At 46.5% G+C, this 115,343-nt stretch carries 111 protein-coding genes (2 of these 111 running past the window's edge); 98 read left to right on the top strand and 13 right to left on the bottom strand.

Annotation, left to right across the window (positions count from 1 at the left end):
- From rpsB to mutL, 55 genes are all read left to right on the top strand, one after another.
- Positions 1-224, top strand: partial view of a 30S ribosomal protein S2 gene (rpsB, locus tag ACXAGL_RS17190; RefSeq protein ID WP_027954232.1) — the final stretch only. 514 nt of this gene lie to the left of the window's left edge; only the last 224 of its 738 coding nucleotides appear in the window; its start codon lies beyond the left edge, outside the window; the stop codon is at positions 222-224.
- Between the two features lie 125 nt (positions 225-349).
- Positions 350-1,234 (top strand): translation elongation factor Ts, encoded by an 885-nt coding sequence (gene tsf / locus ACXAGL_RS17195; RefSeq protein WP_474968518.1) that lies wholly within the window; start codon positions 350-352, stop codon positions 1,232-1,234.
- A gap of 117 nt (positions 1,235-1,351) precedes the next feature.
- A complete protein-coding gene (gene pyrH / locus ACXAGL_RS17200; protein ID WP_027954234.1) occupies positions 1,352-2,074 on the top strand; it encodes a UMP kinase in 723 nt (240 codons plus the stop codon).
- A 3-nt stretch (positions 2,075-2,077) separates the two neighbouring features.
- The gene (gene frr, locus ACXAGL_RS17205; RefSeq protein WP_027954235.1) at positions 2,078-2,635 is read left to right on the top strand and encodes a ribosome recycling factor; all 558 of its coding nucleotides are present in this window, start codon (positions 2,078-2,080) and stop codon (positions 2,633-2,635) included.
- Between the two features lie 154 nt (positions 2,636-2,789).
- The gene (locus ACXAGL_RS17210) at positions 2,790-3,557 is read left to right on the top strand and encodes an isoprenyl transferase (RefSeq protein WP_474971455.1); all 768 of its coding nucleotides are present in this window, start codon (positions 2,790-2,792) and stop codon (positions 3,555-3,557) included.
- A gap of 15 nt (positions 3,558-3,572) precedes the next feature.
- A complete protein-coding gene (locus tag ACXAGL_RS17215; RefSeq protein ID WP_474968520.1) occupies positions 3,573-4,370 on the top strand; it encodes a phosphatidate cytidylyltransferase in 798 nt (265 codons plus the stop codon).
- 19 nt (positions 4,371-4,389) lie between these two features.
- Positions 4,390-5,535: a 1-deoxy-D-xylulose-5-phosphate reductoisomerase gene (gene dxr, locus ACXAGL_RS17220; protein ID WP_474991921.1), complete on the top strand. Its 1,146-nt coding sequence runs from the start codon at positions 4,390-4,392 to the stop codon at positions 5,533-5,535.
- Between the two features lie 16 nt (positions 5,536-5,551).
- Entirely contained in the window at positions 5,552-6,808 is a 1,257-nt protein-coding gene (rseP, locus tag ACXAGL_RS17225; RefSeq protein WP_474968522.1) for an RIP metalloprotease RseP, read from the top strand.
- 87 nt (positions 6,809-6,895) lie between these two features.
- Complete coding sequence (locus tag ACXAGL_RS17230; protein ID WP_474970389.1) at positions 6,896-8,599, top strand: proline--tRNA ligase; 1,704 nt, start codon at positions 6,896-6,898, stop codon at positions 8,597-8,599.
- A gap of 92 nt (positions 8,600-8,691) precedes the next feature.
- Positions 8,692-12,984, top strand: a complete 4,293-nt coding sequence (locus tag ACXAGL_RS17235; protein WP_474991923.1) for a PolC-type DNA polymerase III — start codon at positions 8,692-8,694, stop codon at positions 12,982-12,984.
- A 320-nt stretch (positions 12,985-13,304) separates the two neighbouring features.
- Positions 13,305-13,778: a ribosome maturation factor RimP gene (gene rimP / locus ACXAGL_RS17240; protein WP_474991925.1), complete on the top strand. Its 474-nt coding sequence runs from the start codon at positions 13,305-13,307 to the stop codon at positions 13,776-13,778.
- A gap of 13 nt (positions 13,779-13,791) precedes the next feature.
- On the top strand, positions 13,792-14,892 hold the full coding sequence (gene nusA, locus ACXAGL_RS17245) for a transcription termination factor NusA (protein ID WP_474991927.1): 1,101 nt from the start codon (positions 13,792-13,794) through the stop codon (positions 14,890-14,892).
- 14 nt (positions 14,893-14,906) lie between these two features.
- On the top strand, positions 14,907-15,182 hold the full coding sequence (gene rnpM, locus ACXAGL_RS17250) for an RNase P modulator RnpM (protein WP_474991929.1): 276 nt from the start codon (positions 14,907-14,909) through the stop codon (positions 15,180-15,182).
- Positions 15,179-15,493, top strand: coding sequence for a YlxQ family RNA-binding protein (locus ACXAGL_RS17255; RefSeq protein WP_027954245.1), 315 nt, complete (start codon positions 15,179-15,181; stop codon positions 15,491-15,493). The genes rnpM and ACXAGL_RS17255 overlap by 4 nt, the downstream gene beginning before the upstream one ends.
- A gap of 7 nt (positions 15,494-15,500) precedes the next feature.
- Complete coding sequence (gene infB, locus ACXAGL_RS17260; protein WP_474968526.1) at positions 15,501-17,564, top strand: translation initiation factor IF-2; 2,064 nt, start codon at positions 15,501-15,503, stop codon at positions 17,562-17,564.
- Positions 17,561-17,839, top strand: coding sequence for a DUF503 domain-containing protein (locus ACXAGL_RS17265; RefSeq protein WP_160835642.1), 279 nt, complete (start codon positions 17,561-17,563; stop codon positions 17,837-17,839). The genes infB and ACXAGL_RS17265 overlap by 4 nt, the downstream gene beginning before the upstream one ends.
- A 27-nt stretch (positions 17,840-17,866) precedes the next feature.
- Positions 17,867-18,217, top strand: a complete 351-nt coding sequence (rbfA, locus tag ACXAGL_RS17270) for a 30S ribosome-binding factor RbfA (RefSeq protein WP_027954248.1) — start codon at positions 17,867-17,869, stop codon at positions 18,215-18,217.
- 65 nt (positions 18,218-18,282) lie between these two features.
- Positions 18,283-19,179, top strand: a complete 897-nt coding sequence (truB, locus tag ACXAGL_RS17275) for a tRNA pseudouridine(55) synthase TruB (protein WP_474991930.1) — start codon at positions 18,283-18,285, stop codon at positions 19,177-19,179.
- A gap of 24 nt (positions 19,180-19,203) precedes the next feature.
- Positions 19,204-20,064, top strand: coding sequence for a hypothetical protein (locus ACXAGL_RS17280; RefSeq protein WP_474991931.1), 861 nt, complete (start codon positions 19,204-19,206; stop codon positions 20,062-20,064).
- Between the two features lie 128 nt (positions 20,065-20,192).
- A complete protein-coding gene (gene rpsO / locus ACXAGL_RS17285) occupies positions 20,193-20,462 on the top strand; it encodes a 30S ribosomal protein S15 (RefSeq protein WP_027954250.1) in 270 nt (89 codons plus the stop codon).
- A 116-nt stretch (positions 20,463-20,578) separates the two neighbouring features.
- Positions 20,579-22,705, top strand: a complete 2,127-nt coding sequence (gene pnp / locus ACXAGL_RS17290) for a polyribonucleotide nucleotidyltransferase (protein WP_474968529.1) — start codon at positions 20,579-20,581, stop codon at positions 22,703-22,705.
- A gap of 142 nt (positions 22,706-22,847) precedes the next feature.
- Entirely contained in the window at positions 22,848-23,768 is a 921-nt protein-coding gene (locus tag ACXAGL_RS17295) for a polysaccharide deacetylase family protein (protein ID WP_474991933.1), read from the top strand.
- Positions 23,769-23,780: 12 nt separating this feature from the next.
- Complete coding sequence (locus ACXAGL_RS17300; protein ID WP_474968531.1) at positions 23,781-24,014, top strand: YlmC/YmxH family sporulation protein; 234 nt, start codon at positions 23,781-23,783, stop codon at positions 24,012-24,014.
- 110 nt (positions 24,015-24,124) lie between these two features.
- On the top strand, positions 24,125-25,021 hold the full coding sequence (dpaA, locus tag ACXAGL_RS17305; protein ID WP_474991935.1) for a dipicolinic acid synthetase subunit A: 897 nt from the start codon (positions 24,125-24,127) through the stop codon (positions 25,019-25,021).
- Positions 25,021-25,614 (top strand): dipicolinate synthase subunit B, encoded by a 594-nt coding sequence (locus ACXAGL_RS17310; RefSeq protein ID WP_027954255.1) that lies wholly within the window; start codon positions 25,021-25,023, stop codon positions 25,612-25,614. Before dpaA ends, ACXAGL_RS17310 begins: the two co-directional genes overlap by 1 nt.
- A 104-nt stretch (positions 25,615-25,718) precedes the next feature.
- Positions 25,719-26,765, top strand: coding sequence for an aspartate-semialdehyde dehydrogenase (gene asd, locus ACXAGL_RS17315; RefSeq protein WP_474991937.1), 1,047 nt, complete (start codon positions 25,719-25,721; stop codon positions 26,763-26,765).
- A gap of 25 nt (positions 26,766-26,790) precedes the next feature.
- Positions 26,791-28,032, top strand: a complete 1,242-nt coding sequence (gene dapG, locus ACXAGL_RS17320) for an aspartate kinase (protein ID WP_474991938.1) — start codon at positions 26,791-26,793, stop codon at positions 28,030-28,032.
- Positions 28,029-28,910 carry a 4-hydroxy-tetrahydrodipicolinate synthase gene (gene dapA, locus ACXAGL_RS17325; RefSeq protein WP_474991940.1) on the top strand — a complete coding sequence of 294 codons (882 nt, stop codon included), beginning with the start codon at positions 28,029-28,031 and terminating at the stop codon, positions 28,908-28,910. Before dapG ends, dapA begins: the two co-directional genes overlap by 4 nt.
- A 125-nt stretch (positions 28,911-29,035) precedes the next feature.
- Complete coding sequence (locus tag ACXAGL_RS17330; protein WP_474968535.1) at positions 29,036-29,758, top strand: ClpP family protease; 723 nt, start codon at positions 29,036-29,038, stop codon at positions 29,756-29,758.
- Positions 29,755-29,961 (top strand): YlzJ-like family protein, encoded by a 207-nt coding sequence (locus tag ACXAGL_RS17335; protein WP_474991942.1) that lies wholly within the window; start codon positions 29,755-29,757, stop codon positions 29,959-29,961. The genes ACXAGL_RS17330 and ACXAGL_RS17335 overlap by 4 nt, the downstream gene beginning before the upstream one ends.
- A 127-nt stretch (positions 29,962-30,088) precedes the next feature.
- A complete protein-coding gene (locus tag ACXAGL_RS17340; protein ID WP_474991944.1) occupies positions 30,089-32,404 on the top strand; it encodes a DNA translocase FtsK in 2,316 nt (771 codons plus the stop codon).
- Positions 32,405-32,905: 501 nt separating this feature from the next.
- The gene (locus tag ACXAGL_RS17345) at positions 32,906-33,631 is read left to right on the top strand and encodes a GntR family transcriptional regulator (RefSeq protein WP_474968538.1); all 726 of its coding nucleotides are present in this window, start codon (positions 32,906-32,908) and stop codon (positions 33,629-33,631) included.
- A 104-nt stretch (positions 33,632-33,735) separates the two neighbouring features.
- On the top strand, positions 33,736-34,857 hold the full coding sequence (locus ACXAGL_RS17350; protein WP_474992396.1) for a BMP family lipoprotein: 1,122 nt from the start codon (positions 33,736-33,738) through the stop codon (positions 34,855-34,857).
- Positions 34,858-34,975: 118 nt separating this feature from the next.
- Complete coding sequence (locus tag ACXAGL_RS17355) at positions 34,976-36,502, top strand: ABC transporter ATP-binding protein (RefSeq protein ID WP_474991945.1); 1,527 nt, start codon at positions 34,976-34,978, stop codon at positions 36,500-36,502.
- Entirely contained in the window at positions 36,502-37,548 is a 1,047-nt protein-coding gene (locus tag ACXAGL_RS17360; RefSeq protein WP_474991947.1) for an ABC transporter permease, read from the top strand. Before ACXAGL_RS17355 ends, ACXAGL_RS17360 begins: the two co-directional genes overlap by 1 nt.
- A 1-nt stretch (position 37,549) precedes the next feature.
- Complete coding sequence (locus ACXAGL_RS17365; protein WP_474991949.1) at positions 37,550-38,509, top strand: ABC transporter permease; 960 nt, start codon at positions 37,550-37,552, stop codon at positions 38,507-38,509.
- Positions 38,510-38,643: 134 nt separating this feature from the next.
- Complete coding sequence (gene yfmF / locus ACXAGL_RS17370; protein ID WP_474968542.1) at positions 38,644-39,930, top strand: EF-P 5-aminopentanol modification-associated protein YfmF; 1,287 nt, start codon at positions 38,644-38,646, stop codon at positions 39,928-39,930.
- The gene (gene yfmH, locus ACXAGL_RS17375; protein ID WP_474991951.1) at positions 39,930-41,225 is read left to right on the top strand and encodes an EF-P 5-aminopentanol modification-associated protein YfmH; all 1,296 of its coding nucleotides are present in this window, start codon (positions 39,930-39,932) and stop codon (positions 41,223-41,225) included. The genes yfmF and yfmH overlap by 1 nt, the downstream gene beginning before the upstream one ends.
- Positions 41,215-41,937 (top strand): elongation factor P 5-aminopentanone reductase, encoded by a 723-nt coding sequence (gene ymfI / locus ACXAGL_RS17380; protein WP_474968544.1) that lies wholly within the window; start codon positions 41,215-41,217, stop codon positions 41,935-41,937. The genes yfmH and ymfI overlap by 11 nt, the downstream gene beginning before the upstream one ends.
- 67 nt (positions 41,938-42,004) lie before the next feature.
- Entirely contained in the window at positions 42,005-42,265 is a 261-nt protein-coding gene (locus tag ACXAGL_RS17385) for a DUF3243 family protein (protein ID WP_474968545.1), read from the top strand.
- 184 nt (positions 42,266-42,449) lie between these two features.
- Positions 42,450-43,241: a DUF3388 domain-containing protein gene (locus ACXAGL_RS17390; RefSeq protein WP_474968546.1), complete on the top strand. Its 792-nt coding sequence runs from the start codon at positions 42,450-42,452 to the stop codon at positions 43,239-43,241.
- Between the two features lie 18 nt (positions 43,242-43,259).
- Entirely contained in the window at positions 43,260-44,192 is a 933-nt protein-coding gene (locus ACXAGL_RS17395) for a helix-turn-helix domain-containing protein (protein WP_474991953.1), read from the top strand.
- Between the two features lie 107 nt (positions 44,193-44,299).
- Entirely contained in the window at positions 44,300-44,878 is a 579-nt protein-coding gene (gene pgsA, locus ACXAGL_RS17400; RefSeq protein ID WP_027954273.1) for a CDP-diacylglycerol--glycerol-3-phosphate 3-phosphatidyltransferase, read from the top strand.
- Entirely contained in the window at positions 44,875-46,113 is a 1,239-nt protein-coding gene (locus ACXAGL_RS17405) for a competence/damage-inducible protein A (RefSeq protein WP_474968548.1), read from the top strand. The genes pgsA and ACXAGL_RS17405 overlap by 4 nt, the downstream gene beginning before the upstream one ends.
- 167 nt (positions 46,114-46,280) lie before the next feature.
- Positions 46,281-47,324, top strand: coding sequence for a recombinase RecA (gene recA, locus ACXAGL_RS17410; protein WP_474991955.1), 1,044 nt, complete (start codon positions 46,281-46,283; stop codon positions 47,322-47,324).
- Positions 47,325-47,594: 270 nt separating this feature from the next.
- Positions 47,595-49,157 carry a ribonuclease Y gene (rny, locus tag ACXAGL_RS17415; RefSeq protein WP_027954276.1) on the top strand — a complete coding sequence of 521 codons (1,563 nt, stop codon included), beginning with the start codon at positions 47,595-47,597 and terminating at the stop codon, positions 49,155-49,157.
- An 82-nt stretch (positions 49,158-49,239) separates the two neighbouring features.
- Positions 49,240-50,037 (top strand): TIGR00282 family metallophosphoesterase, encoded by a 798-nt coding sequence (locus tag ACXAGL_RS17420; protein WP_474968551.1) that lies wholly within the window; start codon positions 49,240-49,242, stop codon positions 50,035-50,037.
- Between the two features lie 108 nt (positions 50,038-50,145).
- Positions 50,146-50,406: a stage V sporulation protein S gene (locus ACXAGL_RS17425; RefSeq protein WP_474968552.1), complete on the top strand. Its 261-nt coding sequence runs from the start codon at positions 50,146-50,148 to the stop codon at positions 50,404-50,406.
- Positions 50,407-50,649: 243 nt separating this feature from the next.
- Positions 50,650-51,690 (top strand): L-threonine 3-dehydrogenase, encoded by a 1,041-nt coding sequence (tdh, locus tag ACXAGL_RS17430; RefSeq protein WP_474991957.1) that lies wholly within the window; start codon positions 50,650-50,652, stop codon positions 51,688-51,690.
- Between the two features lie 17 nt (positions 51,691-51,707).
- Complete coding sequence (locus tag ACXAGL_RS17435) at positions 51,708-52,883, top strand: glycine C-acetyltransferase (protein ID WP_474968554.1); 1,176 nt, start codon at positions 51,708-51,710, stop codon at positions 52,881-52,883.
- A 194-nt stretch (positions 52,884-53,077) separates the two neighbouring features.
- Positions 53,078-54,643: a tRNA (N6-isopentenyl adenosine(37)-C2)-methylthiotransferase MiaB gene (miaB, locus tag ACXAGL_RS17440; protein ID WP_474971440.1), complete on the top strand. Its 1,566-nt coding sequence runs from the start codon at positions 53,078-53,080 to the stop codon at positions 54,641-54,643.
- The gene (locus tag ACXAGL_RS17445) at positions 54,644-55,072 is read left to right on the top strand and encodes a YlbF/YmcA family competence regulator (RefSeq protein WP_027954282.1); all 429 of its coding nucleotides are present in this window, start codon (positions 54,644-54,646) and stop codon (positions 55,070-55,072) included.
- Between the two features lie 169 nt (positions 55,073-55,241).
- Positions 55,242-55,820 carry an outer spore coat protein CotE gene (locus ACXAGL_RS17450; protein WP_027954283.1) on the top strand — a complete coding sequence of 193 codons (579 nt, stop codon included), beginning with the start codon at positions 55,242-55,244 and terminating at the stop codon, positions 55,818-55,820.
- A gap of 187 nt (positions 55,821-56,007) precedes the next feature.
- Entirely contained in the window at positions 56,008-58,593 is a 2,586-nt protein-coding gene (gene mutS / locus ACXAGL_RS17455; RefSeq protein ID WP_474991959.1) for a DNA mismatch repair protein MutS, read from the top strand.
- A gap of 13 nt (positions 58,594-58,606) precedes the next feature.
- Positions 58,607-60,490: a DNA mismatch repair endonuclease MutL gene (gene mutL / locus ACXAGL_RS17460; protein WP_474971439.1), complete on the top strand. Its 1,884-nt coding sequence runs from the start codon at positions 58,607-58,609 to the stop codon at positions 60,488-60,490.
- A gap of 127 nt (positions 60,491-60,617) precedes the next feature.
- Here the strand turns inward: mutL and ACXAGL_RS17465 are convergent, their stop codons facing one another.
- Positions 60,618-60,977 (bottom strand): helix-turn-helix domain-containing protein, encoded by a 360-nt coding sequence (locus ACXAGL_RS17465; protein WP_160835678.1) that lies wholly within the window; start codon positions 60,975-60,977, stop codon positions 60,618-60,620.
- A gap of 186 nt (positions 60,978-61,163) precedes the next feature.
- Here ACXAGL_RS17465 and miaA point away from each other — a divergent pair, with 186 nt between their 5' ends.
- From miaA to ACXAGL_RS17510, 9 genes are all read left to right on the top strand, one after another.
- The gene (miaA, locus tag ACXAGL_RS17470) at positions 61,164-62,108 is read left to right on the top strand and encodes a tRNA (adenosine(37)-N6)-dimethylallyltransferase MiaA (protein WP_474971438.1); all 945 of its coding nucleotides are present in this window, start codon (positions 61,164-61,166) and stop codon (positions 62,106-62,108) included.
- Positions 62,109-62,138: 30 nt separating this feature from the next.
- Complete coding sequence (gene hfq, locus ACXAGL_RS17475; protein ID WP_474968559.1) at positions 62,139-62,363, top strand: RNA chaperone Hfq; 225 nt, start codon at positions 62,139-62,141, stop codon at positions 62,361-62,363.
- A 149-nt stretch (positions 62,364-62,512) separates the two neighbouring features.
- Positions 62,513-63,454: an AAA family ATPase gene (locus ACXAGL_RS17480; RefSeq protein WP_474968560.1), complete on the top strand. Its 942-nt coding sequence runs from the start codon at positions 62,513-62,515 to the stop codon at positions 63,452-63,454.
- Positions 63,455-63,533: 79 nt separating this feature from the next.
- Positions 63,534-64,769, top strand: a complete 1,236-nt coding sequence (gene hflX, locus ACXAGL_RS17485; RefSeq protein WP_474991960.1) for a GTPase HflX — start codon at positions 63,534-63,536, stop codon at positions 64,767-64,769.
- Between the two features lie 17 nt (positions 64,770-64,786).
- Entirely contained in the window at positions 64,787-66,049 is a 1,263-nt protein-coding gene (locus ACXAGL_RS17490; protein ID WP_474968562.1) for a methionine gamma-lyase family protein, read from the top strand.
- 109 nt (positions 66,050-66,158) lie between these two features.
- A complete protein-coding gene (locus tag ACXAGL_RS17495) occupies positions 66,159-66,563 on the top strand; it encodes a MerR family transcriptional regulator (RefSeq protein WP_474968563.1) in 405 nt (134 codons plus the stop codon).
- 28 nt (positions 66,564-66,591) lie between these two features.
- A complete protein-coding gene (gene glnA / locus ACXAGL_RS17500; protein WP_474968564.1) occupies positions 66,592-67,923 on the top strand; it encodes a type I glutamate--ammonia ligase in 1,332 nt (443 codons plus the stop codon).
- Between the two features lie 232 nt (positions 67,924-68,155).
- Positions 68,156-69,256 (top strand): N-acetylmuramoyl-L-alanine amidase, encoded by a 1,101-nt coding sequence (locus ACXAGL_RS17505; RefSeq protein ID WP_474991961.1) that lies wholly within the window; start codon positions 68,156-68,158, stop codon positions 69,254-69,256.
- A gap of 87 nt (positions 69,257-69,343) precedes the next feature.
- On the top strand, positions 69,344-69,574 hold the full coding sequence (locus ACXAGL_RS17510; protein ID WP_474968566.1) for a hypothetical protein: 231 nt from the start codon (positions 69,344-69,346) through the stop codon (positions 69,572-69,574).
- Positions 69,575-69,639: 65 nt separating this feature from the next.
- Here the strand turns inward: ACXAGL_RS17510 and lexA are convergent, their stop codons facing one another.
- Entirely contained in the window at positions 69,640-70,263 is a 624-nt protein-coding gene (gene lexA / locus ACXAGL_RS17515; protein WP_027954294.1) for a transcriptional repressor LexA, read from the bottom strand.
- A gap of 306 nt (positions 70,264-70,569) precedes the next feature.
- Between lexA and ACXAGL_RS17520 the strand changes: the two genes are divergently transcribed.
- The 7 genes from ACXAGL_RS17520 (at position 70,570) to ACXAGL_RS17550 (ending at position 76,240) form a co-directional block, all read left to right on the top strand.
- Positions 70,570-71,220: a YneB family resolvase-like protein gene (locus ACXAGL_RS17520; protein ID WP_474991963.1), complete on the top strand. Its 651-nt coding sequence runs from the start codon at positions 70,570-70,572 to the stop codon at positions 71,218-71,220.
- A gap of 102 nt (positions 71,221-71,322) precedes the next feature.
- Positions 71,323-71,556, top strand: coding sequence for a DUF896 domain-containing protein (locus ACXAGL_RS17525; RefSeq protein WP_474968569.1), 234 nt, complete (start codon positions 71,323-71,325; stop codon positions 71,554-71,556).
- A gap of 171 nt (positions 71,557-71,727) precedes the next feature.
- The gene (gene tkt / locus ACXAGL_RS17530; protein ID WP_474968570.1) at positions 71,728-73,731 is read left to right on the top strand and encodes a transketolase; all 2,004 of its coding nucleotides are present in this window, start codon (positions 71,728-71,730) and stop codon (positions 73,729-73,731) included.
- 343 nt (positions 73,732-74,074) lie between these two features.
- On the top strand, positions 74,075-74,299 hold the full coding sequence (locus tag ACXAGL_RS17535) for a YneF family protein (protein ID WP_008640348.1): 225 nt from the start codon (positions 74,075-74,077) through the stop codon (positions 74,297-74,299).
- Positions 74,300-74,440: 141 nt separating this feature from the next.
- The gene (locus tag ACXAGL_RS17540; protein ID WP_027954298.1) at positions 74,441-75,145 is read left to right on the top strand and encodes a cytochrome c biogenesis CcdA family protein; all 705 of its coding nucleotides are present in this window, start codon (positions 74,441-74,443) and stop codon (positions 75,143-75,145) included.
- A gap of 68 nt (positions 75,146-75,213) precedes the next feature.
- On the top strand, positions 75,214-75,657 hold the full coding sequence (locus ACXAGL_RS17545; protein WP_474968582.1) for a Na(+)/H(+) antiporter subunit B: 444 nt from the start codon (positions 75,214-75,216) through the stop codon (positions 75,655-75,657).
- Between the two features lie 100 nt (positions 75,658-75,757).
- Positions 75,758-76,240, top strand: a complete 483-nt coding sequence (locus ACXAGL_RS17550) for a CcdC family protein (RefSeq protein ID WP_474968583.1) — start codon at positions 75,758-75,760, stop codon at positions 76,238-76,240.
- Between the two features lie 17 nt (positions 76,241-76,257).
- On the opposite strand, the gene ACXAGL_RS17555 is transcribed toward ACXAGL_RS17550, so the two are convergent.
- On the bottom strand, positions 76,258-76,686 hold the full coding sequence (locus tag ACXAGL_RS17555) for a DUF2621 domain-containing protein (protein ID WP_027954301.1): 429 nt from the start codon (positions 76,684-76,686) through the stop codon (positions 76,258-76,260).
- Between the two features lie 278 nt (positions 76,687-76,964).
- On the opposite strand from ACXAGL_RS17555, the gene acnA reads away from it, so the two are divergent.
- The 7 genes from acnA (at position 76,965) to ACXAGL_RS17590 (ending at position 84,044) form a co-directional block, all read left to right on the top strand.
- Entirely contained in the window at positions 76,965-79,670 is a 2,706-nt protein-coding gene (gene acnA / locus ACXAGL_RS17560) for an aconitate hydratase AcnA (RefSeq protein WP_474971433.1), read from the top strand.
- A 115-nt stretch (positions 79,671-79,785) separates the two neighbouring features.
- Complete coding sequence (locus tag ACXAGL_RS17565) at positions 79,786-80,373, top strand: TlpA family protein disulfide reductase (RefSeq protein ID WP_474971432.1); 588 nt, start codon at positions 79,786-79,788, stop codon at positions 80,371-80,373.
- 50 nt (positions 80,374-80,423) lie between these two features.
- Positions 80,424-80,567 (top strand): FbpB family small basic protein, encoded by a 144-nt coding sequence (locus ACXAGL_RS17570; RefSeq protein ID WP_084163013.1) that lies wholly within the window; start codon positions 80,424-80,426, stop codon positions 80,565-80,567.
- A gap of 131 nt (positions 80,568-80,698) precedes the next feature.
- Positions 80,699-80,932: a small acid-soluble spore protein Tlp gene (gene tlp, locus ACXAGL_RS17575; RefSeq protein WP_474992398.1), complete on the top strand. Its 234-nt coding sequence runs from the start codon at positions 80,699-80,701 to the stop codon at positions 80,930-80,932.
- Positions 80,933-81,049: 117 nt separating this feature from the next.
- Positions 81,050-83,305 carry an AAA family ATPase gene (locus ACXAGL_RS17580; RefSeq protein ID WP_474968587.1) on the top strand — a complete coding sequence of 752 codons (2,256 nt, stop codon included), beginning with the start codon at positions 81,050-81,052 and terminating at the stop codon, positions 83,303-83,305.
- A gap of 2 nt (positions 83,306-83,307) precedes the next feature.
- Positions 83,308-83,733: an acyl-CoA thioesterase gene (locus ACXAGL_RS17585; protein WP_474968588.1), complete on the top strand. Its 426-nt coding sequence runs from the start codon at positions 83,308-83,310 to the stop codon at positions 83,731-83,733.
- The gene (locus ACXAGL_RS17590; protein ID WP_474971430.1) at positions 83,733-84,044 is read left to right on the top strand and encodes a hypothetical protein; all 312 of its coding nucleotides are present in this window, start codon (positions 83,733-83,735) and stop codon (positions 84,042-84,044) included. Before ACXAGL_RS17585 ends, ACXAGL_RS17590 begins: the two co-directional genes overlap by 1 nt.
- A 23-nt stretch (positions 84,045-84,067) precedes the next feature.
- On the opposite strand, the gene ACXAGL_RS17595 is transcribed toward ACXAGL_RS17590, so the two are convergent.
- The 4 genes from ACXAGL_RS17595 to plsY form a co-directional block, all read right to left on the bottom strand.
- Positions 84,068-84,358: a HesB/YadR/YfhF family protein gene (locus ACXAGL_RS17595; protein WP_474968590.1), complete on the bottom strand. Its 291-nt coding sequence runs from the start codon at positions 84,356-84,358 to the stop codon at positions 84,068-84,070.
- Positions 84,359-84,442: 84 nt separating this feature from the next.
- The gene (yidD, locus tag ACXAGL_RS17600) at positions 84,443-84,676 is read right to left on the bottom strand and encodes a membrane protein insertion efficiency factor YidD (RefSeq protein WP_474968591.1); all 234 of its coding nucleotides are present in this window, start codon (positions 84,674-84,676) and stop codon (positions 84,443-84,445) included.
- On the bottom strand, positions 84,673-85,617 hold the full coding sequence (gene folE2, locus ACXAGL_RS17605) for a GTP cyclohydrolase FolE2 (protein ID WP_027954310.1): 945 nt from the start codon (positions 85,615-85,617) through the stop codon (positions 84,673-84,675). Before folE2 ends, yidD begins: the two co-directional genes overlap by 4 nt.
- Before the next feature lie 146 nt (positions 85,618-85,763).
- Positions 85,764-86,345: a glycerol-3-phosphate 1-O-acyltransferase PlsY gene (plsY, locus tag ACXAGL_RS17610; RefSeq protein ID WP_474971428.1), complete on the bottom strand. Its 582-nt coding sequence runs from the start codon at positions 86,343-86,345 to the stop codon at positions 85,764-85,766.
- Between the two features lie 276 nt (positions 86,346-86,621).
- Between plsY and ACXAGL_RS17615 the strand changes: the two genes are divergently transcribed.
- The 13 genes from ACXAGL_RS17615 (at position 86,622) to ACXAGL_RS17675 (ending at position 102,962) form a co-directional block, all read left to right on the top strand.
- Entirely contained in the window at positions 86,622-87,689 is a 1,068-nt protein-coding gene (locus ACXAGL_RS17615; RefSeq protein WP_474968594.1) for an ABC transporter ATP-binding protein, read from the top strand.
- Positions 87,686-89,212: an ABC transporter permease/substrate-binding protein gene (locus tag ACXAGL_RS17620; protein ID WP_474991965.1), complete on the top strand. Its 1,527-nt coding sequence runs from the start codon at positions 87,686-87,688 to the stop codon at positions 89,210-89,212. Before ACXAGL_RS17615 ends, ACXAGL_RS17620 begins: the two co-directional genes overlap by 4 nt.
- A gap of 11 nt (positions 89,213-89,223) precedes the next feature.
- Positions 89,224-89,637: a CoA-binding protein gene (locus ACXAGL_RS17625; RefSeq protein ID WP_474968596.1), complete on the top strand. Its 414-nt coding sequence runs from the start codon at positions 89,224-89,226 to the stop codon at positions 89,635-89,637.
- Between the two features lie 328 nt (positions 89,638-89,965).
- Positions 89,966-91,921 (top strand): DNA topoisomerase IV subunit B, encoded by a 1,956-nt coding sequence (parE, locus tag ACXAGL_RS17630; protein WP_474968598.1) that lies wholly within the window; start codon positions 89,966-89,968, stop codon positions 91,919-91,921.
- 15 nt (positions 91,922-91,936) lie between these two features.
- On the top strand, positions 91,937-94,396 hold the full coding sequence (parC, locus tag ACXAGL_RS17635; RefSeq protein WP_474968599.1) for a DNA topoisomerase IV subunit A: 2,460 nt from the start codon (positions 91,937-91,939) through the stop codon (positions 94,394-94,396).
- Between the two features lie 215 nt (positions 94,397-94,611).
- Positions 94,612-95,241, top strand: coding sequence for a TetR/AcrR family transcriptional regulator (locus tag ACXAGL_RS17640; RefSeq protein WP_474991966.1), 630 nt, complete (start codon positions 94,612-94,614; stop codon positions 95,239-95,241).
- A gap of 69 nt (positions 95,242-95,310) precedes the next feature.
- The gene (locus ACXAGL_RS17645; protein ID WP_474991967.1) at positions 95,311-96,453 is read left to right on the top strand and encodes an acyl-CoA dehydrogenase; all 1,143 of its coding nucleotides are present in this window, start codon (positions 95,311-95,313) and stop codon (positions 96,451-96,453) included.
- 18 nt (positions 96,454-96,471) lie between these two features.
- Complete coding sequence (locus ACXAGL_RS17650; RefSeq protein ID WP_474991968.1) at positions 96,472-98,112, top strand: AMP-binding protein; 1,641 nt, start codon at positions 96,472-96,474, stop codon at positions 98,110-98,112.
- Positions 98,113-98,124: 12 nt separating this feature from the next.
- Complete coding sequence (locus ACXAGL_RS17655) at positions 98,125-99,480, top strand: acetyl-CoA carboxylase biotin carboxylase subunit (RefSeq protein WP_474968603.1); 1,356 nt, start codon at positions 98,125-98,127, stop codon at positions 99,478-99,480.
- A gap of 14 nt (positions 99,481-99,494) precedes the next feature.
- A complete protein-coding gene (locus tag ACXAGL_RS17660; protein WP_474968604.1) occupies positions 99,495-99,710 on the top strand; it encodes an acetyl-CoA carboxylase biotin carboxyl carrier protein subunit in 216 nt (71 codons plus the stop codon).
- An 11-nt stretch (positions 99,711-99,721) separates the two neighbouring features.
- Positions 99,722-100,630 carry a hydroxymethylglutaryl-CoA lyase gene (locus ACXAGL_RS17665; protein WP_474991969.1) on the top strand — a complete coding sequence of 303 codons (909 nt, stop codon included), beginning with the start codon at positions 99,722-99,724 and terminating at the stop codon, positions 100,628-100,630.
- A 3-nt stretch (positions 100,631-100,633) separates the two neighbouring features.
- The gene (locus ACXAGL_RS17670) at positions 100,634-101,416 is read left to right on the top strand and encodes an enoyl-CoA hydratase-related protein (protein WP_474968606.1); all 783 of its coding nucleotides are present in this window, start codon (positions 100,634-100,636) and stop codon (positions 101,414-101,416) included.
- Between the two features lie 16 nt (positions 101,417-101,432).
- Positions 101,433-102,962 (top strand): acyl-CoA carboxylase subunit beta, encoded by a 1,530-nt coding sequence (locus ACXAGL_RS17675; protein ID WP_474970391.1) that lies wholly within the window; start codon positions 101,433-101,435, stop codon positions 102,960-102,962.
- Positions 102,963-103,001: 39 nt separating this feature from the next.
- Here ACXAGL_RS17675 and ACXAGL_RS17680 read toward each other — a convergent pair whose 3' ends face one another.
- Positions 103,002-104,963, bottom strand: a complete 1,962-nt coding sequence (locus ACXAGL_RS17680; RefSeq protein ID WP_474991970.1) for an AMP-binding protein — start codon at positions 104,961-104,963, stop codon at positions 103,002-103,004.
- Between the two features lie 188 nt (positions 104,964-105,151).
- Between ACXAGL_RS17680 and ACXAGL_RS17685 the strand changes: the two genes are divergently transcribed.
- From ACXAGL_RS17685 to ACXAGL_RS17700, 4 genes are all read left to right on the top strand, one after another.
- Positions 105,152-106,651 carry a flotillin family protein gene (locus ACXAGL_RS17685; protein WP_474991971.1) on the top strand — a complete coding sequence of 500 codons (1,500 nt, stop codon included), beginning with the start codon at positions 105,152-105,154 and terminating at the stop codon, positions 106,649-106,651.
- A gap of 313 nt (positions 106,652-106,964) precedes the next feature.
- A complete protein-coding gene (locus ACXAGL_RS17690; protein ID WP_474968609.1) occupies positions 106,965-108,113 on the top strand; it encodes an NAD-dependent epimerase/dehydratase family protein in 1,149 nt (382 codons plus the stop codon).
- Between the two features lie 13 nt (positions 108,114-108,126).
- Entirely contained in the window at positions 108,127-109,290 is a 1,164-nt protein-coding gene (locus tag ACXAGL_RS17695) for a glycosyltransferase family 4 protein (RefSeq protein ID WP_474968610.1), read from the top strand.
- A gap of 266 nt (positions 109,291-109,556) precedes the next feature.
- Positions 109,557-109,799, top strand: coding sequence for a hypothetical protein (locus tag ACXAGL_RS17700; RefSeq protein WP_474991972.1), 243 nt, complete (start codon positions 109,557-109,559; stop codon positions 109,797-109,799).
- 415 nt (positions 109,800-110,214) lie between these two features.
- Here ACXAGL_RS17700 and ACXAGL_RS17705 read toward each other — a convergent pair whose 3' ends face one another.
- Together ACXAGL_RS17705 and ACXAGL_RS17710 are read right to left on the bottom strand one after the other, a co-directional pair.
- Entirely contained in the window at positions 110,215-110,757 is a 543-nt protein-coding gene (locus ACXAGL_RS17705) for an LAGLIDADG family homing endonuclease (protein ID WP_474991973.1), read from the bottom strand.
- A 91-nt stretch (positions 110,758-110,848) separates the two neighbouring features.
- On the bottom strand, positions 110,849-111,676 hold the full coding sequence (locus ACXAGL_RS17710; protein WP_474991974.1) for an aminoglycoside 6-adenylyltransferase: 828 nt from the start codon (positions 111,674-111,676) through the stop codon (positions 110,849-110,851).
- A gap of 69 nt (positions 111,677-111,745) precedes the next feature.
- On the opposite strand from ACXAGL_RS17710, the gene ACXAGL_RS17715 reads away from it, so the two are divergent.
- A complete protein-coding gene (locus tag ACXAGL_RS17715) occupies positions 111,746-112,273 on the top strand; it encodes a hypothetical protein (protein WP_474968613.1) in 528 nt (175 codons plus the stop codon).
- Here the strand turns inward: ACXAGL_RS17715 and ACXAGL_RS17720 are convergent.
- Positions 112,262-113,194, bottom strand: a complete 933-nt coding sequence (locus ACXAGL_RS17720) for an exonuclease domain-containing protein (protein WP_474968614.1) — start codon at positions 113,192-113,194, stop codon at positions 112,262-112,264. The two genes, ACXAGL_RS17715 and ACXAGL_RS17720, sit on opposite strands and share 12 nt — an antisense overlap.
- A 332-nt stretch (positions 113,195-113,526) precedes the next feature.
- Between ACXAGL_RS17720 and ACXAGL_RS17725 the strand changes: the two genes are divergently transcribed.
- Positions 113,527-113,871, top strand: a complete 345-nt coding sequence (locus ACXAGL_RS17725; protein ID WP_474968615.1) for a DUF3889 domain-containing protein — start codon at positions 113,527-113,529, stop codon at positions 113,869-113,871.
- Positions 113,872-113,902: 31 nt separating this feature from the next.
- Here the strand turns inward: ACXAGL_RS17725 and ACXAGL_RS17730 are convergent, their stop codons facing one another.
- The gene (locus ACXAGL_RS17730; protein WP_474991975.1) at positions 113,903-114,457 is read right to left on the bottom strand and encodes a nitroreductase family protein; all 555 of its coding nucleotides are present in this window, start codon (positions 114,455-114,457) and stop codon (positions 113,903-113,905) included.
- Between the two features lie 110 nt (positions 114,458-114,567).
- Complete coding sequence (gene msrB / locus ACXAGL_RS17735) at positions 114,568-115,155, bottom strand: peptide-methionine (R)-S-oxide reductase MsrB (protein ID WP_474991976.1); 588 nt, start codon at positions 115,153-115,155, stop codon at positions 114,568-114,570.
- A 135-nt stretch (positions 115,156-115,290) separates the two neighbouring features.
- On the opposite strand from msrB, the gene ACXAGL_RS17740 reads away from it, so the two are divergent.
- A protein-coding gene (locus ACXAGL_RS17740) for a YusW family protein (protein ID WP_474991978.1) crosses the window boundary here: on the top strand, positions 115,291-115,343 show its 5' portion. The gene runs 427 nt beyond the window's last position; the window shows 53 of its 480 coding nt (coding positions 1-53); its start codon is at positions 115,291-115,293; the stop codon falls past the right edge of the window.

Consider the following 115,343-nt stretch of genomic DNA (forward strand, 5'->3'; position numbering starts at 1 on the left):
CGATTGCTGAAGCTCATAAATTGAATATCCCAGTTGTAGGTATCGTTGATACGAACTGTGACCCTGACGAAATCGATTATGTCATCCCTGCAAACGATGACGCAATCCGTGCTGTCAAACTGCTTACTTCCAAGATGGCTGACGCTGTCCTTGAAGCGAAGCAGGGGGAAGAAACAGAAACAACTGAAGAAACTGAAGCTGCTGTAGAAGCTGCTCAGGAGTAAGAAGGGTCTAAAGGTGATAAGGGGGTATACCTTTATCACCTTTTTTCAAGAATTCCTTTTATTCAACCAGTTCCGGTACAAGGCCGGACTGTTTAACCTTGTACATTAAAAAGGAGGCTTTCACAATGGCTGTAAATGCTAAGATGGTAAAAGAACTACGTGAAAAAACAGGTGCTGGAATGATGGATTGTAAGAAAGCACTGACTGAAACTGATGGTGACATGGATAAAGCGATCGAATGGCTTCGTGAGAAAGGGATTTCCAAAGCGGCTAAGAAAGCAGACCGTATCGCAGCAGAAGGTTCTGCAGCAATTGAAGTCTCCGGAAACACGGCTGTTCTTTTCGAAGTAAACTGTGAAACAGACTTCGTTACGAAAAACGACCAGTTCAAGGAACTTCTTAAAGATCTTGGGCAGCACCTTGTTTCCCAGAAACCTGCCTCTGTAGAAGAAGCTCTTGAACAGAAGCTTCATGGAGAAGGCGAAACACTAAGCACATACATTACAGAGCGCGTAGCGAAAATCGGAGAGAAAATCTCCCTCCGCCGTTTCTCTATCAAAGAGAAAACAGACAACGACGCATTTGGTGCCTACATCCACATGGGCGGCAGCATCGGCGTATTGACTGTTCTTGAAGGTTCTACAGATGAAGCTGCTGCTAAGGACGTTGCTATGCACGTAGCTGCTGTTAACCCTCGTTATGTTTCCCGTGATGAAATTCCTCAGGAGGAAGCAGAGAAAGAGCGTGAACTTCTTAAAACACAGGCCTTGAACGAAGGCAAGCCTGAAAACATCGTTGAAAAAATGGTGGAAGGCCGTTTGAACAAGTTCTTCGAAGAAATCTGCCTGCTTGACCAGAGCTTCGTTAAAGATCCGGACCAGAAAGTGAAGCAGTATGTTGCTTCCACAGGCGGCCAGATCACGAACTTCGATCGTTTCGAAGTCGGCGAAGGTATGGAAAAACGTGAAGAAAACTTCGCAGACGAAGTCATGAGCCAAGTTAAAAAATAATGATGGTGAAAATAGGGGACACTGCAGGTGTTCCCTATTTTCAAAAAGGCTACATACATGATATACATGCTATGAGCAGCCATGTTCGACTTTTAGAAAAACACACGGGAGGTAACTATGACTACTGCTCGCTATCGGAGAATTGTATTAAAATTAAGTGGAGAAGCCTTAAGTGGAGAAGCAGGATTCGGACTTGAGCCAAGCATCATAAAATCTGTGTCACGTCAGGTGAAGGAAGTAGCTGAACTGGGCGTGGAAGTAGCGGTTGTTGTCGGTGGCGGCAACATCTGGCGCGGCAAAGTCGGTGCTGAAATGGGCATGGACCGTGCAAATGCTGATTATATGGGAATGCTTGCTACAGTCATGAACTCACTGGCTCTTCAGGACAGCCTTGAAAACTTAGGGATCCCAACCCGTGTCCAAACTTCTATCGAAATGAGACAGGTGGCTGAACCTTATATCCGCCGTAAAGCCATCCGTCATTTAGAGAAAAAGCGTGTAGTTATTTTTGCTGCCGGAACAGGAAACCCGTATTTCTCAACAGATACGACAGCTGCCTTAAGAGCGGCTGAAGTTGAAGCGGATGTCATTCTTATGGCGAAAAACAACGTGGACGGCGTCTATACAGACGATCCGAAAACGAACGAAGATGCCGTGAAATATGATGAGCTATCCTACATGGATGTTTTAAATGAAGGGCTGGGCGTAATGGATTCAACGGCTTCTTCATTATGTATGGACAACGATATCGATTTACTGGTATTCTCGATTACGGAAGATGGTAATATTAAAAAAGCCGTTATGGGCGAAAACATTGGAACTATTGTGAGGGGGAAATAAATTATGTCTGAAGCTGTGATTAATGAGACGAAACAACAAATGGAACAAGCGGTGCAAGCTTATTCCCGTCAACTTGCCACGGTAAGAGCGGGTCGTGCGAACCCTTCCATCCTTGACAACGTATATGTGGATTACTACGGTGCAGCTACACCGTTGAACCAACTGGCGCAGGTATCAGCACCTGAACCACGTCTGCTTGTTATTACTCCATATGACAAAACAGCCATTGCAGAGATTGAAAAAGCGATCCTTAAGGCAGACCTTGGTCTTTCTCCATCCAGTGATGGGAATGTTGTACGTATCAACATTCCGGCACTTACGGAGGAACGTCGTAAGGACCTTGCAAAAGTTGTAGGAAAGTATTCGGAGGAAGCGAAAGTACAGGTTCGTAACATCCGCCGCGATTCCAACGACCGTTTGAAGAAGCTTGAAAAAGACGGGGAATTGACAGAAGACGATCTTCGCTCCTATCAGGACGATGTGCAGAAGCTCACGGACCAGAATGTAGAGAAGATTGATCAACTAGCTAAAACAAAAGAAGAAGAAATCATGGAAGTTTGATTTTTCTCTAACCTCATATGCCATAAAGTGGTAAAGCCGCGCTGTAGATGTTTGGCAGCGCGGTTTTCTTTTTTTCACCAGCTGTGGGTCTCGGCATATACGTTCATTTTAGTATATAATAGAAAGATGGAAGAAACGGACTGGAGGATTAACGATGCCAATCAAGTTTCCATTCGCAAAAACAAAAAAACAAGCAGAAACACAGTCGCTCGGCCTTGATCATACTCATCTGCCGAAGCACGTGGCCATCATTATGGACGGAAACGGCCGCTGGGCTAAAAATAGAGGAATGCCGCGGATTGCGGGTCATAAAGAAGGCATGGGTGTTGTCAAAAGGATTGTCAGCTATGCTTCTGACCTCGGTGTTCAGGTTTTGACGCTGTATGCTTTCTCCACAGAGAACTGGAAACGACCGAAGAATGAAGTGGAGTTCCTCATGAAGCTTCCTGTAGATTTTCTGAATACATATCTGCCTGAATTGATTGAGAAAAATGTCCAGGTCCGTACCATTGGTGATTTTGATGTTCTGCCTCCACACACGAAAAATGCCGTCCAGGAGGCCATTCAAAGAACGAAAGACAACGATGGACTTGTACTGAATTTTGCCTTGAACTACGGCAGCCGTTTTGAAATGGTGCACGCCGTCAGGCAGATCGCAGAAAAAGTGAAAGAGGGCGGCCTCGATCCATCAGATATCAGTGAAGAAATGTTTTCATCAGAGCTGTATACGTCTGAGCTGATTGAGCCGGATCTTCTCATCCGCACAAGCGGGGAGCAGCGCTTAAGCAATTTCCTGTTATGGCAGCTGGCCTATGCAGAATTCTGGTTTACAGAGGTGTATTGGCCTGACTTTAATGAAAGCCATTTCGAAAAAGCTCTTTATGATTTTCAAAATCGCAAACGTCGGTTTGGCGGAGTATAAGGTGTGAATGAAGGAATGAAACAACGAACAATTACTGCTGTCGTAGCAGCACTTATTTTTATCCCGATCGTCCTCCTGGGAGGATGGCCGTTTAAAGCTTTTGTCTATTTCATAGCCAGTATCGCTCTCCTCGAGTTGATACGCATGAAGAAAATCGCCCGGTATTCGGTCGCGGCAGGTCTTGGTCTTGTCTTGATGTGGGCGCTCATGTTCCCGTATGGGGTCTTCGACAATGTGGTGGACTCCGATGACCTTATAACGAAATCGGAAATCACTCTGCTGGCCGTCCTCGTCCTGCTGAGTTATACCGTGCTTGTGAAGAACCGGTTCACCTTTGATGATGCAGGCTTCCTGCTGCTCTCATCCATTTATATTGGAATGGGCTTCAACTACTTAATCGAGACAAGGGAAGCGGATTTAACGTACATTCTGTTCGCTTTATTCATCGTATGGGCGACGGATACAGGCGCCTATTTATTTGGAAGATCGTTCGGGAAACGTAAACTGTGGCCGCAGATCAGCCCTAAGAAAACGATTGAAGGCTCTGTCGGGGGCGTGGCACTTGCCTGTGTCGTTGCATTTATTTTTCATCTGATCCAACCCCTGGAGCATTCCTTGATTGTCGTTCTCCTCGTAACTGTGCTCATATCGATTGCAGGTCAGATTGGAGATCTGGTTGAATCGGCATTCAAGAGGCATTATGCAGTGAAGGACTCCGGTAAGATCCTTCCCGGGCACGGTGGTGTTCTTGACCGGTTTGACAGTTTAATATTTATTCTGCCGATTCTGCATTTGATCAACTTTATTCAGTAATCGAGAAGGGATGGGGAATATGAAACACATTTCATTATTAGGAGCGACAGGCTCGATCGGAATACAAACCCTGGATGTCATCAGACTCCACCCTGAACAGTTTTCGCTGTACAGTATGGCATTCGGCCGTAACGTAGAGAAAGCCGTCCCGCTTATACAGGAATTTAAACCAGCGGTCATTGTTGTGCAGGATGAGGATACAAAGCAGCGTTTGCAGAGGGAAATAGACCATTCCCACATTCTTATCGGCAGAGAAGGTTTAATCGAGGCTGCTTCTGCCGATGATGTGGATGTCGTCGTCAACGCTGTGATGGGAAGTATCGGTCTGCCGGCCACTTTAAAAGCCATTCAGGCCCGTAAACAAATCGCCATCGCTAATAAAGAAACCCTCGTAACGGCGGGTCACCTCGTCATGGCAGAAGCCGAAAAATACGGGGTGGAACTGCTTCCAGTGGACAGCGAACATTCCGCGATCTTTCAGGCTTTAAATGGTGAGAACAGGAAAGAAATTGAAAAATTGATTATTACCGCTTCCGGCGGCAGCTTTCGTGATAAGGCGAGAGATGAACTGAAAGGCGTGACGGTGGAAGATGCGCTGAACCACCCTAACTGGAGCATGGGGGCCAAAATCACGATTGACTCAGCTTCCATGATGAATAAGGGACTGGAAGTTATTGAAGCCCACTGGCTTTTTCAAGTGCCATATGAACAGATTCATGTTATTCTTCATAGGGAAAGCGTGATTCATTCCATGGTGGAGTACGTGGACAGGAATGTCATTGCCCAGCTGGGAACGCCTGACATGAAAGTGCCCATCCAGTACGCCTTGACCTATCCGAACCGGATGGACCTTCCAATTACAGAGCATTTGAATTTAGAAGAAATTGCGACCTTGAATTTCGAGAAAATGGACATGGATCGTTTCCCATGCCTGCGTATGGCTTATGAAGCAGGCAGAGCAGGGGGATCGATGCCGGCCGTTTTGAACGCAGCGAATGAAGAAGCCGTTCAAATGTTTTTGGAAGGACGGATTTCCTTCCTGGAAATCGAATCATACATCGAAGAAGCGTTGGAAAGGCATGACAAGATTCATAACCCGGACTTGTCTACCATAATTTCTATTGATGAGGAAACAAGGAAGAGAGTCCGTTTCCATTTAAATTAAAAGGAAGGTGCTTCATTTGACTACAGTGATTGCATTTATACTCATGTTCGGATTATTGGTGTTCGTCCATGAGTGGGGGCATCTCATATTTGCCAAACGGGCAGGTATGCTGGCGCGGGAGTTTGCCATCGGCTTCGGGCCGAAAATATATCATTTTAAGAAAAATGAAACCTTGTATACGATCCGTCTGCTTCCCATCGGCGGCTATGTCCGTGTAGCCGGGGAAGACCCTGAACTTGTAGAATTGAAAGCCGGTCATCATATCGGCCTGGAATTCAATAACGACGGGAAAGTAAATCGGATCATTGTGAATAACAAATCCAAACATCCGGAAGCCCGTGTGATTGAAGTCGAAAAAGCGGATCTCGACCATCGGCTTGTTATTGAAGGTTATGAAGTGGATGAAGATGAAAAGCTGTTTTTTGAAGTCGATCCAAAAGCGATGTTTGTGATGGATGAAAATGAAACACAAATCGCTCCCTATAACCGCCAGTTTGCATCCAAAACTGTACCGCAGCGGGCGATGCAGCTCTTTGCCGGTCCCATGATGAATTTCGTCCTTGCGATTATCCTGTTTATGATTTTAGGTTTCATTCAAGGCGTGCCTTCAGATGAGGCCAAGCTTGGTGAAATTCAAAATGGTACACCAGCCCAGGAAGCTGGTCTGAAGGCCGGGGATGAAGTGACCGCTGTGGACGGCGAATCCGTTAGTACATGGGAGGAATTCACGGCTATCATCAGGGATCATCCTGGTGAAGAAGTTACATTAACGGTGGAACGGGAAGGATCCGTCCAGCAGATGAATGTGACCCCTGCATCCATAGAAGATCGTGATATGACGATCGGCCAGGTGGGTGTAGCGAGAGCGTTTGAGGAATCGTTTACTGAAAAACTAACGTTTGGCTTTACTCAGACGTATGAGTGGGCCGGATTGATCCTGACGAACCTTGGTAAACTTGTGACCGGTCAGTTTTCACTGGATATGCTTTCAGGTCCTGTCGGTATTTACGATGCTACGGACCAGGTCGTTCAGACAGGATTCACCAATTTCGTCATGTGGACAGCCATCTTGAGCATTAACCTCGGGATCGTCAACCTTCTTCCGCTTCCTGCCCTTGACGGGGGCCGCCTGATTTTTGTAGGGCTTGAGGGTGTCAGAGGGAAGCCGATCGATCCGCAGAAGGAAGGTCTCGTCCATTTCATTGGATTTGCTCTTCTGATGCTGCTCATGCTTGTCGTAACATGGAACGATATTCAACGCTTATTCCTATGATGAATCCTACAGCTGGAAGTCTCAAGGCAACAGGCGTTACCTGGACTTCCGGCTTTCTTTTATTAACATTGAATTGAGGTGTAGATGATGAGACAAAGTCATATGTTCATTCCTACTTTAAAAGAAAACCCAGCAGACGCAGACATTAAAAGTCATCAGCTTTTAGTCCGCGCCGGCTACATACGCCAGATTGCCTCGGGGATTTATAGTTTCCTTCCGATCGGGCAGCGTGTGCTGAGGAAAGTTGAAAATATTGTAAGAGAAGAAATGGAAAAGATCGGTGCTCACGAAATGGCTATGCCTGCCCTTGAACCTTCAGAACTATGGAAGGAAACCGGCCGCTGGTCTACGTTCGGCTCCGAGCTGATGCGCTTGAATGACCGTCACAACCGTGAGTTTGCTCTGGGAGCGACGCATGAAGAGGTGATTACAAGCCTTGTACGTCATGAAGTGAAAAGTTATAAGCAGCTTCCATTGACGGTTTTCCAAATACAGAATAAATTCCGTGATGAAGCACGTCCCCGTTTTGGCCTGCTCCGCGGCCGCGAATTTTTAATGAAGGATGCCTACTCCTTTAACGAATCATATGAAAGCCTTGACGAAACATACGAGAAGATGTTCCAGGCCTACTCCAACGTGTTCTCCCGTCTGGGCTTGAATTTCCGTGCAGTCATCGCTGATTCCGGTGCGATGGGCGGAAAGGATACGCATGAATTCATGGTCCTTTCCGAAGTCGGGGAAGATGTGATCGCCTATTCAGACACTTCCCGTTATGCAGCCAATATAGAAATGGCACCTGTTACAGCTGTTTATGAAAAGTCTGCAGCAGCTCCCGTCGACATGGAGAAAGTCGAAACCCCGGGCTGTAAAACGATGCAGGAGGTTGCTGACTTCTTTGGACACCAGCTTGAGGAAGGTTTAAAAGCCATCCTGTTCAAAGTAGACGAGCAGTTTGTTCTGGCTGTCACAAGAGGAGATCATGAAGTCAACGATGTGAAACTGAAAAACCTTTATGATGCCGGCGTCGTAGAACTTGCTTCAGCAGAGGATACGAAGCGTCTGATGGGTGCAGGCTTCGGATCCCTCGGACCTGTAGGAGTGCCGGAAGAAGTGGATGTTGTGGCGGATACAGCTGTTGAAGCTCTTGTGAACGTCACCTGTGGGGCCAACGAGGACGGATACCACTATAAAAACGCGACACCGGAAAAAGATTTCCACGTATCCCGCTATGCAGATCTCCGCTTCATTCAAGAAGGAGATCCTTCTCCAGACGGGGAAGGGGTTATCCAATTCGCCCGGGGCATTGAGGTGGGCCATGTATTCAAACTTGGCGAATTCTATTCGCAGCGTATGAATGCAACATTCCTCAATGACCAGGGGAAAGCGGAGACGATGATCATGGGATCTTACGGGATCGGTGTATCCCGGACACTCGCGGCTGTCGTAGAGCAGTATAACGATGACCGCGGCATCACGTGGCCGGCTAATGTGGCACCATTCCAGGTTCACCTTCTTTCCATGAATCCAAAGAAGGAAGAGCAGAAGGAGCTTGCAGATCAATTGTATGACCAGCTGCTTGAATCCGGCATCGAAGTTTTATATGATGATCGTAAAGAACGAGCCGGTGTTAAATTCGCCGACAGTGATCTATTCGGAATCCCGGTTCGTGTGACGGTTGGAAAGCAAGCCGGTGAAGGAATTGTGGAAGTGAAAGAACGAGCGACTGGAGAGCAGAAGGAACTTTCCGCTTCAGAAATCGCTGACTATATAAAAAACTGGTACAAAGCTTAATTGTTTCACAGAAAATACCCTTGCTTGGGATAAGATGAGCAAGGGTATTTCCATGAACGAGCTTAGTCCTTATGGTAAAGGGAGGAATCACGATGAGTGTGAACAGTCAGGAGAAGATGCACTATTTACTGGAACAGATCCAGTTTCCTCATAATCTGATTGAACCTCATTTTAAAGAAAGCCGGATGGAGAAGCTGGTCGTCTTCAAGGAAAAGAAAGCGTGGCATTTTCATTTTGCCATGCAAAGGCCGCTTCCACCTTCTGTTTATGAACTGTTCACAAGTAAATTGGTCCATGCCTTTCGTTCGATTGCTGAAGTAGACTGGACCATTGAAACAGCGGATAAAGAGCTCGCCGGTGAAGATATTGTAGAATACTGGCAGAACTTTATTAAGACGCTGACAAACCTGACTCCGGGATACAAAGATCTGCTGTTGGAACAGCAGCCTGAAGTTAACGGGAACAAGATTATGTTAACTTGCAGGAATTTAGCTGAGAGCCATGCCGTACAGAAAAAGCTGGAAGAGCCTCTTAAGCAGTATGCGCAGCGTGCAGGTCTCCCTGCATTTGTTTTATCTACACAGGTGAAACATGAAAAAGACGAGATCAAGAGGTTCCAGGAAGAACGGCAGAAAGAAGATAAAATCCTTGTCCAGCAGGCTGTGAAGGAACAGGAGGAGCGGGCGAAAGACAAGGACGACCAAAGACCTAAAGGTCCGATTGAAATTGGTTATAAAATCCAGGATGATATCATCCCTATGGAAGAAATTCAGGAAGAAGAAAAACGGATCGCTGTCCAGGGGTATGTGTTTGATGCGGAAGTGAAGGAACTCCGCTCAGGCCGGCATCTTCTGCTGCTCAAGGTCACGGATTACACCGATTCGTTCTCCATCAAAATGTTCTCCCGCGGCGATGATCATGCTGACATGTTCAAGCTCGTCCAGGCGGGAATGTGGATCAAAGCCCGCGGCGGCGTACAAACGGACAGCTTTACCAACGAGCTGACGATGATGGCCAATGATATCAACGAAGTGAAGCCGAAGCTGCGTCAGGATGAGGCACCTGAAGGAAAGAAACGGATTGAACTGCATGCCCATACGACAATGAGTGCCATGGATGCCCCCGTGTCTCCATCCCGTCTGATTAAGCAGGCAGGGGACTGGGGCCATGAAGCGATTGCTATCACCGATCACGCTGTCGTTCAGGCTTATCCTGATGCCCACAGTGCAGGGGAAAAGAATGGGGTTAAAATCCTATACGGTGTCGAAGCCAACCTGGTTGATGACGGAGTGCCGATTGCCTATGGGGAGCAGGACCGCGATTTGGAAGATGCCTCTTATGTTGTTTTTGACGTAGAGACGACAGGTTTATCTGCTGTTTACGATAAAATCATTGAACTGGCAGCTGTCCGTATTCAAGGAGGAGAGATTGTCGACCGCTTCGAATCCTTCGCGAACCCTCACCATCCCCTGTCCCAGACGACCATTGATTTGACAGGGATTACGGATGATATGGTGAAGGATGCACCGGAAATCGAAGAAGTGTTAAAGGATTTCCATACATGGACAGGGGATGACATTCTCGTTGCCCACAACGCAAGCTTTGATATGGGCTTCTTAAATGCCGGCTATCAGGCCATCGATCTTGGGAAAGCGGAAAACCCGGTCATCGATACGCTGGAGCTGGCCCGGTTCCTTGTGCCGGAACTTAAAAATCACCGGTTGAATACCCTTTGTAAGAAGTTCGATATCGAGCTTACCCAGCACCACCGGGCTATTTACGATGCTGAAGCAACCGGTTATCTTTTGTGGAAACTTCTAAAAAGGGCCATGGAACGGGACATTACCAATCACCAGAATTTGAACGATTATATGGGAGAAGGGAAAGCTTATCAACGCTCAAGACCTTCCCATGCCACACTGCTTGCGACAAATAGTACCGGTTTGAAGAACATTTACCGCCTGGTTTCTGAAGCGCATGTGAATTATTTCTACCGTGTGCCGCGGATTCCAAGGTCGCTGCTTAAAAAGTATCGGGAAGGCATCCTTGTCGGATCCGGTTGTGATAAAGGTGAAGTCTTTGAAACGATCATGCAGAAATCGGAAGAAGAAGCTGAAAAAGTGGCTGACTTCTACGATTACATTGAAATACAGCCGCCGGGGAACTATTATCACCTTGTCGAAAAAGATCTCGTACAGACAGAAGCACAGATCCTTGATATTCTGAAGCGTCTCACCGCTCTTGGCGAACGGCTCGGCAAAACGGTCGTGGCTACAGGGAATACCCATTACCTTGAGCCTCATGAAAAGCAGTACCGTCAGATTCTCATATCGTCACAGAACGGAAATCCTTTAAACAGACAGACCCTTCCTGAGGTGCATTTTAAGACGACGAATGAAATGATCGATGAGCTTTCCTTCCTGGGAAAAGAAAAAGCTGAAGAACTCGTCGTAACGAATACGCATAAAATCAATGATATGATCGGGGAAGTTTCCCCTGTGAAAGATGATCTCTATACACCGAACATTGAAGGAGCGGATCAGGAAATCCGTGATATGTCCTACAATAAAGCGCGGAGCATCTATGGCGAATCCATCCCTCAGTTGATCGTGGATCGGTTGGAGAAGGAACTCGATAGTATCATTGGAAACGGCTTTGCGGTCATCTATTTGATTTCACAAAAGCTTGTGACCAAATCCCTTGAAGACGGATACCTTGTCGGTTCACGGGGGTCGGTCGGCTCGTCCTTTGTTGCGACAATGACAGAAATCACCGAGGTTAATCCGCTGCCGCCCCATTATGTCTGCCCATCGTGCCAGTACAACGAATTCTTTACGGATGGTTCCGTCGGTAGTGGGTTTGACCTGGATGAAAAAGACTGCCCGGAATGCGGGACATCTTTAAAGAAAGACGGCCAGGATATTCCCTTTGAAACCTTCCTTGGGTTCAAAGGAGATAAAGTCCCGGATATTGACTTGAACTTCTCCGGTGAGTATCAGCCGCATGCGCACAATTATACGAAAGAGTTGTTCGGGGAAGATAACGTGTATCGTGCCGGAACGATTGGTACGATTGCTGAAAAGACCGCTTATGGCTATGTGAAGGGCTATGCCGGTGATCATCAGCTGCATTATAAGAACGCGGAGATAGACAGGCTTGTCCATGGATGCACAGGAGTCAAGCGGACGAGCGGCCAGCACCCTGGAGGCATCATTGTTGTGCCGGATGATATGGAGATTTACGACTTTTCCCCTATCCAGTACCCGGCAGATGATACAAAATCCGAATGGAGAACAACGCACTTTGATTTCCACTCCATTCACGATAACCTCCTCAAGCTGGATATACTTGGACACGATGATCCGACCGTTATCCGCATGCTTCAGGACTTAAGTGGAATCGACCAGAAGGAGATTCCTGTCGACGATCCAGAAGTTATGAAAATCTTCAGCGGACCTGAAGCTCTCGGAGTAACGGCGGACCAGATCCTGTGTAAAACCGGAACCCTCGGTGTGCCTGAATTTGGTACGCGTTTCGTAAGGCAGATGCTCGAGGATACAAAACCTAAAACCTTTGCCGAACTTGTCATCATTTCCGGTTTGTCACACGGAACGGACGTATGGCTTGGAAATGCGGAACAGCTGATCAATGACGGCATTTGTACACTTCCCGAGGTTATCGGCTGCCGTGATGATATTATGGTGTATTTAATGCATAAGGGCCTTGATCCATCTCTTGCCTTTAAAATCATGGAATTTGTAAGGAAGGGTCGCGGCCTGCAGGACGAATGGATTGAAGAAATGAAAAAGCACGGCGTCCCGGACTGGTATATTGATTCCTGTAAGAAAATCAAATACATGTTCCCGAAAGCCCACGCCGCTGCCTATGTCCTGATGGCCGTTCGGATCGCCTATTTTAAAGTCCATTACCCGATTTACTTTTATGCGGCCTATTTCACCGTCCGTGCCAGCGATTTCGAACTGGAAACGATGATGAAGGGATCCGAAGCGATCCGTACCCGTATGAATGAAATCCAGAGCAAAGGGTTTGATGCGACACCGAAGGAGAAAAGTTTGATGACCGTGCTGGAAATTTCTCTTGAGATGTGTGAGCGTGGGTTCAGCTTTAAAAATGTGGACCTGTACAATTCAAGTGCTACGGACTTTCTAGTGGAAGGCAGTCAGTTGATTCCACCATTCAATGCGGTTGACGGACTGGGTACTAACGCGGCCATCAACATTGTTCAGGCCCGTGGTGAAGGAGAATTCCTTTCCAAGCAGGATCTTAGAGAACGGAGCCGTATCTCGAAAACGGTTCTGGAGTATCTGGATAACTTTGGATGCCTGGAAGGAATGCCGGATGAAAACCAGCTCTCACTTTTTTAGGGGCGTGGTTTTCTCCATCATCTGGCCTCCGGTTGCAAACCATAGGCAGTTATGATATATTTTTTATGGTGAGAAGAGCGATAGGAACGCCGAAAGAGTGGGGGAACCCGCTCTTTTGTCATATTTCAGGCTCTTACTTTTGTGGAAACTTTTCAATGCAGCAGGGGTTTGTATGCCCGCGAAGAGAACCGCTATGATCCATGTCATAGCGGTTTCTCGTGGCCTCTGTAACTGGAAAGCACTGGTACTTAAATGAAATCAGCCCGACCATCTCATACTAAGGGATACGAAACAATGAACAGGCCAAAGGAGGGAAAAGCATGAGCAATCATGTGACATCCGTAGCGGAACGTCTTGTCCAGCCAATCTTAAATGATATGAATTTGGAACTTGTCGACATCGAATACAAAAAAGAAGGACAGAACTGGTATCTGCGCGTCTTCATTGATAAGGAGGGCGGCGTTGATATTGAGGAATGCGGTCAAGTATCGGAGCAGCTGAGTGAGAAGCTGGATGATGAGGACCCTATTGATATCCCATATTTTCTAGAGGTTGCTTCTCCAGGAGCGGAACGCCCGTTGAAAACGGAAGCGGACTTTAAGAAGTATACCGGTCATTACGTTTATATGAAGCTGTATGAACCGATTGATGGGGAGAAGGAGTTTGAAGGGACGCTGAAGTCTTTCGAAAATTCCACAGCTGTCGTAGAAATCCGTATAAAAACAAGAAAAAAACAGCTGGAAGTTCCTTATGATAAGATAGCCAAAGCAAACCTAGCTGTTACGTTTAATTAAGGGGGAGAAATCGTTGAGTAGTGAACTATTTGATGCCATGGATTATCTGGAAAAGGAAAAAGGCATCGACAAGAATCTGTTATTGGAAGCGCTGGAAGCAGCACTTATCTCTGCTTATAAGAAAAACTTTAATTCCGCAACCAATGTTCGTGTGGATATTAATGAACAGGAAAGTACAATGAAGGTACTTGCGAGGAAAGAAATCGTAGAAGAAGTGATGGATCCACAACAGGAAATTTCCCTTGAGGAAGCCAACGGGATCGATCCAAACTACGATATTGAAGACGTCATCGAAGTGGAAGTAACACCGATGGACTTCGGCCGGATCGCAGCCCAGGCGGCCAAGCAGGTGGTAACCCAGCGTGTCCGTGAAGCAGAGCGGGGCATTATTTACGGGGAGTACGTGGATCGTGAAGAAGATGTGATGACAGGAATCATCCAGCGAAAAGATCCTCGTTTTGTTTATGTAAACCTTGGTAAAATTGAAGCACGCCTTCCTGAAGGTGAGCAGATGCCTACAGAAACCTATGAGGTTCACGATCGTTTGAAAGTATTTGTGACGAAAGTGGAAAACAGCAACAAAGGACCTCATATATACGTGTCCAGAACGCATCCGGGTCTGCTGAAGCGTTTGTTTGAAATGGAAGTACCTGAGATTTATGATGGCACTGTGGAAGTCATGAGTGTTGCCCGTGAAGCGGGGGACCGTTCCAAGATCTCTGTGTACGCCCAAGATCAGGATATTGATCCGGTGGGCTCCTGCGTAGGGCAGCGCGGGCAGCGTGTCCAAACCATCGTAAACGAATTGAAAGGTGAAAAGATTGATATTGTCCAGTGGTCTGAGGATCCTGTTGAATATGTTTCCAATGCGCTGAGCCCTTCCAAAGTCGTCGAAGTTCTTGTCGACGAGGAAGATAAAGCGACAACCGTCATCGTTCCTGATTACCAGCTTTCCCTGGCAATCGGAAAACGTGGTCAGAATGCCCGTCTGGCAGCAAAGCTGACAGGGTGGAAAATTGATATCAAGAGCGAAAGCGAAGCACGTGAACAAGGTCTTCTTTCTGAAACAGCAGAAGAAAGTGACGACCTTGATGAAGATCTTTTAGAGGATTAAGGAGGGGGAAAACAATGACCCGTTCCAAAAAACAGCCGCTTCGGAAATGTGTCGTCACTCAGGAGATGCTTCCGAAGCAGCAGTTAATCCGAGTCGTCCGTAATAAAGACGGAGAGGTATTTGTGGACGACACTGGGAAAATGAATGGCCGTGGGGCCTATGTAACTAAAAGTCTGGATGTTATTGAGCAGGCAGAAAAACAACAGCTGCTGAACCGTCATCTGAAAGCTTCTATAAGTAAGGAAGTTTATGAGGATCTTAAATCCAAAGTGCAGGCGGATCCATCATGAGTGGAAGTTACTTGAACCTGATCGGTCTTGCCGTCCGTGCGGGGAAATGCACGTTTGGAGAAGAATCCATCGTTAAGGATATCCGCAAGCGGAAAGCCAAGCTGGTTCTGATTGCCAATGACACTGGAAAACAAACAAAGAAAAAGCTGACAGATAAATGCAGCTTTTATCAAGTACCCTGCTACGAGGTGGATGACAGAGAAGTTCTGTCACAGGCCGTCGGTAAAGCGGGGAGAGTCGCGATCGCAGTTCTGGATCAAGGATTTGCGAAAAAGTTGCAATCGCTGCTCGATGAATCTATTCGGGGGTGAAAGATATATGAGTAAAATGCGCGTATATGAATATGCCAAAAAGAACGAACTATCAAGTAAACAAGTGATTGAGAAACTCCAAAGCCTGAACATTGAAGTGACCAATCATATGTCTACATTAGAAGACGGATCAACTGAAAAGCTGGATAAAGCGTTTGGGAAGTCTGCAGGGAAGCAGAAGCAGGATAACCAACGTGGAAATTCCAAGCCGAACAACAATAATAAAAAGCCTGGGAACCAGAAATCCCGCGGGAACAACCAGAAGAGACAGAAGCCTTCTTCCCAGCAGCAGGCTCCGAAAAAGCATAAGAAGCAGCTGCCTGAGAAAATCACTTTTATCGGCAGCTTAACCGTCGGTGAACTAGCAGAAAAACTGGGCAGGGACTCTTCTGAAATCATTAAGAAGCTGATGTTCCTCGGCGTAATGGCAACAAAAAACCAGGAACTGGATCCAGAATCCATTGAGCTGATCTGTGAAGAATTCGGTGTAGAAGTCGAAGAAGAAATCGTGATTGATGAAACAGATATTGAGAACATGACTTTTGACGACGAACCGGAAGATCTTCGTGAGCGTCCAGCTGTTGTAACGATCATGGGTCACGTGGACCATGGTAAAACGACACTTCTTGACCAGATCCGTAACACGAAGGTAACCGAAGGGGAAGCCGGCGGAATTACCCAGCACATCGGTGCCTATCAAATTGAAGAAAATGATAAGAAGATCACTTTCCTTGATACTCCAGGACACGCCGCCTTCACAAGCATGCGTTCCCGTGGTGCGCAGGTGACAGACATTGCCATTCTTGTAGTTGCAGCTGACGATGGAGTTATGCCGCAGACAAAAGAAGCCATCAGCCACGCCAAAGCAGCGGAAGTCCCGATCATTGTTGCTGTCAACAAAATGGACAAAGAAGGGGCCAATCCGGACCGCGTCATGCAGGAGCTTATGGAGTATGAGCTTATTTCTGAAGAGTATGGTGGAGAAACGATTTTCGTTAAAATGTCCGCCGTTCAGGGAGAAGGTATTGACGAGCTTCTTGAAATGATCGTTCTTGTTTCTGAAATGGAAGAACTGAAAGCGAACCCTGAACGTCATGCGTACGGAACTGTTATTGAAGCAGAGCTTGATAAAGGACGGGGCCCTGTTGCCACCCTTCTTGTTCAAAATGGTACGCTGAACGTCAGTGATTCCATTGTTGTAGGTAACACATGGGGCCGTGTCAGAGCGATGGTCAACGATATTGGGCGCCGCGTGAAGACGGCAGGACCATCCACTCCTGTTGAGATTACCGGATTGAACAATGTTCCACAGGCCGGGGACCGTTTCCTTGTCTTTGATGACGAGAAGAAAGCCCGCTCCATCGGAGAAGCCCGTGCCCAGAAGCAGCTGGAAGTCAACCGTGGTTCCAACGCCAGAGTAAGCCTTGATGACTTGTTCAACCAAATCAAGCAGGGTGAAGTGAAGGAAATCAACTTGATCCTTAAAGGAGACGTTCAGGGTTCTGTAGAAGCACTGGCCGGATCTCTTGAAAAGATTGAAGTAGAAGGCGTGAAAGTTAAAATCATCCACACAGGTGTCGGTGCGATTACAGAGTCTGATGTAAACCTTGCATCCGCGTCCAATGGAATCATCATTGGTTTCAATGTCCGTCCTGACGGGAATGCTAGAAAAGCAGCAGAATCTGAGGATGTAGAGATCCGTCTTCACAACATCATTTATAAAGTTATGGAAGAGATCGAATCAGCGATGAAAGGGATGCTTGATCCTGAATTCGAAGAGAAGATCATCGGTCAGGTGGAGGTTCGCGAAATCTTCAAAGTGTCCAAGATCGGTACCATTGCCGGTTCTTATGTTACGGACGGTAAAGTCACCCGCAACTCCGGCATCCGTGTCATCCGCGACGGCGTCGTTATTTATGAAGGTGAAATTGATGCCCTGAAGCGTTATAAAGATGATGCGAAAGAAGTGGCACAGGGGTATGAGTGTGGAATTACCATCAAGAACTTCAATGACCTTAAAATCGGTGACATTATTGAACCGTATGAAATGCAGGAAATTGAACGCAAATGATAATAAGCGCAGAAGTGGATTGCTTAATCTATGATGCGCAGTCGTTGAAAAATAAGCGTGCTGTATTAAAAAGGATCAAAACGAGACTGCACAATGAATTCAATATCGCTGTCAGTGAATTGGAGTTTCAAAATCTCTGGCAGCGGACACGTCTCGGTCTGGTTACGATTGCCAGTGATAAAACAATTGCTGAGCAGACGATGCAGCAGGCGCTTACTTTCATCGATTCTTTTCCGGAAATTGAACGGACGGAAACACAGATTGAATGGCTGTGATGTTTTGTTTGGAAGAGGTGAATGAACATGAACGATTTACGTGCCAGCCGCGTAGGGGAGCAGATGAAAAAAGAGATGACGGATATCATCAGCAAGAAAATCAAAGATCCCCGCGTAGGCTTTGTCACCGTTACAGAAGTAAAAGTAACCGGTGACCTGCAGCAGGCAAAAGTATATATTTCCGTATTAGGGGACGACAAACAAAAGCATGACACGCTTGTTGGCCTTGCCAAAGCAAAAGGGTTCATCCGCTCTGAAATCGGGCAGCGGATCCGACTTCGGAAGACCCCGGAGATTATGTTTGAGTTTGACGAAGCCATCGAACGAGGAAATCGTATTGAAACGATTCTCCGCGATCTGAACGATACAGAAAGCTGATAGGAATCCGTGCTGTTACAGCACGGATTTATCTTTGAAAAAATAAGGATGCTGGAGGTGGGGGTATGGATGGAATTCTGCCGCTTTGGAAGCCGAGGGGCTTTACTTCCCATGACTGTGTAAGTAAGGCTCGCGGGATGCTGAAAACTAAGAAAATTGGACATACCGGAACACTGGACCCGGATGTGGAAGGTGTGCTTCCGCTTTGTGTCGGAAAAGCGACGAAAATCGTTCCTTTCCTCATGGATACAACGAAAGTATATGAGGCTGTCGTTACCCTTGGATACTCAACGGATACGGAAGATGCCTCCGGAAACACTGTAGAAACAAGCAGGCTGGACGAGCCCCCTGAAATTCAGAGTATAAATGAGGTTCTCGCCGCTTTTACAGGAGAGATCACTCAGACGCCTCCGATGTACTCGGCCGTCAAGGTGAATGGGAAAAAGCTGTATGAATATGCCCGTGAAGGAAAGACGGTTGAACGTCCTTCCAGAAAGGTATACATAAGTGAACTGCATGTAACATCTCATGATGCGTCTCTTGAAGATGGTACGTATTCATTCGGCGTTCGTGCCGTCTGCTCAAAGGGAACGTACATCCGGACGCTATGTGTGGATATCGGAAAAGCGCTCGGCTTTCCGGCTCATATGAAGAGTCTCATACGCACAGAAACGGGGGACATTCAAAAGGAGGACTGCTTCACTTTCGATGCCGTGCAGGAAGCAGTGGATCAAAACCGCGGTGCCGAGCTGTTGCTGCCGCTTTCCAAAGGGCTCTCACACCTCCCGTCGATCAATGTAGACGAAGAAACGAGAGATATGGTTAAGCACGGCCGTGTCCTTGACGAACCTGATGATTTGGAAGCTGATACGTTTACGATTCAGCACGGACAGGAAGTTGTGGCAGTTTATCAAAAGCATCCTACGAAACCGGGGTACATCAAGCCGGTGAGAGTATTTTAAAATTTTGTAAAGCGGGTGACTGCAGTGGAGACCTTTTACTTAACTTATAAATCTGCTGATTTTCCGGTTCCCGATCCTAACGTTATGGCCGTCGGCTTCTTTGACGGTATTCATAAAGGCCATCAGAAGGTTATTGAAGCAGCAGTGAACGAAGCTGGACGTACAGGTGTCCGCAGTTCGGTGATGACGTTTGATCCGCATCCCTCAGTTGTACTTGGCAGGGGGCGTCCGCACGTATCGTACATTACACCTGTTCAGGAAAAAGAACGTATCCTGAGCGCCATGGGCGTAGACTATCTGTTCATCGTAACTTTTGACAGGGAGCTCGCAGCCCTTTCCCCACAAGATTTTGTGGACCATTTTTTCGGGTCATTACAGGTGACGCACGTTGCTGCAGGTTTTGATTTCACTTACGGCCACAAAGGGAAGGGCACAATGGACGATCTTCCCCATTACGCAGCCGGACGTTTTACACAAACGACTGTAGCTAAAGTGGAGGAGGATAAAGAAAAGGTCAGCTCGACGAGGATACGCGGACTGTTGGAAGCGGGAAATATCCAGGAGATCAACCATCTTTTAGGGAGGCCTTTTTCTGTGGAAGGGGAAGTGTGGAGTCCCGGAAGCCGGAACGTCCGTTTTACCCCTTCCAAACAGTATTTATTTCCGGTGGCAGGGGCGTATTACTGTCACCTGAATATTCACAGGGAATCCCGCCCCTGCCTTGTTACCGTTCCGGAACAGGCGGATGCCGGCTGGACAGCAGCTTTGCTTGATGAACTTCCAGTGGAGAAAAGCACAGCGGCCCGCATGCAGTTTTCAGCACGGTCCGAAAGCCCAGAAGAGCCGGGCAGAGAGGATATTGAAAGATTTTTCGGCATAGAATAAGGGTTTCTCTTGCATTTCGCGACAAAAAATTGTACTCTTTAATATGGAACCTTCGCTTGGCGGTTCGTAACTCCGACGACCGCTCGGGGAACGGGAATTCTTAAATATTTACAGGAGGTGTAGTCAACATGGCTATCACACAGGAACGTAAACAGGAACTAATCAACGAGTACAAAACTCACGAAAACGACACAGGTTCTCCAGAGGTACAGATTGCTGTACTTACTGAGCAGATCACGACATTGAACGAGCACCTGCGCGCTCACAAGCAGGACCACCACTCCCGTCGCGGACTGCTTAAAATGGTAGGTAAGCGTCGTAACCTATTGAACTACCTTCGTAATAAGGACATTACACGTTACCGCGAGTTAATCAAGAGCCTTGGCTTGCGCCGTTAATGAGTGGAAAAAGCGGGAGTATTCCCGCTTTTTCTGTATGTTTACATACAGAAGGGTGTAAACTTACAATAGTCCCTTCAGTTGAATTAGAGTTATTGAGAGGAGTTTAGTTCTTTATGGCAGAAGAAAAACAAGTGTTTTCGATTGATGTCGCCGGCCGTACTTTTTCAGTGGAAATTGGTGAACTGGCGAAACAAGCGAATGGCGCAGCACTCATCCATTATGGTGATACAACGGTGCTTTCCACGGCAACTGGTTCAAAAGAACCGAAGGACCTGCCGTTTTTCCCTTTAACCGTAAATTATGAAGAGCGTTTGTATGCCGTTGGTAAAATTCCAGGCGGCTTTATTAAAAGAGAAGGACGTCCAAGTGACAAGGCCGTTCTTGCCTCCCGTTTGATTGACCGTCCGATCCGTCCTCTTTTCCCTGACGGTTACCGGAATGATGTACAGGTGATCAGCTCCGTGATGAGTGTGGATCAGGACTGTTCATCTGAAATGGCGGCAATGCTTGGATCATCTATTTCCCTTGGGATTTCAGATATTCCATTTGAAGGACCGATCGCCGGTGTCATCGTCGGCCGTGTTGATGGAGAATATGTGATCAACCCGACGGTGGAGCAGCAGGAAAAGAGTGATATCGACTTGACTGTTGCCGGTACGAAAGATGCCATTAACATGGTGGAAGCTGGAGCACAGGAAGTTTCCGAGGAAGACATGCTCGAAGCGATCATGTTCGGACATGAGGAAATCAAGCGTCTTGTAGCTTTCCAGGAAGAGATTATTGCAGCGGCCGGCCGTGAAAAGATGGAGGTCAAGCTGTTCGATCTTGATGCAGAATTGAAAGCGAAAGTAGAAGAACAGGCGAAGGCTTCTCTTGTAGATGCCATTAAGACGGAAGAGAAAAAAGCCCGTGAAACTGCAATCGATCAGGTGAAAGCCGATATTACTGCGCTTTATGAAGAGCAGGAAGCTGATGAGGAAACATTGAAGCAGGTCGGTTCCATTCTTGATGATATGGTGAAGACCGAAGTGCGCCGCCTGATTACGAAAGATAAAATCCGTCCCGATGGTCGTGGCGTCGATGAAATTCGTTCATTGTCCTCCCGTGTCGGGCTGCTGCCACGTACACATGGATCTGGATTGTTTACACGTGGACAGACGCAGGCATTAAGCGTATGTACACTTGGAGCTCTGGGGGATGTTCAAATCCTTGATGGTCTTGACCTTGAAGAATCCAAGCGCTTTATGCACCATTACAACTTCCCTAAATTCTCTGTTGGTGAAACAGGACCCATCCGCGGACCGGGCCGTCGTGAAATTGGACATGGTGCTTTAGGAGAGCGTGCCCTTGAGGTTGTGATTCCATCAGAAAATGATTTCCCTTATACCATCCGTCTTGTTTCTGAAGTGCTGGAATCCAATGGCTCGACTTCTCAGGCGAGTATCTGTGCAAGTACGCTTGCTATGATGGATGCGGGTGTACCGATTAAAGCACCAGTAGCCGGTATTGCTATGGGACTTGTGAAATCCGGTGAGGATTACACGATCCTTACAGACATTCAGGGTATGGAAGATGCTCTTGGTGATATGGACTTTAAAGTAGCTGGAACAGCTAAAGGTGTAACAGCTCTTCAAATGGACATTAAGATCGATGGTCTTTCAAGAGAAATCCTCGAAGAAGCACTCGCGCAGGCGAAAAAAGGCCGTATCGAGATTCTTGAGTCTATGCTGGCGACGCTTCCGGAAACTCGCTCCGAGCTTTCTCAGCATGCACCGAAAATCATGACGATGAAAATTAATCCGGATAAAATTCGTGACGTTATTGGACCAAGCGGAAAGCAGATCAATCAGATCATTGATGATACAGGTGTTAAAATTGATATTGAGCAGGATGGGACGGTCTTTATTTCATCCACGGATGCCGGCATGAACGCAGCCGCTCAAAAAATCATTGAAGACATCGTCCGTGAAGTTGAAGTCGGCGAAGTTTACAATGGTAAAGTGAAGCGTATCGAGAAGTTCGGAGCTTTCGTTGAACTGTTCAAAGGCAAAGAAGGACTTGTTCACATTTCTGAAATGGCTGAAGAACGCATCGGTAAAGTGGAGGATATCGTATCCATCGGAGACTTTATCAAAGTGAAAGTAAAAGAAATCGACAATCAAGGACGTATCAACCTGTCCCGTAAAGCTGTTCTGATCGATGAGAAAAAAGAACAGGAATCCAACGTCGAACAATCCTAAACTTTAAAGAAAAGAAACTGGCTTGCCAGTCTCTTTTTTTTGCCTTTTTTTCCTTTGAAGCCAAAGTAGAGGCCGGATCCTGTATGTTCTAAGGTCTAACATCCATCCTTCTTCCATACGATGATAGCAGGGGGGATTGTCCATGAAGTTCCGAACCGCTGCGGCAGGTATTATCATTCTTTCTTTTTTAACAGGTGTGGGACTGGCTGTTCTTACAACAGATAAAAACGTCCCTGTCTACAAGGAAAGCTCCCTGTACCAACAGATCCTGAATGAAAAAGACCGCTATGAACTAAAGGCGGAGGATGCTGTGATTGATTCGGTATGGAAAAAAACACCGGGGATTTCCGGGCGTGAGGTGGATGTCGAAGCTTCTTATCGGAAAATGAAGAAAGAAGGATCTTATAAAGAGGACCACTTGGTATATAAGATGACCCGACCGGATGTATCTCTTGATGATCTGCCAGCTGCACCGATATACAGGGGGCATCCGGATAAAAAGGCGGTATCGCTTTTCATCAATGTATCATGGGGAGAGGAGTACATTCCGGAAATGATTGACGTGTTGAATAAGCATCAGGCTAAAGCTGCCTTTTTTATTGACGGGGCATTTGCCAACGAGTTTCCTCATTTAATACAGATGATTGAGGAAGAGGGGCATACCATTGGAAGTCATGGATACGGACACAAGGATATGGGGCGGATGTCAAAAGCCGAGGCAGCAGATAATTTGAAGCAGGCCGATGATATTCTCTTTGCATTAACAAAGCAGAAAATAGAATATTTTGCTCCTCCATCCGGCAGTTTTCATATGGAAACGGTGGAGGCGGCAGATGAACTGGGGATGGAGACGATGTTGTGGACCGTGGACACGATCGACTGGCAGAAGCCAAGCAAAGACGTTCTTGTCACCCGGGTGCTCAATAAAGTACATAACGGGGCGACGGTTCTAATGCATCCGACACAGGTGACCGTTGACAGTCTGCCGCAGCTTATAGAAGGCATCCGCAAAAAAGGGCTGCAGATCTCGGACCTGCCGAAAATGTTAAGTGAAGAAAGATAGGAGGGCATGGGGATGAGAATGAAGGCGATGGCAAAGAAAGAAGTCATTGATGTGGAAAACGGTGAGAAACTTGGGGTTTTGGGACGGGCGGATTTGATTATTGATCCAGATACCGGCCGGATCATTTCACTTGTCATTTTAAATCATGGGTTGATTGGAATTGGATCTTCCAAGCGGGAAATGACGATTGACTGGGAACAGATACAAACCATCGGCGAGCATACGATTCTATTGAAAAGAAAGTGATGGGCCGCAGCGTGTGCTGCGGCTTTTTTTGTTGGTGGTTGAAATCACTAACTCCGCATTCCGGCATAGGATACAAGGAGATAAGACATTAGAAAAAGGAGACATCCGGGATGCTAACAGGATACCATATTGCAGTTATTGGTGGCGATGCCCGGCAGATTGAGCTGATAAGAAAGCTTAATGAATGGGGTGCTGCCGTTTATCTTGCAGGATTCGACCAACTGAATGAAAGCTTCAGGGAAGCTGTCGATCTTGATCTTGATAGTAAGCAGGTAGAACAGCTCGATGCCATCATTCTTCCCGTACCTGGAACGGATGGGAATGGAAATATAGAGGGGATTTTCTCCAACCAGTTGATTCAATTAAAGGAAGAATGGTTAAAGAAAACACCTCCTCACTGTCAGATTTATACCGGAATCGCCAACGAACATTTATACACACTGGCAGAACGCGCGGACAGAAAATTAATCCCACTTATGGACCGGGACGATGTCGCGATCTACAATTCCATTCCTACTGTAGAGGGGACATTGATGCTTGTGATCCAGCATACAGACTTCACCATTCACGGGTCGAAAGTAATGGTGCTTGGACTCGGGCGTGTCGGGATGAGTCTGGCCCGCACTTTTCATCACTTAGGCGCTGACGTCAGCGTCGGTGTAAGAACAACGAGCAGCTCCGCGAGGGTGCATGAAATGGGGCTGACACCGATTGATATGAAAAGGCTGGAAGGTAGAGACATGTCTTGTGACATCCTGATCAATACAATTCCGTCACAAGTTGTGACACCGGGGATCATAAAACAGCTTCCTTCGCATGCCTTAATTCTGGATCTCGCTTCCAAGCCCGGAGGAACTGATTTTCGATACGCCGATAAGCGCGGGATTAGAGCACTGCTGGCTCCGGGTCTCCCTGGTATTGTGGCACCGAAAACAGCAGGCCGGATCATTGCTGATGTCGTTTCCAGGCTGATCCAGGATCATTCCAGAAAGGAAAATGAAGCATGATAAATTTAAAAGGCAGAGTTATTGGATTTGGATTAACCGGTTCTCATTGTACGTACCACGAGGTTTTCCCCGTTATGCAGGAGCTGGTCGATATGGGGGCCACCGTTGTTCCGGTGTTATCCTATACGGTTCAAAAAACAGATACACGTTTCGGGGAAGCCGCGGATCATCTGAAGAAAATTGAAGAAATTACAGGGGAAAAACCGATCATGACCATTCCGGATGCGGAGCCGCTCGGGCCTAAGCGTCCGCTTGACTGTATGGTCATTGCCCCATTAACCGGGAATTCCACAAGTAAACTGGCCAATGCTTTAACCGATTCTCCTGTATTGATGGCAGCTAAAGCTACTCTCCGAAATGAAAGCCCCGTCGTGCTGGCCGTGTCGACAAATGATGCGCTCGGACTGAATGGCATTAACGTGATGCGCCTGATGGCTACGAAGAATATTTATTTCGTTCCGCTCGGTCAGGATCATCCATATAAAAAGCCGAATTCCCTCGTAGCGGATATGACCCTGATTCCGGAAACCATTGAAGCAGCTCTGGAAGGAAAGCAGCGGCAGCCTGTCCTGATTGAAAGATATCCAAATTAATTAAAAGTTTCTTTTCAGTGATTCTTCCATTTATGATAAAATAACAAAAATAGTGACATGTTTTACTATTCTTACAATAAAACAGCGAAGGAAGGGTGCCGAAGATGAATGATACAAACCAATTCAATGTAGCCGTCGTAGGAGCAACCGGAGCGGTAGGGTTGAAAATGCTCGAAACTCTGGAAGACAGGGATTTTCCTATTGGAGAACTTAAACTCCTTTCTTCCAGCCGGTCTGCCGGTCAGAAATTAACGTTCAAAGGCAGAGAATATATCGTGGAGGAAGCTGTACCTGAGAGTTTTGATCATGTGGATATTGCCTTGTTCTCTGCAGGGGGATCGGTTTCTAAAAAGTTCGCCCCTGAAGCTGTGAACAGAGGCGCAGTCGTCATTGATAATACCAGTGCATACCGGATGGCAGAAGGTGTACCGTTGGTCGTGCCGGAAGTGAATGAAGCGGATATTCAAAAACATAAAGGCATTATTGCCAATCCCAACTGTTCAACGATCCAAATGGTTGCTGCACTTGAGCCTGTAAGAAAGCAGCTCGGCCTCAACCGGGTGATCGTTTCCACCTACCAGGCAGTGTCCGGCGCGGGGAATGAAGCAGCTGATGAGCTGAGGGAACAGTCGATGGACTTTTTGAATGGCGAAGATCTAAAAGCAGAAATCCTTCCGGTTAAAGGGGACGAAAAGCATTTTCCGATCGCCTTCAATGCGCTGCCGCAAATTGACGTTTTTCAGGAAAACGGGTATACCTTTGAAGAAATGAAAATGATCAATGAAACGAAGAAAATCATGCATGCCCCGGATCTATCCGTCGCGGCAACGTGTGTACGTCTTCCGTTCTTTACTTCCCATGCAGAAAGTGTCTATGTTGAAGTAGAACAGTCCGGAGTGAGCGTTCAGGATATTCAGGATCTGCTGAAACAGGCACCCGGCATCACACTCGAGGATGATCCTTCCACCCAGACATATCCAACGCCGCTGACAGCTGCCGGGAAAAAAGATGTGTTTGTAGGAAGGGTCCGGAAAGATCTTGACCACGAAAAAGGGTTCCATATGTGGGTTGTTTCTGACAATCTCCTGAAAGGTGCTGCATGGAATTCCGTTCAGATTGCAGAGCGTCTCGTTGCTAATCAATGGCTGTAAACTTCTTATGAGTTGAGGTGGCCGAATGAAATTGATTGTACAAAAGTTCGGAGGAACATCAGTCCGGGATCTGAAAAGCAGATCCCGGGCTGTCCATCATGTAAAAAAAGCGTTGAATGAGGGTAGTAAAGTAGTGGTGACCGTGTCGGCTATGGGGCGCAAGGGGAGTCCGTATGCCACAGATACGCTGTTAAGCCTGATTCATTTTCCGGACATTGATGTATCACCAAGGGAACAGGATTTGTTGATGTCCTGTGGGGAGATTATCTCCTCGATTGTATTCTGTCATGAATTGTGCAAAGAAGGGATCAAAGCGGTATCCTTGACTGGTGCCCAGGCTGGGATCGTTACCAATGACGATTTTACAAAAGCAAAAATCACGCAAATGAACCCAGGCCGCATATACAGGGAATTGAAACAGGTGGATGTTGTAGTCGTCGCAGGATTCCAAGGGCAGACGCTTCAGGGAGAGACTACGACGATCGGCCGAGGAGGCAGTGATACAACGGCTGCCGCACTGGGAGCTTCACTTCAGGCGGAGTACATCGACATATTCACCGATGTGGAAGGAATTATGACCGCAGATCCGAGGCTTGTCGAAGGTGCCCGGCCCCTCCAGAGCATTACGTACAATGAAATCTGCAACCTGGCTTATCAAGGTGCCAAAGTCATCCATCCCCGTGCTGTTGAAATTGCCATGCATGCGAAAGTCCCCATCCGTGTAAGGTCGACCTATTCCGATTCCCCGGGTACATTGGTGACGGGATTGAGAGACCATACCTCCGGCCGTGATTTAATTGAAAGGACGGTGACCGGGATCGCCCATATCAACGGGCTTACTCAAATTAAAGTTCAGTCCAAGGAAGACCCTTCCAAACTTCAATCCGATGTCTTCAAATCGATGGCATCCGCCAACATTTCTGTCGACTTCATTAATATCTCTCCAAGCGGCGTTCTCTACACCATCAGCGACCTCTATACGAAAAAAGCCCGCCGGATTCTTCAGGATATCGGTTACGAACCGGAAATTCGGGAAGGCTGTGCGAAAGTATCCACAGTCGGGGCAGGCATTACTGGGATTCCGGGCGTCACGGCCGACATCGTGCAAGCACTGACAGACAAAGGGATTCAAATTCTTCAGTCCGCAGACTCCCATACCACCATCTGGGTTCTGATAAAAGAAGAACATTTGATCCAGGCCGTCAATGCCCTTCACGACGTCTTTCAGCTGAGTCATACAACAAGAAAGGGAGAAATGCAGCCATGAGTTTTGGGAAAGTTTTAACGGCTATGGTCACTCCTTTCGATGAACAAAACCGGGTGGATTTTCATCAAACCTCCATCCTTATTGAACACCTCATAAGCAGCGGCTCCGACGGCCTTGTCGTAACGGGGACCACAGGAGAATCTCCGACGTTGACCCGAAGTGAAAAAATTTCCTTATGGAAGCATGTCGTCCAGGTCGTTCATAAGCGAATTCCGGTCATCGCAGGCACGGGCAGCAACAACACGAGGGATACGATTGAAATGTCCCGTCAGGCCGAAGCAGCAGGTGTCGACGCGGTTATGCTCGTAGCTCCGTACTATAACAAACCGGATCAGGAAGGCCTGTATCGTCACTTCAAAGCGGCAGCCGAATCCGTCTCTCTCCCCGTTATGGTTTACAATGTACCCGGGCGGTCCGTAACAAAAATAGAACCGGATACGGTCGTGAGGCTTTCAAAAATCAGCAACATAACATCTGTGAAGGAAGCATCCGGTGACCTCAATGCCATTGCCTCCATCGTATCCCGCACAGGCCCCGGATTTGATGTGTACAGTGGTGATGATCATTTGACCCTGCCGGCCTATGTGATTGGCGCTACAGGCATCATTTCTGTAGCATCACACGTCATCGGAGATGAAATGCAGCGGATGCTTCGTCTGTTCGACCTTGGAAGAGGACGAAAAGCAGGAGCCCTGCACCGGGAACTGCTTCCGATCTTTGAGGGCATGTTTTCAGCGCCTTCCCCTGCACCCGTAAAAGCAGCCCTGCGCTGTATAGGTATTGAAACCGGCGGTGTGAGGCTTCCACTTCGTGCGTTGACGGAAGAGGAAGAGAAAGATATCCAGACACTGCTGGATCATTCTTCTGTACAGAGCTGACCGGCTGATAGGCCGGTCTTTTTCCTTTCCCATCCGCATTCCGCTCCCACAGCATTGGATTCTCTGTATGTTTCTTTCCGTTTTCAGTCATACTACGGGAAAAGAATGTGAAAGGAGCGGAACAGATGAAAGACGAACCTTCCAAAGAAAAAGATCCATCCAAATCCCAGTCATCCCTTGTTGACAAAATCCAGCAGCTTGGGCAGAGCAATGTCCCTCAGCCGGCAGATTCAAATATCCATGTCCTGCCGATCATCGGCCAGGTGGAGGGCCATGTCCAACTGCCTTCACAAAACAAAACGACTAAGTATGAGCACCTCATCCCACAGCTGATCGCTATTGAGCAGAACCCGAAAATCGAGGGTCTTGTCGTCCTTTTGAATACAGTGGGCGGCGATGTAGAAGCCGGATTGGCAATATCAGAAATGATTTCTTCGCTTTCCAAGCCGACGGTATCCATCGTGCTTGGAGGAGGCCATTCCATCGGCGTCCCGATATCCGTATCAGCCGACTATTCATTTATTGTGGAAACAGCCACGATGACCATTCACCCGATTCGGATGACAGGTCTTGTTATCGGAGTGCCGCAGACGTTTGAATACATGGATAAGATGCAGGAGCGTGTCATCAGTTTCGTCACCAAGCATTCCAATATTCCCGAAGAAAAATTCAAGGAACTTATGTTTGATAAAGGCAACCTTACTAGGGATATCGGAACAAATGTTGTCGGTCAGCAGGCGGTGGATCACGGCCTCATAGATGCAGTGGGCGGTGTCAAGGAAGCGATGGCTAAATTGAACGAATTGATTGAAAGCAATAAAAATGCGGACAGTCAGGTGGTCCAATGACGATTTTATATACCCCTCTAAGTGAGTATGATGTTTTTCCTGACGAATCCACCATGGAGATGGTGTATCACGAACAAGAAGACTGTCCCATGATGTGCAGAAAGGGGCAGGACGGTAAAAAGCAGATTGTCCAGATTCTCTCTACAGATCCTTCTCATTTTCTGGATCCGTCTTTACAGCCGGGTCAATGGTTGGACTCGTAACAAGAGGACAAGCTGTGGTATAATATAAGAACTGAATGGCGGGATGTCGGTCGTTTTTCTTCAGCAGTGTATGAAGGAAGCACCGGCATCCTTCTCTTTTCAGTTTTAGTCAGGAGGTGGAATTATTATGGCTGGAAAACGCAAAAAAAAGAAAAAGCAATCCAATTTGAAGAGCCATGTAAAATTTGAGCTCGTGGGTCTTTTGTTTCTTTTTCTTGCTGTGATTGGAAGCGGGGCATCAGCGATCAGCGATGGAGCCATCCCGGGTGGATTGGAAAGGTTCTGGCAGTTCCTTTTCGGCGTCTGGTATTTTATCGCCTCGCTGTTCTTTCTCATTGTAGGAATCTTCTTAATGGTGAAGAGAAGGTGGCCTTCGTTTTTACATAAACGCTTATTTGGTATTTATCTGATTCTTATATCCCTCATTCTGTTTACGCATCTGGAGACTCTGTCTGCTGATTTAGGAACAGGAAATGGATCCATATTAACGATGACATGGGAACGGATTACAGAAATGATGCGCGGAGAGCGCTCCTTCTACAGTGCCGGAGGCGGGTTGACAGGAGCTGTTCTATTATCCATCACCTATTATCTGTTTGCCCAGGCCGGGGCAGCCATCGTCGCCTTTTTCCTATTTATCACAGGCATATTGTTTGTGAGTGAATGGTCGCTGGGGGAACTGTTTGCGGTCATTGGAAAGAATATGAAAAAACTGGGCCGTGAACAGGTGGCCAGAATGAAGAATCAAAAACAAGACCGGAAAGTGAAGAAAGAAGAAAAAGCAAAGGAACAGGAAGAAGAAGAGGAAGCTGTGGTCTATGACATCAGTGATTCGCCTTCCGTTGTGGAAGAAGAATCGAAGAATGAACCGATCATACAGGATTTCACAGAAACCGCCTATGCAGCTCAGGAAAAAGAACAGCCTTCTTCTACCAAGCCTTCAGCCGGTAAACCGGAATCTGATGGCGAGGACGCGGCGCTTGAAAAATCCATGCCGACAGCTGAACTGGAAAACCATGATTATCATCTGCCTGGAATTGAACTGCTGGATGAACCCACATCATCCCCTCAGAGCCAGGGGCGTTCACACATCCAGGCTACGGTAAGAAAACTGGAGAAAACGTTCCAGAGTTTCGGCGTGAAAGCAAAGGTAACCAAAGTTCATGTCGGGCCTTCGGTCACAAAATATGAGGTTTACCCGGATGTAGGGGTTAAGGTTAGTAAAATCGTAAACCTTAACGATGACCTTGCTCTTGCTCTTGCAGCCAAGGATATCCGGATTGAAGCACCAATTCCGGGAAAGTCTGCCGTCGGAATTGAGGTGCCGAATCAGGAAGTGTCGATGGTTTCTCTGAGGGAAGTATTGGAAACAGGCAGGTCAAATCCTGAATCCAAGCTCAGCTTTGCTCTAGGGCGCGATATCTCCGGTGAAGCCGTGATGTCCGAATTGAATAAAATGCCGCACATGCTTGTCGCCGGTGCGACAGGAAGTGGTAAGAGTGTCTGTATCAATGGCATTATTACGAGTATTCTTATGAGAGCAAAGCCCCACGAAGTGAAAATGATGATGATAGACCCGAAAAAAGTGGAACTGAATGTGTATAACGGTATTCCTCATCTCCTTGCGCCCGTTGTGACGGATCCTAAAAAAGCCTCCCGGGCCTTGAAAAAAGTGGTATCGGAAATGGAGCGGAGGTACGACCTGTTTTCTGATACCGGAACAAGGAACATTGAGAGCTATAATGAGTACATTAAAAAACACAATCAGGAACAGGAAGATGAGCAGCCGCAGCTGCCTTATATCGTTGTCCTGGTGGATGAGCTTGCCGACTTAATGATGGTAGCTTCCAACGAAGTAGAAGACGCCATTACACGGCTGGCCCAGATGGCCCGTGCCGCCGGTATCCATTTGATTATTGCGACCCAGCGTCCTTCGGTGGATGTCATCACCGGTGTCATTAAAGCCAATATTCCATCCCGGATTGCGTTCAGCGTATCCTCACAGACCGATTCAAGGACCATCCTCGATTCCGGTGGAGCCGAAAAACTGCTCGGCCGGGGAGACATGCTGTTCACGCCGGTCGGTTCCAACAAGCCGACACGTGTCCAAGGGGCCTTCTTGTCTGATGAGGAGGTGGAGCGGGTCGTGCAGTTCTGTGTCGACCAGCAGAAAGCCCAGTACCAGGAGGAAATGATCCCTGAAGAAGAAAGTGAAGTAAAACAGGAAGTGGATGATGATCTCTATCCTGATGCGGTACAGATGGTCATAGAAATGCAGAGTGCGAGTGTTTCCATGCTCCAGCGCCGTTTCCGTGTCGGGTATACACGGGCTGCGCGCCTGATCGATGCTATGGAGGATAACGGCATTGTGGGTCCTTATGAAGGAAGCAAGCCGCGTTCTGTCCTGGTATCCCAGCAGAGTGAGGAACAGCATACATCATGAAAAAAGACAGCCTGGTTAACCAGGCTGTCTTTTTTTAATAAGCTCTGTTAAAGTCTGTTGTTGATATTTTAAACGATTACTAAATCGTCTCCGCCTGGAATTAGGGGTCCGGTCCGTTGTTTACTCAGAGCATGGGATGGCAGGGAAAACTGTCCGCTTTCCGCGGCTCACGGTACCCCGCGAAAAGGGAGTCATTCCCAAGGCCGCCTCCTGCAAATCCCATGACAGAAAAGGGGGATAGAAGCTCACATGTTAACTAACAACACCAAGCAATAACAGCGCCTTTTAATAAGATGAACATGAAGAATGTGTTCAAAAATATGATCATTCTTAAAGTTTCACATTCTGTCAAAAATGAAGCAAAATTCATAAAAATGAACTAAGTCTATTTATTTATCTGTTGAATAGTGTTATATTATTGTCAAAATATGATGTGTCGAACGTCAGAGGTCAGATCACTGCTGTGACACTGGCTGATCCATAGATTCCGGGGTGAAACATATGTCAATCAAACAGGATACACGTCACCTTTATTTACAGGTGATTGAACAAGTGAAAAGAGATATTGAAAACGGTATCTTTAAAGAAAAGCAGAAACTGCCTTCCGAGTTCCAGCTTTCTAAATCGCTCGGTGTTTCCCGAGCTACTTTAAGAGAGGCGCTGCGGATTCTTGAAGAAGAGGGAGTCGTCACAAGACGCCACGGGGTGGGGACGTTTGTGAACCCGAAGCCTTTGTTTACGTCAGGCATTGAAGAACTCGACAGTGTGACAGGCATGATAACGAAGTCGGGGATGACACCAGGTACCCAGTATCTTTCTGCTGATTTAGTAGAAGCGACCGAAGAAGATAAAAAACGTTTTTCACCTTTGGATGTCGAGCACCTGGCCAAAGTGGAGCGTGTGCGGACAGCGGACGAGCATCCTGTCGTTTACTGCACAGACAAGATACCGGAAGGGCTGCTTCCCATTGATCAGATCAGAGAAGCGGACTCTTTGTTCAATGTACTGGAGAAATACACTGGAAAGAAGATCGGCTATGCCGTCACGCACATTGAACCGATCGGCTTCCATGATCGGATTTCACCAATTCTGAACTGTGAGCCGGATCAGTCGCTGCTCCTGCTTAAACAGATGCATTATTCCCAGGATGATATCCCGATGCTTTTGTCTTCCAACTACTTCAGGGCTGATAAATTCAGCTTTCACGTTTTGAGAAAAAGAGTGTAAGCGTTTACAATTTGATGACTTCAGGGAGGTGAGGCCTCTACAAACTGCCGTAAGTTTCTCTTGCTTCAACTTATACTTAAACCAATAGGGGGGTAAACGTTTTGTTGAAAAGTCGTTTTCTTATGGTATTTGTTTTGTTAGTAACGTTAGGAATGATCCTTGCTGCCTGTGGTTCATCAGATAGTGAAGAAAGTACTGGAGGAGATTCCGGTGAGAGCTCTGGAAATGAAGAGTCAGGCGGGGAAGGCGGAAGTGGAGACTTCTCAGTGGCAATGGTTACCGACGTCGGCGGTGTTGATGATAAGTCCTTTAACCAGTCTGCATGGGAAGGTCTGCAGGCGTTCGGAGAAGAGAATGGATTGAGCAAAGGTGAGGGGATTGACTACGCTCAGTCTGAAAGTGATGCGGATTATGCGACAAACCTGAACCGTCTTGTTCGTCAGGATTACAACCTGATTTTCGGAATCGGCTACCTTCTGCAGCCGGCTATTAAAGAAGTCGCCGGGCAGTACCCTGATACAAGCTTTGCGCTTGTTGACTCCGTTCAGGAAGGGGACAACATTGCAAGCATCGTATTTAAGGAACATCAAGGTTCCTTCCTTGCTGGAGTTGCTGCTGCAAAGAAAACACAATCCAACCAAATTGGTTTCATCGGCGGGGTGGACGGAAGCCTGATCAACAAATTCGAAGCCGGTTTTGTAGCGGGCGTTAAATCCGTGAATGCGGATATTGATGTAGAAATTGAATATGCTGAGAATTTCAATGATCCAGAAAAAGGACGTGCTTTAGCCTCCAATATGTATTCCAAAGGTGTGGACGTGATTTATCATGCTTCCGGCGGAACTGGGAACGGAGTCTTCGCAGAAGCGAAGGATTTAAAAAATGCCAGTCCGGATGAAGACATATGGGTGATCGGTGTTGACCGTGACCAGTATGAGGAAGGCCAGATCGGTGATGCCAACGTTACACTTACTTCCATGGTGAAGCGGGTGGATATCGCTGTTCAGGATGTATCGGAGCAGGCGATGAACGGGGAGTTTCCGGGTGGAGAAGTCATTGAGTATGGTCTTGAGGACGATGCTATCAGCATCGCTGAAACAAATGAAGAAGCGATGACGGAGGAAATTACTTCTTCTGTTAATGAATGGAAGGAAAAAATCATTAACGGCGATGTAGAAGTTCCGAGCACTCGTGAAGAACTGGAATCCTTTGTAGACGCACTGTAGGGAGAAAAGGCTGGTGAGAGCCGGCCTTTTCTTATGTCAATGAAAATCATCAAATGAAAAGCTGTTCCGGCCCTTTTCCTTTGGTGATTTTTAAAGGTCAAACGGGGGAGGAAGAGAGATGGAACATGTTATTGAAATGCTGAAAATCAGAAAAGAATTTCCAGGCATTGTTGCCAATGACGATATTACGCTCCGGGTTCAAAAAGGAGAGATTCATGCGCTGCTAGGCGAGAATGGAGCGGGGAAATCCACCTTGATGAATGTTTTATTCGGCCTTTATCAGCCGGAACAAGGCGAAATAAAAGTCCGTGGTGAACAAGTGAAGATTACGGATCCGAATACAGCCAACGCCCATGGTATAGGGATGGTCCACCAGCACTTTATGCTTGTCGATACATTTACGGTCACTGAAAACATCATTCTTGGCAGCGAGCCTAAAAAAAGCGGTACGGTCGACATAAAAAAAGCGGAAAAGCAGGTCGCAGAGTTATCGAAACAGTACGGGCTGAATGTAGACCCGAGTGCTAGAATCCGTGATATATCCGTCGGTATGCAGCAGCGTGTAGAAATTTTGAAAACGCTTTATAGAGGGGCGGATATCTTAATTTTTGACGAACCAACGGCCGTTCTGACTCCTCAGGAAATCAAAGAACTGATAGAAATCATGAACAATCTGGTGAAGGAAGGCAAATCCATTATCCTGATTACCCATAAGCTGAAAGAAATTATGGAAGTGTGTGATAGGTGTACAGTCATAAGAAAAGGGCGTGGAATCGGAACGGTGGATGTGAGCGGTACGACCCCTGATCAACTGGCAGCGCTTATGGTCGGCCGTGATGTCAGCTTTTCAACGAAGAAAACAGCCGCTCACCCGAATGAAGTCTACCTCTCTATTAAAGATCTTCATGTTAAGGACGGGCGTGGGGTCCACATGGTCAAAGGACTGAATCTGGACGTCCGGTCTGGAGAAATCGTCGGTATTGCCGGTGTGGACGGTAATGGACAGTCGGAGTTGATCGAAGCTGTTACAGGCTTGAGAAAAAGTGAATCAGGGACGATTCACCTGCACGAAAAAGTCATCTCCAATCTTACACCGCGGAAGGTAACCCAGTCCGGCGTCTCCCATATTCCGCAGGACCGCCATAAGTTTGGTCTTGTCCTTGATTTTCCGATTGGAGAAAATATGGTTCTTCAGACCTATTACAATGAGCCGTTTTCTAAAAAAGGTGTGATGAACTTTAAGAACATCTATAAAAAAGCGGCAGATTTGATCGAGGAATATGACGTCCGGACTCCTGATGCCTTTACAAAAGCAAGAGCTCTATCAGGCGGGAACCAGCAGAAAGCGATTATCGGCAGGGAAGTGGACAGATCACCAGATTTGATTATAGCCGCTCAACCTACAAGGGGGCTGGACGTAGGAGCGATTGAGTTCATTCATCGAAAACTGATCGAAGAACGGGATAAAGGGCGTGCCATTCTGCTTCTTTCCTTTGAACTGGATGAAATTATGAATGTCAGTGACCGGATTGCGGTTATGTTTGATGGTTCCATTATTCGAGAAGTAGCTCCGGAAGATACGAATGAGCAGGAGCTCGGACTGCTTATGGCTGGAAATACTGGTCAGAAAGCGGGGGGCGTCTAATGTTCTCCAACCGGATGATTAATATCTTGATCCCCGTGCTTTCTGTTATCCTCGGTCTTGGTGCTGGTGCTGTGATTATGCTTGTATTCGGATACAACCCGTTAGAGGGGTTCACAGCTTTATGGAAGGGGGCTTTTGGGGATTCCTATTTCTTTGGTGAGACGATCCGGCAGGTAACTCCCTACATCCTATCGGGGCTGGCCGTCGCTTTTGCCCTCAGATCAGGCCTGCTTAATATCGGCGTTGAGGGGCAGGTGTTTGTAGGCTGGCTGGCGTCCGTCTGGATTGGGATATCTTTTGAGCTTCCTATGGTCATCCATCTCCCTCTGGCGATTACTGCAGCGGCTTTTGCCGGGGCAGTGTGGGGCTTCATACCCGGACTTCTGAAAGCGAAATTAGGTGTCCATGAAGTGATCGTTACGATTATGATGAACTACATTGCTCTTTATGTCTCTAACGCCGTAATACGAAGTTTGTTGACCGATGGTGCTGACCGGACGGAAAATATCGCTGCTACTGCGTCATTGAAATCAGAATGGCTGGCTGAGATGACGTTTTATTCAAGGATCCACTATGGATTTATTATCGCCATTGCTATGGCGGTCGTCATGTGGTTTATATTGAACCGGACAACGAAAGGATTCGAACTGCGGGCCGTCGGGTTTAACCAGCATGCATCCAACTATGCAGGAATGAATGTGGGGCGGAACATTATAACCGCTATGGTCATATCCGGAGCTTTTGCCGGCCTGGCGGGTGCCATGGAAGGCCTTGGTACGTTTGGTTTCATGTCAATCAAATCAGGCTTTACGAATATCGGTTTTGACGGAATCGCAGTCTCCCTTCTTGGAGCAAATACAGCTGTAGGGGTGGTTCTTGCCGCCTTCTTATTCGGCATTCTGAAGATAGGTGCCCTCAATATGCCGACAGAAGCCGGTGTGCCAACCGAACTCGTAGAAATCATCATCGCTCTTATTATTTTCTTTGTAGCATCCAGCTATATGATTCGCTGGGTCCTTCTACGGTTCAAGAAGGAGGGGAAATAAAATGGAATTTATAGAGGTGTTCAGCCGTATCCTCGGATCCGCTGTTATTTTTGCAACCCCGTTGATTTTCACAGCGCTCGGCGGAGTATTCAGTGAGCGTTCCGGTGTTATAAACATCGGGCTGGAAGGTCTGATGATCATGGGGGCATTTGTAGGGATTGTCTTTAACCTGACTTTCCACACGGTTTTTGGTGCTGCAACTCCCTGGATATCCATGCTGGCGGCAGTGATCGTATCCGCACTGTTTTCCCTCGTCCACGCGGCAGCATCGATTACCTTCCGCGCTGATCAGGTTGTCAGCGGTGTGGCCATCAACTTTCTTGCCCTGGGCATCGGGCTGTTTCTTACAAAGCAGTGGTATGACAAAGGGCAGACAGACTTCATCAAGCAGCCTTTTTACTCTTCGGATGTTCCTATTCTTAACGATATTCCTATTGTAGGGGAGATGTTGTTCAGTGGCTGGTACTGGACGTCTTACCTTGCTATTGCCATGGCGTTTGCCGCCTGGTTTGTGCTGTACAAAACTCCGTTCGGCCTTCGGTTGAGGTCGGTGGGCGAACATCCGATGGCGGCGGATACGAACGGTATTCATGTATACCGGATGCGTTATATCGGCGTGATGATTTCAGGTGCCCTGGGGGGACTGGGGGGTTCCGTTTACGCTATGACTGTAGCGTTGAACTTTTCTCATGGCACCATTTTAGGGCAAGGGTTCATCTCGCTTGCCGCCGTCATTTTTGGAAAGTGGCATCCCCTTGGGGCTCTTGGAGCAGCTATCTTTTTCGGCTTCGCACAAAGCCTGAGCATTGTGTCCTCCGACATTGCCTTTTTAGAAGATGTCCCTTCGGTTTTCATGCTGATCGCTCCATATGTTCTAACGATTCTCGCACTCGCTGGATTTATTGGACGGGCGGAAGCACCTAAATCCCTTGGAGAAGCATATATTAAAGGAAACCGATAAATATCTGTCCGGTGCTTTGGTACCGGGCTGATTTTTTTACTTTTGTCCACATTTCCCTTACTATAAAACTTAGTTATAATGGATGAATATGGACATGTGCGTCTATACTACTAAAAAGTACAAGGAGGATGGAAATGAAAATTACAAAAGAAACGATACTCGAAAAAGATGGGTACCGTCTACATATTTTACCAAGTAAAAAGTATAAAACGATGAATATCGTAGCCAAATTCAAAGCTCCTTTAAAACGTGATGGGATTACGGAGAGGGCGCTTCTTCCGCATGTGCTTCAAAAAGCTACAAACCAGCACCCATCTGTAAGGTCTTTTCAGGCAGCATTTGAAAATCTTTATGGAACAGCTTTATCCAGTGATGGTTCGAAAAAAGGCGAAAACCATGTCATTAGTTTCCGGATGGAAGTGGTGAATGAATCCTACCTGAATGACAACGAACCGATTCTGGAGGAAGCATTCCAGCTGTTCCACAATGTCCTGTTTGATCCGAAAACTGTGGAGAATGGTTTTGACCCTGAAATCGTCGAGCGTGAAAAACAGACACTTGAACAGAAAATCACTTCTATTAAAGATGATAAGATGAGCTATGCCAACCTTCGTCTCATGGACCACATGTGTAAAGGGGAGCCCTACGCCCTTCACGTCCATGGGTATCAGGAGGACATGTCCTCCATTACTCCGGAATCGCTTTACACTTATTATCAGCAGATGATCCAACAGGATATGCTGGATGTATACGTAATTGGAGATATGGATGATAAAGATGTGGAAACATTAACAGACCGTTATTTCCAACGCAGTGGCAGCACGAACGAAGATAACGATCAGGTTTCTGTGTCCAAAGATGTCCAGGAATCTGCAGAGATCATTGAACGTGAAGAGGTCAATCAGGGAAAACTTCATCTCGGCTATCGTACATACACGAAGTTCGGTGATGATGACTATTATGCGCTGCAGGTCTTTAATGGTATCTTCGGTGGATTTCCGAGCTCGAAGCTGTTCATGAATGTGCGGGAAAAGCACAGCCTCGCGTACTATGCGGCATCTAGATTTGAGAGTCATAAAGGCCTTCTGCTTGTCTTCAGCGGGGTGGACCCGAAGGACTATGATCAAGCGAAATCCATTATTCTGGAGCAGATGGAAGCGATGAAAAATGGAGACTTCACAGTAGAGCAGGTGGAGGAGACGAAGGAGCAGGTCATTAATCAGCTGAAAGAGACGATGGATAATGCCAATGGATTGATCGAAGTGCTTTACCATCAGATGCTTTCCGGAATCGACATGCCGGCGGACCAGCTTATCGAAAATATCCGCGGAGTAACCAAAGAGCAGGTCGTTCAAATGGCGGAAAAGATTAAACTGGACACCATTTATTTCTTAACAAGTCACGAGGGAGGGGAAGAGTGATGGAAGAGTTAGTCTATCAACAATTGAATGAAACGGTTTATCAGGAAACACTCGACAACGGTTTGAAGGTATTCCTTCTATCAAAGCCTGAAATGGCAAAAACTTTCGGGATCTTTACAACCAATTACGGTTCTATAGATCAAACATTCACGCCGATCGGTCAAGATGAAAAAGTTACAGTTCCAGAAGGGATTGCTCACTTTTTGGAGCACAAGCTGTTTGAAAAAGAAGACCGGGATGTTTTCCAGGATTTCACCCGCCTCGGGGCTTCTGCAAACGCCTTTACGTCCTTTACGAAAACCGCCTATTTGTTTACAGCGACGAGTCAGGTGGAGAAAAATGTCCAAACTCTGCTGGATTTTGTACAGGATCCCTATTTTTCGGAGGAATCGGTAGAAAAAGAAAAAGGGATTATTGCACAGGAGATCCGCATGTATGACGACCAGCCGGACTGGAGATCCTTTTTCGGAACCATCCAGAGCCTTTACCATAATCACCCGGTAAAAGTCGATATAGCCGGTACGGTGGAAAGCATTCAGGAAATAACGAAGGACGACCTATATACGTGTTATGAAACGTTTTATCATCCGTCCAACATGGTTTTATTCGTGGCCGGTAACATTGAACCTGAATCCATGATGACATTGATTCGTGAAAACCAGGGACAGAAAGAATTCCCTCCAGCACCTGAAATCAACCGTTCCTATCCGGATGAACCTGCTCATGCCGCCCGCAAGGAACATTCCATTACGATGCCGGTAACAACGGCAAAAGCCATGGTTGGTGTTAAGGAGGATGTCAGCGGGTTGAAAGGAGAAGAACTGCTGCGGCGGGAACTTCTTTCCAGCATGATTCTTGATTATTATTTCTCCAAGAGCGGAGCCTTTTATGAAGAATTGTACAAAGCGGATCTTATTGATGACAGTTTCCAGTTCGAAACAGAACTCGACCGTCACTTCGGCTTTACGATTCTTGGCGGCGATTCAAGAAAACCGGATGAAATGGCTGGCCGGGTGAAGGAAATGCTGCATGAATTAAAAGACATGCGGATAGCTGATGAAGACTTTACTCGTATGAAGCGTAAAAAAATCGGTCAATTCATGCGTGCGCTCAATTCACTTGAATTTATAGCGAATCAGTTCACTCATTACCATACGCTTGGTGTTGATCTATTCGAAGTGCTTCCGGTGATTGAATCATTGACAGTTGACGATGCTGAAGAATACCTCAAAGACTGGCTCAATGAAGAAGCCATTGCTGTTTTCCAGGTAAAACCACAGTCCAATGAATCGTAAACGCTGCCTTATCCTTGGAGCGAGCGGGGGGATTGGTGAAGCAATTGCCCACCGGGTCGTCGAGGATGGCTGGGCCGCAGGCGTGCAGTATTATACCAACGAAGAGAAAATCCGTTCGATGCAGCAGGATGTTCCGGAAGATCAATGGGCGGGCGCTTTTCAAGGTGATCTTTCGACAGAGGAAGGTCTGAATGCCTTTCTCGACCTGCTTCCAGCTGAATGGGATGCGGTTATCTTTGCCGGCGGCCATATGTACAGCGGATTGTTTCAGGATATGGATGCCGGGGATATGGACGCGCTGTATTATGTTCACGTGAAAGCCCTGTGGATGACAACCCGGCATATACTGCCGTATATGATTCAGCAGAAACAAGGGAATATCATCGTTATATCCTCCATTTTCGGTACAGAAGGAGCAAGCATGGAAGTTGCCTACAGTTCCGTCAAGGGAGCACAGAATGCATTTGTGAAAGGACTGGGACAGGAGCTTGCTCCCAGTCATATCCGGGTAAATGCGGTGGCTCCTGGTTTGATCCAGACGAAGATGAACGAACACCTTACTTTGGAGGACCTTCAGGCTCTCGAAAATGATATACCTATGGGTCGTGCCGGAACTCCAGATGAGGTGGCTGATGCTGCCGGATTTTTACTGGGTGGAGATTCCCGCTATATGACGGGACAGATTCTCCATGTCAATGGCGGCTGGTCTTAATTTCATGAATAAGACCTGTTCTTCCTTCTCATACTAAGCTTGAAAAAATTCAGAGGAGGGAACAGACATGTCTGTGCTCGATAATTGGGATTCTTGGAAAGACTTTCTTGGTGATCGTCTCCATCAGGCGGAAGGACAGGGGATTAATAACGGAGCCGTTTCCGAACTAGCGTATGAAATCGGAGGGTACCTGGCCAATTCTGTAGACGCTAAAAATAACGAGGAAGCCGTTCTTCGTGATTTGTGGAACGTCGCAGATGAAAAAGAACAGCATGCAATCGCTAATATGATGGTGAAGCTTGTTCAAAATAACGGTTCCCAACAGTAATCGAAAAAAATCCGTACAATTTGTACGGATTTTTTATTTATGTATTTCTGCTATTTTTTTGCAGAGATCATAGTTCCCGCCTTTCCTATTTAAAGAAAATCCTTTATGATAGATAAAAGAGTAGATCAATCCAAATATCACTCGTCTTTGACAAATACCGACATTTTTTTAGAGGGGTTGGAACATGGATAAAACAGAATGGTATCTGGAATATGAAATTCAATACAACCGTCCGGGACTTCTGGGGGACATCTCCTCCCTGTTGGGTATGATGGCCATTAATATCGTGACGATCAATGGAGTTGAAAATTCGCACAGGGGCATGCTTCTTCTCTGCAAGGATGACGAGCAGATCACCCGCTTAAAATCGATTTTAGATACAATGGACACGATTAAAGTAACGAAACTCCGCCGCCCGAAATTAAGAGATCGTTTAGCAGTCCGTCATGGAAGATACATACACAGTGATATCGACGACCGCAAAACCTTTCGTTTCAACCGGGAAGATCTTGGACTCCTGGTTGACTTTATGGCGGAATTGTTTATGAAGGAAGGCCATAAGCTTGTCGGGATCCGTGGCATGCCGCGGGTCGGTAAGACTGAATCGGTGGTGGCGGCAAGCGTTTGTGCCAACAAGAGGTGGCTGTTTGTCTCCAGTACATTGTTGAAGCAGACGGTAAGGAACCAGCTGATCGATGAGGAATACAGCGATGATAACCTGTACATCATTGATGGAATCGTTTCTGCAAAACGGGCCAATGAGAAACACTGGCAGCTCGTCAGGGAGATTATGCGTCTTCCGGCGACCAAAGTCATTGAGCACCCGGATATTTTTGTTCAGGAAACCGAATACAAGCTGGATGACTTTGATTACATCATTGAACTTAGAAACAATGAAGATGAAGAAATTACTTATGAACCTGTGGAAAAACCGGAAATGAAGATGAATGAGGGATTTTCCATGTTTGATTTTTAAAATTGGATGGTGTTACACATGGAGATTGGAGCTAGATTAAAGGAAGCAAGGGAGACGAAGGGACTTTCGCTTGAGGACCTTCAAGAAACAACGAAAATACAGAAACGGTATCTTCAAGCTATAGAAAGTAATGATTTTCAAGTTCTTCCGGGGAAATTTTATACCCGCGCATTCATTCGTGAATATGCTTCTGCTGTCGGTCTGGATCCGGAACAGGTAATGGAAGAGCACAAAAATGAACTGCCCACATACGAAGAGGAAAATACGGTCCAGTTCAGCCGGGTACAGAAATCAAAGCAGGAAGCCGCTCAGAAAAGCGGAGGCACTTCCCGCTTCCTTCCTACTTTCCTTACGGTAGGGCTTGTCGTCGGTGTGATATTAGTCGTTTGGATTTTCATGCAGAGCGGCAGTGAAGACAGCGGAGCACCTGCGGACAGTTCATCATCAGATGAAATCAGTGTTCCGGCCGGTTCTGAAGAAGACACGGCTGAAGAAACGTCCGGTTCTGAAGAAGAAGCACAGGCGGATGAGCAGGAGCAGAACGAAGACAGCGGTTCTGAGGAAGAAAAGGCTGAAGAGAAAGAAGAAGATCGTGAGCCTGAAGAGTCCGGGGAAGAACAGCCGGGCGTGGAACTTTCGGAAGAGGGGACAGGTTCATTCCCGATGCACACTTATGAAGTGGTGCCGGCTGGAGATTCCAAAGTAACTGTTGAATTTTCCGGAAATGTCTATATGGAGGTTCAATCCCCGCAGGGGGGAGAGAATCTTGTGACTCCCCGTGAATATACATCTGCTGACTCTCCTGTCACCATTGATATAGGAGACAAGCAGGAAGTATACATTAAAACCGGAAATGCTCCCGGTATGACGGTAAACGTGGATGATCAACCAGTCACTTTCCCTGATCCTGAGCTGACAACGCAGAAGTTATTGTTGCAAATGAAGGAATAAAATCTATATAATCATGAACGGGCTGCCCTTTCAATATCGACAGAGTGACAAAGCCTCTCGATTGACCGGGCAGCCTTTTATTTACTGTGTAGTAGGAGTGTGGAGAAATGAATTTACCAAACAAGATTACGTTATCCAGAATTTTTCTAATTCCCATTTTTATTATTCTCATGAGTGTACCTTTTGGATGGGGCACGCTGGAAATGGGAGAAAGAGAACTTCCAGTGGCTCACCTTGCCGGTGCGGTTCTCTTTATTATTGCATCCACTACGGATTGGATTGACGGGTATATTGCCCGTAAATATTCACTCGTGACCAACCTCGGGAAGTTTCTCGATCCTCTGGCCGATAAACTGCTTGTAAGTGCGGCCCTCATCCTGCTCGTAGAGATTGGACTTGCTCCGGCATGGATTGTCATTCTCATAATCAGCCGCGAGTTTGCTGTTACAGGGCTGAGGCTTGTCGCAGCTGGTGAGGGAAGTGTACTGGCTGCCAGCCAGATGGGTAAACTGAAAACATGGATTCAGATCATCGCCATTTCAGCACTGCTTCTCCATAACTGGCCATTTGCTTTTATCGGTTTTCCCTTTGGTATGATTACGCTGTATCTTGCCTTAATCATTACGGTGTATTCCGGCTATGATTACTTCAAGAAAAACTGGCATGTGATGAGAGATTCTAAATGAGAACTGAAATTATTGCCGTAGGAACAGAACTGCTTTTAGGTCAGATTGCAAATACAAATGCCCAGTGGATATCACAGAGAATGGCAGAACTCGGACTTCCTGTATACAGTCACGCCGTGGTTGGAGATAACCTCGACCGTGTCGCGGGTTCTTTCAGGGAAGCATCGAGACGTTCGGATATTATTATTGTTACAGGCGGCCTCGGACCGACAGAGGATGACTTGACAAGAGATGCCGGGAGTATGGTCCTCGGAAAGTCTGTCCATGAACATGCTCCGTCTATGGAAAGAATCGAAGCTTATTATAAAAAAAACAATAAAACAATGAGTTTGAATAATAGAAAGCAGTCCCACGTTTTTGACGGGGCATTCGTACTTGATAACAAGGAAGGAATGGCCCCCGGCCAGATCATTCAACAGGGAGAAGTCATCTGGGTGTTCCTTCCAGGGGTGCCCCGTGAGATGAAGGCGTTAATGGAAAGCGGAGTGATTCCTTTTCTTCAGAAGTCCTTTTCTCTTCAATCAGAGATTGTTTCGGAGATGCTCCATTTTATAGGCATCGGGGAATCGGATCTTGAAACACAGCTGCAGGCGCTCATTTCCCATCAGACCAATCCGACCCTTGCCCCTCTGGCCAGTGAAGGCGAAGTGGGTTTACGGTTAACTGCAACAGGGGAAACGACAGATGAAGCAAAAGCGAAAATTGCTGAGTTGAAAAAGGTTGTTCTTGATAAGGTTGGGGATTTTTATTATGGAAGTGACGATGAAACGATCGAAAGCACCGTGCAGCGCCTTCTTTCCCGCCGAGGGTATCGTCTTGGGGCAGCAGAGAGCTTCACAGGTGGAAAGTTCATAGAACGTATGATTGCCCTTCCTGGTGCTTCAGCGGTCTGTCAGGGCGGTCTGACGACTTATACGGCCGAAATGAAGGAGCAGGTCCTTGATATTCCAAAATACCTGATCAGAGAATACGGAACGATCAGTCATGAGTGTGCCGAGATGATGGCTCTGAATACCCAGGCCCTGCTTCATGTGGATGCTGCTGTCAGTTTTACAGGAGTGGCCGGACCGGATTCAAGTGAAGGGAAGGAGCCTGGAACCGTATTTATCGGCCTCCAGATCAGGGACAAGAGTCCTGAGGTCCACCGGTTCCAGTTCCCGGGTGGTCGTGATCAAGTAAGGGAACGTGCAGTGAAGAAAGGCTTTGAGCTTTTATTTCATCACTTGAAAAATTGAATTTTGAATAATGGAACGCAAAAGGTTTTTGATATTCTCTCTGGGAGAGCATCAAAAACCTTTCGTTCCCAACAGGTAAAAAAACGGGAACAAATATTCGCTTTTCGGTTGGCAAATCCTTTAAAACAAGTTATGATAAGTATAGAAATTTTGAAAGGCGGTATACAATGAGCGATCGTAAACAAGCATTAGATATGGCATTGCGTCAAATAGAGAAACAATTCGGAAAAGGTTCGATCATGAAGATGGGTGAAGGTGCGGAGCAGAGGGTTAACACCGTTCCCAGTGGATCACTGGCTCTTGATGTGGCCCTTGGGGTCGGCGGCTATCCGCGCGGCCGGATTGTGGAAATATACGGACCAGAATCTTCAGGTAAAACTACTGTTGCCCTTCACGCGATTGCGGAAGCACAGAGGAAAGGCGGTCAGGCGGCATTCATTGATGCGGAGCACGCCTTGGACCCGGTCTATGCAAGAGCTCTGGGTGTCGACATTGAAGAACTTCTGCTTTCCCAGCCGGACACAGGGGAACAGGCTTTGGAAATCGCTGAAGCCCTCGTACGCAGCGGGGCCGTAGATATGGTGGTCATTGACTCTGTGGCTGCTCTTGTTCCAAAAGCAGAGATTGAAGGGGAGATGGGTGATTCCCACGTAGGTCTGCAGGCACGCTTGATGTCCCAGGCTCTTCGTAAGCTTTCCGGTGCGATTAATAAATCGAAGACGACGGCTATTTTCATCAACCAGATTCGTGAGAAGGTCGGCGTAATGTTTGGTAACCCGGAAACGACCCCCGGCGGGCGCGCCCTGAAATTCTACTCTTCTGTCCGTCTTGAAGTTCGTCGTGCAGAAACATTGAAACAGGGGAACGAAATGGTGGGGAATAAAACCCGCTTGAAAGTGGTTAAGAACAAGGTGGCACCGCCATTCAGACAGGCCGAAGTAGATATTATGTACGGAGAAGGAATCTCCAGAGAGGGAGAACTTGTTGATATTGGAACAGACCTGGATCTCATTCAGAAGAGTGGATCATGGTATTCATATAATGACGAACGTCTCGGTCAGGGTCGCGAGAACGCCAAACAGTACCTGAAAGAGAACGTTGAAGTTTATGAGGAAGTGAAACGTCTGATCCGCGACCATTATGGTATGGAAGCTGACGAGGAAAAGACTGAAACTTCCAGTAAAGACAGCCAGGAAACGCTGGACGTATAAACCGTTTCTGCGGGCAGAATGAAGAAAGCAGCGCTGAAAAAAGCGCTGCTTTTCCAATATTTCCAGAAGCGGGAATAAACTGATAGTTTTAAATTTTTGCATATGTCAGCAGATACATAGCGGGATTCCTTGACATTCCGCATAGTCAGGCATAAAATGAATGTGTATCATTTTCATCTTTATACCCTTAATTTAACAAATGAAACTGAAAATGAATCGTTTGTATTTACCGACAAACGGACCAAGTTCATAGCAAGAGGAGGTGAAATTATGGATTTGATATCCTCGCTCATCTTCATTTTGCTTGCCCTTATCATCGGTTCTGTTGTTGGTTATCTTATTCGGAAGTCGATAGCGGAAGCGAAAATTTCCAGTGCTGAGGAATTAGCCAGGCAGATTGTGGAGGAAGGACACCGCAATGCTGAATCGGCCAAAAAAGAAGCTCTTCTTGAAGCGAAGGAAGAGAATCAGAAATTCCGCCAGGAGGCTGAAAGTGAAGTTCGCGAACGCCGCTTGGAACTGCAGAAAACCGAAAACCGTTTGAATCAGAAAGAAGAGAATCTTGATCGTAAGAGTGGAACGCTGGATCAGCGTGATCTTTCACTCGAGAAGAAAGAAGGAACTCTTGCCGAGAGACAACAACAAATTGAAGAAATGGAAAGCAAAGTGAAAGCTATGCTTCAAGAACAGCAGACAGAGCTTGAAAGAATTTCAAGCTTAACATCTGATCAGGCCAAACAGGTTATTTTGGAACGTGTTGAACAGGAAGTCTCTCATGAATCGGCGCTTATGATTAAAGAAGCGGAGAACCGGGCGAAAGAGGAAGCCGATAAAAAAGCAAAAAATATTTTATCCCTTGCTCTCCAGCGTTGTGCCGCTGATCACGTAGCCGAAACCACCGTATCTGTTGTCAATCTGCCTAATGATGAAATGAAAGGTAGAATTATCGGCCGGGAAGGACGAAATATCCGTACGTTGGAAACGTTAACTGGTATTGATCTTATCATTGATGATACACCTGAAGCGGTTATTTTATCCGGTTTTGACCCAATCCGAAGAGAAACAGCACGTATGGCTCTTGAGAAACTTGTTCAAGATGGACGTATACACCCTGCGAGAATTGAAGAAATGGTTGATAAGTCCCGCCGCGAAGTGGATGATTACATCCGCGAGGTCGGGGAGCAGACAACCTTCGAAGTCGGGGTTCACGGTCTTCATCCAGACCTTATCAAGATTCTCGGCCGCCTTAAATATCGTACGAGTTATGGTCAGAATGTCCTTAAGCACTCCACGGAAGTTGCCTACTTATCCGGTCTTCTGGCCGCAGAACTAGGTGAAGATGAAATGCTTGCCCGCCGTGCCGGACTTCTGCATGACATCGGAAAAGCGATAGACCATGAGGTAGAAGGAAGCCACGTTGAAATTGGTAAGGAACTTGCCATTAAGTATAAGGAAAACGACACGGTCGTAAACGCAATCGCTTCCCACCATGGAGATGAAGAGCCTACTTCAATTATTTCTGTACTCGTTGCGGCTGCCGATGCCTTATCTGCAGCACGCCCGGGCGCAAGAAGTGAAACGCTCGAAAATTACATCAAGCGTCTTGAAAAACTTGAGGAAATTTCTGAGTCTTACGAAGGTGTGGAGAAATCCTTTGCGATTCAGGCAGGTCGTGAAGTACGTATTATGGTCCGCCCTGATGAAATTGATGATCTTGAAGCAACAAGACTGGCGCGCGATATCCGGAACAGAATCGAGGGAGAACTCGATTATCCGGGACATATTAAAGTAACGGTCATTCGTGAAACGCGCTCTGTCGAGTATGCGAAATAAATAAAGCGGCCTTAGCGGCCGCTTTATTTATTTTGTAGAGGAAAAACAGGAAACATTACACAACTAAAGGAATGAATGATCTATGAGAATTTTATTTATTGGAGACGTTGTTGGTTCTCCGGGCAGAGATATGGTAGAGACCTATCTTCCAAAATTGAAAAAAAAGTTTCAGCCGGCCGTCACGATTATCAATGGGGAAAACGCAGCCTCCGGAAAAGGGATTACGGAAAAGATTTACCGTCGGTTCCTGGAACTGGGTGCGCAGGCAGTGACTCTCGGAAACCATGCGTGGGATAAGAAGGAGATTTTTGAGTTTATTGATAAGGCGGATTATCTTGTCCGACCGGCCAATTTCCCGGAAGGTACGCCGGGGCGGGGCCTTACGTACGTAAAGACTCCAAAAGGGGAAATTGCTGTGATTAACCTTCAGGGGCGGACGTTTATGGCACCTAACGATGATCCGTTCCGAAAAGTAGATGAGTTAATAGAGCAGGCATCTAAGCGCACCTCTTTAATTTTCCTGGATTTTCATGCGGAGACGACCAGTGAAAAACAAGCCATGGGCTGGTATGTGGATGGGCGAGTCAGTGTTCAGGTCGGCACACATACCCATGTTCAAACGGCAGATGAACGGATTCTTCCGGAAGGCACAGGATATATTTCAGATGTAGGAATGACGGGTCCTTACGATGGAATCCTTGGAATGGATAGAGAAGCGGTGTTGAAACGTTTCAAAACGAATCTTCCTGTACGTTTTGAAGTACCTAAAACGGGAAGAGCACAACTAAGCGCCTTCTTGGTGGATGTGGATGATAAAACAGGGAAAACGGTGAAAGTAAAGCGGATCTTAATCAACGACGACCATCCTTTTTTTGAGTGATTATTTGAATTTTGCGACAAATTCATTCATAATGAAAAGGTAATATCCTACATCTCCAAGAATATAGTAGTTATGGAACAACTATAGTGATTGAAGGAGGAACTAGTAATGGAAGTCTTAAAAGTATCAGCAAAATCCGTACCTAATTCTGTAGCAGGAGCTTTAGCGAATGTCGTAAGAGAAAGAGGATCAGCTGAAATGCAAGCCATTGGTGCAGGGGCTCTAAACCAGGCTGTAAAAGCGGTAGCCATTGCTCGAGGATTTGTCGCCCCCAGCGGAATGGATTTAATATGCATTCCAGCTTTTACGGATATTCTAATTGACGAAGAAGAACGAACAGCGATTAAACTGATTGTCGAACCCAGATAACTGATCCTTCAGGGAGATCCATTACTTTACATTACCTGTTTCATTTTAACGGATAAACCGCACTTAATCAGTGCGGTTTTTTTATATGGATTCCCCGCAGCACCCGCCTCTATCGAAAGCGGTATCATTTTATGATCACTTGTGTTTTTACAGTGGACATGAGAATTTGATTATTTACCTATTCATGTTAGAATGGCTTTATAAAGGGATAAAGATGAAATATATTCAGGGGAGATGTTCACTGTGAATGGAAAGATGAAAGCAATCATAAAACATCACCGCGGACCCGGAGCGAAGCTTGAGGAAGTGGATATTCCTCAGGTTAAGGATGATGAAGTACTCATCCGTGTCAAAGCTACCTCCATCTGCGGAACGGATGTACATATTTATAACTGGGACGAATGGTCAGAAAGTCGTGTCCAGCCGCCGTATGTGTTCGGGCATGAATTTTCCGGAGAAATTGTGGAAACAGGAACAAATGTGGAGCATTTTAAAACAGGGGATTACGTCAGTGCGGAAACACATCTTGTCTGTGGACACTGCCCACAGTGTTTGACAGGAAAGTATCATATCTGCGCCCATACAAAAATCATTGGCGTTGACACACAGGGGTGTTTTGCTGAATATGTGGCTCTTCCAGCGGAAAATCTATGGAAGAATCCGGAAGATCTTCCTTCTGATATCGCCTCCATCCAAGAGCCGATGGGAAATGCCGTTCATACCGTCTTGAACGGGGAAGTAACAGGAAAAACCGTTGCGGTTATCGGCTGTGGTCCTATAGGCCTGATGGCTGTCGGAGTAGCTGTCGCTGCAGGCGCCTCCCAGGTGCTGGCCTTTGATTTGAATGCATACCGTCTGGAACTGGCGGAGAAGATGGGCGCAACAGCTGTTATTCACTCGTCTGAAGAAGATCCCGTAAAAAAAGCATTAGCACTGACGAATCATGACGGAGTCGATGTAGTCTGTGAAATGAGCGGGCACCCTGTAGCTATGGATCAAGGTTTTAAGATGGTGACTAATGGAGGGCGTGTTTCCATTTTGAGTCTGCCGACCAAGCGGGTCAGCCTGGATGTCACGAACGATATCGTATTCAAAGGAGTGGAAGTCCAGGGGATCACGGGCAGGAAGATGTATGAAACGTGGCAGCAGGTCTCCCGTCTTCTGCAATCCGGTCAGGTGAATGTGAAACCGATCATCACCCACCATTTGAAACTGGAGGAATTTGAAAAAGGTTTTGAATTAATGAATGAAGGTTTATGCGGAAAAGTAATTCTTCACCCATAATTAAAGGAGGATGAACGATGAAAGGTTTTGAGTATTTACAGAAAGAGCTGGATGAAATGCAGGAACAGGGAACATTCCGCCGCTTGATTCCATTGGAGTCCGCTCAAGGGTCCAAAGTGACAATCAAAGGAAAGGAAGTTATCCAGCTTTCTTCCAATAACTACCTGGGGTTGACTTCCCATCCAAGGTTAAAAAAAGCGGCAGAAGAAGCGAATGCGGAGTATGGCGTTGGAACAGGTTCCGTGAGAACCATTGCAGGTACATTGAAGATGCATGAAGATTTTGAAGAAAAACTGGCTGCATTCAAACATACAGAAGCTGCCCTGGTCTTCCAATCCGGGTTTACTACCAACCAGGGTGTATTATCCTCCATTCTTGGTAAAGACGATGTTGTCATCTCTGATGAGTTGAATCATGCTTCGATTATAGACGGCATCCGCCTGACTAAAGCCGACAGGAAAATTTACAAGCATGTGAACATGGAATCTCTGGAAGAGGCATTGAAAGAGAGTGGGGACTACCGCACACGTCTCGTTGTGACGGACGGTGTTTTCTCCATGGATGGTAATATAGCGCCGCTTCCAGAAATTGTCGAATTGGCTGAGAAGTATGATGCGCTGATTATGGTGGATGATGCCCACGCGAGTGGTGTGCTTGGTGATAATGGTCGAGGCACAGTGAATCACTTTAATTTAGACGGTCGTGTTCACATCCAGGTGGGGACTTTGAGTAAAGCCATCGGTGTGCTCGGCGGTTATGTAGCCAGTACAAAAACGCTGAGAGAGTACTTGATTCATAAAGGACGTCCATTCTTGTTCAGTACATCTCATCCACCTGCTGTGACTGCTGCCAATGAGGCTGCGATCGATGTCCTCCTGGAAGAGCCGGAATTAATTGAACGCCTCTGGGACAATACCTCTTTCTTTAAGGATGGTTTAACAAAGCTTGGGTTTGATACGGGTATCAGTGAAACGCCGGTCACCCCGGTTATGATTGGCGATGACGCTCTGACTCACACCTTCTCCGATGAATTATTTAAAGAAGGCGTTTTTGCCCAGGGCATTGTCTTCCCGACTGTGCAGAGGGGGAAAGGTCGTATACGGACGATTGTAACGGCGGAGCATTCCACGGAAGAGCTCCAGCAGGCTTTGAACGCTTTTGAGAAAGTGGGAAGAAAGCTGAATATTATCTAAATCAAGAGGACGTATGTAAGTCTCTGTGATCAATTGCAGAAAGACAGGTAAATAGAAAAGTCTAAAAGGATCGTTGCGTTAGGTCACTGCCGGAACGGTCCTTTTTGTTCTGTATTTTTCCATTTGACTTAATTTATCATGAAAAACTTGATATAATGAGACAGTTAGAAGGATCGGCTTGAAAGGAGATTATAATGAACGAACAGCAGAGAAAAGAAATGTCTCAGATCCGTCAGACTGATATTTCCGCTGCAGATCAGGACAATTTGAACCGATTGAAACAGCAGTCAAGTGAAGATTACGTCAAATATTTCCAAACGACCTATCAGCCTCCGAATATGAGGGATGCCCAGCGCCGCAAACGCAAGGAAACAGATATCCATTATGATTTTGAAATACCGGAAGATATGGATCAGGCCGGCCGTGGAAAGAAATATATGATTCGTACATATGGATGCCAGATGAATGAACATGACACAGAAGTTATGGCCGGTATTTTTGAAGAAATGGGCTATGTGTCCACGAATGACACGAAAGAAGCAGATATTATCCTGTTGAACACGTGTGCCATCCGCGAAAATGCTGAAAACAAAGTTTTCGGAGAAATCGGACACCTTAAACCGTTGAAAATGGAGAATCCGAATCTGATTATTGGAATCTGCGGCTGTATGTCACAGGAGGAATCCGTAGTCAATCGTATTTTGAAGAAGCACCCATTCATCGATCTGATCTTTGGTACCCATAACATCCATCGTCTCCCGCAGCTTGTAAAAGAAGCGATGTTCGGGAAGGAAATGGTCATTGACGTATGGTCCAAGGAAGGCGATATTATTGAAAACCTCCCCCGTTCACGAAAAGGGAAAATTAAGGCATGGGTGAACATTATGTACGGCTGCGATAAGTTCTGTACATACTGCATCGTTCCGTATACCCGCGGGAAAGAGCGGAGCCGTCTCCCTGGAGACATCATCCAGGAAGTCCGTCATCTCGCAGCGCAGGGCTATAAGGAAGTGACGCTTCTCGGCCAGAATGTGAACGCTTACGGAAAAGATCTGGATATGGAATACGGACTCGGGGACTTGATGGATGAACTTCGGAGCATCGATCTTCCCCGTGTGCGTTTTACCACCTCCCATCCAAGGGATTTCGATGACCGGCTGATTGAAGTGCTGGCTAAAGGCGGCAACATGCTGGACCACATCCACCTTCCTGTCCAGTCCGGGAATACAGATGTTCTGAAAATTATGGGACGGAAATATTCCCGGGAGGAGTATCTGGAGCTTGTCCGTCGTATTCGCAGCGCTATGCCGGGAGCTACGCTTACCACAGATATTATCGTCGGTTTTCCTAATGAAACAGAGGAACAGTTTCAGGACACCCTTTCCCTTGTAGAAGAGGTGGGATTTGAAGCGGCTTATACGTTCATCTACTCCCCAAGGGATAATACACCTGCAGCGAAGATGAAAGATAATGTATCGATGGAGGAGAAGAAAGACCGTCTCCAGCGTCTGAATAAATTGGTGAATCAGCAGTCAGCCGAAGCGATGAGTCAATATGAGGGCGAAGTGGTGGATGTTCTTGTCGAAGGGGAAAGCAAAAATAATCCAGACGTCCTGGCCGGATATACGAAACGGAACAAGCTTGTGAATTTCCGGGGGCCCCGTTCCATTGTCGGAAAGATCGTACCTGTAAAAGTAATCAAGGCAAAAACTTGGTCTCTGGATGGAGAACTGGTAGAATCTAGCGTAGAGGTGAAATAAATGGCACAATACACACGTCAAGAAGTAGTCGATGAAGCAAAAAAACTGGCAAAAATGATGGCTGATATAGAAGAGATTGACCGTTTCAAGCAGCTGGAATCCAAGTTGAATGAAAACCAGAAGGTGCAGTCGCACATTAAGAAAATTAAAGCGCTCCAAAAACAGGCCGTGAACTTCCAGGCTTATGGAAAAACGGAGGCGCTGAACCGAATTGAAAAAGAAATTGACCGTCTGCAGGATGAGCTGGATGAAATCCCGGTCGTGGCTGAGTTTAAAGAAACACAAACGGTCATCAATGATATTTTACAGATGGTTTCGAGTACGATTTCCCGTGAAGTTACCAATGAGGTGATCCGTTCCACAGGAGGAGATCTTCTACAGGGAGAAACGGGTTCTTCCAACAATCAAAGTCATGGCTGCAGCCGTTGATGCATACACTTCCGTCAGAGGGGTTTCCCTCCGGCGGATTTTTTTTCGTACAATTTTATAGGCTCGTGCATACAATGAAGTAAACACGTCCTTAGGCTTTTCTCATGGAATCACCATTCGCCCAGACCATGCATAGGATGGGTGGTAGAATAAGGAGGAATGAGAGCTCATGTCTTTTTTTGAACGGGATTACAGAGAAATTATTACCAAAGCTGTAATCGGTAAAGGTAAAAAGTTTACAGAATCCACGCACACCATCAGCCCTTCCCACCGTCCAACAAGTATTCTGGGATGCTGGGTTATCAACCACATCTACAACGCGAAGAAGAAAGGGGATCACGTAGAGGTATCCGGCAGTTATGACATTAACGTCTGGTATTCCTACAACGACAATACTAAGACAGAGGTCGTAACAGAACGGGTGACCTATTGCGACTACGTTAAGTTGAGTGTGAAAGACGACAACTGCATTCATGATGATTTTGAAGTCATTGCGAAAGTCGTCCAACAGCCGAACTGCCTGGAAGCTACGATTTCCGGCAACGGCCAGAAAATTGTAGTAGAAGTAGAAAGAGAGTTTGTGGTTGATGTCATTGGTGAAACCAAGCTTTGCGTAAAAGTGGACCCGCATGGCTGCGGACACGATGACGACTATGAGCAGGATTTGTCATCAGATGATTACTCAGCGATTGAAACGGACTTCCTTCCATCTTCTTCAAGCAGTGATGACCATGACGATAAGCATTAACTCCCTGATCTTTCAGCAGGGGGTTCTTTTTTTTGGAAAGGCTTTGAAACACAGGGTTCTGCGTCAATGCTCTGCGTTTGGCATGGAGATTTCTTAAGGTTTACCTATGAGCGATTTGTTAAAGAGGGTTGTTTCCATGTGCTATAATGGATGAAGAATTCTACGTACGTTTTGGAGGATTGACCGAATGGCACAGTATACACCAATGATGCAGCAATATTTAAAGATTAAAGCCGATCAGAAGGACGCGTTTTTATTCTTCAGGCTCGGGGATTTTTATGAGCTTTTTTTTGAAGATGCCCTGAAAGCATCGCAGGAACTTGAAATCACCTTAACAAGCAGAGATGGCGGGGGAACTGAACGCATTCCGATGTGCGGCGTCCCGTATCACTCGGCAGAAAACTACATAAGGCAGCTGATTGAAAAAGGCTTCAAGGTGGCGATTTGTGAACAGGTGGAAGACCCGAAGGAAGCCAAAGGCGTTGTAAAAAGGGAAGTCGTCCAGCTGATTACGCCGGGTACCGTAATGGAAGGCAGCATGCTGGATGAGAAGGAAAACAACTACCTTGCTTCATTGAGCGCTTTTGAAGATGGATCATATACCGTGAGCTACAACGATCTAACTACCGGAGAGAATAGCACAGCCTTAATTCCCGGAGGGTTTGACGCAGCCTTGAGTGAATTGTACAGCCGACCTGTTCGTGAAGTTGTCGTTGCCTCCGATTTTGATGAAGAGCAGCAGTTGATGCTGAGGGAGCGCCTCGGCTACACACTCTCCCACCAGGATGAGACGACCATTAATCCGGACCTCTCGTCACTGACGGCAGGAATCCAGCAGGACAAGCTGTTAACAGGATTCGGCCGGTTGTTGAACTACATCCAGCATACGCAGAAGCGCTCGCTCGATCATTTGCAGCCGGTAAAAGTCATTGAGCTGAAACAGTATATGACGCTCGATATGTACTCGAAAAGGAACCTTGAGCTGTTGGAAACCATCCGTAAGCAGGGGAAAACAGGCAGCCTGCTTTCAGTGGTAGATAAAACGAAGACATCCATGGGCGCACGCATGCTGAAAAAATGGATGGAGCGTCCGCTTCTTTCGAAACAGGCCATCGAAACACGGCATGAGCAGGTGGAGGGTTTCCTTGATCAATTTTTTGAAAGGGAAACGCTGCGGGAACAGCTCACCAACGTGTATGATCTGGAACGTCTGGCGGGGCGGGTGGCTTTTGGAAACGTCAATGCCAGGGATCTTCTCCAGTTGAAAAATTCCCTTGCGCGGATTCCTGAAATACTTGCTACGCTTCAGCAGTTTGACAACACTTCAGTGAAAGAACTATATCAGACGATTGATCCTCTGGAGGAGCTTAAGGATTTGTTGGAGCATAGTATTGCCGAAGATCCTCCTATCAGTGTGAAAGAGGGTGGATTGATTTGTGACGGGTACGACCAACAGCTCGATGACTATCGCTCAGCTTCGAAAAATGGTAAGCAGTGGATTGCTGAGCTTGAAAAGAAAGAGCGGGAAAAAACAGGCATTAAATCCCTGAAGGTCGGGTATAATCGTGTCTTCGGCTACTATATTGAAGTGACAAAAGCCAATCTCCGCTACCTGCCCGAAGGCATGTATGAGCGGAAGCAGACATTGACCAACGCAGAGCGCTTTATAACACCGGAATTAAAGGAAAAGGAAACGTTGATTCTTGAGGCGCAGGAAAAGAGTGTGGAACTTGAGTACCAGTTGTTCCTCAACGTCAGGGAGAACGTCAAGTCCTATGTACAAAGACTGCAGCATCTGGCTGAACAGATCAGCCGCATTGATGTGCTGCAGGGTTTTGCCCAGGTGGCGGAATCGTATCAATATGTCCGCCCATCTTATAACGACCGCCGCATGGTCGATATTCAGCAGGGCCGGCATCCGGTGATTGAACGGGTCATGCAGGATGGAACATTTGTACCGAATGACATCTATATGGATGATGAAACGGATGTCCTTCTGATTACCGGTCCGAACATGTCCGGTAAGAGTACGTATATGAGGCAGCTTGCTTTAACATCCGTTCTTGGTCAGATGGGAAGTTTCGTTCCGTGCGGTTCTGCCTCTCTTCCGATATTCGATCAGATTTTCACACGAATCGGAGCGGCAGACGATATTGTGTCCGGGCACAGTACGTTCATGGTGGAAATGCTTGAAGCCAATCACGCCCTTACACATGCAACAGAAAACAGTATGATCCTGCTGGATGAGATCGGAAGAGGAACGAGCACCTATGACGGAATGGCGCTGGCCCAGTCCATCGTAGAGTACATTCATGGAAGAATTAAGGCTAAAACATTATTCTCCACCCACTACCATGAATTAACATCATTGGAAAATGAACTGGATCGTTTGAAAAACGTCCACGTAAGGGCGGAAGAATATGAAGGAAATGTCGTCTTTCTGCACCAGATCAAAGATGGCCCAGCCGATGAAAGTTACGGCATCCATGTTGCAAAACTGGCCGATCTTCCGGATCCGCTGATTAAACGGGCGACAGAGCTGCTGGAACACCTGGAAGGGGCATCCGGACCCAAAGAATCGGCTGCAGGGGATGAAGAAGAGCAGCTCAGTTTATTTGTAGAAGAACCAAAGGAAAAACCGAAACAGGAAAAGCAAAGCGCCAGCCAGATTTCAAATCTTGAAAAGCGGCTCTCATCTCTTGATTTAATGGAGATGACACCGATGGACGCTATGAACGAACTGTATCAGCTTCAAAAAAGCTTGAAGAAATAAAGGAGGTTCACGTATGGCACGCATTCGACTGATGCCTGATCACCTGGCCAACAAAATCGCAGCCGGAGAAGTGGTCGAGCGGCCTGCCTCTGTCGTAAAGGAACTGGTGGAAAATAGTATTGACGCAGGTGCATCCTGGGTGAAGATCGACTTGATGGAAGCCGGTCTTCAGCGCATTCGTATCATCGATAACGGAGCAGGGATGGAGGAAGAAGACTGTGAGCGGGCTTTTCACAGGCACGCAACGAGTAAAATTCTGGATGAAAATGATCTATTCCACGTGCGCACCCTCGGCTTCCGGGGAGAAGCTCTGGCAAGTATCGCTGCCGTCAGCCGGCTCAGCATTCAGACGTCTACAGGTGAAGAAGCAGGAACAAAACTGGACCTTGAGGGCGGTCACCTTATGCAGAAGGGACGAGGAGACGCGAGGAAGGGTACAGATATCACGGTGGAAGAGTTGTTTTTCAATACTCCGGCACGGTTGAAATATATGAAGACGATCCATACAGAACTTGGTCATATTACAGATGTGTTGAACCGGATTTCCCTGGCCCATCCCGAAGTGCAGTTCGTTTGCACGCACAATGAGAAGCAGATTTTCAAAACCAACGGACGCGGGGATCTGCTGCAGGTGATTGCCAGCATCTACGGCATGAATACAGCGAGGAAAATGGTTCCTGTGGAAATGGAAACGTCGGATTTCAAAGTGAAGGGGTATATAGCGAAGCCGGAAGTGTACCGGGCTTCCCGGCAGTATATGTCCACGATCATTAACGGCCGCTATATTAAAAGCGTGCCTTTGAATAAAGCCGTCCAACAGGGGTATCATACCCTTCTGCCAATTGGGAAAAATCCAATTGTTGTCCTGAATATTGAGATGGATCCGATTCTTGTTGACGTCAACGTCCATCCATCTAAATTAGAAGTACGGTTCAGCAAGGAAAAAGAGCTGTATGCTCTCCTTGAAGAGACGATCCGCCATACATTTCGTAAGGAAACCCTCATTCCTGATGTTCAGGAAACGAAAGCGAAACCGAAAAAGGAGTATTCCGAACAGAAAACGTTTGCGTTTCATGAAACAAGGAAAGAAGAAGCTCATAATCAAAGAGAGTCTGCTGCCGATCATCTGCTGAAAGAAGAGCCGCCGGCTGCACCGGAGATGAAAGAAGAGCCGTCCCCTGTTTTTGCAGGAGAGCAGGAAGCGATGCTGAAGGAAATGACGGCTGATTTTAAACCGGAAACCACCGAGGAAGAAGCTGCTGGAAAGCCGGATGAACAGGAAAATGAAGCGTCGTCTAAAAAGGAAGGCGGCCGCCGCGTTCCCGTCATGTACCCGATCGGCCAGCTTCACGGGACTTATATACTCGCCCAGAATGAAGAAGGGATGTATATCGTCGACCAGCATGCAGCACAGGAAAGGATCAAATATGAGTTTTTCCGGGATAAACTGGCTCAGGTTGATCATGAGGTCCAGGAGCTGTTAATTCCATTAACCTTTGATTTTTCTAAACAGGAAGCATTGAAAATTGAAGAATATAAAGAGGAACTCGAAAAAGTTGGCTTGTTCTTTGAACCATTCGGTGACAACACGTATATCATCCGCAGTCACCCGACATGGTTTCCTGCTGGATTTGAGCAGGAAGTCATTGATGATATGATCCAGCAGCTCGTTCAGGATGAGCGGATAAACATTCTGAAATTGAGGGAGGAAGCAGCCATCCTTATGTCCTGCAAGCGATCCATCAAAGCCAATCATTACTTGAATCAATCCGACATGTTTCAGCTTCTTGAGGAGCTGAGGACGTCGACGGATCCATTTACCTGTCCACACGGACGACCGATTATTGTTTTCTTCTCTGAATATGAGATGGAAAAAATGTTCAAGCGTGTTATGTAAATAGAAAAAAGACAGCCGGATTTAGATCCGGCTGTCTTTTTTTTATGGACAATATATAAACAGATACAAGTAGTTTACGTAATATTATTTCTGTATGTCTGCATTAATTTTCAAGAACAGGGGAGGGTCAGGAAATGTTTTTCTGCTGGAGCAGAAAACGAAAGTAATTATCGATCTGCTTAATATCTTCCGGCTGTATTCCGAACCAGGCTTTTTTATCAAAAAACACAGGTTTTGAATATCCCTTCGTTTCCAGAAGGTGCTTGATTTCCCTCATTTCATCTTCCAATTCGTCGCTCAATCCAAGGAGATAATCTGCAGTGGTATGAAGAGCATGAGCAATCTTCGACAAGTCTTCTAGATCAGGGGATGTATAGCTGCGCTCCCAGTTGGATACCACTTGGGGAGAAACACCGACTTTTTCAGCCAGCATAGCCTGAGTCAAACGTCTTTCTTTGCGAAGTGTGCGAATCCTTTCATGAACCACGGTAGACGCCTCCTTTTTTTATACTATAACACAAACTAACGATATGCGATAGTAAGACTAACGAATATTTTGAATTTAACTAACGGAATCCGTTACTATGACTAACGGATTCCGTTGATTAAGTCGTTGAGGTATGATTGTAGAGCCATTCATGTATAATAGAGATGGAACAAAGGAGGTGGAAGTTTGAAACCAATGGTAGCTGCTGTTGTTGGACCGACCGCGGTCGGTAAAACAAAGCTGGGTGTCCAGATTGCCCAAAAGTTTAATGGAGAAGTTATCAGTGGCGATTCCATGCAGATCTACCGGACTATGGATATTGGAACAGCCAAAGTGACCCGGGACGAAATGCAGGGAATTCCTCATCATATGATTGATATCAAGGATCCTGAAGAGTCTTTTTCTGCAGCTGAATTCCAAAGGAAGGTCCAGTCATTAATATATGAAATTCAAAAGCGGGGGAAACTCCCTGTTTTAGTAGGTGGAACCGGCCTTTACATACAAGCAACCTTGTTTGATTTTGAGTTTACAGAGGAAAAGAAAGACGAAGCAGTAATGAAGCGGCTTGAAGAAGAGGCAGCCGATCAAGGTCCCGTGCATATGTACGAAAAGCTTAAAAGCCTGGATCCTGACCAAGCAGCTAAAGTCCATCCAAATAACAGCCGCCGGGTGCTGCGTGCGCTCGAAATTTATGAAACAACTGGGAAAAAGATGAGTGAGCAGGAGGCGGCGAAAGCCTGGGATTCTCCATTTACCCCTCTTTTGATCGGTCTTGAGATGGACCGGGAGCGTCTCTATGAGCGTATTAACAACCGGGTGGATCAAATGGTGGAAGAGGGTCTTGTGGAGGAAGTCCGCCGCTTATATCAGGCAGGACTTAAAGATGCCCAGTCCATGAAGGCCATCGGCTATAAGGAATTGATTCCATTCCTGGAAGGGGAGGTGGACCTTCAGGAAGCGGTTGACCTTCTTAAACGGAACTCCAGGCGCTATGCCAAGCGGCAGTACACGTACTTTAAAAACAAACTGGATGTCCACTGGTATGAGGTAACACCTGAGAACTATGAGGATAAATTTCAAACGATTTTCGCAGATTTAGCAGGAATGATCGATAAAAGCGGCGAATCGTAATATTACAGATAGAAAAGAGGAGGAAGATCCATGGCTCAATCCGTAAACATTCAAGATAACTATTTAAATCAACTACGCAAGGAACGTATGCAGGTGACAGTCTTTCTTACCAACGGCTTCCAACTGCGTGGAGTAGTGAAGGCTTTTGACAATTTCACTGTTTTATTGGAAACCGAAGGGAAGCAGCAGTTGATATTCAAGCATGCCATCTCTACATTCGCACCAATCAAAAATGTATCGCTGGATAAGGAATAAGGCTTACATAAGTCTTGAGTGAATGGGAAAAGCGGATGCTCTTGAAGCATCCGCTTTTTTGTGGTTTTATCAGACTGTTTTTGCTGTGGGCGTTTGTCACAGGTTCTTTCCCTGATGCGTATGATGAAGCAGAGTAAGGAGGGATCCACGTGTATCCGCAAGCTAAAACAGCAAGGCCTGGTACGATTAACATTGTGCTTCAAGATGCAAAGGCAGGGCCTGCACCAGAAAGCAGGGTCCTCACCAAGGAACTGTCCCCCCCGCCCTTCCAGATGATTGATGATTTCTTTTCTTCCATAGTAGGTCTTGAAGGTTTGAAAAGGCAGATGAAAGAGATCTATGCGCAGGTGGTCATTGCTGGGAAAAGGGCTGATGCCGGGTTGAAAAAGAACCAGCAGGTGCTTCATATGGTGTTTAAAGGGAATCCCGGAACCGGAAAAACGACATTGGCCCGTATGGTCGCCCGCCTTTTTCATGAAGCGGGAGTGCTTGAAAAAGGTCATTTTATTGAGGCGGACAGAAGTGACCTGGTGGGAGAATACATTGGGCACACCGCTCAGAAAACAAAGGATTTAATCCATAAAGCCCTTGGAGGGGTTCTTTTTATTGATGAGGCGTATTCACTGGCGCGTGGTGGTGAAAAGGACTTCGGTAAGGAGGCGATTGATACCATTGTGAAATGCATGGAGGATCACCATGATGAACTCGTCATCATCCTTGCCGGGTATCCGGAAGAAATGGAAGATTTTCTAACCATTAACCCCGGCCTATCCTCCCGGTTTCCATTAAAGCTTTCCTTCAAGGATTATTCGTGGCGTGAGTTGTCTTCCATAGCCGGAGGGATGCTTAAAGACAGGGAATACCAGTTGGCTCCTGCAGCTGAGGTGAAACTTCACGAACATCTGCGGTCCGTCTGCTCCCGCTCCCGTTTGAATTTTTCCAATGCCAGATATGTGAGGAATATGATCGAGGAAGCTGTCCGGAGGCACGCGTTTCGTATCATGACAGAAGAGTCCCCGGCAAAAGCGGTACTGATGACGCTTGAAGCCGAAGATTTTTCATTTCCAAAAGACGAAGGGCGTGTCCATTAAAAGGGGATGATACTCATAGATCCCCTTTTTCTGTTATGATGAAGGTGGATGATACAGGTGTAGAAAAGAAGGTGTTTAGATGAGCGCAAATGAACGCGTCATTTTAGTAGCAAGAAAAGATCCGGCGGAGCTGGAGGAACGCTTCCAGTCTTCTTTGGAAGAACTGCAGTCCCTGACAGAAACCGCCGAGGGAGAAGTGTGTAAGATTATTACACAAAAGCGTGACCGGGTTCATCCGGCCACGTATCTTGGTGAGGGTAAGCTGCAGGAAATTAAGGAAGCCGCCGAAGATAATGAGGCGGAACTGATTATATTCAATGATGAGCTTTCTCCAGGACAGCTTCGAAATATTCAGGACATCGCTGAGGTCAGGGTCATTGACCGCAGCCAATTGATTCTGGACATATTTGCCGGCCGGGCACGGACGAAAGAAGGGAAGCTTCAGGTAGAGCTCGCACAGCTGCAGTACCTCCTTCCACGTCTTTCCGGGCAGGGAACGTCACTGTCCCGACTCGGGGGTGGAATCGGAACCCGTGGTCCTGGTGAAACAAAACTTGAGACAGACAGGCGTCATATCCAGCGCCGGATTGATGATATCAAACGACGGCTGGATGCTGTTGTGAAGCAGAGGGAGCAGTATAGAAAGAGGAGAAAAGAAAACCGGGCGTTTCAGGTGGCTATTGTAGGTTACACCAACGCAGGAAAATCGACATTCTTCAATAGAGTCACAGACAGCCGGTCGTTCGAGGAGGACCTTTTGTTTGCGACGCTTGATCCTTTGACACGGCAGATGAGCCTGCCTTCGGGCTTCCAGGCGCTCGTATCGGATACGGTCGGTTTCATTCAGGATCTTCCAACAACGCTGATCGCCGCTTTCCGTTCCACATTGGAAGAGGTAACGGAAGCAGATTTTATCGTTCACATGGTGGATGCGTCCCATCCGGATCACATCCAACAGGAGAAAATCGTGCTGTCGCTGCTCGGAGACCTCGGTGCTTCGCAGCTTCCCATGCTTACGGTCTATAATAAGATGGACCTTCTGAACGAAGATTTCATTCCGGATTCATTTCCTTCTATAACTGTGAGTGTCCATGATTCCATCGATTTGAAGCGGATCCTTCATAAACTCGAAGAGGTACTTAAAGAAGAATGGGACGAGTATGACGTCTTCATCCCTGCTTCTGAAGGGAAACGTCTGCAGCAGTTCAAAACGTACAGCATGGTCACATCGCTTACGTTCCATGAGGATAAGGAAGGGTATGCCCTTCACGGATATATCCATCCCGACCATCCATTGAAACATCAGATTTATTAATAGAAAGAGAGTGCAGCATGAATATTCAAGCTTTGAAAGAACAAGTAGAAACACAAATTACAGATCAACACAGACACATTGCGCGCATCGTTGAAGAAAACCAATCCAAGGTCCTTGATGCCTTTCAAAAACTACGGGTCAGTGATTCCCATTTCAATCCAACAACAGGATATGGGTACGATGATTTCGGCAGAGATACCCTGGAAGCCTTGTATGCCCGGATTTTTAAGGCGGAGGATGCCCTTGTCCGTCCTCAGCTTATTTCAGGCACGCACGCGATTACGACGACACTGTTCGGCGTGCTGCGCCCGGGAGATGAGCTTCTCTACATATCCGGGGATCCTTATGACACGCTGACAGAAGTGATTGGTACAGAGGGTGGAGAGGATAAAGGTTCCCTTAAAGATTTCGGTGTAACGTATCGGTCCACCCCTCTGGATGAGGCGGGTGATTTTTCCAAAGGAAAAATCAAGGAAGCTGTATCGGAGAAAACAAAGGTTGTCGCGATTCAGCGCTCCAAAGGCTATGACAACAGACCTTCCTTCCCCATTAAAAAGATAGAGGAAATCATTTCGTTTGTTCGCAGCTTGAAAGAGGATGTCATCATTTTTGTTGATAATTGTTATGGCGAATTTGTGGAGACAAAAGAACCTCTTGAAGCAGGAGCAGATCTTATCGCGGGATCTTTGATTAAAAATCCTGGTGGAGGGATCGCCCGCATCGGCGGATATATAGCCGGGAAGAAAAGTCTCATTGAATTGTGCAGCTACAGGCTGACAGCTCCGGGGCTCGGTAAGGAAACCGGGGCCAGTTTGAACAGTCTCCAGGAAATGTACCAGGGGATTTTCCTCGCTCCCCACGTCGTAGGGGAAGCGCTGAAAGGAGCTGTCTTCACATCCAGATTTTTAAGTGAATTAGGCTTTGATACGAATCCGTCCTTCGATGCTCCGAGAACAGACTTGATCCAATCCGTCAATTTTGAAAGTGCCGATCAGATGATCCGATTCTGTCAGGCTATTCAGCAGGCATCTCCGGTGAACTCCCATGTAACCCCACAGCCGAGTGCCATGCCTGGTTACGAGGATGAGGTCATTATGGCTGCGGGGACCTTCATACAAGGGGCGAGCCTGGAGCTCACCGCCGACGGTCCTGTACGCCCGCCGTTCACCGCCTATGTACAAGGCGGCCTTACGTATGCTCATGTGAAAACAGCTGTGATGAAAGCGGTGCAGGGTCTTGCCGATGAAGGAATGGTAAAGGTGGATTCCAGAGCCTACTAAAGCCCTTACAAAAAAGCGTGGATATAGTGTAAACATTCCTCACATATGTTGACATCTTCCCTCTGTCACGTATAATAAAAGTATCATCTTTACGGGAGGAGGCACATCGATGAGTGATGAAATTCGTCGTTCTATGCCGTTGTTCCCGATGGGGATTGTTCAATCGTTAACAGACCTTACAGCCAGGCAGATCCGTTATTATGAGCAGCACGAGCTGATCCACCCTGCCAGGTCTGAAGGGAACCGTCGTATTTTTTCCTTCAATGATGTCGATCGACTGCTTGAAATCAAGGACCTCATTGACCAGGGAGTGAATATGGCGGGAATAAAAAAAGTTCTTAAGCTTGAAGAACAGCCCGAGAACGAGGTATACGATGGAGACCGTGTGAAGGAAGTTCACAATGAATTGACCGATAAACAGCTCCGCCGTATGCTGCAGCAGGAACTATTCACCGCGGGAAGACAAGGGAAACTAGCCATCAGGCAGGGAGAAATGTCAAGATTCTTCCATTAATGAATTTTTGTTGGAGAGGGGTATTTCTATGGGTTTAACAAGAGAAGAAATATTTAAGAAAATCGACGAGGAAAATGTCAAGTTCATCCGTCTGCAGTTCACGGATATGCTGGGCACAATCAAAAATGTGGAGATTCCACTAAGCCAGCTCGACAAAGCACTGGACGGAAAAATGATGTTTGACGGATCCTCCATTGAAGGATTTGTTCGTATCGAGGAGTCAGATATGTACCTGATCCCTGACCTGGATACGTTTGTCGTTTTCCCATGGACGTCAGAAAAAGGGAAAGTGGCCCGATTCATCTGTGATATTTACAACCCGGACGAAACTCCTTTCGAAGGATGCCCGCGCTATAACTTGAAGCGCAACATTAAGAAAATGGAGAAACTCGGATTCTCTGCCTTTAATATCGGTACAGAACCTGAATTTTTCTTGTTTAAATTAGACGAAAAAGGCGACCCATCCCTGGAGCTGAATGACCGTGGCGGTTATTTTGACCTCGCTCCTACCGATCTTGGGGAAAACTGCCGTCGTGATATTGTGCTGGAACTTGAGGAGATGGGCTTTGAAATCGAAGCCTCCCACCACGAGGTTGCCCCGGGTCAGCATGAAATTGATTTTAAATATGCAGATGCTGTGAAACACTGTGATGATATCCAGACCTTCAAGCTTGTTGTTAAAACGATCGCGCGTCAGCACGGTCTGCATGCAACCTTCATGCCGAAGCCTCTGTTTGGTGTGAACGGATCTGGTATGCATGCCAACATGTCCCTCTTTAAGAATGGGAACAATGCGTTCTTTGACGAAAGTGGAAAGGAACAGCTTTCCGATGTGGCTTATCAGTTCACAGCAGGCATTATTAAGCACGCAACAAACTTTACAGCGGTGACCAACCCGACTGTAAACTCCTATAAGCGTCTCGTGCCGGGATATGAAGCGCCATGCTACGTAGCCTGGTCCGGACAGAACCGCAGTCCGCTTGTTCGAGTACCGACGTCCCGTGGCATCAGCACACGTATTGAAGTGAGAAGTGTGGATCCGGCCGCCAACCCTTACATGGCAATGGCTGTCCTGCTTGCTGCAGGTCTTGATGGTGTGGAAAATGGACTTCAGGCTCCAGCACCAGTAGACCGCAACATTTACGTTATGGATAAAAAAGAACGTGAGGCTCACGGTGTCAAAGACCTTCCTGCAACATTATATGATGCATTGGAAGAGCTTCAGGAAGACCCGATCATGGTGGAAGCTCTCGGTGAGCACCTGTTCGAGCATTTCATTGAAGCGAAGGAAATCGAATGGGATATGTTCCGTACCCAGGTTCATCCTTGGGAGCGCGAGCAATATCTGCAGACCTATTAAATAGAAAGACAGAAGGCCCTGACTTACATAAGTCGGGGCTTTTTTATATTTTCCTCAGCATCTGCCGTTGGAATCACCCCGAATCCTGGGAGAAAATCTAACATGGTTCATCATTTTATAGGAAAGGCCGACACCAACGTTCTTATCCAAGCATACATTTGGAGTAGGATGATAGAAGAATGTCCTAGTAAACCCCCTTTTCCAGGAAGGAAGAGTGGAGAGAGGGATGTATATGGCAAGATTAATCAATCCAACAGGGAAATGGAATGGACGTACAGTAGCTTTGGATGATGGACATGGAATGGAAACTCCGGGAAAAAGAACGCCATACATTCAGGAATTAGGCAGACAAATCAAGGAGAACGAATACAATCGTAAAGTTGTACAGTATTTATCGAACATTCTGCTGGATCATGGATTCCGCGTGCTTCTCGTAGCACCGACAGATGAAGACACACCATTATCCTACAGGACGAGAGCGGCCAATGAGAACAATGCGGATATTTATGTATCCGTTCACTACAATGCTTTTGATGGGTCCTTTGGCGGGGCAGATCCAAACGGAATCGAACTTTACGTCTATCCCGGATATTTGAACCGGTCCGCCGGGCGTCTTGCTTCATCACTTGCGAAATACTTACGCCAGGGCACCGATCAAAACTTCAGAGGGATTAAAGAAGCGAACTTCCACGTTCTACGTGAAACGGATATGCCGGCAGTGTTAACAGAGAACGGCTATATGGATAACAAGCGGGAAGCATTATTGATGATTGACGAACGCTTTCAAAAAGAAGTTGCAGAGGAGCACGCCCGGGGCATTTTAGAATACTTTGGAGTTCCGTTCAATGGCGGAATCGACTATCTTTCGCTTGGGGATACCGGCGCGGAAGTCAAGGAAATGCAGGAGAACTTATTAAAACTGGGTTATACCATGAATGGTTATGGAGCTGACGGCAGCTTCGGTCCTGCCACAGAAGCGGCAGTCAAGGCTTTTCAAAAAGACCAGAAGCTTGAAGTGGACGGCTTTTATGGACCGAAAACGAAAGCGGCTGTGCAGAAAGCCTTGGAAGACCTGGATAAAGGAGAAGAGGAAATGGAAAAATTGGCAGTTGTCATAAATTCTTTTGCGGATTTTCCTGCCGTTGAAGCGCTGGCAATCCGTAAAAATGCATTAATTGCACTTAGAGCCGTAGCAGAAAAACGTCAGGTGGCTGAACAAATTATTGTGGCTGGAGGAGGCACAGATGGGCTTAAGGGGAGTAATTTTATTGACTTGACGGGAAAAACCAGATTGGAAACCTCCCAAAACATTAAAAATTATTTAAGTAAATAAAAGAGCTGCAAAACATTCCAGTGTACATTTCCCTTGTTCCTGCATATAATAAATGTAGAACAAATGTTCGGTTAAGGGGTGTGCAATATGGAAACGATTTTCAAACAGTCTGTAGAAAATAAGAAGATCATCGATATGATCTATTTATCTAAGGGGAAACATTGGTCTCAGCGTTCTGTAAGAGTGATTAAAAACCATCCTGATGCCATCCTTGCTTATTGTCTGCAGAAGAAGAGCGTCCGCACATTTTTGAAGAAGAATATTTATTCTGCTGATTTCCGGAGACGGAATAAAAGAAATCGTACGGGGGCTTCTTAACGTTCATATTCTCATGTTCAATACAAAAAACGGCGGGATTGCTCCCGCCGTTTTTTGTACGTGTATTAATGAACGGTACGGTATAAGCCGACGACTCTTCCGAGAATGGATACATCATTTAAAATGATCGGTTCCATCGTGGCATTTTCAGGCTGAAGACGGATGTGATTCTTCTCTTTAAAGAATCGTTTGACAGTAGCCTCTTCCTCTTCCGTCATAGCCACAACTATATCCCCGTTCTGGGCAGTCTGCTGCTGTCTGACAATGACCATGTCCCCGTCAAGAATGCCCGCCTCAATCATACTTTCTCCTTGAACGATAAGGACGAACGTATTGTCTTCCGATCCTGCAAGCGTATCCGGGAGGGGAACATATTCTTCAATGTTCTCTACCGCCGTAATCGGTGAACCAGCCGTAACTTTACCGATGACAGGGGCATAAGTGGCTTCCCCGCGGGGGATACTGTGGTCTTCTTCCAGCTCAATCACTTCGATGGCCCTTGGTTTCGTAGGATCCCTGCGGATATATCCCTTTTTCTCAAGACGGGATAAATGACCGTGGACGGTGGAACTGGAGGCCAGCCCTACAGACTGACCGATCTCCCTTACAGATGGGGGATATCCTTTTAGTAGAACCTGTTCTTTTATGAAATCTAGTATTTCCTGCTGCCGCTTTGAAAGTTTGCTCATAGATTAGCACCTCGTACATAGGATTATAGTAACCACATTGTACCATGCCATCCTCAAAAATACAAACAAGCGTTCGAAAAAAGTCGTTGACAAGAACATACATTCGTCTATAATAGGTATTAGAAAACGCGAACAGAGGTTCTTAGGAACGTTCGTTCTTAAATGGAGGGTTAATTATGTTTAATAAACTATCAAAACTGGACTACACTTATATCGTTTTGTTTATTGTTAGTTTTGCTATTCTCTATTATTCTATGGTTACAAGCGGATAAATCTTGAAAACCAGTAGAAGCGGGGACATACATCATGAGAGTAATCCTATATTGTCGCGTAAGCACGGAAAAAGAGGCCCAGGTCAGCTCCTTGAAAAGACAGAAGGCAGAACTGCATGCCATGGCCGAACATCATGGAATGGAAGTGGCTGCCTGTATAGAGGAGCAGGCGAGCGGGTATGAGATTGAACGGGAAGGTGTTTTCCAGATGCTTGATGCTTTTTCCAATCACGAAGCAGAGGCTCTGTTGGTTCAGGATGAGACGAGGCTTGGCAGGGGAAATACAAAAATCGCTTTGTTCCATCAATTGAACCGGTTGAATGTTAAGGTTTATTCCTTAACCCATAACGGGGAACTGCATCTTTCCGAGTCAGACTCCATGGTTCTTCAGATTGTGGGCATCGTTGAGGAGTACCAGAGAAAAATTCATAATATGAAAATCAGGCGGGGGATGCAGAAAGCGGTCGCCGAAGGCTATGATCCATCTTCGAACCTGTCCAATCAGCATCTGGCAGCGGGGAGAGAGAGGAAGGAATTTCCGATCGAAGAGGTTGTCAGGCTCAGAGGGAGTGATTTGACGTTCAAGGACATTGCGGCAACACTAAGAGGGCTTGGGTATGATGTATCCAAGGCAACGGTTCACCGCCGCTATCAAGAGTACATATCACTTGAAAAAGAAGAATAGGCAGGTTACTATAGGAACATAAGGGAGACAAGAGTCTTAGGGCTGCTTGTCTTTTTCATGTTCTAAAGCTGATCCAGACTATAAAAAAAAGGAGAAGGATCTATGTTATCTCAAGAAAAATTGGACCGTATAAACGAATTAGCCAATAAATCAAAGCAGCAGGAATTATCGGAAGAAGAGAAAAGCGAACAGAAGAACCTGCGTCAGGAATATTTACAGAGTGCCCGTAAATCATTCAAAAACCAGTTGAAAGGTGTCACGGTTATCGATCCTGCCGGGAATGATGTGACCCCTGCCAAACTGCGTCAAATGCAGGAAAACGAAAAGAAAAACTAAACGACTGGACCGATCCGCATCTTCTTTAAAAGGTGCGGATTTTTTTCGTTTAATTCTACAGAAACACGGGGAAATTAAGGAAGGGCGGAGGACAAAAGTTTGCACAACGCCTTGTTTCATTATAGGATAATACATGGTACATATACCTGTACAGAAAGGGGATTATTGGAAATGGCAAAAAGTCTTGAACAAACTTCAATTGATACCATTCGAACACTAACGATCGACGCAGTAGAAAAAGCAAGTTCCGGTCACCCGGGTATGCCTATGGGGGCTGCTCCAATGGCTTATAAACTCTGGACGGAATTTATGGATCATAATCCTAAAAATTCAAACTGGTTCGACCGCGACCGTTTCGTCCTCTCCGCAGGACATGGATCCATGCTTCTATACAGCCTTCTGCACCTTTCCGGCTATAACGTGACAATGGATGATTTAAAATCATTCCGTCAGTGGGATTCTAAAACTCCCGGACACCCGGAATATGGACATACAGACGGTGTGGAAGCAACAACCGGTCCTCTGGGACAGGGACTCGCAATGGCAACCGGAATGGCGATGGCTGAAGCCCACCTTGCCGGAAAATACAACCGCGAAGGCTACAACGTCGTGGACCACTATACATTCTCCATCTGCGGTGACGGTGATTTGATGGAAGGAGTTTCCCAGGAATCTGCTTCGCTTGCCGGCCACCTTGGTCTTGGAAAGCTGGTTGTCCTTTATGACTCCAACGATATTTCTCTTGATGGAGATCTTGACCGTTCCTTCAGTGAAAGTGTTGAAAAACGCTATGAAGCATATGGTTGGGAAGTTATCCGTGTTGAGGATGGTACCGACGTGGAAACGATCGGACAAGCGATCCAGCAGGCAAAAGCCAACACATCCCAGCCTACGATGATCGAAGTGAAGACTGTGATCGGCTATGGTTCTCCTAACAAGTCCGGTAAATCTGATTCGCACGGTGCTCCACTGGGCGAAGAAGAAGGAACAGCTGCCAAACAGTTTTACGGATGGGAACACGAACCATTCCATGTTCCTGATGAAGTATACCAGGACTTCCAGGATAAAGTTCAGAAAAATGGCGAGGACAAAGAGCAGTCCTGGAACGAATTGATGGCTTCCTACAAAGAAGCTTATCCAGAGCTTGCTGAAGAACTGGAAGCCGCTATCCGTGGAGAGCTGCCTGAAGGATGGGAGAAGGAACTTCCATCTTATAAAGTCGGCGAAGACAGTCCGGCTACCCGTGCAGCATCTGGTGACGCCATCAATGCATTGTCCAAAGCCGTTCCATATTTCTTTGGTGGAAGTGCGGACCTTGCAGGATCCAACAAAACGGCTGTGAAAGGCGAAGAAGATTTCTCCCGTGAGAATTACGCCGGCCGCAACATCTGGTTCGGTGTACGTGAATTCGCTATGGCAGCTGCCCTGAACGGTATGGGGCTTCACGGCGGATTGAAAGTTTATGCTGGAACATTCTTCGTATTCAGTGACTACCTTCGTCCAGCGGTTCGACTGTCAGCTCTTATGAGTCTTCCGGTCAATTATGTGTTCACTCACGATTCCGTTGCTGTAGGGGAAGACGGCCCGACCCATGAACCTGTGGAACAGCTGGCTTCTTTAAGAGCAATGCCGAACCTTTCCGTGCTTCGTCCGGCGGATGGGAACGAAACCAATGCAGCGTGGAGGCTTGCTCTTGAGTCCGAAGATAAGCCATCAGCCCTTGTGTTGACTCGTCAGGGACTTCCTACACTGGAAGGAACTGAAGAGCATGCATACGAAGGTATGAAACGTGGGGCTTACATTTTGAGTGATTCAGATAAAGATGAGCCGGATGCCATTCTTCTTGCTTCTGGTTCAGAGGTTCAGTTGATTGCTAAAGCTCAGGAAGAACTTAAGACAAAAGGCTATGATGTCCGCGTCGTGAGTGTGCCTTCCTTCGACCGCTTTAATGAGCAGTCCGCTGAATATAAAGAAAAGGTTCTTCCGAACAGCGTGCGTAAGCGCCTGGCTGTTGAAATGGGAGCTTCCTTCGGCTGGGAGCGCTATGTAGGTCTTGACGGATCTGTCATTGGTATCGACACATTCGGTGCCTCAGCTCCAGGTAATACAGTCATTGAGAACTACGGTTTTACGGTTGAAAATGTTGTCAAACATGCTGAAAACCTTATGAAGTAAGTGGAGAAGGCTGTTCCTATAGGGACAGCCTTCCTTATACATATGTGAATCTCATGTGATAAACTTTTACGATAGAAGCATCCAGCCGTTTTATAAGGAACAAGCTTGTGACCTTTTCGAAAATGGCTTGACTTATGGTATAATAAAGAGTAAGAATGAATGTTGTTTCTCCCAGAGGACGGAAACCGGGTACTTTACTCATCCAAGGGGTATCTTCACCATTGGAGTCGTTTATGAAGGCTGCAGAGGTGGAGAGGAGGCCGCGTTAGAAATGGCTATTGTATTCTATTAATCGTTTTACTATACTGTTATGGGAGACAACACGAAGGAGGAAGACGAAGACATGACATTGGGGATCGTTTGGGTTATCATCATTGCTCTATTGACTCTTGTCGGTGGTGTTGCACTAGGCTTCTTCATCGCCAGAAGATATATGATGAACTATTTGAAAAAGAACCCGCCAATCAATGAACAAATGTTACGTACACTGATGATGCAGATGGGGCAGAAGCCTTCTCAGAAGAAGATCAATCAGATGATGCGTTCCATGAACAACCAAATGAAATAATCAATCAAGCCTTCTTTCCCGGGAAAGAAGGCTTTCTCTATGAGGGCCGTTCAACAGATGTTCACATCGCCGTGTCCTTTTAGCAGATTCATCTGCTAAAATAGACAGCGGATCATATCATGAAATAGGAAGGGGAGACTGATTATGGATGTTAATTTATTCCTTGCCTTTGGAGCAGGCTTTTTATCGTTTATTTCCCCATGTGTCTTTCCTTTATATCCCGCCTTTCTTTCGTACATAACAGGAATGAGTGTGCAGGAATTAAAAGAGGACAATGGCATGTTGAAGCGGACCAGTTTTATACATACGCTGCTTTTTCTGCTGGGCTTCACAACAATTTTCCTGATTTTAGGTTTTTCCGGCTCGTTCTTTTCCCAGTTTCTTATCCAAAACGAAACGATCATCCGGAGACTGGGGGCCATTCTCATTATTTTCTTCGGGTTTGTCATTATTGGTGTATTCAATTTCGACTTCTTAATGAAAGACCGGAAAATCACCTTTAAGAACAGACCATCCGGGTACTTAGGGACATTTTTAATCGGCCTTACGTTTTCGCTCGGGTGGACCCCGTGTACCGGACCGATTCTTGCTGCTGTCCTTTCCCTGGCTGCTGATTCACCTGATTTGTTTCTCGTGATGATGATCGCCTATTCCCTGGGTTTTTCAATTCCTTTTTTTGCGCTTTCCTTCTTCATCGGACGTCTGGGATGGATCAGAAGGCACAGCGCGGGTATTGTAAAAGCAGGTGGGTACATTATGATTGCCGTAGGAATTGCCCTGTATTTCAACTGGATGTACATGCTTACGTCCTATTTAGCAGGTCTGTTTGATTTTCAAGGGTTTTAATGCGTGGATTTTACCCGTTTTTTGTATTATCATGAAAATAGAAAACATATCACTAAAGGAGAAATCGTATGACCCGGACCAATGACATCATTTTACGAACCACTACAACGCTGATCGCCTTCATTCTGCTTGGGTTTTCAGCCTACTTGTTTTTCGCCGGCCACAATGCGCCGGGAGGAGGCTTTATTGGGGGCCTCATGACATCAGCGGCTATTGTGCTGATGTATATGGCCTACGGAATCAAATCGATGGAGAAGATTCTTCCGATCAATTTCAGGCATGTGATTCCTGTTGGACTGTTGATTGCAGCATTGACGGGTATCGGTGGTCTTTTATTTGACCAGCCGTTTTTGACCCAGACCTTTGCCTATTTCCAGCTTCCTGTCCTGGGTAAAACCGAGCTTGCTACAGCACTGCTGTTTGATCTTGGAGTGTATCTTGCTGTCGTAGGCGTGACGATGACCATTATTCTCACCATTGCGAACGACCGCGGGGAAGAGGAAGGTGTGTAAGGACCTGTGAAATCACGGGAACTTTCGCTGAAGGTGAAAGGGACCGCGGTGATCCTCAATTCTTGATCCGGACCGGATGGAACAGAAAGAGTGGATTTATATGTTTTGGTTGATTGCAAGTACGGTGGCAGCCGCTTTCATGGCTACAGCGATGATCTTCGTGCGCCTGAGAGCAGCTAGAAAGCCTGCCAGTGTGAAAAAAATTATTCTACCGCCATTCTTTATGAGTACAGGCGCCTTGATGTTTGTTTTACCGATTTTTCGTGTCGAGTGGACGCAGGTTCTCGAGGCTGTATCCATCGGAGCGCTTTTTTCTATCTTCCTCATCCGGACCTCGAAATTCGAAGTCCGGGATGGCGATATTTACTTAAAACCTTCAAAGTCATTCATCATGATTTTGTTCGGACTTCTTGCTGTAAGGATCATTTTTAAATTGATCGTCGGCCAGCATGTGTCTCTGGGAGAGACGAGCGGTATGTTTTTCCTGCTCGCCTTTGGCATGATTATTACCTGGCGCCTTGCCATGCTGAAACAGTACTTAAGCCTGGAAAAGAAGATACAGACAGGAAAGGACCCCGCCTGAACAGCGGGGTCCTTTTTTCAATTCTCCAGAAGCGTCTGGTACGGAGTCATATCGATTTCTTTTTCATTCAACTTCCTGACCAGAAACTTATGGTCCCTTTTCGGTGTGGCAAGAATGTAGCCTTCGATGAGAATTTCTTCTGTGATTTTTTTCTTGCGGCTGCTGAGGGCAAGTTCACCAATGCGGCCGGCAATTTTCTGGCGTGCTACATCCCTGAACAGTTCTGGAACAGGAGAAATCAGTTCCTCCAAGAGCTCCTTCTGATCCTTCGACCACATATGCCGGGTCTTGTCCACATAGTATTCTTCCCAGTCTATGGTCGATTTTCCATCCTCTTTTGGGAGTCGTTTTAAAAATTTCCGGAACATAAAAAATCCGCCGATGGCCATCAGGCTGACCATAATGATTATCCAGCCGACTATAAAGAGTGCAAAACCACCTGACATAAGATCACCCGTTTCATATTCAAATCTTTGTTAATTTTATTATAATTCGAAGTGTAAGCAAACTCAAGTAGAGATGGAATGTTGTTTTTTGTTTAAAAAACTCCCAATTCAGAAAAATTTGCTGTCATTCATTTTACTTATAAATCGTTTTCATTTACAATTAATAGTGCGGATTTGATACCTGGGTAATACATAAGGGTTCAAATGTACAAATTTGGGGAACAATGACGCCTCTATAAAGGCCATTGTTTGAATATTGATGAGGGGGTAAAAGGAAAATGGCTAGCAATGCATTTCAAGCTCGCAAACAATTTGACCTAAACGGCCAAACCTATAACTATTATGATCTGAAAGCCTTAGAAGATGCGGGACACGGCAAGATTTCCCGTCTGCCTTTCTCCATCCGTATCCTACTGGAGTCTCTGCTTCGTCAGCACGACGGACGTGTCATCAAAGATGAGCACGTGGAGAGTCTAGCAAACTGGGGAACTGAAAAATCAAAAGGGGAAGATGTACCATTCAAACCTTCCCGTGTTATTCTGCAGGACTTCACCGGCGTACCGGCTGTTGTTGATCTTGCTTCCTTGAGAAGAGCAATGGTCGACATGGGCGGAAGTCCAGACAAAATCAACCCGGAAGTACCGGTGGATCTTGTCATCGACCACTCTGTCCAGGTGGATAAATACGGCACACCTGATGCACTGAATGTGAATATGGAGCTTGAGTTTGAACGAAACAAAGAGCGTTATGAATTCCTTCACTGGGCCCAGAAAGCTTTTGATAACTACCGTGCTGTTCCACCGGCAACAGGTATTGTCCACCAGGTAAACCTTGAATATATTGCAAATGTCGTTCACGCGCTGGAAGCGGAAGACGGCACCTATGAGGCTTACCCGGATACACTTGTAGGTACAGACTCCCATACGACGATGATCAACGGTCTCGGTGTTCTTGGCTGGGGTGTTGGTGGCATTGAGGCTGAAGCTGGAATGCTTGGTCAGCCGTCTTATTTCCCTGCACCGGAAGTCATCGGGGTCAAGCTGAATGGCAGCTTCCCACAGGGGACAACAGCTACGGACCTTGCATTGAAAGTAACCCAGGTGCTTCGTGAGCAGAACGTTGTCGGGAAGTTTGTGGAGTTCTTTGGTCCAGGACTACAGGAAATGCCATTGGCTGACCGTGCTACGATTTCCAACATGGCACCGGAATATGGAGCTACATGCGGCTTCTTCCCGGTGGACGGGGAATCTCTGGAATATCTCCGTCTGACTGGACGAAGCGAAGAGCAGATCAACCTTGTCGAAGAATATTCCAAGCGCAACAACCTCTGGTATGATCCATCTTTCGAAGATCCTGAATTTACGTCATTGGTTGAAATCGATCTCGGGGAGCTGGAGCCGAACTTGTCCGGTCCTAAGCGTCCACAGGATTTGATTCCATTATCCAAGATGAAGGACTCCTTCGAAAAAGCGATCACCGGCCCTGCCGGCAACCACGGATTCGGACTTGATAAGTCTGAATTTAAGAAAGAGGCGGAAGTCCAGTTCGAAAACGGCGACAAAACGGTCATGAAAACAGGTGCTCTTGCAATCGCAGCGATCACGTCCTGTACAAACACCTCCAACCCGCACGTTATGCTTGGAGCCGGACTTGTTGCGAAAAAAGCGGTGGAAGCCGGACTGCAGGTTCCTGACTATGTGAAGACGTCCCTTGCACCGGGCTCCAAGGTTGTAACCCGCTATCTTGAGGATTCAGGATTAATGGATTACTTAAACCAGCTTGGCTTCAACCTTGTCGGGTACGGCTGTACAACATGTATCGGAAACTCCGGTCCGCTTCTTCCTGAGATTGAAAAAGCGATTGCTGACAGTGACCTTACCGTGTCCTCTGTTCTTTCCGGTAACCGGAACTTTGAAGGGCGTATCCACCCGCTCGTGAAAGCCAACTACCTGGCTTCTCCGCCGCTTGTTGTTGCGTATGCACTGGCTGGTACGGTTGATATCGACCTGAAAAATGAGCCGATCGGTAAAACAGCGGATGGAAAAGGTATCTACTTTGACGATGTCTGGCCTTCCCAGGAAGAAATTAAAGCGGAAATCGCCCGCGTAGTGACTCCGGAAATCTTCCGTAAAGAATATGAAAGTGTCTTCAATTCCAATGAAAAATGGAATGAAATCCAGACGACAGATGAGCCATTATATGATTGGAATGATGATTCCACATATATCCAGAACCCGCCGTTCTTTGAAGGTCTTTCCAAAGATCCCGAGACAGTTAAACCACTGAATGGAATGCGGGTTGTTGGTAAGTTCGGTGATTCTGTTACGACGGACCACATTTCACCGGCAGGAGCGATTCCAAAAGATATGCCGGCAGGAGAGTACCTGCAGGATAAAGGAGTCAGCCCGCGTAACTTCAACTCCTACGGTTCCCGCCGTGGTAACCATGAAGTGATGATGCGCGGAACGTTCGCCAACATCCGGATCCGTAACGAGCTTGCGCCGGGTACAGAAGGTGGATTTACAACTTACTGGCCGACAGAAGAAGTCATGCCGATTTATACGGCAGCTATGAAGTATCAGGAGGATCAAACGCCTCTGATGGTCATTGCCGGTAATGATTATGGTATGGGAAGTTCCCGTGACTGGGCGGCCAAGGGGACCGACCTTCTCGGCATTAAGACAGTAATCGCTGAGAGCTTTGAGCGTATCCACCGTTCCAACCTTGTCATGATGGGAGTTCTTCCACTGCAGTTCAAACCGGAAGATTCTGTTGAATCCCTTGGTCTTACAGGCCGGGAGACGTTCGACGTTGAAGTCGGTGAAGACGTGAAGCCGCGTGACCTTGTTAAGGTAACCGCTGTGGATGAAGAAGGCAATAAGAAAGAATTTGATGTCATTGCCCGTTTTGACAGTGAAGTGGAAGTGGATTACTACCGCCATGGTGGAATCCTGCAGATGGTTCTGCGTAATAAGCTTAAATAATGGGAAAGAGAGGCCGCTCTTTTGAGCGGTCTTTTTTTATTCCCTGCTTTACGGACATAATCTTTTTTTATATTCTTATACATAGAATAAGGACAACCAGAAGCGGGGGAAATCTATGCAGAAATGGATCGCTGGTCTTTTTTTAGCCGGACTTCTCATATTCGGCCTCTTTTCTGTAACACAGGAAAAAAGCGCGGAACATCAGACTTCAGATGAGCCTGGAATCAGCGGCAGTCAGGACGGTACAGGGATGACGGCCCCCAATGCTCCTGAAGGGCTGCAGGTGGGAGATACTGCTCCTGATTTTACGTTGGAAACTCTCGAGGGTGAAAAGGTCAGCCTCTCTGATTTTAAAGGGAAAAAGGTGTTTCTGAATTACTGGGCGACATGGTGTCCGCCGTGCAGGGAAGAAATGCCTGAAATGCAGCGTTTTCAGGAAGCATATGGAGAAGAAGTCGTTATCCTTGCTGTGAATGGGACAGGTTCTGAAAAAAGCATAGAGAATGTTGCTACGTTCGTAGAGGACGGAGGCTACACGTTCCCAGTGCTGCTGGATAAGGAATTATCCTTGAATCAGGATTATCAGATCATTTCGATACCGACCACCTATTTCATCGGGACAGACGGCACTATCCAGGAGCCCCGGATCGTAGGGCCAATGACATATGAGGATATGGAAAAAATGAAAAATGCGCTAAAATAGGAATAATTTTTGTCCAAAGTGGAAATCATACCAGTAAAGGAGAGATTTCCATGAGAAAACATAAACCTGTTTCTTTTGAAGAGCGTGTAAAAGAAAACATAAGAACGATTGAGTCTGATCAAAAGCTGATGGATCAGATTGATGATCGTATAGAAAAAAGACATAAGGACCGTTTAAAGCAGATTCCGTCATAAACCGGAATCTGCTTTTCTTTTTTTACGTGTTCATAAATCCGTCCTTTATGGGGAAAGTAAGGATGACTCCATGAGGATGGGGCGATTGAACGCAGACAGGAGGGTTTTGTATGTCTCATAAACAACAGCATATGGCCAATCAAAAACCAAATCCAGATAACCGTGCCGACAATGTAGACCGGATTCAGGAGAAAGTGCAGAACACGATTGAAAACATTGAAGCTTCTCATGATGCTCTTGCGTATGCTACAGAAGAGGAACAGCATAACATTGAAGACAAAAACAAACGGAGAAATGAGTCTCTCCGAGCGATGAGGCAGGAGATCAAAGAAGAGTACGCCCATTCCCGACATCAACAATATTAAAGAGCTGACCGCTTCTCTAAAAGGAGAAGCGGTTTTTCATATCGTGTGCATCTTCATCTACATGTTCCGGTGACTATGATAAAATGTAAACCGGTGATAGAAAAGGAAGTGATGTAGATGCTGAATACGTTGAGACAATGGAAAAGTATAGATCAGGCCCCTCCTATTACAGAGGTGGAGGCCCTCCGGTATGTGAATGAAGGGACGGAGGACAAGGAACTGAAAGCGGTCCTTTATACCGCCCTTGCTTATCACAGGATGAAAAGACACCCCGGGGAAGACCCACTGGCCGATCAGTTTATTGATGAAGCCCGCCGGCTGGAAGGGTCCCACTCCCTGGTTACCGACCTTTATGAGTCAAAACAGCTGATGAAGGCGTACGCCATACTGAAGGAGACACCTTTGGAGCAGTGGATCCTCCACGAGACGGACCATGACTCTGCAAAAGCTAAAAAAGTAAAATCGATACATGAAGATGTGAAAGAAGTCATCAGTCAATGGAATCATGACCTGGCAGAAAAGCCCCTGCTTGATGTTTCCAGTCGTCTGAAAATTTACCAGGATATTTATAACGAGCTGGTAGAGCTGAAGGAGATGCTTGAAGAAGCCATCCATTCCATTGAGAATCGGAGAATCCGTGTACCGGTCAAGGAAGTGAATGAGCGGACAAGGCAGCTTTCTGATAAACAGGATGACATCCACCGGCGGCTGCCGGAGTTTTTAACGGAAACAGCAAGCCGTAATCCGTTGGAAGCCCTGGATCAAATGGTCGGCCTGCAGGATGTAAAAGACTACATCCACCGCTACTACCGCTTCCTGCAGTATCAGCAGGAACGGAAAAACTTCGGCTTTACCATGGTGGATGAACCAGGGTTACATATGATCATTACAGGTAACCCCGGGACAGGGAAAACGACGATGGCCCGACTGTTGGCTAATATTTACCATGAGCTTGGTATTCTTGATACGAAAGAGGTTGTTGAAGTCAACCGTTCGCATCTGGTCGGTTCATATGTCGGTCAAAGTGAAGAGAACACGATGAACTATGTGAAACAGGCCATCGGTGGGGTGTTGTTCATTGACGAAGCCTACAGCCTGCGCAGGGAAGGTCAGACAGGCAATGATTATGGACAAGCCGTCATAGACACCCTGGTGTCTGCCATGACAAGCAAGGAATACGGCGGAAAGTTTGCGGTCATCATGGCTGGGTATCCAGAGGAAATGCGCCAGTTCTTATGGTCCAACCCAGGACTAAGGAGCCGATTCCCGGAGCAGAATCACATTGAACTCCCGGACTATCAGATGGATGAACTCATGAATATAGCCGAACAGACGGCGCTTGAGAATGATTTCTTTTTTACAGAACAGGCCAGAAAGCAGTTTGACTCCCTGATCGATAAAGAACGGGTCGATGATTCATTCGGAAATGCCAGAACAGTAAAAAACCTGGTGTTAAAAACGGTGTTTCACAAAGGAGCACAGGAAGCAGAGCGTGATAAACAGCACTGGCTTGATCATATGCGGATTACGACGGAAGACTTATCGTGGGATAAGGACGATAAGCTGGAAGAACGTTCCCCTATGCAGCGGCTTGATGAATTGATCGGTCTTTCAAGTGTTAAAACAGAAGTCCGGAAGTTGTCATCATTCGTGCAGGCCCAGCAGAAACGGAAAGAAAAAGGATACCCGGTTGTACCTATTCAGCTTCATTCCGTTTTCTCAGGAAACCCGGGAACAGGGAAGACAACCGTCGCCTCCATCTATGCCGATGTATTAAAAGAATGCGGTCTATTGAAGAGGGGGCACATGGTTGTCGCATCCCGATCTGATCTTGTAGCCGGCTATGTCGGTCAGACCGCCATAAAAACCAAACGAAAAATCAGAGAAGCGCTCGGCGGCGTTCTTTTTATCGATGAAGCGTATGCCCTTTATAATGGGGGACGTGATGATTTCGGAAAAGAAGCCATTGAAACACTTGTAGATGAGATGACAAAGCATAACGAGAACCTCGTTGTCATTTTAGCGGGTTATAAGGTCGAGATGGAGCAGCTGGTTGAAAGTAATCCAGGGCTGTCGTCCCGATTCAAGAAATACTTTCAGTTCCCTGATTATACAGAACAGGAGCTGTTGGAAATGACCCACTACCATGCACAGAATTACGGTTACTTTTTCAATGAATGGGCCGAGTCGTACCTGCTCGAAAAATATGCCGGGCACTATATTCGCGGAAACGGACGTTTTGTTAATAATCTAGTAAATGAAGCCGTCCAATACCAGGCCATCCGTATGCTTGAAGATGAGCCTGAGGATATGAACGAGCTTGAACTGCCAGACTTGGAAAAAGCCTGGAGTGCAGTGAGAAGGGAGTCTTAGTGATGAAAATTGTGGAAACACCAATCCAGGTCAGGTATCAGGAAACCGATATGATGGGGGTCGTCTATCATGCCAATTATTTGATTTGGTTTGAAATCGGCCGGACCGCTTTTATCGACGGCCTGGGGTTCAGCTATGCGGAAATTGAAAAAGAAGGAGTCGTTTCACCGGTCATTGACGCACAGGTCAGCTTTAAAAAACCTGTCCGCTACGGAGATGATGTCTGCGTGCGCACATGGGTGGAGTCCTATGACGGTCTCCGGGTATCCTACGGGTATGAAGTGGTGCACGCTGACGGGTCTACAGCCGTGACTGGTGTCACCAAGCACGTAGTTGTAAAAAGCGGCAGTTTCCGCCCGGTGTCTATCCGAAAAAGCTTTCCTGCATGGCATGAGGCTTATCTTTCAGCAATGGAGACGACAGGCTGATGGCGTTCGGTGTAAAAAGGGAAGAGCTGCAGGCGTGGAAACATCAAGTCCAGAATGGGGAAGTGGCATTTCTTACACATTTCTGGATCGATGATCGTTTTCCAGGCTGTGATACCGTGACAAAAGCCGGATGCAGTGACCTGGATGCATTAAAGAAGTGGGGAAGCCGCTACGACCTTCACCCGGGATGGATCCATCTTGACCCTTATCCTCATTTTGATTTGTTCGGAAATAAACAGTATGAGATATTAAAAGCGGAAGGTAGATGGGATCATATTGAGCGTTTCGCGCTCAGGAGAAAAGAGACATAAATAAAGACGCCCCAAGGGCGTCTTTATTTTTTATATTCGAAGGAAGGTTCTTCCCATTTTGTATCATATTGAACTTCCAGGGAATGATCATCAAAATACCAGGCATCATCTGATTCTATAAAGAAATGAATCCGTCCTGTTTTTGTTTCGGCGACCGGTTCAGTAGGTTCCTCCAATTTAATTGCCAGGGAAAATCCAGGCTGAAGGCCCCCGGTCCCACCGTACCTGACGTAAAAACGGAGATGGGCCTGTTCATCAATATCGAGTTCATTTTCGTACCATTCGGCAGCTTCTTCGGTTACAGTTAAATTCATATCTCAGCTCAACTCCTGTCATTAAAAATCATCTATATCCTGCTATATCCGTAAAGAGGAGAAGGTAAACGTTCCGTCTCCGCTTTACTTGTCTGCGTGTTCTTTTTTCATCGGTACAGGGTCGAATCCACCCGGATGGAAAGGATGGCATTTTAAAATCCGCCGCGCCGTCAGCCATGTTCCTTTAAAAAAGCCAAAGCGCTTATAAGCCTCAAGTCCGTATGAGGAGCAGGTAGGCTGAAAACGGCAGCTCGGTGGAAAAAAGGGGCTGATTCCCTTTTGATAAAAACGGATCATGCCGATCATGACCTGTTTCATCGTTCTTCCTGTGTACGCTCCAGCTTCTTGTCGTAGCTCAAGGAAGCCACTGCGTCGTGAAGGTGAATCGATTCCTCATTCCGGCACTGAACTTCAAAGGATTCCACAAATGGATATTCATACAGATCGGCAGCGACAAGACGGACGATATCCTCGACAAACCGGGGGTTCTCATAGGCCTGCTCCGTGACCATTTTCTCATCCGGACGTTTGAGCACCGGGTGGATCCTGGCACTTGCATTGCTTTCAGCGGCTTCCAGCAGGGCAGCTTTCCAATCGATCTCCTGTTCATTGAAGTCGTCTGTCAGTTTGACCGTCATCGTCACATTCCCGCGTTGATTGTGCGCACTGTACTCACTGATTTCCTTCGAGCATGGGCACAGCGTCGTAATTTTCCCAGTCAGGGATACCGTGACATCATGACCGGTCTCCTGATCGTACTCCACCCGGATAGTGGCATCCGCATGATTCATTCCTGTCAGGTCGGAATAAGGACCTTTCCTCTCAAAGAACCATGGGAAGGTGACTTCCACTTCAGCGTCCGTCTGTTTCAGGCGTCCGGCCAGTTCTTCGGTGAACTGCTTCAATGTTTCAATATCTATGGCAAAACCTTCGTTGTGATATTTATCAAGCTGTTCAGTGAACCGGCTCATATTCGTTCCTTTACTGCCTTTAGCAATCGAGGAACCAAAGGAAAAAGTACCGATGGTCGTTTGTATCTGCGGGGTCATGCTGCTTGGGATACGGATCGGATGCTTCACGTTGGAAATACCGACCATATCAATATCGAATAGAAAATCTTTTCTTGAATTTTGAAGATCAGCCATCTGATCTTTTTCAACGGGTTTCGTGCGCGGACCTGGATCGACAGACCCGAATAATTTATGTCTTTCTTCTTTAGTAGGCAGCTGTTTTGTCTGATTTAGTTCGGTTTTATTCATAGCAAGGACTCCTTTCAGGCCTTCTTTCTATGTCAAAGTATACCTTATGTATTTCTTTAATGACAATGGAATGCTTATGGAAATGTGCCGTCTATCTAGGATGCTTCAATTAAAGAAAGCCTATCCTTGGAGGACAGGCTTTCGTGTTACATCCACGTGATTTTAGGTTCTGTCTTATTGATGATTCTTTTAATATTAGAGCGGTGCCGGTAGATGACAAAAATCGTAAAGACAGATATCACCATCGTCAAGCCATACTCCTGCAGAAGGATGGAAGCTGTTATCCCGACAAGCCCGCACACCATTGAGGAAAGGGATACATATTTGGTCAAATATAATAGGATGAAAAACGATAGCACAAGTACAAGAAACACCAGAGGGTTCACTCCGAGAATCACGCCTCCGGACGTAGCGACGGCCTTCCCTCCCTTGAACCCGGCAAATACGGGATACATATGACCAATCACGGCAAAAATACCTATAATAAGCGGGATGACTTCTGCTCCGAGAAAAAATGGAAGGGCGGCAGCCAGCGTCCCTTTTAAAATATCGGCAATCGTAACGATCAAGCCGGCTTTTACTCCGAGAACGCGGAACGTATTCGTCCCACCGAGATTTCCGCTGCCATGTTCTCTGATATCTGTGCCATAACCCACTTTTCCAACGATCAGTCCTGATGGAATGGAGCCGAGGAGATAGGCGGTAAGGGAATAGAGTAGATATTCCAATAAGTTCAACTCCTTCATTACTTTCTTTTATTTTATCATGACGACGTTGGAGAAAGAACGGAAAATTCTATCAGCTTCTCTTTCTTCCAAGAACCTCTATGTATATGACGGAAAGCTGCAAATCAAACGCCGCAACATCTTATTATACCAATCAGAAAAGTTGTGACAAGGCTTTTCCACCGCTTTTGTGCGGGAAGGTTGAATAATTGCAATAGGTTTCAAGGTGTGTGAATGTGGGTAAATAGTACGGTCTTTAGTTTATGAAGGAGGAAATGCATGATAACTTTTACAGATGTGTCCAAAACGTACCCGGATGGGACGGCGGCTTTAAAACATATAAATCTCGAGGTGAAAGAAGGGGAACTGCTCACCCTGATCGGTCCGAGTGGATGTGGAAAGACAACGACGATGAAAATGATCAACCGGCTCATTCATCCAACTGATGGGACGATAGCGATACATAATAAGGACATTAAAGAATACAACGTTCATGAACTGCGTTGGAACATCGGTTATGTTCTTCAGGAAATCGCCCTCTTTCCACACATGACGATTGAGGAGAACATCGCCATTGTTCCTGAAATGAAGAAATGGAAGAAAAAAGATGTATCCGCGCGGATTGATGAGTTGATGCAGATGGTCGGTCTTGACCCTGAGAAACACCGGAAACGTAAACCGAGTGAACTTTCAGGTGGACAGCAGCAGCGTGTAGGGGTGATTAGAGCATTGGCAGCGGACCCGGATATTATCCTCATGGACGAACCGTTCAGTGCCCTTGATCCAATCAGCCGGGAGCAGCTTCAAAAGGATATCCGGAACCTGCAGCAGGAAATTAAAAAGACCATTGTGTTCGTGACGCACGATATGGATGAAGCCCTGGCCCTGGGAGACCGCGTCTGCCTGATGAAAGAAGGCGGGATTGTCCAGGTCGATACACCGCAGAATTTCCTTCTCCATCCGGCGGATGATTTTGTCCGTGATTTTATCGGAGGCAGGAAATCCCCATGGCTGACAGCTGTGGATATCATTATGGATCAGTCCGGAAGCAGGATTTTCCCTTATCACGACTTTCAACAGGGGCTGATTCCGGACAACGGATCGTATGTTCTCACCTCAGAAAAAGGTGTGTATCAAACAGGCGTCACGGACGGCAGGGAAGTCATGATGCCGGTCCTGAAGAACGGAACGGTTCTCCGGGAAGCCGTCTCTGAATTTGAAAAAGGCTCCCACCGGGTTCTTCCCGTTATAAAAGGAGACCAGCTCGTCGGTACTCTTTCCTATAAAGATATCGTTCATTACTTAAAAGAGAAATCTGATGAGGAACAGGGGGCTGTTCAGCTGTGAATGGATTTATTCAGGTTTTTGCAGAACGACAGGATGTACTGTGGGAGAAAGTGTGGGAGCACCTGCAGATCTCCATTATTGCCCTTGTGATCGCAACATTGATTTCTGTACCGCTCGGCTTGCTGTTAACGAGAAAATTGAACATTGCTGAACCTGTAATCGGGGTGACAGCGGTTCTTCAGACTATTCCCAGCCTGGCCGTCCTCGCTTTCTTGATTCCTTTTTTTGGAATCGGCGAAACGCCCGCCATCATAGCTTTGGCAGCATATGGACTGCTTCCAATACTCAGAAATACGTACACTGGAATAAAAGAAGTGGATCCGGCATTAAAAGAAGCGGCTACCGGGATGGGAATGAGTTCCTTCAGACGGTTATCCCGCGTCGAACTGCCGCTTGCGATGCCGGTCATCATGGCGGGTATCCGGACATCGATGGTCTTGATTGTGGGTACGACGACCATTGCCGCACTCATTGGAGCTGGAGGCCTTGGTGACTTGATCCTGCTCGGTCTTGATCGTGGAGGCGATGCCAATTTGATCCTTCTCGGAGCGATTCCTGCGGCTCTGCTTGCGATTCTGTTGGATCTTATCCTCCGATTGTTTGAACGGACATCAGCAAAGTCCGGGTTCCGCTCGCTCGTCAGTCTTCTTGTTATTGCCGCACTCATCGCTGTAGGACCGCTGCTGTTCAGCAGCAAATCGCAGAATGATCTCGTTCTCGGGGCTAAACTCGGGTCCGAACCGGCCATTTTAATCAACATGTACAAACTTCTCATCGAAGAGGAAACAGATCTTCAGGTTGGTTTAAAACCAAACCTTGGGAAAACAGACCTTGTTTTCAGCGCTCTTGAAGAAGGAAGCATTGATATTTATCCTGAATTCACAGGAACTGCCATCGTTTCCCTTATGGGAGAACAGGCGCAAAGTAACAAGGAACAGGAAGTTTACCAGCAGGCAGCCGATGGAATGAGTGAACAATATGACATGGCCTACCTGGAGCCGATGCAGTTCAATAATACGTATGCTGTCGCAACGACGGAAGAGCTTGCCGGGCAGTACGGACTGGAAAGCATCGGGGACTTGAAACAAGTGGAAGATCAAATAACAGCCGGATTCACCCTCGAATTCAATGACCGCCAGGACGGTTATCAGGGAATGAAGGAAGTGTATGATCTTGATCTCGGGGAAGTAAGAACAATGGATCCAGGTCTCCGCCAGGGAGCGATCTCCAATGGCGAAGTGGACATCATTGATGCCTATGCCACAGCAGGGTATATGGTGGACTTGAACCTCAAAGTGCTGGAAGATCCGGAAAATCTGTTTCCTCCGTACCAGGGTGCCCCGTTGATGAGACAGGAAACACTTGATCAGTATCCGGAAATCGAAGATGCTTTAAATCAACTGGGCGGTAGGATTACCGGAGATGAAATGCGGGAAATGAACTATGAAGTGGATTTTGAAGACCGTTCACCAGAAACGGTGGCCCGTGAATATCTCGTTGAAGAAGGGCTTATCGAAGAATAGGAGGAATGGACATGCCATTTGAACATCCGTCTCCAGAGGAGATTAAGAATGTATTAAAAGAATCTAAAACAATTGCGGTTGTCGGACTATCCGATAAACCACACCGCACGTCCTACCAGATCAGTGAAGCCATGCAGGCGGCAGGGTACAAAATTATTCCTGTAAACCCGACGATAACGGAAGTGCTTGGCGAACCGGCCGCCGCTTCGCTTCAGGAGATCGAGGAGCCGGTGGATATTGTAAATGTGTTCCGCCGATCTGAATACCTGCCGGGAGTGGCCGAAGAAGCCCGGAGCCTTGGGGCGAAAGCTTTCTGGGCTCAACAGGGAGTGTATCATGAAGAAGCGTGGGAACAGTTGAAAGATACTTCCACAAAGGTGATTATGGACTCCTGTATCAAGGTTGCGCACAGCTTATACCGGTGATCAAATAAAGATGAATTTGAAAAATCCCTGTCCTTTCAGGGATTTTTTCACGTTATCTGGAAGAATTATGTTTGCGAAACGATGTAAAATCGCTACAATATAACAAGCAGTGTTTTTTTGAGAGCGGTTGTATAAACAGCATCCATTTCACGAAACGATATAAGCAGGCATAAGACAGGCAGCAGAATAGAACGGGAAAAACCCTCTGTTCCACTGCGTGTCTTATAACTGAATCTGCCCGTGTAAACAGGAAAGTCATTTACACAATCGAACGTTTGTTCTATCATGATAATTAGTTGCTGTGTAAGAGAAAGGAGCCGATGGGAAATTGTCGAGTCAAAATCATACGTATTCAGATGATTCTATACAAGTATTGGAGGGGCTGGAGGCTGTCCGGAAGCGACCGGGGATGTACATTGGATCTACGGACCACCGTGGTCTTCATCACCTCGTCCACGAAATCGTGGATAACGCCATCGATGAAGCTTTATCTGGATTCGGACAAAAGATGACGGTTACCCTTCATAAAGATGGAAGCGTTTCTGTGCAGGATGAAGCCCGCGGTATGCCTGTAGGGATGCATAAAACCGGTAAGCCGACACCGGAAGTAATTTTAACCGTTTTACACGCCGGAGGTAAATTCGGTCAGGGCGGATACAAATCCTCCGGCGGTCTTCACGGCGTCGGAGCATCTGTGGTTAATGCTTTATCCGAATGGCTGGAAGTTCATATCTGCCGTGATGGGGAGAAGTACTATCAGCGTTTTGAAAAAGGGGGCGTGCCTGTTACCTCCCTGGAAAAAAAGGGAGCCACACGCAAAACAGGGACAACCATCCGGTTCAAGCCGGATCCTGAAATTTTTTCTGTAACGAAGTTTAATTTTGAAACCCTTTCGGAAAGACTGAGAGAAGCGGCTTTTCTTCTGAAAGGCTTTCGTATCATCTTAGTCGATGAGCGTAAGGATGGAGAGAAAGAGGAATACCAGTATGATGATGGACTGGTTTCATTTGTTAAATATTTAAATGAAGAGAAAGACACCCTTCATCACGTCGTATCGTTTGAAGGCATACAGTCAGAGATAGAAGTGGACTTTGCGTTTCAGTTTAACGATGGATTCGCAGAAAATATTCTTTCCTTCGTCAACAACGTTCGTACAAAGGATGGCGGAACGCATGAATCGGGAGCGAAGACAGCCGTTACCAGGGTGTTTAATGATTATGCACGCCGAACCCAGCTGTTGAAGGAAAAAGATAAGAACCTCGAAGGAAACGATATCAGGGAAGGCTTTACAGCGATCATTTCAGCAAGAATCCCTGAGGAGCTTCTTCAGTTCGAAGGCCAGACGAAAAGCAAGCTGGGGACATCCGAAGCCCGGTCGGCTGTTGACAGTGTGGTAGCCGAGAAACTCACTTATTTCCTAGAGGAAAATCCCGATTCGGCCTCGATGCTGATTAAAAAGGCGATCAGGGCGAAAGAAGCAAGGGAAGCCGCGAGAAAAGCGAGGGAAGACGCCCGTTCCGGTAAGAAAAAGAAGCGGAAGGATACGCTTTTAAGCGGAAAACTGACTCCGGCGCAGTCAAAAAATGCGGAGAAAAACGAACTGTATCTTGTAGAGGGGGACTCTGCGGGCGGTTCAGCCAAACAGGGGCGTGACCGCAAATTTCAGGCTGTTCTTCCTCTCCGCGGTAAAGTCATTAATACAGAGAAAGCTAAAATTGCGGATATCTTTAAAAACGAAGAGATTTCTACGATTATTCATACTATCGGTGCAGGAGTCGGAGGGGATTTCACCCTTGAGGACTGCAATTACGACAAAATTGTCATCATGACCGATGCGGATACAGATGGTGCCCACATCCAGGTGCTGCTGCTTACCTTCTTTTACCGCTATATGCGGCCCTTAGTGGAAGCCGGCAAAGTGTTCATCGCCCTTCCACCGCTTTATAAAGTATCCAAAGGCAAAGGAAAGAAAGAAAAAACCGAATACGCCTGGGATGAGGATGGGATGCAGAAAATCCTGAAGGAATTCAAAAATGGGTATACGATACAGCGCTACAAAGGTCTTGGTGAAATGAATGCCGACCAGCTGTGGGAAACGACCATGAATCCAGAATCCAGAACGCTGATCAGGGTTACAATTGATGATATTGCCCGTGTGGAACGAAGAGTTACGACATTGATGGGAGACAAAGTAGAACCTCGCCGAAAATGGATTGAATCCCACGTTGCCTTCGGTCTTGAAGACGAAGCAAACATTCTGGAAAACGATAAAATCCAATCATAAAAGGGGGACGTTCTGTTGGCTGAGGCAGAGAAATTTTTAGATTTACCTTTAGAGGAAGTTCTCGGAGACCGTTTCGGGAGATACAGTAAATATATTATCCAGGAAAGGGCCCTCCCTGATGCCAGGGACGGGCTGAAGCCTGTTCAGCGGAGAATCCTGTATGCGATGCATCAGGAGAAGAATACGCACGATAAAGCGTACCGGAAATCCGCAAAAACGGTGGGTACCGTTATTGGTAACTACCACCCTCACGGAGATACATCGGTGTATGATGCCATGGTACGTCTGAGTCAGACATGGAAAGTACGCAAACCGCTTGTGGAAATGCACGGAAACAACGGAAGTGTCGACGGCGACCCGCCGGCTGCCATGCGTTATACAGAAGCAAGGCTTTCAGCGATATCGTCTGAACTGCTGCGGGATATAGAGAAGCAGACCGTTGAATTCATTCCTAACTTTGATGACACGATTGAAGAGCCGACGGTGCTCCCGGCGAAGTTTCCCAACCTGCTGGTGAATGGATCCACAGGAATTTCAGCCGGATACGCAACCGAAATTCCCTCCCATAACCTTGGCGAGGTCATTGACGCGGTCATCATGAAAATTGACAAGCCTGAGGCGGAAGTATCGGAGCTGATGACCAAATTAAAAGGTCCGGACTTTTCCACTGGAGGAATCATTCAAGGCGTAGACGGAATCAAAAAAGCCTATGAAACAGGGAAAGGGAAAATCATTGTCCGCGGCCGCGCGGAGATCCAGGAACAGCGGGGCGGACGTGAACAGATCGTCATTGATGAAATCCCATTTGAAGTCAATAAGGCCAGCATGGTTAAGCGGATGGATGAACTCCGTATCGATAAAAAAGTGGAGGGCATTGCAGAAGTACGTGATGAAACAGACCGTACAGGCCTGCGCGTTGTGATTGAATTGAAAAAAGATGCCAACAGTGAAGGTGTCCTGAATTACTTATACAAGCATACCGATCTTCAAATTTCCTATAACTTCAACATGGTCGCGATCCACGACCGGACTCCGAAGCTTCTCAATCTTCCGATGATGCTCGATGCCTATATCGCACACCAGAAAGAAGTCGTGACCAGACAGTCCATTTATGACTTGAATAAAGCGAAACGCCGTGCGCACATTGTGGAAGGATTGATCAAAGCGATTTCAATCCTTGATGATGTCATCACTACAATTCGTGCGTCCAAAGATAAGGCAGATGCCAAGGCACGGCTGATCCAGGAGTACGCTTTCAGTGAGGAACAGGCGGAAGCGATTGTAACCTTGCAGCTGTACCGTCTGACAAACACAGACATTACAGCTCTCCAAGCAGAAGCGGAAGAGTTGAGGAAGCAGATTGAAGAGCTCGAAAAGCTTCTCACAAGTGAGCGGGAAATGCTGAAAGTCATCAAGTCCGACCTGCGGGCCATGAAGAAAAAATACAAAGATGACCGACTGACAAAAATTGAAGATAAAGTGCAGGAACTGAAGGTGGACTTGGATGTAATGGTGGCCAGTGAAGATGTCCTCGTTTCCATTACAAAACACGGCTACATTAAACGGACGAGCTTGCGATCCTACGCGGCATCAAATGGCGAGGATTTTGCTCTGAAGGACGGTGACCACCTGCTGCGTCTGGTGGAAATGAATACAACCGATACGGTTCTGCTGTTCACGAATTTAGGGAAGTACCTGTTTCTACCTGTTCATAAACTGCCGGATATCCGTTGGAAGGATTTGGGTCAATTTATATCCAACATCGTTCAGGTGGAAAAAGACGAATACCTTGTGGAAGCTATTCCAATACGGGAATTCAATGATGAGGATTTCCTGATGTTCTTTACGAAAAACGGCATGGTTAAAAAGAGTGAACTCCGTCTTTATCAGGCGCAGCGGCATTCCAAAGCCCTCGTGGCTGTGAATTTGAAAGGCGATGATGAAGTCGTCGATGTTCATATGACGGAAGGGACAGGGGATATTTTTCTCACCTCCAGCAAAGGTTACGGCCTCTGGTACAAGGAAGATGAAGTCAATACCGTGGGACAGCGGGCGGCCGGCGTCAAAGCCATGACATTGAAAGAAGGCGAACGGGTCGTATCCGGACAGATTTTCAAAGCGGAAGAAGACCCTTCGGTCGTCATGACCACTCACCGCGGGGCTGCCAAGCGGATGAGACTGAAGGAATTCGATCGTACGTCCAGAGCCAAGCGCGGTGTAATTATGCTTCGGGAGCTGAAGAAAAACCCGCACCAAATTGTAGATGTTCATCTCGTTCAAAGGGAAGACCAGATTGTACTCATGACAGAAAAGCAGGAGACGACGACGGTTAATCCGATGGACTTGAAAGCGAATGACCGGTACAGCAACGGATCTTACGTCCTCGATGTGGATCAAAAAGGAAGTGTTGTCGAATCCTGGGTGAAACCAGGGTACGAAGTGCCTTTTAAGCTGGAAGATGAAAACAGCCAGTAAAAATCAACGCCGACGGTTCAAAGCTCATGAACCGTCGGCGTTCTTTATTCAAACTTAGTAGCAACTCCGATAGATAAAACAAAAAAACCATCAATAAGAAAAACCGGAAAATCAAAAGAATGTACGTTTTTGACGCAGGAAAGAAATTGGATATGATTGTATTTTCAAAATACTATGATAAAATGAAGGTATATTCAGTTGAAGGGAGATGATGTATGAGCCGCTTACGCAGCACCATTCTCGAAACTTCTCTGCGCTTATTTGATGAACACGGTTTTCACGGTGTGACGGTTAACCAGATTGTAGCAGCCTCGGGGACATCCAAAGGGGGCTTTTACCACCATTTTCAATCCAAGGATGAACTCCTATTCGTGATTCATGACACCTTTATTACATACGTATTGAAAGAGGCTGGAGCAGCCAACGTGATTCACACCTCACCAACAGCCAAAATACAGGCTGTCATCCATTCTTTTGTGAAAGTTTTTGATTTATACAAACCACATATTTCTGTCTTCTATCAGGAAAGCAACTACTTAAAGCCGGCCTACGAGGAAAAAATTAAACGGAAACGGGATGAATTTAAGGACATCATTTTCGGGATTATCCATGAAGGTCAGGCGGACGGTGATTTTAGAAAGGAACTTCCTCTTGAAGTAACCGCTATGGCTGTCTTAGGGATGGTCAATTGGATATACAAGTGGTATCAGCGGGATGGAAGGTATTCCATTGATGAAATTGCGGAGGTGTACATTGATTTAATCCTTCACTTTTTACTGCCCGGAAGCAGCGAGCAGCTCATGCATCATATGAATAAAGTCCCTTTTTTTTACGATGTTAAGTAAACGCTTTCATTCTTTTTGTGTGCTTTACAGACCAACCAGTCGGTCTAAAATACAGCAAGGGGGAGTAAAATGAACTTTGAACTGACGAAGGAACAGGAAATGACACGGAAAATGGTACGGGACTTTGCGAATGACGTTATTGCACCAAGAGCGGTGGATATTGATCGAAATGCGGAGTTTCCGAAGGACATTTTCGATGAGATGGGGAGACTCGGTCTGCTTGGCATTCCATTTCCTGAGGAGTACGGCGGGTCCGGCGGAGACACGGTCACGTACGCTCTGGCTGTTGAGGAAATCGGCCGTGTATGCGGGTCCACAGGGCTGAGTTATGCTGCAGCCGTATCTCTTGGAGCGAGTCCCATCTATTATTTCGGTACCGAAGAGCAGAAACAGGAGTATCTTATTCCGCTTGCTAAAGGAGAGGGACTTGCTTCTTTTGGTTTAACAGAGCCAAATGCAGGTTCGGATGCCGGCGGTACGAAAACACGCGCTGAATTAGTGGGGGATCATTATGTGATCAATGGAGAGAAATGCTGGATTACCAACGCAGAGTATGCCAGGTCCATTACGGTGACGGCAGTCTCGGGAAAGCGTGAGGACGGAAAAAACATCATTTCCGCGTTCATCATTCCTAAAGACACCAAAGGCATGAGCATTACCAGCCCTTACGAAAAAATGGGTGTCCGTGGTTCCAATACTTCAGAAATCATATTGGAAGATGTGAAAGTACCGAAGGAAAACATTCTTGGTGATCCTTCCAAAGGGTTTCATCAGTTTTTGTATACATTGGACGGCGGCCGTATATCTATTGCTGCCCTTGCTGTCGGTATTGCTCAGGCGTCTTTGGATAAAGCCCTTGCCTATGCGAAGGAACGGAAGCAGTTCGGGCAGTCCATATCAAAATTTCAAGCCATTCAATTTAAACTGGCGGATATGGCCATGGAAGTGGAGCTTGCAAGGAATATGGTGTTGAAAGCCGCCTGGTTAAAGGATCAGAAAAAGGATTTCACGAAGGAATCCGCGTATGCGAAACTTTTCGCCTCTGAAACAGCGTTCCGTTCATCCAATCAAGCCATCCAAATCCATGGCGGGTATGGATACATGAGGGAATATGAAGTCGAACGTTTTCTAAGAGACGCCAAGCTTCTTGAAATAGGAGAAGGAACATCTGAAATACAGCGTATGGTCATCGCACGCCAGCTGGGATGCTAATTGAAGGAGGACGAGAGAATGACACTGCTCGAACAAACAGTCGGACAGCTGTTGGAGGAAAAGGCTTCGCTATATCCAGATCAGGAAGCTTATGTGTATCCCGAAAAAGGGATTCGTAAAACGTATGCGGCATTTAATGAAGAAGCTGATGCGGCCGCAAAAGGACTGATGGCTCTAGGGATAGAAAAAGGCGATCATCTGGCTGTTTGGTCTGATAATAAGCCGGAGTGGCTGATCACGCAGTTTGCTTCAGGGAAAATGGGCGGTGTGCTCGTTACCGTAAATACGAACTACCGCGCGCAGGAGCTTGAATATTTGCTGAAACAGTCGGATGCCTCTACGCTCATTCTTGCTGAGGACTTCCGCGGAGCCTCCTATATGAACATTTTGAAGGAAATCTGTCCGGAACTGGAATACTCAGAGAAAGGCAGCCTGCAGAGTGAACGGCTTCCTTTTTTAAAGAACGTTGTTGTTCTGAGTGATACTCCGCATAAAGGGTGCTATTCCTGGCAGGACGTTGTCGATATGGGGATGACCATTCAGGATGAGGAGCTTGAGGCAAGAAAACAGTCGCTGACGTCCACAGATGTCATCAACATGCAGTACACCTCTGGCACGACCGGCTTTCCTAAAGGCGTCATGCTTTCTCATTATAATATTGTGAACAATGGAAACCAGGTGGCCGGCAGCATGAACCTGACGCATCAGGATCGTTTATGCATTCCTGTCCCGTTTTTCCACTGCTTCGGATGTGTCCTGGGCACGCTTGCTGCGGTTTCCAAAGGCGCGGCAATGGTCATTTTAGAACAGTTTGAACCGAAAAAAGTCCTGCAGGCAGTGAAAGATGAGGCATGCACAGCACTGCATGGGGTCCCGACGATGTTTATCGCAGAACTCAATCACCCAGAATTCGAAGACTTAAAACCTACGACCCTCCGCACGGGTATTATGGCGGGTTCGACATGCCCGATGGAAGTGATGAAAAATGTCATTCATAAAATGGGGGCGGAGGAAATCACGATTGCTTACGGGCAGACCGAGTCCTCACCAGTCATCACCCAGACCAATGTGCATGATCCTGTCCACCTGCGGGTCAGCAGTGTCGGCCGTCCTCACTCTAATGTAGAGGTGAAAATCATTGAACCGGCTACGGGTGAAGAAGTGGAACCAGGTGTACCAGGGGAACTTTGTACCCGGGGCTATCTTGTGATGGAAGGCTATTACAAAAATGAGGAAGCGACAAGCGCAGCCATAGACCCTGATGGATGGCTCCATACCGGGGACCTCGCTGTCAAGGATCACGAGGGCTATATTGAAATAACCGGAAGGATGAAAGACATGATTATCCGCGGCGGAGAAAATGTGTATCCAAGGGAAATTGAAGAATTTCTGTATCAGCATCCTGATGTACTGGATGTCCAGGTGGTCGGTGTGCCGGATGAAACGTACGGGGAAGAGATTATGGCCTGGATCATTCCAAAAGAAAATACGCACATAAATGAAAGCGATATCAAAGAATTTTGTGAAGGGCGGATTTCCAAACATAAAATTCCGCGTTATATCTTATTTACGCAGGAATACCCGATGACTGCCAGCGGAAAAATCCAGAAATTCAGATTGAGGGAAAATGCCCTCGATCTATTACAGACAGGAAAATGAGGGAGGAATTGGATGTTCAAAAAAATATTGATTGCCAACCGCGGGGAAATTGCAGCCCGCATCATCCGTACATGCCGGCGGATGCAGATCCAAACCGTTGCTGTTTATTCTGAGGCCGACCAACAGGCTCCTTTTGTAAAAATGGCGGACGAAAGTTATTTGATTGGAAAACCCAGGGTCAATGAGTCTTATTTGAACATCGATAAGATTTTGGAGGCGGCATTGAAATCCGGGGCTGAAGCGGTTCATCCAGGATACGGATTGTTAAGTGAAAATGCGGGGTTTGCACAACGAGTAAAAGAAGCAGGCCTCACATTTATTGGACCAGAAGCTGATGTCATCGCAAAAATGGGAGACAAAATTGCTGCGCGTGCCGAAATGAAGCAGGCCGGTGTGCCTGTCGTTCCAGGTACTGAAGAAGCGGTGGCTTCTGTAGAAGCAGCGAAAGCAGCAGCTCAAACGTTCGGATATCCGGTTATGTTGAAGGCAGCTGCCGGCGGAGGCGGGATCGGTATGCAGGCCGTCCATTCTGATGAGGAACTGGAAAAAGCATTTGAAGGAAATTCCAAACGGGCCAAAGCATTTTTCGGAGATGGAAAAATGTTTATTGAAAAGTTAATAGAAGAGCCGCGCCACATCGAAATTCAGGTTCTTGCGGATCATCACGGCCATGCTGTTCATTTGTTTGAACGGGAATGCTCCATTCAAAGAAGGCATCAGAAAGTGGTAGAGGAAGCTCCTTCGCCGTTCCTTTCAGAAAAAACCCGCAGGGAAATGGGAGACAGTGCCATCAAGGCTGTGGAGAGTCTGCAATACACCAATGCCGGAACGATTGAATTTCTTGTGGACCGGAATGAAAACTATTATTTCCTTGAAATGAACACCCGTCTGCAGGTGGAGCATCCTGTAACAGAGGAAATATCAGGTGTGGATATTGTAGAGCAGCAGCTGAAGATAGCCGCTGGTGACAAACTACACCTTCAGCAGGATCGTCTGCAGATCAACGGACACGCGATTGAAGTACGCATATATGCTGAGGATCCGAATACGTTCTATCCATCACCGGGGACGCTTTCGAACCTGGTGCTTCCGGAAGGGCCTGGAATCAGGCACGAACTGGCCGTGGAAAGTGGATCAGAGGTCACGCCCTTTTATGATCCGATGATTGCTAAATTGGTCGTTCATGGCAGTGATCGAAACCAAGCGGCTGAACGTCTTGCCAAAGCACTCCATGCCTATGAAATTGAGGGAATCAAATGCAACCTGACAATGTTAAAACGCATCATCACCCATGATAGGTTCCGTGAAGGAGATACAACAACAAGCTTCATTCAAAACTATTATCTACCTACTTTAACCAACCACTAAAAGGAGGACTACACATGTTTGAAGTAAAAGCATCGATGGCAGGAAGTGTATGGAAAATCACAGCAGAAGAAGGGGCTGAGATCAATGACGGGGAGGATGTCGTTATCCTAGAATCGATGAAAATGGAAATCCCCATCTCCGCAGAAACGTCCGGGACGATCAAAGAGCTGAAAGTAAGCGAAGGGGACTTTGTCAACGAAGGCGACGTTATTGCGATTATTGAATCATAGGAGCGGATGGTATGCTGAACCTGCCTGATCATGTAACGATAAAGGAAGTCGGACCAAGAGATGGTCTTCAAAACGAAGCAGAGGAAATCCCAACCGAAAATAAAGTCACTTGGATCAATCTGTTATCTGCAACGGGATTGTCTTCGATAGAAATCAGTTCGTTCGTACATCCGAAGTGGATCCCGCAATTGAAGGATGCTGCAAAGGTCGCCGCATCCATAGAACGGAAACCTGGTGTTACGTATGCCGCTCTCGTTCCGAATCAAAAAGGTCTGGAGGCAGCTTTAACGGCTGATGTCGATGAAGTCGCCGTCTTTATGTCCGCCAGCGAAACCCACAATCTAAAGAACATTAATAAAACGATTGATGACACGTTCCCTGTGCTGGAAAACGTTGTACAGACAGCTAAACGTGAAGGGAAACAGGTGCGGGGCTATGTGTCTACAGTCTTCGAGTGTCCTTATGACGGGAAAACCTCACAGGACCAGGTCCTCCGGGTAAGTGACCGATTGTTGCGCATGGGCATTGAAGAGTTATCCATGGGAGACACTCTCGGGACAGCGGATCCAAAGCAGGTGGACGAAGCGCTTGACTATTGGAAGCAGCACCTTCCATTAGAAAACATGGCGATGCACTTTCATAACACGAGAGGAATGGCGCTGGCGAACATCGTGGTATCCATGCAGCATGGAATCACCACCTTCGATGCGTCTCTCGGCGGTCTTGGCGGCTGCCCTTATGCGGACGGAGCCTCCGGAAACCTTGCAACAGATGATCTTGTTCATATGCTCCACCAGATGGGGGTTCACACAGGAATAGATGAATCCGCTCTCCAAAGAGCAGCGGATTACATGCAGCGTGTCCTTGGAAAACCGCTTCCCAGTCACGGCATGCAGATCCTGAATAAGGAAAGGGTGTAAGTCATGAATGAACTCATCCGTATGGAAGAGCCGGCGGCCCACGTTTGTCAGCTCACATTAAATCGACCGGACGCGGCCAATGCTCTTTCTCATGCGCTTTTAGATGAGCTGTCTGAAAAAATCGACCATATTCAATCCCGCTCCGATATCCGGGTCGTCTTACTTACAGGAGAAGGAAGCAAGGCGTTTTGTGCGGGAGCGGATCTAAAGGAAAGGTCCGGAATGTCGGACGAGGAAGTCGTCAAAACCGTGCGGAAAATCGGGGATACTCTTCGTAAATGGGAAAAAGTCACTGTTCCTACGATTGCTCTCATCAATGGAGCGGCTTTCGGAGGCGGACTTGAGCTTGCTCTGGCCTGTGATTTACGTATGATGAGTTCTTCAGCGAAAGTGGGGCTCACGGAAACATCCCTCGCGATCATCCCCGGGGCAGGCGGTACCCAGAGACTTTCAAGATTGATCGGTCCGGGGCGGGCAAAGTCGATGATTTATACAGCCAAACCTGTGGAAGCAGCCAAAGCATTCCAGATGGGGCTCGTTGAATATATGTATGAACCGCAGATGCTTATGGAAGAAGCACAGGATTTGGCTGCCTGTATAGCAAGAAACGGCCCTTTAGCTGTAAAGGCTGCCAAAAACGCAATGGATACCGGGTTTGACATGCCGCTGGAGGAAAGCCTTGAAATTGAGCACGCAGCGTACAAGTCGACCATCCCGACGACAGACCGGGTCGAGGGTCTGAACGCTTTTAAGGAAAAACGCAGACCGGAATACAAAGGAGAGTGAGCACGTGGAAAAAACGATGTCGGATCAGCAGTCGTTTGAAGAACGGGTGAAAAAAATCGCCCGGGGCGGCGCAGAAAAATATCATGAAAAGAACGCAGAAAAAGGTAAGATGTTTGTTCGCGACCGCCTCCAGTTGTTGTTTGATGAGGATATTGATATCGAAGATGCTTTTTTTGCCAACTGTCAATCAGAAGGACTTCCAGCAGACGGGGTCGTTACAGGAATCGGCAGGATGAACGGCGAAACCGTGTGTGTGATGGCCAATGACTCTACAGTAAAAGCAGGTTCCTGGGGCGCTAGAACAGTGGAAAAAATTATACGTATTCAGGAAACCGCTCTGAAAATCAATGCTCCAATGCTTTATCTGGTCGATTCAGCGGGGGCAAGGATCACCGATCAAGTCGATATGTTCCCAAACCGGCGCGGAGCGGGACGTATTTTCCATAACCAAATCAAATTATCCGGACGAGTTCCCCAGGTTTGTCTGTTATTCGGACCATCTGCTGCAGGAGGGGCTTATATTCCAGCCTTTTGTGACATTGTCGTTATGGTTGATGGCAATGCCTCCATGTATCTTGGTTCTCCAAGAATGGCAGAAAAGGTAATCGGGGAGAAGGTATCCCTTGAGGAGATGGGTGGTGCGTCCATGCACTGCTCTGTATCAGGATGCGGAGATGTGCTGGCATCAGATGAGAAGGAAGCCATAGGGTATGCCAGGACCTATTTGAGCTACTTTCCAAGTTCCTATCAGGAGCGTCCGAAAACAAGGGAAGCAAGAGAACCGCAGGCGTTTGAAAAAACGATTGAAGAGTTGATACCTGAAAACCAGAATGCTCCTTTTGATATGTATCAGTTCATCGACCGGATTATTGATGAGGACTCCTTTTGTGAAATTAAGAAGAAGTTTGCTCCGGAATTGATTACAGGACTCTCCAGGATCAACGGAAAATCTGTCGGCATCATCGCTAATCAGCCGAGGGCCAAAGGAGGCGTGTTATTTCCGGATTCAGCAGATAAAGCCGCCAAGTTCATTCAATTGTGTGATGCCTTTAATATCCCTTTGTTGTTCCTCGCGGATATCCCGGGCTTCATGATTGGAACGAAAGTGGAACAGGCGGGAATTATCCGTCACGGGGCAAAAATGCTGGCGGCTATGAGTGAAGCGACGGTTCCTAAAATCTCTGTCATTGTCAGAAAGGCGTATGGCGCAGGGCTGTATGCCATGGCAGGACCCGCTTTTGAACCGGACGCTTGTCTCGCCCTGCCTACAGCTCAAATCGCTGTGATGGGACCGGAAGCGGCTGTGAATGCTGTCTACGCCAACAAGATTGCTGCCCTTCCGGAAGAAGACCGTCCTGCCTTCATTAAAGATAAGCAGGAGGAATATAAGGAAAACATCGATATTTACCGGCTGGCTTCAGAAATGGTCGTCGATGATGTCGTGAAACCCGGCCGCCTCCGTCACGAATTGAGTACACGCTATGAAGCCTATACACGTAAAGATGTCCAATTTACAAATCGAAAGCACGGGGTCTACCCGGTTTAAAAACAAACGCCTGGATCTTTTTTGAGATCCAGGCGTTTGTCATGATTCTGTGCCGGCTTTTCTACCAAGATCAGAGATTTCCTGTACACTTTCAGGGTTTTCAAGGGCGCTCAAATCTCCTGTGGACTGGTTTAAATAAGCAGATTTAACCGCACGGCGCATCACTTTGGCATTTCTCGTTTTAGGAAGGTCTGATACCAGGTGGATGATGTCCGGTGACAAAGCTTTTCCGAGCTTCTGATGCAGATGCTTTTTCAATTCTTCAATCAAAGACGCTTGCTCCACCGGTTCATCGTTAACCACTACAAAAGCGACCGGTTCTTCCCCTTTGGTTTCATGAGGGATACCGATGACGCCGGCTTCCAACACAAGAGGGTGGTCCACGAGTACCGTTTCCACTTCCGAGGGACCCAGCCGTTTACCTGCTACATTCAATACGTCATCAGACCGACCGGTAATTGTAAAATAGCCTTTATCATTTTCTACCACCCAGTCTCCGTGCACCCATGTATCCGTAAAGCGGCTCCAGTATGCTTCTTCGTACCGCTCGTCATCTTCAAAAAAACTGTTGGTCATGCCTGCCCATGGCTTACGAATCGCCAATTCACCCACTTCATTAATCACACGTTCTCCTTGATTATTCAATACGACAGCATCCATGCCAGGCAGGGCAGCATTGAAAGTGACCGGCTGGATCGGCTTGATCAGGATATTTCCAAGAATGCCTCCGGATATTTCTGTCCCTCCTGAATAATTAAAGATCGGTACCTGTTTATGACCTGCATGTTCAAACAGCCAGTTCCATGGTTCTTCATTCCAAGGCTCTCCTGTGGATGCAATCAGTTTCAAGGAGGTAAGAGAATGACGATGCAGCCATTCAGGCCCGTACTTCATCGATGTGCGTACCAGCGTTGGAGAAAGACCGAGATGTGTCACGTTATACGTGTCGACAATCTTCCATAAGCGGTCAGGTCTGGGATAATCCGGTGTGCCTTCAAACATGACGATGGAGGCGCCGTTAATAAGACCTCCGTAAACGAGGAAAGGCCCCATCATCCATCCCATATCGGTGTACCAGAACAAAGTATCCTCCTTAGTAACGTTCATACAGATTCCCGCATCAAAAGCGGCTTTTATCGGAAAACCCGCATGTGTATGAACCGCACCTTTCGGTTTACCTGTCGTACCTGATGTGTAAATCAACATGAAGGGGTCCCCGGCTTTTGTAGCGGCTGATGGAAAAGGACCCTTTTTTTTCTGCAGTGAAGACCAGGCAACGTCCCGCGGCTCATGCCACTGGATATCGGTACCGGATCGCTCAACTACAAAGACATGCTCCAGAGAGGGACACTGCTCTGCTGCTGCATCTGCCTGATCTTTCATTTGAATGGTTTTTCCGCGCCGGTAGAAGCCATCGACCGTTATCAGGGCTTTTGCTCTTGAAGCCTGGATTCTTGCAGCTACGGCATCTGCTTTATATCCGGAGAACGCAGGGGAAAAGACAGCACCGATTTTAGAAAGGGCAAGCATACTGATCAGGGTTTCCGGAATCATCGGCATATAAATCGTCACAATATCCCCTTCCGCTATACCATAGCGCTGGAATCCGTGTGCAGTCTGATCGACAGCTTCCTGAAGTTCTATAAAAGAATAGGAGGATGAATCGCCACGATCTCCTTCCCAGAACAAGGCCGTTCTATTTCTATGCTCCGGGTCTTCCGCCCATTTGTCGAGGGCATTATGAGCCGCGTTGATTTCACCTCCGACAAACCATTGGGGATACGGGAGGCCCCGGGACAAATCAAGCGTCTTTTTGAAGGGAACAGACCATTCGATGCCGAGTTCCCGGCACGCTTCCTCCCACATCCATTCCACCCGGTCTGTTGTGACTTTATGAAAGGTATCATAATCCGTAAAGCCTGATCTTTTCATCCACTGAAACAAGCGGGTGGATTCTTTCTGCTTTTGTGTCGGATTCCATACATTTGGATATGTACGCATAGAAACTTCCTCCTCATTCAGGAATGACTTGAATCCATTATATAATAAAGCGTTTTCATAAACTATAAATGTACAGATTTCACAAACTTTATAAAAAAATCCAGAAAATCTGAAACAAAAGGAGGGGGTTTTTCGATATGCTAGACAGCCCTTCTTTTTACAAGGGACTAATGGAAGGAGTGGATGGTATGTTCGAGGGAGCTTTAACGGTTATTATTCTGGGAGTGCTTGGTGCTGCCTTAATCATCGGCGGAATTGTAACCTTTATTATTTTCCGTCTGCGTTATAAAACGGCAAGTTCCAATGAAGCTTTGATTGTAACAGGGCCGAAGCTTGGAGATCCGGAACAGGAAAAGAACGTGTTTGAAGATGATAACGGAAGGTCGGTTAAAATCATTCGGGGCGGCGGGTATCGTCTCCGGATGTTCCAGACAGCAACACCCATTGATTTAACGTCCTTTCAACTGCAGGTCAATTCTGAGAAGGCCTACACAAAGGAAGGGATTCCGGTACGCGTAGCCAGTACAGCGGTCATCAGTATCGGCAGTGAGCTTGAGATTATGGCGAACTTTGCTGAGAAGTTTCTCGGGAAGAAGCAGAACGAGCGGGAATCAGAACTGAAGGATGTACTGAATGGACATTTGAGGTCCATTATCGCCTCCTTGCCGATTGAGAAGATTTACAACGACTTTAAAGAAGTCAACACGCAGGTGAAGCGGATTGCAGAAGCAGACTTGAAAGGCATGGGTTTTGAGATTACATCCTTTGCTTTGAATGATGTGGAAGATGTAGACACCGAGAACGGCTACATAGATGCGCTCGGGCGCCCTCATATCGCTGAAGTACAGAAAAAAGCGAATATGGCGGAATCGGATGCAACGAAGGAAACACGCATTTATCAGGCTAAGAACGATCAGGAAGCGCAGGATGAGGAAAACCGACGCCTGACGGCTGTTGCATCTTCCACTAAAGAAAAAGATATTAAGGAAGCGGAATTCCAGACTGAAACAAACCGGGCGAAAGCGAATGCCGACCAGGCTGGTGAACTGGAACGCCAGAAGCTTGCTCAGCAGATTAAAGAAGAGGAATTGAAAGTTCAGTATATTGAAAAGCAGCGGGCCGTGGAGCTTGAAGAAGAAGAAAACAAGCGGAGACGATCCATTGCTGATGCGGAAGCTTATGAAGTCACGAAACGGGCCCAGGCAGAAGCAGATAATGAGCGGATCAAAGGGGAGTCTGACGCCGAAGTTATCCGTCAGCGCGGTATAGCGGAAGCGGAATCGAAAGAACGGATGGCCAAAGCAATGGAACACTACGGTGAAGCGGCGATTACGGAAATGCTGATTAAGGTTCTTCCTGAATATGCAGAGAAAGTGTCCGCGCCGATCAGTCAGATCAAGGATATGAAAGTGATTGATATGGGTGGTGCAGACTCCAGAGGTGGTTCTTCTAAAGTTGCAGGCAATGTAACCTCGACAATGCTTGGGATTCAGGAGTCTTTGAAGGAAACAACAGGCATGGATCTGAAAGCGATGCTTGAGAGCTATGTTTCCAGAGGAACCGTCAATGGTTTTGCTTCTGAGGATAAAAAAGGCGCAGAGGAAGCGGCAGCAGCAGCTGAATCGCCTGAACAGGATGAAGAATCAGCAGGGGACAAGCCAGAAGAAAACGAAGAAAAAGAAGAATGACGAAGCGGCGGGGAGCGGATGATGCTTCCCGCATTTTTTATCATTTCAGGTTTAAACTATTGGCATCGTGGGTAAAATCTCATTTAGGTCTCAAAGTCCGACATATTTCGTTTTCTTCTGAGTGTTTATGGAGTTTACAAAGAATTAATTGTTTCAAAATTGAATTAATGGTAAAGTCAAAAACGTAGAGACCATGACTGAACAGGAAAGGCATACCGGTTTGGTGGAATCTTTCCAGTTTTCGAACATTAGTCAAAAGTGTTACTCTATAAAAGAGAATACGAGTATGCAAGATGTAACTAGGAGGTAGATTATGAGAATTATTGTAGCAGGGGGAGATGGTTTCTGCGGATGGCCGACTGCCCTGTACCTATCCAAGCAGGGTCATGATGTAACCATCGTGGACAACTTAGTACGCAGAAAGTATGATGACGAGCTTCGCTCCAATTCAGTAACACCCATTGCCACACTTGAAGAGCGGGTGGCAAAATGGAAAGAAGTATCAGGGAAAGAGATTAAAACCTTTATCGGCGATCTCAACCACTATGATTTCCTGAGTGAAGTTTTCCGTCAGGTTGAGCCTGAGGCGTTCGTTCACTTTGCCGAGCAGCGTTCTGCTCCTTATTCCATGATTGACCGTGAGCATGCGGTGTATACGCAGACGAACAATGTCATGGGGAACTTGAACGTTCTTTATGCCATCAAGGATTTCGCACCGGAATGCCATTTGATCAAACTGGGCACGATGGGCGAATACGGCACACCCAACATTGATATTGAAGAAGGATATATTGAAATTGAACATAAAGGAAGAAAAGACACGCTTCCGTACCCTAAGCAGCCGGGCTCTTTCTATCACTTATCCAAAGTGCATGACAGCCATAACATTACGTTCGCCTGCAAAATCTGGGGTATTCGTGCGACAGATTTAAACCAGGGTATCGTTTATGGTTTACATACCGAAGAAACACGTATGGACCCGGTGCTTGTGAACCGTGTGGACTATGACGGTGTGTTCGGGACGGCTCTGAACCGCTTCATCAATCAGGCAGCAATCGGGCATGATATTACGGTGTATGGTTCAGGCGGACAGACGCGTGCGTTCCTAAACATTGAAGATACCGTGCGCTGTGTGGAAATCGCCGCTGAAAACCCGGCAGATAAAGGGGAATTTCGTGTATTCAACCAGTTTACAGAATGGTTCTCCGTTCAGGAGCTGGCTGAAAGAGTTTATAAGATCGCGAAGGAGGAAGGTCTTCAAACAGAAGTGAAGAAGATTGAAAATCCTCGTATTGAGAATGAAGACCATTATTATAATGCGGTCAATACGAAACTCCGTGACCTTGGTCTGGAGCCTCATCTGCTGACAGACGATGTGATCCGGGATATCCTCCGTACAGCTGTTGAAAATAAAGATCGTATTATCCAGGAGAATGTTCTGCCATCAATTACCTGGAAGTAAGGAGTTTTCCGCTTTGAAAATCGCCATCATTACAGAAACTTTCCTGCCATCAACAGATGGAGTAGTTACAAGACTGAAGGAAGCCATTACGTATCTCCTCAATCAGGATCATGAAGTGGTTGTCATTGCTCCAGATCTTGGTGTGAAGGAATACAAAGGAGCGATTGTTGAAGGGGTTAAAACGACAAAACTGCCTTTTTACAGGTCCAAGGAATTCAGCCTGCCGCAAAAACGGGTGAAGGATCTGCTGCAAAAGCACGATCCTGACCTCGTTCACGTGGTCAACCCAGCCCTCGTCGGGGTTTCTGGTGTGTATTATGCGGATAAGCTGAATTACCCGCTGATTGCTTCATACCACACACACGTGCCGAAATACCTGGACTATTACAGGCTTTATCCATTTAAACCGCTTGTATGGTGGTACTTCAGAAAGCTTCATAACTACGCCCATGTCAACTTATGCACATCACAGGCGATTAAGACGGAGCTGGATGATAAGAACTTCCATAATGTCAGCGTATGGGACAGAGGTGTAGCTGTGGATCATTATCATCCCGGACACCGGACCGAGTCTATGCGCAGCCGTTTATCCAACGGTAAACCAGAAAATAAGCTGCTTGTGTTCGTCGGAAGACTGGCACCTGAGAAAGAAATTCATAAAATCAGGCCGCTGCTGGACGAACGGGAAGACATTTCTCTTGCGATTGTGGGGGATGGTCCTGTCAAAGGAGAACTCGAGGAGGCCTTTAAAGGGACGAATACAGTGTTTACAGGCCTGCTTCATGGAGATGAACTGGCTGAGGCATTTTCTTCTTCAGACGCGCTTATTTTTCCGTCGGTGACCGAAACACTGGGTCTTGTTATATTGGAGGCTATGGCGTCAGGTTTACCCGTCATAGCAGCCAAGAGTGGTCCGACAATGGAGCAGGTGGAAGATGGCCGCACAGGGCTTTTATTTGAAAATGAGAATACCGAAAGCATGATTGAAGCCATCAACCGTTTGGAAGATACCTCTCTTTATGCCGACCTTTGCAGGAATGCCAGGAAGGAAGCTGAAAAACACAGCTGGCAGAAGCCTTCTGAGCAGATCTTGGACTATTACTACAAAACGCTTCGCGTGTACGAGGAAAGTACAGCTCAAACACCGAAAAAATCGAAAGTTAAGGTCACAGAGTAATAACTCTGTGGCTTTTTTATGCAGTTTTAACTCCAATGAAAGAATTATAACGAAATAAGAACATACGTTCTATACCCAAAAAAGAGGCACATTTTACACTTTATCATAATATTCTTATTTATTACTTAGTAGCAACTCCAATAAATAAAAACAAACCATCCATAACACGTAACAAATCGAAAGGAGGTCAAACTAGTACAAGTTCATATTCAAATCAAGGAGCTGTTTCAATGGAATGACAGGCAAAATTGGTATCAGGCGCTTATATGAAGGAAACGAATCCGTGTGACATGCAGCAGATTGAGCATTTTCAAACCAAAATACTTAATAATGAAGATCAATGGATTCATCTAAATGAATATTTGAAAAAACAAAGAAATGATAAAAGTCATGGGTTAACCATCAATGATCTTATGCTCGTGCCGTTAAACCGGATGGATGTTCATAGGATTTTGGAAGATGTTACGGCAATTCGAAATTTCATCAATGAACTGAAAGATACTCAATGATCATTATGTGCTGAGATAAAACAGTAACATTTAATTTTTAACTGGATGCGGAATGTCTACAATCCTGTTTCATTTTGTTTTGTCTCAATAACATGAGTAAACTTAATATTTGAGACAGAATTACATGATTTGCACTAGCTCAGTATAATATATATTATGTCTACTAGAATTAAATAAAAAAAGAGAGGCATTTATAGGTGCTTCCCCTTTTAAAAACCAATATTAATTCAGCAAGTTTAAGAACGTCTTGTACTTTCTTTCCATGTATATTCCTTTATCGGCATAAATCCAATTGAAGAAATTCAGAACATCTTTTTTACCACTAACATAAAGTCTGAAATAAGTATCAAAGGTCTTTATTTGACTTCTAATAACTTGTTCCTCAAGCATATCGCTTAATGAATAAATAAAGTCTCTATACACACCCATCACCATCGAAATAACCTCTGATGAAATGTGATCTATAATTTTCCGGTATCTCAGGCATTTGTATTTTCATACTTTTCTTCGGTGTAAAACCATGAATTTGTAAAAGATCTTCTTTTATAATCTTGCTGTTTATATTTAGAATACAGACATCAGTCGCTTCATTTAAAATGATTGGATGATTAGAACATAATTCTTGTTTGATTAGATCGAGTATGTGTCTATCTTTTTGGGAAAAGCTGATTTGCTGACCTTTAGTAGGTATCATTCCATCTGCAGCAAAAAAACCAAGAATATAAGCCATATTGTTAGACCATGTTTTAAAGTAATGCTCGTTGACGTGATATTTACGTTTCCAGCTGCCGCGGGGACGCATAGGCACATTCATCTTTTTCAGAATAAGACGAATGGCGGCCGGAGTAATGCCCGCCTCTCCTGCAATCACTGTTGTACTTTCCCCATGTTTGTACCGTTCTGCAATTTCTTCATTCGTCAGCCGGCGTCTCCTTGAACTCGATCCATTCGATACCATGATCAGCCTCCTTAGACTAGTTAAGATCATTATACCGAACATTTGTTCCTGTATCCATTTTTCCGCACTTTTACATGCCACACCTTTTTTTTCAATCCTTTAAGTAAGCGTATACATCATTGCTGTTAAAGGATTCAGCTGAGATGCTCAAGGATACTTCGCTTTCGAGTATTTGAAATAACTCAGCGATTGTGAGGAGCGCCTTCCAATTCTCATTGTAATCACTTCCTGTATAGGTGGCTTGATAAGATACCCAAAGTTCTTCAGGAAGAAATCGTTCAAAATATTTACCGGAACTGCCGACAGAGACTGAAAAATCATGTTTTGAGCCAATGTACCAGCTCATCATTTGGTGCAGCATCCTTCTCACAGGACCCTCCAACATCGTTTTAGCATAAGGCAGCTGCTTCCGCTCCAAGCCTTTAGCCACATACAGGCTGACCCACCAGAATTCATTGCTGCAGCGATAAACCTCTTCCTGCACAGGTTTCTCAACGATGTAATCGCTGTTGTCTGGAGCAGGAATTTCCGGAAGACACCCATCTTTGTCGAGCAGAACTTCCGTTAAACTCTCGAATGTTTCAGGAAGATCGTGGACGTCAACGAGAGTCAAATCAATTCTTGTCCCATCTGTAAACTGCATCAAATAAGCAAACCGTCCCCTCCTTCCACCCTCATCGTATAAAGGATAATGATCAGGCATCTGTGTGATCAGCCGCTCCCCGAAAACATCAATCCATGTGTGATCTTTCATAAAGGACGAAAAATCAGACACGATATACTGAATGTCGTAATCCTGAAGAGCGTCATGTTCTGCACTCGCATTGACCCTTGATCCATTTAACAGCACCGCTCGTATCCGCTCATCCTGCTCAGCCGTATGTAAAACCAAATCATACATCTCCTGTTCTGTACGCACCTTTAAACCCCTCTCCGATAGTTGTCATTCTTTCATCCATTGCTTACGATAAGAATGAGGTGGTGTATTATGAAAAAAATGTCCGTTTTGATCATTACCATTTTCGTTTTTATTCTCTATCGTCCTAAAAGAGTCCATTCCTGTACATTCGACCCTGCAGAGGTGTTACCAGGAGATGTATTGTTTTCTCCTATCGGTAAACGGGAGTCCAAATATGTAGGCCATGCAGGTATTGTCACGACAGATAAAAAGGTTCTACATTCCATTCCTTCCGGTTTGGTCAAGGATGAACCTGACGTTTACAAAAGAAAGTTCCGCAGAGTTTCTCACTACCGGGCACATGAGGAAGACACAGGCCTGCGTTCTGCTGCGTTTGCTGAATGTTTATACCAGAGATACCCTGAAGCTTTGTATCGTATTCACACCCCCTTAAATGGCCCTGAGGACGTTCAGTACTGCACAAAAATTGTCTGGCAGTCCTATTACGCTGCTGGAGTTAATTTAGGATTTCTGCCTGAAAAAGCCAGAGCCGTCCACCCCCTTTGGTTAAGGGACAGCAAGCATTTATATCCATTAAAGAGGCGTTCAAACCGTTGAACGCCTTACATAATTCAGGAAATCCGCTTCTGATAAAATCTCGATCGATGCTCCCTGGCTTAACAATGTCTCCGCTCTTTCCAATTTGGACGTTTTTTCTCCTGCGGTGTACCGCTCATACGTTTTGGTTCCAACGACCACAAAATTGGTGGCTGCTTCAATATCATAATGAAACACTCCTCCGTGCTGAATCACCTTCTCAACAGCTTCCTCCCTCTTCATATGGGAAAGCCGTCCGGTAAAGGAAACCGAAGCCTTGTACAAAGGATGAGAAGGATCCAATTCTACGGATGCTGCTGTGAAAGAAGAAGCTGATGGCTTCTGTGCTCTACGCTTTTTATTCAACCGCGCCGGTTCATAACCCCCTTCATACATCATCCCGTTCGTTGTCCCTGATTTATCCACGAGATCTTTAGAGTCGGCCGCTTGCAGCTTTTCTTTTGCCTTCATGAAAATATGAGCCGCTGCTTTTGCATCTTCAAGAGCATGGTGATGGGAAAATGAAAAGCCCAGATGATCCGCTACACGATTCAAATTGTATTTAGGAAGCTGCCACGTCTTCCTTGAAATATTCAATGTACAGTTGTAGGCAAGCATGGGATAAGGAAGGTTGTACTCATCGAGGACGGCTCTTAGAACACCCATGTCAAACTGGGCATTATGAGCGATCAAAAGCTTTCCTTCCACCATGGATTTAATTTCATTTTCCCACAACGTATGAAATTCCTCGGCATCTTTGACATCTTCCTTGGTAATTCCGTGCACGCGTACATTTATGGGAGCAAAATAATTCTTCTTCGGTTTCACCAAACGGTAATATTCCCTGACAAGCCGTCCGTTTTCATACTCCACAAGCCCGATGGAACAAACCGACCCTTTGGATGCATTAGCCGTTTCAAAATCAAGCGCTGTAAAATTCATAACAATCTCCTTTCCCCTTCCTTTCTTTATGATAAAACGCTTCGGATGATTCGTCTAATATAATCCATCCGGACTGCATAGAGAACCCATCATCCGCTTATGATAAGAAGGAAAGGAGTGGCATAAATGACCTTCGATTTCGCACGCCTCCCCTCAGATCAGCTGCAGCAGATCAAACAGCTGGAGGAGAAATACAACATTGTATTGATTGCTTACGATGACAAATACATGAAATAGAAAAAGGTGCCTGATCCTATGGGCACCTTTTGTTTATCCACCCGCATAGATTTGCGGATTCTATAAAAACTAATGAGGATAAAGGAGGGATGATGATGAAGCGTAGAGGAAAACGGACATTTTATAAAGGAGCAGTCTTTCTTATGGCTCTTTTGTTTCTTTCCGTGTCCTTCAACCACGTGTTTGCCCAGCCTGATTATGCCAAATGGGGGAAAGCAGCGGTTGAGGAAACGGATAAGAACTATCCAGATTACGACCTGGTGAATTATGATTATCAGGGGAAAGTAGCCATTGCAGATAACCGGGAGCAGTATACCTTCCTTTTTACTATGGATCAAGCGGGCACAAAAAAGAACGTACGCGTGTATGTCCTGGTCAATCCTGCAGAGGATCAATTGATTGAGATCCAGTTTGAAGACATAGCGTCTTCTTCTCCGTAAAAAAGCACACCTCCTGAGGGGTGTGCTGGATTTATGGTGTATAAAGGGTGAATTTATCGTCTATGGACGTCCTTTTTTTAGGTTCTGGTTTTTCGTCAAAGTACCCCATGTGAATGAAGCCGACAACCTTTTCATCCGGCTGAATCCCAAGCAGTTCATGAACCTCCGGGTCATAGATGTGGGGATTCGTCTTCCAAACCACGCCAAGGTCTCTTTCCCATGCCAGCAGCTGGAAGTTTTGAAGCAGACAGCTGACGGCTCCGAAATTCTCCTCCCACACTTTCTGCCTTGGATCTTCGTCCATCACAACAATTAAGAAAGCAGAAGGCTTGCTGAAATAATCTCTGCGGTCTTCCTTCCGTTCTTCCGGAAACGTGTCGACGAGGGAAGATACAAAAGCCTCTTTCTGCTCAGAAGGTACATAGATGAACCGCCATGGTTCACGCATCCCGTGGGTTGGTGCCCATACGGAATCCTCCAGAAGTTCCTTCACGAGTTCTGTCGGTACAGGTTTATCCAGATAGCCGGTTTTGATGGAGCGTCTTTCTCTAATAACCTCTGCTAATTTTGATTTGTTTTCATTCATGCCTCTCACCCTCATTATCATCATTATTTATGGTAATGATAATCGTTCTCAGTGATGTTGTCAAGGCCGCATCCTTTAAAGCAGAAAAAAAGACAGGGGAATTCCCTGTCTTATGCTTTATCAAAGACCTCTAAAAACTCCCCGTAGCCTCTTTCCTCCATTTCATCAACAGGAATGAACTCAAGAGCGGCACTGTTCATGCAGTAGCGGAGCCCTGTCGGTTCAGGTCCATCATTGAACACGTGGCCAAGATGGCTGTCTCCCCCTTTACTGCGCACCTCTGTCCGCATGCCGAAAATGCCCGGATCGTCTTTCGTGACTATATTCTCTTCCACCAGCGGCTTTGTAAAACTCGGCCATCCGGTCCCAGATTTGTATTTATCCTGCGAGCTGAACAACGGTTCCTTGGAAACAACATCCACGTAAATGCCTGCCTGCTTGTTGTCCCAGTATGCATTATCAAACGCCTTTTCTGTTCCATCCTGCTGGGTGACTTTGTATTGGATGTCACTCAGTTGATCATTCAGTTGTGCCTTTGTCCATTCAACAGTATCCCCGTTATACATTTCAATCGTTTTCGTGCCGGCTGACGCCTTTTTTTCAGGATCGGATGAAGCTCCCGTGTTTTTACTCCATGTGAAAAGGCCGATGCCTGCAACGACGATTATAAGGGAAAGCCAGATCGATAGACTTTTCATAAATCATCCTCCTTTGATCGGATTATCTTTATTTTAACATGCAGCAGGAACGATGAATAAATTTGTGCCTGCTGCATGTGTTATAAACAAGAGACAACTCGGCTATCCTGATTAACAGACAGGAGGTGCAATTCAATGCATACATGGATCTTGCTCATATTTTCTGCCTTCATTCTCCTTACTGCCTG

It is taken from the genome of Halobacillus sp. ABA4_118 (assembly GCF_056160205.1).

What these genes read in the sequence shown, in the direction of transcription:
- tsf (WP_474968518.1), top strand. Translation starts at nt 350, where the DNA reads ATGGCTGTAAATGCTAAGATGGTAAAAGAACTACGTGAAAAAACAGGT.
- pyrH (WP_027954234.1), top strand. Translation starts at nt 1,352, where the DNA reads ATGACTACTGCTCGCTATCGGAGAATTGTATTAAAATTAAGTGGAGAA.
- frr (WP_027954235.1), top strand. Translation starts at nt 2,078, where the DNA reads ATGTCTGAAGCTGTGATTAATGAGACGAAACAACAAATGGAACAAGCG.
- ACXAGL_RS17210 (WP_474971455.1), top strand. Translation starts at nt 2,790, where the DNA reads ATGCCAATCAAGTTTCCATTCGCAAAAACAAAAAAACAAGCAGAAACA.
- ACXAGL_RS17215 (WP_474968520.1), top strand. Translation starts at nt 3,573, where the DNA reads ATGAAACAACGAACAATTACTGCTGTCGTAGCAGCACTTATTTTTATC.
- dxr (WP_474991921.1), top strand. Translation starts at nt 4,390, where the DNA reads ATGAAACACATTTCATTATTAGGAGCGACAGGCTCGATCGGAATACAA.
- ACXAGL_RS17230 (WP_474970389.1), top strand. Translation starts at nt 6,896, where the DNA reads ATGAGACAAAGTCATATGTTCATTCCTACTTTAAAAGAAAACCCAGCA.
- ACXAGL_RS17235 (WP_474991923.1), top strand. Translation starts at nt 8,692, where the DNA reads ATGAGTGTGAACAGTCAGGAGAAGATGCACTATTTACTGGAACAGATC.
- rimP (WP_474991925.1), top strand. Translation starts at nt 13,305, where the DNA reads ATGAGCAATCATGTGACATCCGTAGCGGAACGTCTTGTCCAGCCAATC.
- rnpM (WP_474991929.1), top strand. Translation starts at nt 14,907, where the DNA reads ATGACCCGTTCCAAAAAACAGCCGCTTCGGAAATGTGTCGTCACTCAG.
- ACXAGL_RS17255 (WP_027954245.1), top strand. Translation starts at nt 15,179, where the DNA reads ATGAGTGGAAGTTACTTGAACCTGATCGGTCTTGCCGTCCGTGCGGGG.
- infB (WP_474968526.1), top strand. Translation starts at nt 15,501, where the DNA reads ATGAGTAAAATGCGCGTATATGAATATGCCAAAAAGAACGAACTATCA.
- ACXAGL_RS17265 (WP_160835642.1), top strand. Translation starts at nt 17,561, where the DNA reads ATGATAATAAGCGCAGAAGTGGATTGCTTAATCTATGATGCGCAGTCG.
- rbfA (WP_027954248.1), top strand. Translation starts at nt 17,867, where the DNA reads ATGAACGATTTACGTGCCAGCCGCGTAGGGGAGCAGATGAAAAAAGAG.
- truB (WP_474991930.1), top strand. Translation starts at nt 18,283, where the DNA reads ATGGATGGAATTCTGCCGCTTTGGAAGCCGAGGGGCTTTACTTCCCAT.
- rpsO (WP_027954250.1), top strand. Translation starts at nt 20,193, where the DNA reads ATGGCTATCACACAGGAACGTAAACAGGAACTAATCAACGAGTACAAA.
- pnp (WP_474968529.1), top strand. Translation starts at nt 20,579, where the DNA reads ATGGCAGAAGAAAAACAAGTGTTTTCGATTGATGTCGCCGGCCGTACT.
- ACXAGL_RS17295 (WP_474991933.1), top strand. Translation starts at nt 22,848, where the DNA reads ATGAAGTTCCGAACCGCTGCGGCAGGTATTATCATTCTTTCTTTTTTA.
- ACXAGL_RS17300 (WP_474968531.1), top strand. Translation starts at nt 23,781, where the DNA reads ATGAGAATGAAGGCGATGGCAAAGAAAGAAGTCATTGATGTGGAAAAC.
- dpaA (WP_474991935.1), top strand. Translation starts at nt 24,125, where the DNA reads ATGCTAACAGGATACCATATTGCAGTTATTGGTGGCGATGCCCGGCAG.
- asd (WP_474991937.1), top strand. Translation starts at nt 25,719, where the DNA reads ATGAATGATACAAACCAATTCAATGTAGCCGTCGTAGGAGCAACCGGA.
- dapG (WP_474991938.1), top strand. Translation starts at nt 26,791, where the DNA reads ATGAAATTGATTGTACAAAAGTTCGGAGGAACATCAGTCCGGGATCTG.
- dapA (WP_474991940.1), top strand. Translation starts at nt 28,029, where the DNA reads ATGAGTTTTGGGAAAGTTTTAACGGCTATGGTCACTCCTTTCGATGAA.
- ACXAGL_RS17330 (WP_474968535.1), top strand. Translation starts at nt 29,036, where the DNA reads ATGAAAGACGAACCTTCCAAAGAAAAAGATCCATCCAAATCCCAGTCA.
- ACXAGL_RS17335 (WP_474991942.1), top strand. Translation starts at nt 29,755, where the DNA reads ATGACGATTTTATATACCCCTCTAAGTGAGTATGATGTTTTTCCTGAC.
- ACXAGL_RS17340 (WP_474991944.1), top strand. Translation starts at nt 30,089, where the DNA reads ATGGCTGGAAAACGCAAAAAAAAGAAAAAGCAATCCAATTTGAAGAGC.
- ACXAGL_RS17345 (WP_474968538.1), top strand. Translation starts at nt 32,906, where the DNA reads ATGTCAATCAAACAGGATACACGTCACCTTTATTTACAGGTGATTGAA.
- ACXAGL_RS17355 (WP_474991945.1), top strand. Translation starts at nt 34,976, where the DNA reads ATGGAACATGTTATTGAAATGCTGAAAATCAGAAAAGAATTTCCAGGC.
- ACXAGL_RS17360 (WP_474991947.1), top strand. Translation starts at nt 36,502, where the DNA reads ATGTTCTCCAACCGGATGATTAATATCTTGATCCCCGTGCTTTCTGTT.
- ACXAGL_RS17365 (WP_474991949.1), top strand. Translation starts at nt 37,550, where the DNA reads ATGGAATTTATAGAGGTGTTCAGCCGTATCCTCGGATCCGCTGTTATT.
- yfmF (WP_474968542.1), top strand. Translation starts at nt 38,644, where the DNA reads ATGAAAATTACAAAAGAAACGATACTCGAAAAAGATGGGTACCGTCTA.
- yfmH (WP_474991951.1), top strand. Translation starts at nt 39,930, where the DNA reads ATGGAAGAGTTAGTCTATCAACAATTGAATGAAACGGTTTATCAGGAA.
- ymfI (WP_474968544.1), top strand. Translation starts at nt 41,215, where the DNA reads ATGAATCGTAAACGCTGCCTTATCCTTGGAGCGAGCGGGGGGATTGGT.
- ACXAGL_RS17385 (WP_474968545.1), top strand. Translation starts at nt 42,005, where the DNA reads ATGTCTGTGCTCGATAATTGGGATTCTTGGAAAGACTTTCTTGGTGAT.
- ACXAGL_RS17390 (WP_474968546.1), top strand. Translation starts at nt 42,450, where the DNA reads ATGGATAAAACAGAATGGTATCTGGAATATGAAATTCAATACAACCGT.
- ACXAGL_RS17395 (WP_474991953.1), top strand. Translation starts at nt 43,260, where the DNA reads ATGGAGATTGGAGCTAGATTAAAGGAAGCAAGGGAGACGAAGGGACTT.
- pgsA (WP_027954273.1), top strand. Translation starts at nt 44,300, where the DNA reads ATGAATTTACCAAACAAGATTACGTTATCCAGAATTTTTCTAATTCCC.
- ACXAGL_RS17405 (WP_474968548.1), top strand. Translation starts at nt 44,875, where the DNA reads ATGAGAACTGAAATTATTGCCGTAGGAACAGAACTGCTTTTAGGTCAG.
- recA (WP_474991955.1), top strand. Translation starts at nt 46,281, where the DNA reads ATGAGCGATCGTAAACAAGCATTAGATATGGCATTGCGTCAAATAGAG.
- rny (WP_027954276.1), top strand. Translation starts at nt 47,595, where the DNA reads ATGGATTTGATATCCTCGCTCATCTTCATTTTGCTTGCCCTTATCATC.
- ACXAGL_RS17420 (WP_474968551.1), top strand. Translation starts at nt 49,240, where the DNA reads ATGAGAATTTTATTTATTGGAGACGTTGTTGGTTCTCCGGGCAGAGAT.
- ACXAGL_RS17425 (WP_474968552.1), top strand. Translation starts at nt 50,146, where the DNA reads ATGGAAGTCTTAAAAGTATCAGCAAAATCCGTACCTAATTCTGTAGCA.
- ACXAGL_RS17435 (WP_474968554.1), top strand. Translation starts at nt 51,708, where the DNA reads ATGAAAGGTTTTGAGTATTTACAGAAAGAGCTGGATGAAATGCAGGAA.
- miaB (WP_474971440.1), top strand. Translation starts at nt 53,078, where the DNA reads ATGAACGAACAGCAGAGAAAAGAAATGTCTCAGATCCGTCAGACTGAT.
- ACXAGL_RS17445 (WP_027954282.1), top strand. Translation starts at nt 54,644, where the DNA reads ATGGCACAATACACACGTCAAGAAGTAGTCGATGAAGCAAAAAAACTG.
- ACXAGL_RS17450 (WP_027954283.1), top strand. Translation starts at nt 55,242, where the DNA reads ATGTCTTTTTTTGAACGGGATTACAGAGAAATTATTACCAAAGCTGTA.
- mutS (WP_474991959.1), top strand. Translation starts at nt 56,008, where the DNA reads ATGGCACAGTATACACCAATGATGCAGCAATATTTAAAGATTAAAGCC.
- mutL (WP_474971439.1), top strand. Translation starts at nt 58,607, where the DNA reads ATGGCACGCATTCGACTGATGCCTGATCACCTGGCCAACAAAATCGCA.
- hfq (WP_474968559.1), top strand. Translation starts at nt 62,139, where the DNA reads ATGGCTCAATCCGTAAACATTCAAGATAACTATTTAAATCAACTACGC.
- hflX (WP_474991960.1), top strand. Translation starts at nt 63,534, where the DNA reads ATGAGCGCAAATGAACGCGTCATTTTAGTAGCAAGAAAAGATCCGGCG.
- ACXAGL_RS17490 (WP_474968562.1), top strand. Translation starts at nt 64,787, where the DNA reads ATGAATATTCAAGCTTTGAAAGAACAAGTAGAAACACAAATTACAGAT.
- ACXAGL_RS17495 (WP_474968563.1), top strand. Translation starts at nt 66,159, where the DNA reads ATGAGTGATGAAATTCGTCGTTCTATGCCGTTGTTCCCGATGGGGATT.
- glnA (WP_474968564.1), top strand. Translation starts at nt 66,592, where the DNA reads ATGGGTTTAACAAGAGAAGAAATATTTAAGAAAATCGACGAGGAAAAT.
- ACXAGL_RS17505 (WP_474991961.1), top strand. Translation starts at nt 68,156, where the DNA reads ATGGCAAGATTAATCAATCCAACAGGGAAATGGAATGGACGTACAGTA.
- ACXAGL_RS17510 (WP_474968566.1), top strand. Translation starts at nt 69,344, where the DNA reads ATGGAAACGATTTTCAAACAGTCTGTAGAAAATAAGAAGATCATCGAT.
- lexA (WP_027954294.1), bottom strand. Translation starts at nt 70,263, where the DNA reads ATGAGCAAACTTTCAAAGCGGCAGCAGGAAATACTAGATTTCATAAAA.
- ACXAGL_RS17520 (WP_474991963.1), top strand. Translation starts at nt 70,570, where the DNA reads ATGAGAGTAATCCTATATTGTCGCGTAAGCACGGAAAAAGAGGCCCAG.
- ACXAGL_RS17525 (WP_474968569.1), top strand. Translation starts at nt 71,323, where the DNA reads ATGTTATCTCAAGAAAAATTGGACCGTATAAACGAATTAGCCAATAAA.
- tkt (WP_474968570.1), top strand. Translation starts at nt 71,728, where the DNA reads ATGGCAAAAAGTCTTGAACAAACTTCAATTGATACCATTCGAACACTA.
- ACXAGL_RS17535 (WP_008640348.1), top strand. Translation starts at nt 74,075, where the DNA reads ATGACATTGGGGATCGTTTGGGTTATCATCATTGCTCTATTGACTCTT.
- ACXAGL_RS17545 (WP_474968582.1), top strand. Translation starts at nt 75,214, where the DNA reads ATGACCCGGACCAATGACATCATTTTACGAACCACTACAACGCTGATC.
- ACXAGL_RS17550 (WP_474968583.1), top strand. Translation starts at nt 75,758, where the DNA reads ATGTTTTGGTTGATTGCAAGTACGGTGGCAGCCGCTTTCATGGCTACA.
- ACXAGL_RS17555 (WP_027954301.1), bottom strand. Translation starts at nt 76,686, where the DNA reads ATGTCAGGTGGTTTTGCACTCTTTATAGTCGGCTGGATAATCATTATG.
- acnA (WP_474971433.1), top strand. Translation starts at nt 76,965, where the DNA reads ATGGCTAGCAATGCATTTCAAGCTCGCAAACAATTTGACCTAAACGGC.
- ACXAGL_RS17565 (WP_474971432.1), top strand. Translation starts at nt 79,786, where the DNA reads ATGCAGAAATGGATCGCTGGTCTTTTTTTAGCCGGACTTCTCATATTC.
- ACXAGL_RS17570 (WP_084163013.1), top strand. Translation starts at nt 80,424, where the DNA reads ATGAGAAAACATAAACCTGTTTCTTTTGAAGAGCGTGTAAAAGAAAAC.
- tlp (WP_474992398.1), top strand. Translation starts at nt 80,699, where the DNA reads ATGGCCAATCAAAAACCAAATCCAGATAACCGTGCCGACAATGTAGAC.
- ACXAGL_RS17580 (WP_474968587.1), top strand. Translation starts at nt 81,050, where the DNA reads ATGCTGAATACGTTGAGACAATGGAAAAGTATAGATCAGGCCCCTCCT.
- ACXAGL_RS17585 (WP_474968588.1), top strand. Translation starts at nt 83,308, where the DNA reads ATGAAAATTGTGGAAACACCAATCCAGGTCAGGTATCAGGAAACCGAT.
- ACXAGL_RS17590 (WP_474971430.1), top strand. Translation starts at nt 83,733, where the DNA reads ATGGCGTTCGGTGTAAAAAGGGAAGAGCTGCAGGCGTGGAAACATCAA.
- ACXAGL_RS17595 (WP_474968590.1), bottom strand. Translation starts at nt 84,358, where the DNA reads ATGAATTTAACTGTAACCGAAGAAGCTGCCGAATGGTACGAAAATGAA.
- yidD (WP_474968591.1), bottom strand. Translation starts at nt 84,676, where the DNA reads ATGAAACAGGTCATGATCGGCATGATCCGTTTTTATCAAAAGGGAATC.
- folE2 (WP_027954310.1), bottom strand. Translation starts at nt 85,617, where the DNA reads ATGAATAAAACCGAACTAAATCAGACAAAACAGCTGCCTACTAAAGAA.
- ACXAGL_RS17615 (WP_474968594.1), top strand. Translation starts at nt 86,622, where the DNA reads ATGATAACTTTTACAGATGTGTCCAAAACGTACCCGGATGGGACGGCG.
- ACXAGL_RS17625 (WP_474968596.1), top strand. Translation starts at nt 89,224, where the DNA reads ATGCCATTTGAACATCCGTCTCCAGAGGAGATTAAGAATGTATTAAAA.
- ACXAGL_RS17640 (WP_474991966.1), top strand. Translation starts at nt 94,612, where the DNA reads ATGAGCCGCTTACGCAGCACCATTCTCGAAACTTCTCTGCGCTTATTT.
- ACXAGL_RS17645 (WP_474991967.1), top strand. Translation starts at nt 95,311, where the DNA reads ATGAACTTTGAACTGACGAAGGAACAGGAAATGACACGGAAAATGGTA.
- ACXAGL_RS17650 (WP_474991968.1), top strand. Translation starts at nt 96,472, where the DNA reads ATGACACTGCTCGAACAAACAGTCGGACAGCTGTTGGAGGAAAAGGCT.
- ACXAGL_RS17655 (WP_474968603.1), top strand. Translation starts at nt 98,125, where the DNA reads ATGTTCAAAAAAATATTGATTGCCAACCGCGGGGAAATTGCAGCCCGC.
- ACXAGL_RS17660 (WP_474968604.1), top strand. Translation starts at nt 99,495, where the DNA reads ATGTTTGAAGTAAAAGCATCGATGGCAGGAAGTGTATGGAAAATCACA.
- ACXAGL_RS17665 (WP_474991969.1), top strand. Translation starts at nt 99,722, where the DNA reads ATGCTGAACCTGCCTGATCATGTAACGATAAAGGAAGTCGGACCAAGA.
- ACXAGL_RS17670 (WP_474968606.1), top strand. Translation starts at nt 100,634, where the DNA reads ATGAATGAACTCATCCGTATGGAAGAGCCGGCGGCCCACGTTTGTCAG.
- ACXAGL_RS17675 (WP_474970391.1), top strand. Translation starts at nt 101,433, where the DNA reads ATGTCGGATCAGCAGTCGTTTGAAGAACGGGTGAAAAAAATCGCCCGG.
- ACXAGL_RS17680 (WP_474991970.1), bottom strand. Translation starts at nt 104,963, where the DNA reads ATGCGTACATATCCAAATGTATGGAATCCGACACAAAAGCAGAAAGAA.
- ACXAGL_RS17685 (WP_474991971.1), top strand. Translation starts at nt 105,152, where the DNA reads ATGTTCGAGGGAGCTTTAACGGTTATTATTCTGGGAGTGCTTGGTGCT.
- ACXAGL_RS17690 (WP_474968609.1), top strand. Translation starts at nt 106,965, where the DNA reads ATGAGAATTATTGTAGCAGGGGGAGATGGTTTCTGCGGATGGCCGACT.
- ACXAGL_RS17700 (WP_474991972.1), top strand. Translation starts at nt 109,557, where the DNA reads ATGAAGGAAACGAATCCGTGTGACATGCAGCAGATTGAGCATTTTCAA.
- ACXAGL_RS17705 (WP_474991973.1), bottom strand. Translation starts at nt 110,757, where the DNA reads ATGGTATCGAATGGATCGAGTTCAAGGAGACGCCGGCTGACGAATGAA.
- ACXAGL_RS17715 (WP_474968613.1), top strand. Translation starts at nt 111,746, where the DNA reads ATGAAAAAAATGTCCGTTTTGATCATTACCATTTTCGTTTTTATTCTC.
- ACXAGL_RS17720 (WP_474968614.1), bottom strand. Translation starts at nt 113,194, where the DNA reads ATGAATTTTACAGCGCTTGATTTTGAAACGGCTAATGCATCCAAAGGG.
- ACXAGL_RS17725 (WP_474968615.1), top strand. Translation starts at nt 113,527, where the DNA reads ATGAAGCGTAGAGGAAAACGGACATTTTATAAAGGAGCAGTCTTTCTT.
- ACXAGL_RS17730 (WP_474991975.1), bottom strand. Translation starts at nt 114,457, where the DNA reads ATGAATGAAAACAAATCAAAATTAGCAGAGGTTATTAGAGAAAGACGC.
- msrB (WP_474991976.1), bottom strand. Translation starts at nt 115,155, where the DNA reads ATGAAAAGTCTATCGATCTGGCTTTCCCTTATAATCGTCGTTGCAGGC.